Annotated in this window: 104 protein-coding genes, 1 tRNA gene and 1 other annotated feature (1 of these 106 running past the window's edge); of the genes, 50 read left to right on the forward strand and 55 right to left on the reverse strand. The window is 64.3% G+C overall.

Features of this window, described 5'->3' with window-relative positions; genetic code table 11:
- The first annotated feature begins 174 nt into the window (after nucleotides 1–174).
- Nucleotides 175–462 carry a hypothetical protein gene (locus D2N39_RS10290; RefSeq protein WP_119134706.1) on the forward strand — a complete coding sequence of 96 codons (288 nt, stop codon included), beginning with the start codon at nucleotides 175–177 and terminating at the stop codon, nucleotides 460–462.
- A 68-nt stretch (nucleotides 463–530) separates the two neighbouring features.
- Here D2N39_RS10290 and D2N39_RS22665 read toward each other — a convergent pair whose 3' ends face one another.
- The 5 genes from D2N39_RS22665 to D2N39_RS10310 all read right to left on the reverse strand — a co-directional run bounded on the left by D2N39_RS22665 (nucleotide 531) and on the right by D2N39_RS10310 (nucleotide 6162).
- Nucleotides 531–1256, reverse strand: coding sequence for a hypothetical protein (locus D2N39_RS22665; protein WP_147373465.1), 726 nt, complete (start codon nucleotides 1254–1256; stop codon nucleotides 531–533).
- Between the two features lie 700 nt (nucleotides 1257–1956).
- Nucleotides 1957–2163, reverse strand: coding sequence for a hypothetical protein (locus D2N39_RS10295; protein WP_119134707.1), 207 nt, complete (start codon nucleotides 2161–2163; stop codon nucleotides 1957–1959).
- Between the two features lie 121 nt (nucleotides 2164–2284).
- Nucleotides 2285–2473, reverse strand: a complete 189-nt coding sequence (locus D2N39_RS10300; protein ID WP_119134708.1) for a type II toxin-antitoxin system CcdA family antitoxin — start codon at nucleotides 2471–2473, stop codon at nucleotides 2285–2287.
- A 72-nt stretch (nucleotides 2474–2545) separates the two neighbouring features.
- The gene (locus D2N39_RS10305) at nucleotides 2546–4621 is read right to left on the reverse strand and encodes an AAA family ATPase (RefSeq protein WP_119134709.1); all 2076 of its coding nucleotides are present in this window, start codon (nucleotides 4619–4621) and stop codon (nucleotides 2546–2548) included.
- An 866-nt stretch (nucleotides 4622–5487) separates the two neighbouring features.
- The gene (locus tag D2N39_RS10310) at nucleotides 5488–6162 is read right to left on the reverse strand and encodes a hypothetical protein (RefSeq protein ID WP_147373466.1); all 675 of its coding nucleotides are present in this window, start codon (nucleotides 6160–6162) and stop codon (nucleotides 5488–5490) included.
- A gap of 574 nt (nucleotides 6163–6736) precedes the next feature.
- Between D2N39_RS10310 and D2N39_RS10315 the strand changes: the two genes are divergently transcribed.
- Genes D2N39_RS10315 through D2N39_RS10325 form a run of 3 tightly spaced genes read left to right on the forward strand, consistent with a single transcriptional unit; the run spans nucleotide 6737 to nucleotide 10592 of the window.
- Nucleotides 6737–7474, forward strand: a complete 738-nt coding sequence (locus D2N39_RS10315) for a hypothetical protein (protein WP_233557112.1) — start codon at nucleotides 6737–6739, stop codon at nucleotides 7472–7474.
- Entirely contained in the window at nucleotides 7471–9633 is a 2163-nt protein-coding gene (locus D2N39_RS10320; protein WP_119134711.1) for an integrase catalytic domain-containing protein, read from the forward strand. The genes D2N39_RS10315 and D2N39_RS10320 overlap by 4 nt, the downstream gene beginning before the upstream one ends.
- The gene (locus D2N39_RS10325) at nucleotides 9630–10592 is read left to right on the forward strand and encodes an ATP-binding protein (RefSeq protein WP_119134712.1); all 963 of its coding nucleotides are present in this window, start codon (nucleotides 9630–9632) and stop codon (nucleotides 10590–10592) included. Before D2N39_RS10320 ends, D2N39_RS10325 begins: the two co-directional genes overlap by 4 nt.
- A gap of 573 nt (nucleotides 10593–11165) precedes the next feature.
- On the opposite strand, the gene D2N39_RS10330 is transcribed toward D2N39_RS10325, so the two are convergent.
- From D2N39_RS10330 to D2N39_RS10370, 9 genes are all read right to left on the reverse strand, one after another.
- On the reverse strand, nucleotides 11166–11942 hold the full coding sequence (locus tag D2N39_RS10330) for an SDR family NAD(P)-dependent oxidoreductase (protein ID WP_119134713.1): 777 nt from the start codon (nucleotides 11940–11942) through the stop codon (nucleotides 11166–11168).
- A 37-nt stretch (nucleotides 11943–11979) separates the two neighbouring features.
- A complete protein-coding gene (locus tag D2N39_RS10335) occupies nucleotides 11980–14016 on the reverse strand; it encodes an oxidoreductase (protein WP_119134714.1) in 2037 nt (678 codons plus the stop codon).
- A gap of 4 nt (nucleotides 14017–14020) precedes the next feature.
- Entirely contained in the window at nucleotides 14021–15259 is a 1239-nt protein-coding gene (locus D2N39_RS10340; RefSeq protein ID WP_119134715.1) for a Tm-1-like ATP-binding domain-containing protein, read from the reverse strand.
- Between the two features lie 21 nt (nucleotides 15260–15280).
- Nucleotides 15281–17761: an FAD-dependent oxidoreductase gene (locus D2N39_RS10345; protein ID WP_119134716.1), complete on the reverse strand. Its 2481-nt coding sequence runs from the start codon at nucleotides 17759–17761 to the stop codon at nucleotides 15281–15283.
- Nucleotides 17758–18711, reverse strand: coding sequence for a phosphotransferase enzyme family protein (locus D2N39_RS10350; RefSeq protein ID WP_119134717.1), 954 nt, complete (start codon nucleotides 18709–18711; stop codon nucleotides 17758–17760). The genes D2N39_RS10345 and D2N39_RS10350 overlap by 4 nt, the downstream gene beginning before the upstream one ends.
- Nucleotides 18704–20002: an aminotransferase class III-fold pyridoxal phosphate-dependent enzyme gene (locus D2N39_RS10355; RefSeq protein ID WP_119134977.1), complete on the reverse strand. Its 1299-nt coding sequence runs from the start codon at nucleotides 20000–20002 to the stop codon at nucleotides 18704–18706. Before D2N39_RS10355 ends, D2N39_RS10350 begins: the two co-directional genes overlap by 8 nt.
- Before the next feature lie 21 nt (nucleotides 20003–20023).
- On the reverse strand, nucleotides 20024–21508 hold the full coding sequence (locus tag D2N39_RS10360; RefSeq protein WP_119134718.1) for a tripartite tricarboxylate transporter permease: 1485 nt from the start codon (nucleotides 21506–21508) through the stop codon (nucleotides 20024–20026).
- Complete coding sequence (locus D2N39_RS10365) at nucleotides 21505–22086, reverse strand: tripartite tricarboxylate transporter TctB family protein (RefSeq protein WP_119134719.1); 582 nt, start codon at nucleotides 22084–22086, stop codon at nucleotides 21505–21507. The genes D2N39_RS10360 and D2N39_RS10365 overlap by 4 nt, the downstream gene beginning before the upstream one ends.
- A gap of 77 nt (nucleotides 22087–22163) precedes the next feature.
- The gene (locus D2N39_RS10370; RefSeq protein ID WP_119134720.1) at nucleotides 22164–23096 is read right to left on the reverse strand and encodes a tripartite tricarboxylate transporter substrate binding protein; all 933 of its coding nucleotides are present in this window, start codon (nucleotides 23094–23096) and stop codon (nucleotides 22164–22166) included.
- A 132-nt stretch (nucleotides 23097–23228) separates the two neighbouring features.
- Between D2N39_RS10370 and D2N39_RS10375 the strand changes: the two genes are divergently transcribed.
- Nucleotides 23229–24065, forward strand: a complete 837-nt coding sequence (locus tag D2N39_RS10375) for an IclR family transcriptional regulator (RefSeq protein WP_267899575.1) — start codon at nucleotides 23229–23231, stop codon at nucleotides 24063–24065.
- Between the two features lie 496 nt (nucleotides 24066–24561).
- On the opposite strand, the gene D2N39_RS10380 is transcribed toward D2N39_RS10375, so the two are convergent.
- A complete protein-coding gene (locus D2N39_RS10380) occupies nucleotides 24562–24969 on the reverse strand; it encodes a PaaI family thioesterase (RefSeq protein WP_119134722.1) in 408 nt (135 codons plus the stop codon).
- A gap of 18 nt (nucleotides 24970–24987) precedes the next feature.
- On the reverse strand, nucleotides 24988–27375 hold the full coding sequence (locus tag D2N39_RS10385; RefSeq protein ID WP_119134978.1) for a ligase-associated DNA damage response DEXH box helicase: 2388 nt from the start codon (nucleotides 27373–27375) through the stop codon (nucleotides 24988–24990).
- A 211-nt stretch (nucleotides 27376–27586) separates the two neighbouring features.
- Here D2N39_RS10385 and D2N39_RS10390 point away from each other — a divergent pair, with 211 nt between their 5' ends.
- The 3 genes from D2N39_RS10390 (at nucleotide 27587) to D2N39_RS10400 (ending at nucleotide 31165) form a co-directional block, all read left to right on the forward strand.
- A complete protein-coding gene (locus tag D2N39_RS10390; protein WP_119134723.1) occupies nucleotides 27587–28399 on the forward strand; it encodes a TIGR00282 family metallophosphoesterase in 813 nt (270 codons plus the stop codon).
- A 151-nt stretch (nucleotides 28400–28550) separates the two neighbouring features.
- On the forward strand, nucleotides 28551–30335 hold the full coding sequence (locus tag D2N39_RS10395; RefSeq protein ID WP_119134724.1) for an SLC13 family permease: 1785 nt from the start codon (nucleotides 28551–28553) through the stop codon (nucleotides 30333–30335).
- An 86-nt stretch (nucleotides 30336–30421) separates the two neighbouring features.
- Nucleotides 30422–31165, forward strand: coding sequence for a YebC/PmpR family DNA-binding transcriptional regulator (locus D2N39_RS10400; protein WP_119134725.1), 744 nt, complete (start codon nucleotides 30422–30424; stop codon nucleotides 31163–31165).
- Nucleotides 31166–31273: 108 nt separating this feature from the next.
- Here the strand turns inward: D2N39_RS10400 and D2N39_RS10405 are convergent, their stop codons facing one another.
- Nucleotides 31274–32140 (reverse strand): LysR family transcriptional regulator ArgP, encoded by an 867-nt coding sequence (locus tag D2N39_RS10405; RefSeq protein WP_119134726.1) that lies wholly within the window; start codon nucleotides 32138–32140, stop codon nucleotides 31274–31276.
- An 84-nt stretch (nucleotides 32141–32224) separates the two neighbouring features.
- On the opposite strand from D2N39_RS10405, the gene D2N39_RS10410 reads away from it, so the two are divergent.
- The 6 genes from D2N39_RS10410 (at nucleotide 32225) to D2N39_RS10440 (ending at nucleotide 39320) form a co-directional block, all read left to right on the forward strand.
- Nucleotides 32225–32617, forward strand: coding sequence for an ACT domain-containing protein (locus D2N39_RS10410; RefSeq protein ID WP_119134727.1), 393 nt, complete (start codon nucleotides 32225–32227; stop codon nucleotides 32615–32617).
- Nucleotides 32610–33212, forward strand: a complete 603-nt coding sequence (locus tag D2N39_RS10415; protein ID WP_119134728.1) for a LysE/ArgO family amino acid transporter — start codon at nucleotides 32610–32612, stop codon at nucleotides 33210–33212. The genes D2N39_RS10410 and D2N39_RS10415 overlap by 8 nt, the downstream gene beginning before the upstream one ends.
- Before the next feature lie 116 nt (nucleotides 33213–33328).
- Nucleotides 33329–34189 (forward strand): DMT family transporter, encoded by an 861-nt coding sequence (locus D2N39_RS10420; RefSeq protein WP_119134979.1) that lies wholly within the window; start codon nucleotides 33329–33331, stop codon nucleotides 34187–34189.
- Between the two features lie 110 nt (nucleotides 34190–34299).
- Nucleotides 34300–35604, forward strand: coding sequence for a UDP-glucose dehydrogenase family protein (locus D2N39_RS10425; protein ID WP_119134729.1), 1305 nt, complete (start codon nucleotides 34300–34302; stop codon nucleotides 35602–35604).
- 157 nt (nucleotides 35605–35761) lie between these two features.
- Nucleotides 35762–38209 carry a calcium-binding protein gene (locus tag D2N39_RS10430; protein ID WP_119134730.1) on the forward strand — a complete coding sequence of 816 codons (2448 nt, stop codon included), beginning with the start codon at nucleotides 35762–35764 and terminating at the stop codon, nucleotides 38207–38209.
- A 55-nt stretch (nucleotides 38210–38264) separates the two neighbouring features.
- Nucleotides 38265–39320 (forward strand): calcium-binding protein, encoded by a 1056-nt coding sequence (locus tag D2N39_RS10440; protein WP_147373467.1) that lies wholly within the window; start codon nucleotides 38265–38267, stop codon nucleotides 39318–39320.
- A 55-nt stretch (nucleotides 39321–39375) separates the two neighbouring features.
- Here the strand turns inward: D2N39_RS10440 and D2N39_RS10445 are convergent, their stop codons facing one another.
- From D2N39_RS10445 to D2N39_RS10485, 9 genes are all read right to left on the reverse strand, one after another.
- The gene (locus tag D2N39_RS10445) at nucleotides 39376–42570 is read right to left on the reverse strand and encodes an efflux RND transporter permease subunit (RefSeq protein WP_119134732.1); all 3195 of its coding nucleotides are present in this window, start codon (nucleotides 42568–42570) and stop codon (nucleotides 39376–39378) included.
- Nucleotides 42567–43529, reverse strand: coding sequence for an efflux RND transporter periplasmic adaptor subunit (locus D2N39_RS10450; RefSeq protein WP_407645563.1), 963 nt, complete (start codon nucleotides 43527–43529; stop codon nucleotides 42567–42569). The genes D2N39_RS10445 and D2N39_RS10450 overlap by 4 nt, the downstream gene beginning before the upstream one ends.
- Nucleotides 43530–43617: 88 nt before the next feature.
- Nucleotides 43618–44412 (reverse strand): alpha/beta hydrolase, encoded by a 795-nt coding sequence (locus D2N39_RS10455; protein ID WP_119134733.1) that lies wholly within the window; start codon nucleotides 44410–44412, stop codon nucleotides 43618–43620.
- Nucleotides 44413–44522: 110 nt separating this feature from the next.
- On the reverse strand, nucleotides 44523–45215 hold the full coding sequence (phoB, locus tag D2N39_RS10460) for a phosphate regulon transcriptional regulator PhoB (protein ID WP_119134734.1): 693 nt from the start codon (nucleotides 45213–45215) through the stop codon (nucleotides 44523–44525).
- A 3-nt stretch (nucleotides 45216–45218) separates the two neighbouring features.
- Nucleotides 45219–45935: a phosphate signaling complex protein PhoU gene (gene phoU / locus D2N39_RS10465; RefSeq protein ID WP_119134735.1), complete on the reverse strand. Its 717-nt coding sequence runs from the start codon at nucleotides 45933–45935 to the stop codon at nucleotides 45219–45221.
- Between the two features lie 11 nt (nucleotides 45936–45946).
- Nucleotides 45947–46744 (reverse strand): phosphate ABC transporter ATP-binding protein PstB, encoded by a 798-nt coding sequence (gene pstB / locus D2N39_RS10470; RefSeq protein ID WP_119134736.1) that lies wholly within the window; start codon nucleotides 46742–46744, stop codon nucleotides 45947–45949.
- A gap of 12 nt (nucleotides 46745–46756) precedes the next feature.
- Nucleotides 46757–48112: a phosphate ABC transporter permease PstA gene (gene pstA / locus D2N39_RS10475; RefSeq protein ID WP_119134737.1), complete on the reverse strand. Its 1356-nt coding sequence runs from the start codon at nucleotides 48110–48112 to the stop codon at nucleotides 46757–46759.
- Nucleotides 48109–49569 (reverse strand): phosphate ABC transporter permease subunit PstC, encoded by a 1461-nt coding sequence (gene pstC / locus D2N39_RS10480; protein ID WP_119134738.1) that lies wholly within the window; start codon nucleotides 49567–49569, stop codon nucleotides 48109–48111. The genes pstA and pstC overlap by 4 nt, the downstream gene beginning before the upstream one ends.
- 79 nt (nucleotides 49570–49648) lie before the next feature.
- The gene (locus D2N39_RS10485; protein WP_119134739.1) at nucleotides 49649–50683 is read right to left on the reverse strand and encodes a substrate-binding domain-containing protein; all 1035 of its coding nucleotides are present in this window, start codon (nucleotides 50681–50683) and stop codon (nucleotides 49649–49651) included.
- A gap of 382 nt (nucleotides 50684–51065) precedes the next feature.
- Here D2N39_RS10485 and D2N39_RS10490 point away from each other — a divergent pair, with 382 nt between their 5' ends.
- The 5 genes from D2N39_RS10490 to D2N39_RS10510 are packed head-to-tail and all read left to right on the forward strand — an operon-like array spanning nucleotide 51066 to nucleotide 56844.
- On the forward strand, nucleotides 51066–52079 hold the full coding sequence (locus D2N39_RS10490; RefSeq protein WP_199725236.1) for a BMP family protein: 1014 nt from the start codon (nucleotides 51066–51068) through the stop codon (nucleotides 52077–52079).
- A gap of 20 nt (nucleotides 52080–52099) precedes the next feature.
- Nucleotides 52100–53602, forward strand: coding sequence for an ABC transporter ATP-binding protein (locus D2N39_RS10495; RefSeq protein WP_407645564.1), 1503 nt, complete (start codon nucleotides 52100–52102; stop codon nucleotides 53600–53602).
- Nucleotides 53592–54635, forward strand: a complete 1044-nt coding sequence (locus D2N39_RS10500; protein ID WP_119134741.1) for an ABC transporter permease — start codon at nucleotides 53592–53594, stop codon at nucleotides 54633–54635. Before D2N39_RS10495 ends, D2N39_RS10500 begins: the two co-directional genes overlap by 11 nt.
- Entirely contained in the window at nucleotides 54632–55579 is a 948-nt protein-coding gene (locus D2N39_RS10505; RefSeq protein ID WP_119134742.1) for an ABC transporter permease, read from the forward strand. Before D2N39_RS10500 ends, D2N39_RS10505 begins: the two co-directional genes overlap by 4 nt.
- Entirely contained in the window at nucleotides 55579–56844 is a 1266-nt protein-coding gene (locus D2N39_RS10510; RefSeq protein ID WP_119134743.1) for an amidohydrolase family protein, read from the forward strand. The genes D2N39_RS10505 and D2N39_RS10510 overlap by 1 nt, the downstream gene beginning before the upstream one ends.
- Nucleotides 56845–56937: 93 nt before the next feature.
- On the opposite strand, the gene D2N39_RS10515 is transcribed toward D2N39_RS10510, so the two are convergent.
- Both D2N39_RS10515 and pepT read right to left on the reverse strand, forming a co-directional pair.
- Nucleotides 56938–58227, reverse strand: a complete 1290-nt coding sequence (locus D2N39_RS10515; protein WP_119134744.1) for an MFS transporter — start codon at nucleotides 58225–58227, stop codon at nucleotides 56938–56940.
- 136 nt (nucleotides 58228–58363) lie between these two features.
- Nucleotides 58364–59602, reverse strand: coding sequence for a peptidase T (gene pepT, locus D2N39_RS10520; RefSeq protein ID WP_119134745.1), 1239 nt, complete (start codon nucleotides 59600–59602; stop codon nucleotides 58364–58366).
- 158 nt (nucleotides 59603–59760) lie between these two features.
- On the opposite strand from pepT, the gene D2N39_RS10525 reads away from it, so the two are divergent.
- From D2N39_RS10525 to D2N39_RS10540, 4 genes are all read left to right on the forward strand, one after another.
- Nucleotides 59761–60564: a lytic murein transglycosylase gene (locus D2N39_RS10525; protein WP_407645556.1), complete on the forward strand. Its 804-nt coding sequence runs from the start codon at nucleotides 59761–59763 to the stop codon at nucleotides 60562–60564.
- 59 nt (nucleotides 60565–60623) lie between these two features.
- Nucleotides 60624–60698, forward strand: a tRNA-Glu gene (locus D2N39_RS10530).
- Nucleotides 60699–61000: 302 nt separating this feature from the next.
- On the forward strand, nucleotides 61001–61447 hold the full coding sequence (locus tag D2N39_RS10535) for a methylated-DNA--[protein]-cysteine S-methyltransferase (protein WP_119134747.1): 447 nt from the start codon (nucleotides 61001–61003) through the stop codon (nucleotides 61445–61447).
- 87 nt (nucleotides 61448–61534) lie between these two features.
- Nucleotides 61535–62371: a DMT family transporter gene (locus tag D2N39_RS10540; RefSeq protein ID WP_119134748.1), complete on the forward strand. Its 837-nt coding sequence runs from the start codon at nucleotides 61535–61537 to the stop codon at nucleotides 62369–62371.
- Here D2N39_RS10540 and D2N39_RS10545 read toward each other — a convergent pair.
- Nucleotides 62368–63075, reverse strand: coding sequence for a CDP-alcohol phosphatidyltransferase family protein (locus D2N39_RS10545; protein ID WP_119134749.1), 708 nt, complete (start codon nucleotides 63073–63075; stop codon nucleotides 62368–62370). The genes D2N39_RS10540 and D2N39_RS10545 overlap by 4 nt on opposite strands.
- A gap of 104 nt (nucleotides 63076–63179) precedes the next feature.
- On the opposite strand from D2N39_RS10545, the gene D2N39_RS10550 reads away from it, so the two are divergent.
- The gene (locus D2N39_RS10550; protein ID WP_233557114.1) at nucleotides 63180–63461 is read left to right on the forward strand and encodes a DUF4336 domain-containing protein; all 282 of its coding nucleotides are present in this window, start codon (nucleotides 63180–63182) and stop codon (nucleotides 63459–63461) included.
- 74 nt (nucleotides 63462–63535) lie between these two features.
- Here the strand turns inward: D2N39_RS10550 and D2N39_RS10555 are convergent, their stop codons facing one another.
- The 3 genes from D2N39_RS10555 to fsa all read right to left on the reverse strand — a co-directional run bounded on the left by D2N39_RS10555 (nucleotide 63536) and on the right by fsa (nucleotide 65969).
- The gene (locus D2N39_RS10555; RefSeq protein WP_233557115.1) at nucleotides 63536–64474 is read right to left on the reverse strand and encodes a tyrosine recombinase XerC; all 939 of its coding nucleotides are present in this window, start codon (nucleotides 64472–64474) and stop codon (nucleotides 63536–63538) included.
- Nucleotides 64471–65163 carry a DUF484 family protein gene (locus D2N39_RS10560; RefSeq protein ID WP_119134750.1) on the reverse strand — a complete coding sequence of 231 codons (693 nt, stop codon included), beginning with the start codon at nucleotides 65161–65163 and terminating at the stop codon, nucleotides 64471–64473. The genes D2N39_RS10555 and D2N39_RS10560 overlap by 4 nt, the downstream gene beginning before the upstream one ends.
- A gap of 152 nt (nucleotides 65164–65315) precedes the next feature.
- On the reverse strand, nucleotides 65316–65969 hold the full coding sequence (gene fsa / locus D2N39_RS10565; protein ID WP_119134751.1) for a fructose-6-phosphate aldolase: 654 nt from the start codon (nucleotides 65967–65969) through the stop codon (nucleotides 65316–65318).
- A gap of 81 nt (nucleotides 65970–66050) precedes the next feature.
- Here fsa and D2N39_RS10570 point away from each other — a divergent pair, with 81 nt between their 5' ends.
- The 5 genes from D2N39_RS10570 to D2N39_RS10590 all read left to right on the forward strand — a co-directional run bounded on the left by D2N39_RS10570 (nucleotide 66051) and on the right by D2N39_RS10590 (nucleotide 71895).
- Nucleotides 66051–68252 carry a primosomal protein N' gene (locus D2N39_RS10570; protein ID WP_119134752.1) on the forward strand — a complete coding sequence of 734 codons (2202 nt, stop codon included), beginning with the start codon at nucleotides 66051–66053 and terminating at the stop codon, nucleotides 68250–68252.
- Between the two features lie 77 nt (nucleotides 68253–68329).
- Nucleotides 68330–69571, forward strand: a complete 1242-nt coding sequence (locus D2N39_RS10575; RefSeq protein WP_407645557.1) for an MFS transporter — start codon at nucleotides 68330–68332, stop codon at nucleotides 69569–69571.
- Between the two features lie 76 nt (nucleotides 69572–69647).
- Nucleotides 69648–70307, forward strand: a complete 660-nt coding sequence (gene msrA / locus D2N39_RS10580; protein ID WP_199725237.1) for a peptide-methionine (S)-S-oxide reductase MsrA — start codon at nucleotides 69648–69650, stop codon at nucleotides 70305–70307.
- Nucleotides 70308–70589: 282 nt separating this feature from the next.
- Entirely contained in the window at nucleotides 70590–71462 is an 873-nt protein-coding gene (locus tag D2N39_RS10585; RefSeq protein WP_119134753.1) for a 50S ribosomal protein L11 methyltransferase, read from the forward strand.
- Nucleotides 71463–71556: 94 nt separating this feature from the next.
- Nucleotides 71557–71895 (forward strand): hypothetical protein, encoded by a 339-nt coding sequence (locus D2N39_RS10590; RefSeq protein WP_119134754.1) that lies wholly within the window; start codon nucleotides 71557–71559, stop codon nucleotides 71893–71895.
- A gap of 136 nt (nucleotides 71896–72031) precedes the next feature.
- On the opposite strand, the gene D2N39_RS10595 is transcribed toward D2N39_RS10590, so the two are convergent.
- A complete protein-coding gene (locus D2N39_RS10595) occupies nucleotides 72032–72247 on the reverse strand; it encodes a DUF1127 domain-containing protein (RefSeq protein ID WP_119134755.1) in 216 nt (71 codons plus the stop codon).
- A gap of 321 nt (nucleotides 72248–72568) precedes the next feature.
- Between D2N39_RS10595 and ruvC the strand changes: the two genes are divergently transcribed.
- The 5 genes from ruvC to ruvB all read left to right on the forward strand — a co-directional run bounded on the left by ruvC (nucleotide 72569) and on the right by ruvB (nucleotide 76600).
- Nucleotides 72569–73087: a crossover junction endodeoxyribonuclease RuvC gene (ruvC, locus tag D2N39_RS10600; RefSeq protein ID WP_119134756.1), complete on the forward strand. Its 519-nt coding sequence runs from the start codon at nucleotides 72569–72571 to the stop codon at nucleotides 73085–73087.
- On the forward strand, nucleotides 73084–73767 hold the full coding sequence (gene ruvA, locus D2N39_RS10605) for a Holliday junction branch migration protein RuvA (RefSeq protein WP_119134757.1): 684 nt from the start codon (nucleotides 73084–73086) through the stop codon (nucleotides 73765–73767). The genes ruvC and ruvA overlap by 4 nt, the downstream gene beginning before the upstream one ends.
- A 147-nt stretch (nucleotides 73768–73914) precedes the next feature.
- Nucleotides 73915–74493, forward strand: coding sequence for a YceI family protein (locus tag D2N39_RS10610; RefSeq protein ID WP_119134758.1), 579 nt, complete (start codon nucleotides 73915–73917; stop codon nucleotides 74491–74493).
- Nucleotides 74494–74593: 100 nt separating this feature from the next.
- Complete coding sequence (gene htpX, locus D2N39_RS10615) at nucleotides 74594–75514, forward strand: zinc metalloprotease HtpX (protein WP_119134759.1); 921 nt, start codon at nucleotides 74594–74596, stop codon at nucleotides 75512–75514.
- A 51-nt stretch (nucleotides 75515–75565) separates the two neighbouring features.
- The gene (gene ruvB / locus D2N39_RS10620; RefSeq protein WP_119134760.1) at nucleotides 75566–76600 is read left to right on the forward strand and encodes a Holliday junction branch migration DNA helicase RuvB; all 1035 of its coding nucleotides are present in this window, start codon (nucleotides 75566–75568) and stop codon (nucleotides 76598–76600) included.
- On the opposite strand, the gene D2N39_RS10625 is transcribed toward ruvB, so the two are convergent.
- Genes D2N39_RS10625 through D2N39_RS10635 form a run of 3 tightly spaced genes read right to left on the reverse strand, consistent with a single transcriptional unit; the run spans nucleotide 76597 to nucleotide 79015 of the window.
- Nucleotides 76597–77244, reverse strand: a complete 648-nt coding sequence (locus tag D2N39_RS10625; RefSeq protein WP_119134985.1) for an HAD family hydrolase — start codon at nucleotides 77242–77244, stop codon at nucleotides 76597–76599. The genes ruvB and D2N39_RS10625 overlap by 4 nt on opposite strands.
- Nucleotides 77244–77813, reverse strand: coding sequence for a 16S rRNA (guanine(966)-N(2))-methyltransferase RsmD (gene rsmD / locus D2N39_RS10630; protein ID WP_119134761.1), 570 nt, complete (start codon nucleotides 77811–77813; stop codon nucleotides 77244–77246). Before rsmD ends, D2N39_RS10625 begins: the two co-directional genes overlap by 1 nt.
- The gene (locus D2N39_RS10635) at nucleotides 77810–79015 is read right to left on the reverse strand and encodes an NAD(P)/FAD-dependent oxidoreductase (RefSeq protein WP_119134762.1); all 1206 of its coding nucleotides are present in this window, start codon (nucleotides 79013–79015) and stop codon (nucleotides 77810–77812) included. The genes rsmD and D2N39_RS10635 overlap by 4 nt, the downstream gene beginning before the upstream one ends.
- 90 nt (nucleotides 79016–79105) lie before the next feature.
- Here D2N39_RS10635 and D2N39_RS10640 point away from each other — a divergent pair, with 90 nt between their 5' ends.
- Nucleotides 79106–79594, forward strand: a complete 489-nt coding sequence (locus D2N39_RS10640; RefSeq protein ID WP_119134763.1) for a peroxiredoxin — start codon at nucleotides 79106–79108, stop codon at nucleotides 79592–79594.
- Nucleotides 79595–79614: 20 nt separating this feature from the next.
- Here the strand turns inward: D2N39_RS10640 and D2N39_RS10645 are convergent, their stop codons facing one another.
- The 7 genes from D2N39_RS10645 to D2N39_RS10675 all read right to left on the reverse strand — a co-directional run bounded on the left by D2N39_RS10645 (nucleotide 79615) and on the right by D2N39_RS10675 (nucleotide 86321).
- Entirely contained in the window at nucleotides 79615–79983 is a 369-nt protein-coding gene (locus D2N39_RS10645) for a 4a-hydroxytetrahydrobiopterin dehydratase (RefSeq protein WP_119134764.1), read from the reverse strand.
- A complete protein-coding gene (locus tag D2N39_RS10650) occupies nucleotides 79980–80591 on the reverse strand; it encodes a glutathione S-transferase family protein (RefSeq protein ID WP_119134765.1) in 612 nt (203 codons plus the stop codon). The genes D2N39_RS10645 and D2N39_RS10650 overlap by 4 nt, the downstream gene beginning before the upstream one ends.
- Before the next feature lie 15 nt (nucleotides 80592–80606).
- Nucleotides 80607–81767 (reverse strand): GNAT family N-acetyltransferase, encoded by a 1161-nt coding sequence (locus tag D2N39_RS10655; protein WP_407645565.1) that lies wholly within the window; start codon nucleotides 81765–81767, stop codon nucleotides 80607–80609.
- 61 nt (nucleotides 81768–81828) lie between these two features.
- The gene (locus D2N39_RS10660; protein WP_119134767.1) at nucleotides 81829–82599 is read right to left on the reverse strand and encodes a glycerophosphodiester phosphodiesterase family protein; all 771 of its coding nucleotides are present in this window, start codon (nucleotides 82597–82599) and stop codon (nucleotides 81829–81831) included.
- A complete protein-coding gene (locus tag D2N39_RS10665; protein WP_119134768.1) occupies nucleotides 82596–83054 on the reverse strand; it encodes a RidA family protein in 459 nt (152 codons plus the stop codon). Before D2N39_RS10665 ends, D2N39_RS10660 begins: the two co-directional genes overlap by 4 nt.
- A gap of 91 nt (nucleotides 83055–83145) precedes the next feature.
- Nucleotides 83146–84408 carry an HlyD family type I secretion periplasmic adaptor subunit gene (locus D2N39_RS10670; RefSeq protein WP_233557124.1) on the reverse strand — a complete coding sequence of 421 codons (1263 nt, stop codon included), beginning with the start codon at nucleotides 84406–84408 and terminating at the stop codon, nucleotides 83146–83148.
- 164 nt (nucleotides 84409–84572) lie between these two features.
- On the reverse strand, nucleotides 84573–86321 hold the full coding sequence (locus D2N39_RS10675; protein ID WP_119134769.1) for a type I secretion system permease/ATPase: 1749 nt from the start codon (nucleotides 86319–86321) through the stop codon (nucleotides 84573–84575).
- A 172-nt stretch (nucleotides 86322–86493) separates the two neighbouring features.
- Between D2N39_RS10675 and D2N39_RS10680 the strand changes: the two genes are divergently transcribed.
- Together D2N39_RS10680 and D2N39_RS10685 are read left to right on the forward strand one after the other, a co-directional pair.
- Nucleotides 86494–87258 (forward strand): MlaA family lipoprotein, encoded by a 765-nt coding sequence (locus D2N39_RS10680; RefSeq protein ID WP_119134987.1) that lies wholly within the window; start codon nucleotides 86494–86496, stop codon nucleotides 87256–87258.
- A gap of 1 nt (nucleotide 87259) precedes the next feature.
- Nucleotides 87260–87889: an MlaC/ttg2D family ABC transporter substrate-binding protein gene (locus D2N39_RS10685; protein ID WP_119134770.1), complete on the forward strand. Its 630-nt coding sequence runs from the start codon at nucleotides 87260–87262 to the stop codon at nucleotides 87887–87889.
- An 81-nt stretch (nucleotides 87890–87970) separates the two neighbouring features.
- On the opposite strand, the gene D2N39_RS10690 is transcribed toward D2N39_RS10685, so the two are convergent.
- Entirely contained in the window at nucleotides 87971–89011 is a 1041-nt protein-coding gene (locus tag D2N39_RS10690; protein WP_119134771.1) for an NAD(P)/FAD-dependent oxidoreductase, read from the reverse strand.
- 51 nt (nucleotides 89012–89062) lie between these two features.
- Here D2N39_RS10690 and mnmD point away from each other — a divergent pair, with 51 nt between their 5' ends.
- Together mnmD and D2N39_RS10700 are read left to right on the forward strand one after the other, a co-directional pair.
- A complete protein-coding gene (mnmD, locus tag D2N39_RS10695; RefSeq protein WP_119134772.1) occupies nucleotides 89063–89743 on the forward strand; it encodes a tRNA (5-methylaminomethyl-2-thiouridine)(34)-methyltransferase MnmD in 681 nt (226 codons plus the stop codon).
- Between the two features lie 36 nt (nucleotides 89744–89779).
- Entirely contained in the window at nucleotides 89780–90673 is an 894-nt protein-coding gene (locus D2N39_RS10700; RefSeq protein ID WP_119134773.1) for a DMT family transporter, read from the forward strand.
- A gap of 9 nt (nucleotides 90674–90682) precedes the next feature.
- On the opposite strand, the gene uvrC is transcribed toward D2N39_RS10700, so the two are convergent.
- The 5 genes from uvrC to D2N39_RS10720 form a co-directional block, all read right to left on the reverse strand.
- Nucleotides 90683–92566, reverse strand: coding sequence for an excinuclease ABC subunit UvrC (uvrC, locus tag D2N39_RS10705; protein ID WP_119134774.1), 1884 nt, complete (start codon nucleotides 92564–92566; stop codon nucleotides 90683–90685).
- Nucleotides 92567–92865: 299 nt separating this feature from the next.
- Nucleotides 92866–93660: an SDR family oxidoreductase gene (locus tag D2N39_RS10710; protein WP_119134775.1), complete on the reverse strand. Its 795-nt coding sequence runs from the start codon at nucleotides 93658–93660 to the stop codon at nucleotides 92866–92868.
- Entirely contained in the window at nucleotides 93657–94589 is a 933-nt protein-coding gene (locus tag D2N39_RS10715) for a calcium/sodium antiporter (protein ID WP_119134776.1), read from the reverse strand. Before D2N39_RS10715 ends, D2N39_RS10710 begins: the two co-directional genes overlap by 4 nt.
- Nucleotides 94590–94598: 9 nt before the next feature.
- Entirely contained in the window at nucleotides 94599–94772 is a 174-nt protein-coding gene (locus D2N39_RS23110) for a hypothetical protein (RefSeq protein WP_199725238.1), read from the reverse strand.
- Nucleotide 94773: 1 nt separating this feature from the next.
- Nucleotides 94774–95574, reverse strand: a complete 801-nt coding sequence (locus D2N39_RS10720) for a S49 family peptidase (protein ID WP_119134988.1) — start codon at nucleotides 95572–95574, stop codon at nucleotides 94774–94776.
- 130 nt (nucleotides 95575–95704) lie between these two features.
- Here D2N39_RS10720 and D2N39_RS10725 point away from each other — a divergent pair, with 130 nt between their 5' ends.
- From D2N39_RS10725 to D2N39_RS10750, 6 genes are all read left to right on the forward strand, one after another.
- Nucleotides 95705–96595, forward strand: coding sequence for a LysR family transcriptional regulator (locus D2N39_RS10725; protein WP_119134777.1), 891 nt, complete (start codon nucleotides 95705–95707; stop codon nucleotides 96593–96595).
- An 89-nt stretch (nucleotides 96596–96684) separates the two neighbouring features.
- Entirely contained in the window at nucleotides 96685–97155 is a 471-nt protein-coding gene (locus tag D2N39_RS10730; RefSeq protein ID WP_119134778.1) for a formate dehydrogenase subunit gamma, read from the forward strand.
- The gene (locus D2N39_RS10735) at nucleotides 97155–98684 is read left to right on the forward strand and encodes a formate dehydrogenase beta subunit (protein WP_119134779.1); all 1530 of its coding nucleotides are present in this window, start codon (nucleotides 97155–97157) and stop codon (nucleotides 98682–98684) included. Before D2N39_RS10730 ends, D2N39_RS10735 begins: the two co-directional genes overlap by 1 nt.
- Entirely contained in the window at nucleotides 98681–101560 is a 2880-nt protein-coding gene (gene fdhF, locus D2N39_RS10740) for a formate dehydrogenase subunit alpha (protein WP_119134780.1), read from the forward strand. The genes D2N39_RS10735 and fdhF overlap by 4 nt, the downstream gene beginning before the upstream one ends.
- On the forward strand, nucleotides 101557–102369 hold the full coding sequence (fdhD, locus tag D2N39_RS10745; protein WP_407645558.1) for a formate dehydrogenase accessory sulfurtransferase FdhD: 813 nt from the start codon (nucleotides 101557–101559) through the stop codon (nucleotides 102367–102369). Before fdhF ends, fdhD begins: the two co-directional genes overlap by 4 nt.
- Nucleotides 102359–102580, forward strand: coding sequence for a formate dehydrogenase subunit delta (locus D2N39_RS10750; protein WP_054303844.1), 222 nt, complete (start codon nucleotides 102359–102361; stop codon nucleotides 102578–102580). Before fdhD ends, D2N39_RS10750 begins: the two co-directional genes overlap by 11 nt.
- Nucleotides 102581–102683: 103 nt before the next feature.
- Here D2N39_RS10750 and D2N39_RS10755 read toward each other — a convergent pair whose 3' ends face one another.
- On the reverse strand, nucleotides 102684–103919 hold the full coding sequence (locus D2N39_RS10755; protein ID WP_119134782.1) for an Hsp70 family protein: 1236 nt from the start codon (nucleotides 103917–103919) through the stop codon (nucleotides 102684–102686).
- A 107-nt stretch (nucleotides 103920–104026) separates the two neighbouring features.
- Between D2N39_RS10755 and pgsA the strand changes: the two genes are divergently transcribed.
- From pgsA to D2N39_RS10770, 3 genes are read left to right on the forward strand one after another with little or no spacing between them, the layout of a single operon-like run.
- The gene (pgsA, locus tag D2N39_RS10760; RefSeq protein WP_119134783.1) at nucleotides 104027–104689 is read left to right on the forward strand and encodes a CDP-diacylglycerol--glycerol-3-phosphate 3-phosphatidyltransferase; all 663 of its coding nucleotides are present in this window, start codon (nucleotides 104027–104029) and stop codon (nucleotides 104687–104689) included.
- Between the two features lie 8 nt (nucleotides 104690–104697).
- A complete protein-coding gene (moaD, locus tag D2N39_RS10765; protein WP_199725245.1) occupies nucleotides 104698–104943 on the forward strand; it encodes a molybdopterin converting factor subunit 1 in 246 nt (81 codons plus the stop codon).
- 1 nt (nucleotide 104944) lies between these two features.
- Nucleotides 104945–105385, forward strand: coding sequence for a molybdenum cofactor biosynthesis protein MoaE (locus D2N39_RS10770; protein WP_119134785.1), 441 nt, complete (start codon nucleotides 104945–104947; stop codon nucleotides 105383–105385).
- A 66-nt stretch (nucleotides 105386–105451) separates the two neighbouring features.
- Here the strand turns inward: D2N39_RS10770 and D2N39_RS10775 are convergent, their stop codons facing one another.
- Nucleotides 105452–106441, reverse strand: coding sequence for a P1 family peptidase (locus D2N39_RS10775; protein WP_119134786.1), 990 nt, complete (start codon nucleotides 106439–106441; stop codon nucleotides 105452–105454).
- Nucleotides 106442–106689: 248 nt separating this feature from the next.
- Here D2N39_RS10775 and D2N39_RS10780 point away from each other — a divergent pair, with 248 nt between their 5' ends.
- Nucleotides 106690–107895, forward strand: a complete 1206-nt coding sequence (locus D2N39_RS10780; RefSeq protein ID WP_119134787.1) for an aminopeptidase P family protein — start codon at nucleotides 106690–106692, stop codon at nucleotides 107893–107895.
- Between the two features lie 51 nt (nucleotides 107896–107946).
- Here the strand turns inward: D2N39_RS10780 and D2N39_RS10785 are convergent, their stop codons facing one another.
- The 4 genes from D2N39_RS10785 to D2N39_RS10800 all read right to left on the reverse strand — a co-directional run bounded on the left by D2N39_RS10785 (nucleotide 107947) and on the right by D2N39_RS10800 (nucleotide 111582).
- Nucleotides 107947–108807 (reverse strand): universal stress protein, encoded by an 861-nt coding sequence (locus D2N39_RS10785; RefSeq protein ID WP_119134788.1) that lies wholly within the window; start codon nucleotides 108805–108807, stop codon nucleotides 107947–107949.
- 14 nt (nucleotides 108808–108821) lie between these two features.
- Nucleotides 108822–110312 (reverse strand): SulP family inorganic anion transporter, encoded by a 1491-nt coding sequence (locus tag D2N39_RS10790; RefSeq protein WP_119134789.1) that lies wholly within the window; start codon nucleotides 110310–110312, stop codon nucleotides 108822–108824.
- 66 nt (nucleotides 110313–110378) lie between these two features.
- Nucleotides 110379–110436, reverse strand: a sequence feature (sul1 is cis-regulatory element that is thought to sense ions involved in sulfur or methionine metabolism; They are found in Alphaproteobacteria).
- 83 nt (nucleotides 110437–110519) lie between these two features.
- Entirely contained in the window at nucleotides 110520–111215 is a 696-nt protein-coding gene (locus D2N39_RS10795) for a L,D-transpeptidase (RefSeq protein WP_119134790.1), read from the reverse strand.
- A 76-nt stretch (nucleotides 111216–111291) separates the two neighbouring features.
- The gene (locus D2N39_RS10800; protein ID WP_147373468.1) at nucleotides 111292–111582 is read right to left on the reverse strand and encodes a hypothetical protein; all 291 of its coding nucleotides are present in this window, start codon (nucleotides 111580–111582) and stop codon (nucleotides 111292–111294) included.
- Between the two features lie 198 nt (nucleotides 111583–111780).
- Here D2N39_RS10800 and D2N39_RS10805 point away from each other — a divergent pair, with 198 nt between their 5' ends.
- On the forward strand, nucleotides 111781–112880 hold the 5' portion of the coding sequence (locus D2N39_RS10805; protein ID WP_119134792.1) for an esterase-like activity of phytase family protein. It continues 1057 nt past the right edge of the window; the window shows 1100 of its 2157 coding nt (coding positions 1–1100); its start codon is at nucleotides 111781–111783; its stop codon lies beyond the right edge, outside the window.

The raw sequence follows: 112880 nt of genomic DNA on the forward strand, positions 1-112880 counted from the left end.
CTGAATGATCTCGACCACCAGCGCCGTCTTACGCTTCGCAGTCCACCGCTTGATGCTGTCGTCCATCGTCACACTCATCGCTACCTTCTCCATTGTAGCATGAGCAGATTTTCACTGGGTCGATACAAGTGCCGCCAATGCCGGACGCAGTTTTCGGTGACGGCGGGAACGACCATGCACCGGTCACGGCTCGATCTCAGGACATGGTTCATCGCCGCCAGCGATGTCATCACCGCCTACGCGAAGGGGCTGGAAGAGGAAAATCTGACCGGGCATGGGCTCGCCCACCGGTACGAGATTTCCTATGTCGCGGCCCATCGCCTAAGAACGGCCCTCGTGAAGGACTTGCGTCAACCCGGGAACCTGTTGCGGGCCTGTATCTGCACCGAAGAGCTCCCGGTGTCCCGAGAACCAAATTTGGCGCCCGAAGATTGGTACGCCGTTCTATGGGCGGCAAAGTAAGGCGATCGTATCCGCCCTGCTCTGGGCTCTATTCGATCAGCTGGCGCTAGAGAATCAGAGATCACACTTCACATTCTTTTTAGACGTTCGATGTTCTGCCAGAGCTGGTCACGCTTTTTTTTCACACTGTGGAATTGTTGCGTTATCGCTTGTCTCTTTTTCTCCGAAAACCACGCATATTCCCTCTCTTGCTGAAGCCGAAGCATCAGCGCGTCAAATTTATCAAGATCCTGTTGAAGCTTCGGAAGATCTGCAACTGGGACCGGGTCGACCGGGACAGGTAGTACCCTCTGCACATTCGGGGTGCTTCTCGCTTCCCGAGGTTTCTTAGTTTTTTTAGATTTTTGAGGACTTGTTGAAGGAGAGCGAGACGGCTGATTTTGTGATCTCTGCCGCCGTGGCCGGACGATTGGTGATTTTTCGGTGGGCGCCTCGGTCAGTGCGATCAAAAAAAATGCTAGTCGGGGTGTCCATGACGCTCCGCTGGCTGTTCTTCTGCTAGATGCATTCAAATAATGCGAGACGAGCTTTGGTCCGACAATGTTACGACTTGCGAGAGAGAATAGGATGTCCCTGTATTGAGCGACAAGCTCTTTCAGGGATAGTGTCGCACTTTGGAAGTGATGTCGTTCGGAATCTCGAAGCTCGTATTTGCTATTTGGGATTTCGTTAGGATCGGGTTCTACTTCGTCCTGTTCCGCGATCTTTTCTACGACCTGACCGTCGACGACTTCTATATGCTCTAAAGTGTCGCGTCGAACAAACGAAAAGACATCTCCACGCGCGCTGAGCAAATCACCTTCATCGAGAACCTTTTCTTTTGAATATATTGAAAAGTTCGATCTGGTTATTTCGGGCGAAGATACGCTTTCCGTAGCTATCCATAGCCTACCTTTTTCAAATACCGCCTCAACGACGATATGTAAGGTCCATTCTGAGTATTTATGAGCTCGTGAGCTTACAAAGAATGTACCTGCGCCCCGATCTGCTTCTATAATCTCGTGTATCTGGCTGGTTGACCGCCGCGTTGGCCCTGTAAAACGACCTGAGCTGGAAGGTTGAGTGTTATCGGTACACTCATGTTTGGGCCACGGGGGGCCCAGTTCGTTGAAATAAACACGACTTCCATAACTGTTCGCGTAGAAGAAAACGGACTGCCCGCAAACCGGGCAGCGTGCGTTTGGGTTGACGAAACAGGACGTGAAACCGCTTACACTATGGGACTTGAGCCGGTTTCTAGCAGAATCGACCGCTGAGAACTGGAAGCGCCCACCGCCACCGCCGGTGCACCAGCCGCAAGAACACCACGGATAGTGATTGTACCCTGTCACTCCCCACCCTTTCCGCCATATGAAGTTAAAGCTTGTTTCAAAGATGATCGGAAAACAAGTAGGGGCCTTAATCGCGGGTACGCGCCAAAGCCTCCTGTTTTGACAGTGGGCTACTTTCTGGATGAGACCGTCGGCTATTCACGGCCGCGCATTCGACCAGCGCCTACGTCTCGTCCTTGTCCTCGGACCGCTTCTTGATCTTCTTCATGTATTTCGCCGGCAGGCCGATCTCGCCCTTTCGGAAGCCACGGAACACCAGATTCTCCTGCTGGAGCTGGGACGGGGTAACCTCGCCCCGACGCAGCCGCTCCTCGTCCCTTTCGCGGGAGCGGGCTTTCGCTGCGGCTCGGATTTTGAACAGGTCTGACAAGATGATCTCCTAGTTGAAGTGTAATGGAAAATCCCGGTCGCGTCACGTCGCGTGAGTGGTCGAACCGGGTCTGGTCGTCGGTATCCGGGAGGGTGCGCGGCGTGAACCGGCACCCGTTCTTTTACGTCTCGGTGGTGCTGGACCCGGTCCCGGCACCGCCTTCGCGGTCCTGGTCCACCTGATGCCGGCGGCGTTCCGCCTCGATTTCCCGGACCAGGGCTTCCTCCACGATCAGGGACAGATCGAGCCCCAAGCGGCGGGCGGCGTCGACCATTTCAGCGTTCAGCCTCGGGCGTATCTTGATCTTCATGGGGTCCTGCTCCGACACCGGTACGACACGCCAGCCGGACCGCAGGGGGCGCACCCCCGCGGCCCGGGATCATCACTCCACCCCCGCCGACGTGAGGCCTTCGGCACGGACCGGCTCCTGAACGATATCGGACAGGAGATCGGCGATCAGGCCCGCGTCCAGTTCCCTCCGCTCGGACAGGGCCCCGGCGACCCGCTCGACGGCGGTACGGTGCCGGTCCATCGCGGCCCGCGCCTCGGTCTGCGCCACCTGAAGAGAGGCTTCGATCCGCTGGCGCAGCGCCTCCGGGAGCAAGAAATAGGGCGTTTCGAGCGGCACCCAGGTCAGCGTCGGGCCGAAGCCCAACACGAATTCCGCCTCCATCGCGAGCCGGGTCGCTTGCGCCAGGTCGCTTGTAGCCCCGGTTCCGCCGCCGGAGGAGATGTCGCCCAGCAGAACCTCCTCGGCGGCCCGGCCGGCAAGGACGGCGCACTGGTATGCCCGTATGCTCTCGCGCGTGTGGCTCGGCTTACCTGGTCGCAAGACCTCTCCGCCGGTCGGGGTCACGCGCGCGGAGGTGGCGGCCGGGAGCCCAAAAACGGCGCCGGCGACAAGGTGCCCGGCCTCATGGAGGCAGACCCGCCACATCAGATCGGGGTCGAGCGGGGGCTGGACGGCATCGGCGGCCGCCTGGACGTGGTCAGCAGAGAAAGGCTTCCCCTCGGCACGCGCCCGGGTCCGCGCATCCCGGACAAGCGCGGTGAGTTCTGCCCCCGTCCGCCCCATCATCTGGTCCGCGAGGCGATCCAGATGATCCTCCGTCATCATCCCCACGAGGGCGGACGAGAGGAATGTCCGCACGCCGCCTCGGTCCGGCGGATTGACCCGGATATGCTTGTCGAAGCGCCCGGCCCGGATCACCGCGGGATCGATCCGGGCGACATCGTTTGTAGCGGCGACAAGGATGACACCTTCAGTGGCAGAGAGCCGGTCCAAGGTCGTCAGGAATCCGTTCACGACCCCCACCATGTACCCGGTTGTCGACTGACCACGATGATGAAAAGAGTCGATCTCATCCACGAACCACTCCGCCGGCGCGCCAGCTTGCGCGCGATCCGCGGAGGCGTTCAGCTCGCGCAAAAAATCACCTTGATGTCCCATTTTTTGGCAGTCAGAGTAACTCGTCTTGACAAAAGTGATCCCGGAACTTCCCGCAAGGGCTTGTGCGAGCATCGTTTTTCCGGTCCCGGGTGGTCCCACCAGCAGGAACGATTTTGTCACCTCGCTCCATTCAAGTCGGCCTGCGCGCCACTCCTGAAGATCGCGCACGACCTGGCGGAGCGCGGCGACGGCTTCCGGCTGGCCGTGCACGTCGTCCAGCGTCGGGCCGGCGGAAACCGCTGGGCGCTTGACCGCGATGCGGCGCAGGCGGTCCGCTGCTTGATCGGCGGTTTCCGCCGCGAAGACGGGCGCAAGGTGGATCGCCGGCACCAGCGCCAGATCCGCATCGTCCATGGGAATCAGAATCTGCTGGGTCGGGTGCAGCACCTCCAGCAAGGCCCCCAGCATCCGCCGGTCCACGGGCGGCAGAATGACCCGCACGGACTCGAGCGCGAGCAGCTCCGCCGGGAGGCGTTCTGGCCGAGACGTCCCGACGATCACCGGCTTACCCCGCTCGACCAGCCCCTCGACGCGGTGGGTGAGTTCCTTGATCGACCGGTCGACCGTGGAGCCGTCTTCGATGGCGACGACAGGCGCTTGTGCGCCCTTCGGGCGGACGATGGGCAGATCCGGCAGGATCTGGGCGAAGCGCCGGCGGTCCTCCGGACCGGAAATGATGACCGTCGACAGAAGCCCGGGCTCCGGCCTGAGCGGCTGATCGCAGGACGCCGCGGCCCCATAGATCCGGAGGATCATCAAGGCCATCAGCATCTCCGAGGGATCAGGCCGAAACTCCGAAACCGGATCATCCGCTTCATCCAGCGCACCCAGCTCGAGATCGTCGTCATCGTCGCCCTCGAGCCCCGGGTCCAGCTTCACGACGGGCGCAGGCGGGTTACCCTTGGCGATGTAGGCCAAGGCCTCGTGCAACCCCGGCAGGGGCGGCAGCCCCTCGATCACGTCGGCTCCGGGAGGTGGGTCTTGTGGGTTAGGCGGTGGTTTCGTCATGGTGGGCTCCTCGAGGGTAAAGGATATCGGTCGCGCAAATGCGCGTTCTCGTTTGTGCGGGGTGTGATGAGTTGATCGAGGCGTCAGGGCCCGGACCGAATGGCCGGGACCGGGCCGGTCAGACGACGGATCAGCGTCCGTCAGGGGTGAGGCGTGGTCTCATTTTGTTCTCCTGTACACTCTTGGGATACACGAGACAGACATCATCTTCCAGATGGATTCGATGGCGCTCAACGCATTGATGATAAACGAAAAAACACCATTTTTTTCGCAAGAGACGAACGGCCCAGTTTGTTCAGCGCCTACAGGTCATTCCGCGCCGGCCGAAGATGTTTTTCGCATCCCGTCTCTCGGTCCCAAGAGGGGTCTGATCGAGCCGCAGCAGCGCGTCGACGAAGTGGCAGCGAGACTGCCGATGGGCGGATCCTGATTCGATTCTATGGTGTGTGACGGTGAAACCGGTCCGCTTAGGAACCCGCGCGCCGATACCCCGTATCACCATCCTGACCCGTGATGAGCGGTTCATCCAGCATGCCGTTAAGGTCAAGCTCAGGCGAAACGGTCCCGCGCGCGGCTACGAAGGCCGCTGCAAAGCGATTATCGTCTGGCACGGCTGGGCGCGGATCAGACGCCGGGTTCCCATCATCCGGTCCGGTCAGAGGGTGTCCCTTGTTCGCTGCGGGGTCATCTGGACCGGACATGGGCGCGCTCCTCCTTCTTCACCTTGATGGAGCGGGTAGGATGCCTCTCCTCCCGACAGGCCTACAATCCTGATCTGAAATTCATCATCAGGATACCGGGCCTGATAACGTGGGGCGGTTGCACCGACCCAATAGACACAGCGAACCGGACTTCGCGCTGACTGTCTACCGTGAAGTGTGCAGTGAAACCTTCAGGATGGACCACCGGTCACAGAAACGACGGACATCGTCCTCCATGCGCTGATCCGGGTTCACGATGAAGAAGGTCCGACAATTGTAGGCTCGTGCCCGCACCGCGAGGCACGGGGCGCCAAGGACCGACATCCAGTGATCAACCTCAGCATCGTGTCCGCCGGCCCGGCGGGTGTTGTGGTGGTAGATCACGGCGGCCCGGCCCTCGCTGAGCCGCAGCGCCTCCGAGATCGGCATCGACTTCCCGAAGGTCGCCCGCCCTTTCCGGCGATCATCGTCATCTGTCAGCCCGTTATCCGGGTCCGCGAAGACCAGATCGCACCCTTCCAGGTCACCCATCACCCGGTCGAACCAAGATGCGCGCCATGACCGGCGCCTCTGGACCGGTACCTTCACGACGTCCAGCGCCTCATCCGAGGACCGGGCGTCACCGAGGACCGGCAGGAGGGACCGGATCGATCGCGCTGTCCGGACCACGCCGTTCAGATGTTCGAAGAGTTCCGGGTCAAGCTGCGCGAGCTTCTGGTTCCGGTCCCGAAGATAGTCTGTATGACGACCGTCAGCGTTGTGGTCTTCATCCGGGTACCGGTACCAGGCCACCCCGAGCGTGCGCCCGGGGGCGATGGCGCGCAGGAGCCCCAGTTTCACGAAGTCTCCAACGTCACCAGCGTACCGGTCCTGCATCCGTGGTCCTGTCCCAAGGTTTATCCGCCTCTCAGCATAGGCTCTCCCGCCACAACGGGCCAGACGCAGAACGGTTGATGAGTTAACGACACACTCGCTCCCCAACTATCAACGGCGGGGCCGTTCCGCGAGGGCTGTTTCTGGAATAGTTTGATCTGGTCTGAACTGACTTTGAGGAGGATCGGAACGGCCCGGTTTCACAGAGGATGCGAAAAACTGAATGGGGTTTTTTCTCTTATATTTCCGTGTGTTGACTCCATACATCAAGGCCAGTTAGGTCCGCCGAGTCCGTCGGCATGAGTCTTACGGTACCCAGTGAGTTGAACATCAGCGCCAGATAGGAGGCCGACAGAACGGGACTACCACGACAGAAAAATGGGCGCGCCAATGGCGCGCCCGGGAAGTCGGGGGCCTGATCGCCCCAGTTCTCTTGTCAAAATAGAGACCACCAACGGTCCAGACAAGCGCGATCATCGGGCTCTCAAGACAAAAACACAGAAAAATCCGGAAAGGAGAGCTTTCCGGACGGGAGAGAGTCATGTCCATCTTCCTTGAGGAAGAAGTACGCCGCAGCCCCACTGGGAAACAGCCGGCGCTGAAGATCCCCGAGATTCACGGGGTTCTGCCCTATTCCGGTCACCGGAACCCCCTGACGCGTAGCACCGTCGCGCGCAGGGTCGCCGCCACCTTCGCGACGCGGGCCACTGGGGGAACCCCCAAGGTCTACCTCTTCGAGGCACTGACCGAATGGTCGGCGACCCTCGACATCCTGCTCGATCCCACCGTCTACGGGATCGAGGTCCAGCTTCCGCCGATTCTTTATCCCTGGCCCGGCCGGAAGAAGCCGCGCGAGCATCACTTCGATTTGCGCGTCACCTTCGAGGACGGGTTCCGGCGGGCTGTTTTCGTCCGGAACGGCCACAGCCTGACGAAACCGAAAACCAAGGCCGAGATCGACGCCATCTTCAACGCGATCCCTACGGACTTCGCGGACGACGCGATAGTGGTCAACGGTGACCAATTTACCAGACCGTACCGCGATAACCTGTTCCGGGCCTACGACGCCTGTCAGAGGACGGACAGGGAGGCAGACGAACTGGTTCAGGAGACCGCACGCACGACGAACTACTGGTTACTGAAAGATCTGATCCGGAACTCGGGCCTTCCGTCGCCGCGCGCGTTCGACGCCGCCCTGCGCTTGATCGGTCGCGGCCACCTCGCCGCTGACTGGTATTCGGTCATCAGCATCCACTCCCGCGTGCGGCTGCCTGAATGAGTTATGTTCCCCTTTACCGTGTCCCGACCGGATCGCGCCTCCTTCTCGATGGGCGCGACTGGCTGGTCACGGGGAGAGGGGAAAACGGTTATGCCGTCGAGGGGGTGGAAGACGGCGAATGCCTGACGTTTTCGTTTCAGCGTGTTGACCAAACGATCAAGGATCGCAACTGCGAGGTTATCCCGCCGAAAGACATTGAAAAGCGCGATGCGCTTCTTCGGTTCACCGGTGGCCTTGAGGTCTTCGAACAGCTTTCCGAAGAACAACAACGTGACGTTCGGTACCGCCTCTCCATCGTCCTCGCGATCGACGCGCTGGAAGCCGAAGGGAAAAAGGTCACCCAGCGGAGCATAAATACGGGAGGTGCCCTTCGAACAGTCCTTCTGAAAAGGGCCGCAGAAATCCATGGGGCAGATGTGTTCTCCGGCCCCCTGAGAGGCGGGCGCGTCACGCTCACATTTAATGTTCCCGAAGGCCGGACTCTGAAGAAATATCACTCCACGTATCACGAGTTCGGCGAGAATCCGATCGTCTTGATGGAACGTGAACATATGAAGGGAAATCGCAATCAGCGTCTCAGTCCACTCCAGGAAATCTATATCGAGCATGTCTTGGCTCTCAGGCAAGACCCGCGCCAGTTCAAACTGGCCGAACTTTTGAAGCTGGCAAATTCCACCTTCCATATCCCGCCCAAGGATGTCGCGGCAGGTTTCAAGTTTCCGTCGTTGACGACTATTCGGACCCGGATCAGGGCGATTTCTAAATTCGTTGAAGAGGGCGGCAGGAATGGATGGCAGTACGCCCGGAACAGAATAGGGGCCGGGACCACTGATATTCGCGCTCTTTATTATGGCGAAGATGTTCAGGTCGATCAGGTTTATCTGTCGCTGTTCACCGATACTGGCGGCACCGTGCAAGCAAGACGCCTCGACCCCAAGAAGGTTCCTTCTGAGTTGGAGTCGGATGAAATCTGCCGCCTCTGGCTGCACGTCATGATCGACATCGCGACCCGCCTGCCTTTGGCCTGGGTCATCGCGAAGTCCGCTGATGCCGATCATACGCAGGCCCTCCTGCGGATGGCCACGCGCGACAAGACCCGTGAGAAGGTCCGCTATGACTGCATCAAGGATCCGGCACCACCGGTCCGCATGATGAAGTTCGAGGCTGATAACGGTGCGGCGACCCGGAATGGTCCAGTTTATGGTGCTCAACTCGGGGCGGGCATGACGCTCATCCCGGGGCGTTCCTATCACTCGATCGACAAGCCCCACGTGGAAAGGATCTTTGGGACCTCGCAATGGGCCGTTCTGAATTTCCTGCCTGGGTACACGGGCAGCCGGCCGGGTGAACTGAAGGACTACGACCCCAAGGGATCCGTGGCGGTAACCCATAACGAATTCTACGGCCAGATCACCAGGTACTTTGTCGACGAGTATTCCCACACTCCGCACTTCGGGGTCGGGATGTTCGGGGCGACGCCTTGGGAAAAGATGTTGGATATCGCAAAGAACTACCGCCAGTTAGACCCGCCCACCCAACGGGAGCGTTGTCTGCACCTTGGGGTCAAAGTGAACGCCACGACGACGTCGAACGGCGTCAAGGCCTTCAACATTCCTTTCAACTCGGGTGCGCTTCTGAATTTCACGGGCGGGGCCTCACGCAAAGTGACCGTCCACCTGGACCCAGACGACCTGAGGCACGCCTATGTATCGGCCAAAGGGCACGCCGATATCATCGAGGTTGACCTTTCCATGACGGCCTTCGCGGACTTGACCCTCGAAGAGGCGATCGAACTCATGGAAGAGGCCTGCCGACGCGACCCCAAGGCGCAGGAACTTCATAACGCCCACCTTAAAGAAGCCCGGGCGCGGCGGGCCCGGGAGTCGGGATATTTCCCCGATACGCGAGACCCGTCTAACTATCTGAATATGAATGAGCTTAGACGCCGTGCGGACCGGCTCGCTCAGGTTTCATTTCGCCCGAAGGGGGAGACCGGACCGACGGCGCGTGCCGGTCTCCTCACGGACCGGACCGGTCTCACCCCGGCATTCAAGGTCGGTGAGCGTTCTGTCGCGAGTAACGCGAAACCGCCGCCCAAGGACCAGAACTCTCGGCCCACCGGAAAAACCTTCACGCCAATCAAGGACAGTAAACTATGACCCGCCTCTTCAACCCGCAGATCGCCGAAACCGCCGCCCTGAATACCGGCAGGTATTTCCCGCTTAGCCGCGGTGAAAAGCTCCGGGCCACGTTCAGCGAGGTCTTCAGCCGTCATATTGGGAACCTGAACAGCGGTCAGTGGTTCGAAGGGGAGGTCCTTCTGGTCACCGGGCTGAGCGAGTCTGGGAAGACCCGGGAAACGAACGAGGTTCTGAAGCTGCTCCATGCGGAACAGGTTCCGCTGCTGACCGGGACCCCCGCCCGCATCGCCCAGTGCGACTTGAGCCGGGCCGGCGGGTGGAAGGACCTCGGGCGGCGGACCTTGAAGGCGATGGGATACCACCTGTCTGATAACGCGCGTCTGACCCAGACCGATATCTGGGCACGGGTCGCCCATCAGGCCGAAGCCCAAGGTATCATCGGGATTCATTTCGATGAGGCCCAGCACATCTTCGCCGGGAAGTCCGATAACGACCGGGAAATGATCCTCGACAACTTCAAGTCGCTCATTAAATCAAGGGGATGGCCCCTGATGTTGATCATGTCGGGCGTGCCCGAGCTCGCTGATCACCTGCGCGCTCTCGACCAGACCCAAAACAAGGTGACGCATGTCCATTTCGAGGGGATCGACCTGCCCGATGATCTCGAAGTGATCCACGAGATCGTGGGAAGCTACACCCTGGAAAATGGCCTGGAGGTCGATGAGGACTTGATGTCGGAAGACTTTTACCGCCGCTTGGCGGTCGCGTCCGCCATGAGGTGGGGGACGCTGATCAAGATGACCATCGCGTCGATCGCCAACGCGCGAGTTTCAGGATCGACCGCCTTGACTAGGGACCACTACGTGGACTTCTGGGCTGGAAAAGCCAACGTGAACGCCTTGGCGACCCCGTTCACGCATCCCGGCTATGAGACCATGTTCCGGCCGGACAAGCCGTTCCAGATTACGATCTCGTAACCCGAACGCCTGACCAGACCCGGGAAAACAACCGCGCTTCGGCGCGGTTTTTTGTTTTTGTTCATGGGCTTAGTGGATCACTTTTCGGTCGGAAAAGTTGCGTAGGTTTATGGTGTCTTGCGCAAGCTTATGCGTTTCGCGCTCGTCAGGGACACCGTAAGGTATTGATGTTCGGTTATTTTATTTCGATTCGAATCGAGGGCTGGACACGGTGCGCATAGTTATGGTGTTTCTCGGTGCCGGATGTTTGACCCACAATAAATTGGCCATTCCGGCACAGACCAAATGACCACCGGCTGCATCGCAGCCGGTGGTTTCCTTTATATCAATGGTTTGTGTGGCTGGCGGATTTCCTGCCTTCGATGCGCCGTCGGAGCACTCCGTCCTGGCGGGCTTTGCTATCAGCCTTGCGGATAACAGGTCCAAGCCTCTTCAGTCACGGAAGGAACCGGGTCAGGGTTTCCGGCGAGACTCGGTTATCAAGTTGGCCCAAGTTCTGCGGGTTCATCATCTTCGCGCCTGCGACCTGTCATAGTGGTGAACGGTGCACAGCGGACACATCGCCAGATGTGATCAGTCACCATTGAATGCAAGCATACCCGCATCGACAAGGCTGCTTCCGCCATCGACTTCGACATTCGCCCCGGTCATGAAGGATGCCGCTGGTGACAACAGGAAACGCACCACAGCCGCAATTTCGTCAGGCTGGGCTGCCCTGCGTTGAGGAACGTGCTGCGTCGCCTGGGCGTAACCCTGATCGGGAGAGCCGCAAAGCGCCGTCATTTCCATGTCGCCCATTTCCGTCCTGACCCAGCCCGGAGATACCGCATTCGCGCGCACACCGGTCTCGGCCATCTCGAACGCGATGGACTGCATCAGCCGGACCATGCCGGCCTTGGAAACGCCGTAGGCCGAGAGGCCCGCGCCGGTATGCCGGGCCGCGGCCGAGGCGATGCCGACGATTGCGCCTTTCTGTTGCGCCAGGCAGGGAAGCGCTGCCTGTGCCGTCAGAAAGGGCGACGTCAGGTTGACCATGATCTGCCGCTGCCAGCTGTCAAGCGGAAGGTCTGTCACTGGCGCAGGTTCGACAATGCCCGCATTCAGCACCAGCGCATCCAGCCGCCCGAAGCGGTCGATCGTCCGGTGGACGATAGCGGCCGATGCTTCGGGCTGCGACAGGTCAGCTTGCAAGGCAACGCCGTCTGTCTCATGGGCCACGATCTCCAGCGGTTCGATCCGGCGACCGCAGACGACCACTAGGTAGTCCTTTGAGAGTGTTCGGGCGATGGCGGCTCCGATGCCGCTTCCTCCACCTGTCACCAAGGCCACCGGCCGGTCTGTCTGCGTCATGTCGAAAATCCTTCGGTTTTTGGGACGTGGGATCTGGTCACAGGAAAAGCGTCGGCCGTTCTCGCCTGAAGATCCGGTCGGCGGGTTCTCCCCCAAGGATTTCCCGTGCATGCCGATGGCCTGAGAAGACCGCGCCCTGCATCGTGCCGGGACATTCCGCATCCCCCAGAAGCCTGTGGCGCACTCCCAGTTGTTCCAGTGCGATTGAAAGCGCTGGATCGGGGAGGCGGGTGCCAACCATGACGAGCGTGCGTGCCGGGATGACGGCCAGCTCTTCTCCGGTATCGGAACGGCAGAGCGCCAGCCGGTCGCCCTGCCATGCCACAGCGGTCGCGTTCGGGGACATCCGGACACCCGCCGCCAGAAGTTCGGCGATCATCCGCGGTTGTTCGAGTGTGTGACCCATCCACGGTGCAATCGTCGGCTGGGGCGACACAAGATGGACAGCATGGCCCCTGGCTGCGAGATCGGCCGCAAGGGCGTTTGCCATGTAGTAGTGGTCGTCGTCATAGATCACGATTGGGCCGTCGATCGGGCTCCCGGCCATCAGTTCGTCGGGCGTCAGGGAATTGCCAGCAAAGCCCGGAATCTCGGTCAGTCGCGTCCGGCCCACGCCATCCGCTCGCCATCGCGCTCCGGTTGCCAGAAGAACGTGGTCAGCCCCGAAATCCGCGATCATCGCCGCGTCCATGTCGCTGCCCGGAAACAGGCTGACATTCGGCATGCGCTGCAACTGGAACAGCCGGTAGTCCTTGACCCGCGACCAGGAGGAAAGACCCTTGATCCGGGCCTCCAGCCGACTACGCCCCCCGAATTCCTCGTCGCGTTCGGCGACGGCCACCTGATGCCCGGCGCGCGCCAGCACCAGTGCCGCCTCAAGCCCGGCAGGACCGGAGCCGACGATCAGGACGGAGTCTGAGGTCGAGGCGGTCGGGACGCGTTCGGGGTGCCAGCCCCGGCGCCATTCTTCCGAGATGGTCGGGTTCTGCGTGCAGCGTAGCTCGACCCCGATGGTTTCGACCGAGACGCAGACGTTGCAGCCGATACATTCGCGGATGTCCTCGATCCGGCCCTCTGCGATCTTCTTCGGCAGGAACGGGTCGGCAATTGACGGCCGCGCTACGCCGATCAGGTCCAGCACTCCGCGCCGGATCTGGCTGACCATCGCGTCGGGCGAGGTGAAACGGCCGACGCCGAGAACCGGCTTGCCTGTCACCTGCTTGACGAAGGTGGTGAACTCTTCCTGGAAGCCTTCGGCGTCGTAGCGCGCCGTGCCGCTGTCGCGGCTCCAGCTTGAAACATTCACATCCCACAGGTCCGGCAGGTCGGTCAAAGCCTCGATGACCGCACGGCCCTCGCCGGTGTTCAATATGCGCTTGGGGCCGGAAAGTTCGTGAACGGCAAAGCGCACGGCGACGGCCATGTCGCTGCCTGCCTCTTCCTTTGTCTCCTCCAGCACCTCTCGGAACAGGCGCAGACGGTTCTCGAAACTGCCGCCGTATTCGTCGGTCCGGCTGTTGTAGGCGGGCGACAGGAAATGCCACAGAATCGAGGCATCGTGCGAGGCATAGACATAGGCGATGTCGTATCCCGCCTGTTTTGCCCGGCGCGTTGCGGCCCGGAAGCTTTGCCGCAGGGCGCGGATATCGGATTTGTCCATCGCCTTGGCCATCAGCGGCATGTCCGGCTTCAGGATCGGCAGCACCGAAGGGCCCATCGCCGGATAGCCATTGGATATCCCGCGCGACCGGATGCCGGTGTGGCCAAGTTCGATCGATGCCAGCGCGCCATGGGCATGGATGCGGGCGACAGACCGGGCATGGGTCTGAACGTCGCCGTCATCCCAGAGCCGCTCATAGGGCAGCCCGGAAAGGTCCGAGGTCGGGTCGATCTCGCTCAACTGCATGGCGACGATGCCCCAGCCGCCCTCGGCCCGGGTTTCGCGGATGCCGATGGCTCCATTCGGCATCAGGTAGCTGTGTCCGATGGCGTGGGGCATCGAGACAAGCCGGTTCGGAGCGGTGACGGGCCCAATCTTCAGGGGTTCGAACAGCGGGGCGTAGCGCGGGTCCATTGGGCTAGCGCCGGTCCATACGGATCGTGCCGTCAGCGATCCAGCCGTCGATGATTTCCAGAACGCGGGTCGAGAAGGCGAGGTCGTTGATATGGCACTCGACAACCGAAAGCTGGATCGGATCGGTCATCTCGGCGCGATAGCCTTCCACCATTTCGGCCAGTGCGTCGGGGTCATGGGCGGGCATGCCTTCGGTATCCCAGGCATGAACACCTTGCGTCGGCAGCACGAAATGGACGGGGCCGGTCGAAGGCTTCAGCCGCCGCGCGACTTCGCGCGCCAGATCGCGGCGTTCGGGGCCGGTCAGCGAAGCCGAGGCGATCAGTCGGTTGTGGGCGTGATAGGGCCGGTTGCGGAACCGTTCGGGCACCGGCGCCCAGGTCGGAAAGTCGATCATGTCGCCGAAACCGGGCGCCGCGATGATCGGTGTGCCGCGGCGGGCGGCGGCGGTCATCCGGTTGGCCCCGGCGTTGACGGCGGAACCGACCATGATATTGCCGATCTCGGCCACGGCGAGTTCCAGAACTGCAGCGAAATAACCTTGTTCGGTCAGGCTTTCCATCGCCATGCCGCCCATGCCTGTGCCGTGGAAGACGGCGACCGAGAAGCCGCGATCGACCAGCGGCTGACGCAGGTGAACCATGTATTTCAGTGCCGATGAACCGAAGCTCATCATGCCGATCACCGGCTGGCCGGGCTTGGGCGGCACAACCGCCAGCGCCGCACCGTAAACCGCACCTGCGGCCTGACTGAGCGTTGCCATGCAGATGTCGTTCAGGCCGTAGAGTCCGCCTGCCCAGAGGATCATCTGGATATCCGCGGACAGGCGGTCGGGAGGAATCAGGGGTGAGAAGGCCACGGTTGACACAACATACTTCGGCACGCCCACCGGCAGGGCACGGGCGCAATCGAGCGCAAGGTCCGTCCCCATCGTGCCGCCAAGGGCGATCATGCCATGGATGCGGCCTTCGGCGTAAAGTTGCGCCGTCAGCTTCGATGCACCCAGCGCCATGATTTGCATGGCGTGGTTTTCGTCGCCCGCATCAATGGCCTCTTGAATGGTCTTGCCCGCCGCCGCCGCGACATCATGCTTTGAGATCGTCACCGGCCGCGACGGATCGCCCAGCACAGAGACGTCCATTTCGATCACCGCGCCGCCCATCTTTTGAATGGTCTCGGCGACAAAGTTCAGTTCGGGGTCTTTGGTGTCATAGGTCCCGATCACGAGAATGGTCTTTTGCATGGTTCCCTCCCCTGACATGGCTTATCCCCGCATGATCCGGCCTTCCGGGTCATGGAAGGGCTGCAATTGCACCCGGATCGGATACTGCGTCCCGGCGATCTGGGCGGTAAAGCCACCCTCCTCGATCCATGCCTTGCTCACCCCCGCCTCGCGGTGCAGCGAAGCCAGACCGACCATTGCCCCCAGCCGCCAGCCCCAGCCGCCCGAGGTGACATGCCCGACAATCTCGCCATCGCGCCAGATCGGTTCGTTGTGCATGAGGTAAGGGCCAGCCTCTGCCGTGGCCCCTTCGACCAGAATGGCCACGGTGCGGTGATGGGTGGCCGCCCCCTGTTCGGCCTTTTGTCTGGCCAGCGTCGCCTTGCCCACGAAATCGGGCTTGTCGAGTTTCACCGCAAAGCCAAGCCCGGTCTCATAGGGCGTGTCCTCTTCGCCAATGTCATGGCCAAAGTGGCGGAAGGCCTTTTCCAACCGGCAGGCCCCCAGCGCGAACATCCCGGCAAGGCGCAGGCCTTGGGGTTTGCCCACTGCCATCATCGCCTCGTAGACATGGGCGGAAAACTCGGTCGGCATCAGCAGCTCATAGCCAAGCTCGCCCAGGAAGGACCGACGGATTGCCCAGACGCGGGCATGGCCAAGGTCGATTTCGCGTGCCGCGCCAAAGGGGAAGGCGGTGTTTGACAGATCATCCGAAGAAATCGCCTGCAAGATCGCCCGCGATTTCGGGCCGTGGATCGTCAACAGCCCATAGGCCGAAGTGGCATCGAAAATCTCGAACCGCCAGTCGGGGTTGGCGTGGGCGCGGATCAGCGCCTGATCGCGGATCTGGCTGGGGTGGCCGGTGACAACTAGAAACTGTTCGGGCTGAAGGCGGGTCACGGTCACATCGGCCTCGATCCCGCCTTTTTCGTTCAGGAACTGGGTGTAGACCGAGATGCCCACGGCGACATCCATCTCGGCGCCGGACACATGGTTCAGCGCGCGCACGGCATCCGGTCCCTGCACGATGATCTTGCCATACATCGACTGGTCGATCAGTACCGCCGCCTCTGCCGCCGCCTTGGATTCGGCGGCCACAAAGGGCGACCAATCCTGCCAGCCAAGGCTTGGCCGGTCGGACCAGCCCTTGCCCGAGGCGTCGAAATACATCGGGATTTCCCAGCCGATGCGTTCGGCCATCACCGCGCCTTCGGCAAGCAGCTTGTCATGCAGGGGAACCCGCCGGATGCCCCGCGCCGAGGTGATCTGGCGGCCCGGCCATTGCAGCCCGTAATGGAACCCGATGGATTCCTCGGCCCGTTCGGCGTTGTAGGCGCGGTTCATCTGGAACGGATGGGCGCGGGCGGCCAGCATCGCCCCCACAGCGCGGGTCGGCATGCCGTCGGTCATCCATGCCGCCATGGTCAGGCCAAAGCCGCCGCCGTTCAGGATGCCGTTCGAGTTCATCCCCGCCGCAATCCACAGCCCAGGCATTTCAGGTGCCGGGCCCAGATAGGGACGCCCATCTGGAGTAAAGCTTTCCGGGCCGTTGAAGAAGGTATGGATACCGGTCGTCTCGAGGAACGGGAACCGCGCGAAAGCGCGCTCCAGCATGGGAGAGACGTGGTCCATGTCGAAGGGCAATTCGTCAAACTCAAAGCTTGCCGGGATGCCCTCGCGGCCCCACGCCTTGCCCTGCGCCTCAAACCCGCCGATCAGAAGTTTGCCCGCGTCTTCCTTCGTATAAAGCCGTTCTTCGGCCACGATCAGGCCGGGGATGTTCCGCGACAGGCCCTCAAGCGGTTCGGTGACGATGTAGAAATGCTCGGTTGCATGCAGGGGCACCGTCACGCCGTGGGCTGCGGCGAAACGCGAGGTCCACATGCCCCCCGCCAGCAGCACCTTCTCGGTGGCGATGACGCCACGGTCGGTCTCCACGCCGCAAACCCGGCCATTGCGGGTCAGGATGCGTGTGGCCGCCGTATGTTCCAGAACCTGTGCGCCACGCGCCCGTGCGCCCTTGGCCATGGCTTGGGTCACGTCCAGCGGGTTCACCTGCCCGTTGGAGGGAACGAAGAAACCGCCAAGAACGTCGTCGATTTGCAGATGCGGATATTTCTCCAGCACCTGATCGGGGCTGAGGAGATGGCTTTCAATACCCATCCGCCCCGCGTGGTCATGGTTGCGGCGCAGCTGTTCCTGCCGCAGGTCGGACAGCGCGACATGCAGGGTGCCGTTCTGCTTGTAGCCGGTAGCCTGTCCGGTTTCGACCTCAAGTTCGGTGAACAGGCGGGTGGTATAACGCGAAAGCTCGGTCTGCCCGGCACTTTCGCGCAGCTGGCCGACAATGCCCGCCGCGTGCCATGTGGTGCCCGAGGCGATGGTCTTGCGTTCCACAAGAACCGCCGAACTCACCCCCTTTTTCGCAAGGTGGTAGAGCGTCGAAACACCGATGATTCCGCCGCCAATGACGACCACTTCGGCGCTGGTGGGGACGGATGGAAGCGGAGCGAGTTGCGTCATGCGGGTGTTCCTTGAATGGAGTCGAGATAGGCCAAGGCGCGCGTTTCGGCCTCGGCGATAAAGCGGGTGCCGCGGGCCGCAGCGCCGGACTCATCCATCCGGGAAATGACCCAGCCGACGTAAGTCATGGCACGCAACGCGCGAAACAGGGGAAGCGGGGCAAGATCAACGGGACGCACCGCAATGTATCCGGTCAGAAACGCATTGCTCGCGTGGCCGGTGGCGTCGTGCCGGTCGAGCCTGTTGGCGGTGGTGGCCAGATCGAACAGGCGATAGCCAAAGCCACCGTCGTCAAAGTCGATGAGGTAAACCGTGCTCGCATCCACCAGAACATTCTCTGGCACCGCATCGGCATGGATCAGGCCGTAGTCGGGATCGGCGCCAAGCCGGGCGAGATGCTCGGCGGCGCGGCTTTTGAAATGGGCAAAGAGTTTGGCCTGTTCGGCGGTCAGTTTCGGGTTTTCCCAGAACCGGTCCCAAAGCGGCGCGGCACCGATCAGGCCCGCGGCATCCCAGTGCGGGCGGGTGAAGCTTGCGGGCTGTTGCCAGCGGTCAGAGAGGTCATGCAAACGCGCCAAGGTCGCGCCGATCTGGCGGGCGCAAGCGGTCGGATCCACCGCCGCGTTCCACTGGCCATTGGCCATGAGGGGGGAGGCGTCGAGAAAGGTCAGCATGTCCACAAGCTGCCCCTGCACCTCGATGCAGCGCGCGCCCGCTTGGGTTGGAATAGGTTGGGGCACCGGCACCCCGGCGCGGGTCAGCTCGGCCATCCAGTCAAGTTCCGAGGTCAGCTCTGCCTGACTGCGATAGCCCATCCGATGAAGCCGCAGGACCAGCGTGCGGTCGGGGGTTTCCACCCGGAAAACCTGATTTTCCCGCGCGGCGATCAGGGTAGCGGGGCAGTCTTGCAGGCCCCATGCGGCCAAGGCCTGACGAACCAGATCAGGCATCGGGGGCCCCCAACTCGCCCAGAACTTCATCCAGAAGGCCCAGAAGGTGGTCGGCGTTGGCGATGGAAAACGGCATCGGCGGGCGGATTTTCAGGGTGTTGTAATGGATGCCCAGCCGGTTCAGCAGAACGCCTCGCCGCCGCATTTCATTGGCGACACGGGCGGTATAGGCGGTCGAGGGGGCTTTGGTGGTGCGGTCAGTCACCATCTCGGCCCCGAAAAACAGCCCATAGCCACGCACATCGCCGATCCAGTCGTATTTTTCGGCCAGTTTTTCCAAACCGGCCTTGGCATAGGCCCCAACCATCTTGGCATTGGCCTGCAAACCTTCGGTTTCGATCACATCCAGCACGGCAGAGGCTGCGGCGGCGGACACCGGATTGCCGCCAAAGGTGTTGAAATACCGAAAGGATTTGCGAAATGCCGCCATGATGTCGGGCCGCGTCACCACGGCTGCGACCGGGTGGCCATTGCCCATGGGCTTGCCCATCGTCACCACATCGGGCACGGCGCCGATGCGCTGGTGGCCCCAGAACCGCTCGCCATTGCGGCCGAAACCGGGCTGCACCTCATCGGCGATGAAGATGCCGCCTGCCGCACGAACCTCGGCCAAGGCGGGCTCCAGCCAGCCCGGCTCCAGCATCGGAAAGCCTTCGTTGAGGAAGGCAGGGCAGAGGATGATCCCGGCAAAGCCGTGCCCCGAAGCTTCCAGATCGTCGATGGCGGCGCGGACTGCTGCGGCAAAAGCCTGGGCATGGGCTTCGCCACCTTCTCCACCCAGGGGGCGATAGCTGTCGGGCGCGGGGACGTGGCGGACATGGCTGCCATCGCCGGTGGCCGGGATATTGGTGCGCGACAGTTGCGAAACGGCGGTGGTGTTGCCGTGATAGGTGTGGTCGGTCGCAATGATGCCCCGCTTGCCCGTCACCGCCTCGGCCATCCGCAGCGCGATGTCATTGGCCTCGGACCCGGTGCAGACCATGATCGCGGTTGAAAGGTCATCTTCAAAGGTGCCCGTCAGCCGTTCGACATAATCCAGCACCCCCTCGTGCAGATAGCGTGTATGGGTGTTCAGCGTGGAGGCCTGCCGACAGATCGCCTCGACCACATGGGGGTGGCAATGGCCGACATGCGGAACATTATTGTAGCAATCCAGATACTTGCGCCCCTCGGCGTCCCAGACCCAAACGCCCTCTCCGCGCACCAGATGCACCGGCTCGTCGTAAAAGGTGGACACATTCGGCCCCAAAAGACGGGCGCGGCGGGCAAGAATTTCGGCTGTGCTGGCCAAGTCGGCCTCCTGCAATGGGGGTTAGCGGGCTTTTGCCTGCCGAACATGGTTCCACGAGAAAACCACGACGGCGGTGATGGCGAGGCCAAGGAAAGCTGCGGCAATGGGGCGTGTCAGGAAAATCATCGGATCGCCCGACGAGATGCTGAGCGCCTGCTTCACCCTGCCTTCAAGCATCGGCCCAAGGACCAGCCCGACGACCATCGGAAAGGCGGGGATGCCGTTCTTCAGCATGAAGCGTCCGACCACGGCAAAGGCCAGGGTGAACAAGGCATCGGTCACGCGGAAGTTCTGCGTATAGGTTCCGATGAAGCCAAGGATCATGATCGAGGCCCCGATGACCCTGGGCGTGATCGACGAAAGTTTGACCACGTATTTCGTGAAGGTCAGAAGCAGGATCATCACAAAGATGTTCAGCAGGAACAAAGAGATGTAGAGTCCCGAGATGAAGTCCGGGTGCTCGGCGAAAAGCTGCGGCCCAGGGATGATGTTGTGGATCATGAACACGGCCAGCAGCATCGCCATCAACGGGTCGGCCGGGATGCCAAGCGACAGGAGCGGCACCAGAACGGTCGAGGTGCAGGCGTTGATCGACACTTCCGAGGCGACAAGCCCTTCGGGTGAGCCCTTTCCGAACTCTTCGGGCTTCTTCGAAAAGCGCCGCGCCAGAGAATATGAAAGGAACTGCGCGCCGAATTCGCCCACGCCCGGCAGAAGGCCCATCACCAGGCCGATCAAACTGGACCGGATGACAGTTGCGCGATACCTGAAGACTTCGAGAAGGCCGGTGAAGCGCCCGATACTGCTGAGGTCTTGCGGAACCTTCGGGGGAGATTTCGTCTCAAGCAGGATGAAGGCCTGGCTGATCGCAAACAGGCCGATCACCATGGGAACCATCGGAATGCCGCCAGTCAGCCAGCTTTGGTCGAAGGTGTAGCGCAGCGTGTGGTGCGGGCTTTCGAACCCGACTGTGCCAAGGAAGGCACCGATGGCAAAGGTCAGGATCGCGCCCTGAATGTTCTGGTGATGTGCGAGGATGACCGAAATGGTGGCCAGCAGCATCACCATGGCGAATTCGGGCGGCCCGAACTTTTCGGCCACTTTCGCCATGACCGGGGCAAGGAACACAAGGGCGAGGACCGAAAGGATACCACCCACAAAGGACGAGGAATAAGCCAGCGAGAGGGCCCGCATCGGCTGGCCTTTCTGGCCCAACGGATAACCGTCGTAGGTGGTCAGCACATTTACAGGAGTGCCCGGCACCCTGATCAGAATGGCGGGAATGGCGCCGCCATACCATGCGCCGCCGTAGCAGCCGAGCAGCAGGATGATGCCGGGCAAGGGCTCCATTGTCAGTGAAAACGGCAGCGCGATGGCCATGGCCCCGGCGGGTTCCATGCCGGGAACTGCGCCGACCAGGATGCCAGCCATGGCACCGATCAGCAGCGCGGCAATCACCTGCCACTGGGCGATTTCCTGAAATCCGAGCAGGACGGAGTCGATCACAGATATTCTCCCAAAGCGTTGCCGACCCAGTCGGGGAAAAGTTGCATCAAGGGCGGCAGCGGGAACCAGATTCCAAGGCCGACGCGGAACGCCAACACGATGGCGGTGACGACGCCCAGGCCAATCCCCACCCACCGCCAGCCGCGCAGACCGAAAACGTAGAGAAGCGCTTGCATGAAGATCGCCGAGGCTATGGTGAAGCCCAGAACCGACACGCCACCGATGAACAGAAGGAACCCGCAGGCATAGATCATGGCGCGGCCCATGCCTTCGAAAGCGAGGTTCGCCCTTTGCCAGAAGCCCGGCTTCCTTCGGTCCGCAAGGAAAGTCCGCAGCGGGCCAAATCCGCCGATCAGCCCGGCTGTCAGGGTAATCAGGGGCCAGGACCAGGGTTCCTGCACCCAGCCCAGATCACGCTTGCCAGCACTGGTCGCCAAGGGCAGAAGGATCAGCGCGACAAGCGCGATGCCCCACAGCAATGACGAAGCAAGCAGGCTCGCTTCCGGGATGATCTCGTCCTCGAAGGCTTCGGCGTCCGCATCGGCAATCGTGGCGACATGGTCGATGTGATCGGGCATTTGCAGGTCTCCAGGCAACAAGAAGCTGGCACGGCCCTGACGGGCCGAACGCTTTCATTCACCCCGCCGAGGCCGGGTTACTTCTTCATCTTTGCGAAGAGTTCTTTCACAGCCTCATAATCAGCGTCGATCCTGGCCTGCGCCTCGGCACCCGTTTGCCAGTAGATCTCGGCGCCGGTGGTTTCGGCAATCTGCTTGGCCCGGTCCGACTGCATCGCGCGCTCGATAATCCCGGTGAGCTTGTCTTTCACCTCTTGCGGGGTGTTTTTCGGCACGAAGATCCCGGACCAGAGCGTGAAGGTCGGACCGCTGATCTGGTCGCGCAGAAGCGGACCCGGGAAGACCGACAGCGGTTTCTCCGTATAGGCGGCGACCACTTTGACATCGTCCTTGCAGGCAAGCACCAGCGCGACGGTGGTATTGATCACATCTGCATCGCCGTTGCTCAGCGTGGTGCAGTCCGTAACATCATATCCGGTCTCGGTGCTGAACTCGAACCCCAGCTGGCGCGCCGCTTCGAAAGTCTGTTGCGCCGGAATCGTCTCGAAACCGAAATGGCCGAAGCTGACCGGGTTGCTCTTGGCGTATTCCGCAAGCTCGGCAAGGTTGTTGTAGGGCGCATCCTTGCGTGCGGCCAGCACGAACGGGAAGTTCATGTTCAGCCCGATGACTTCCATGTCCTCCTTCGCATAGGGCGCGATCCCGAGGATCAGATAGCTGGTCGGAATGTCGATCAGGAAGCTTCCGATCGTGTAGCCATCGGCGGGCGACGACAGGACCGATGCCGCACCTTCAAGCCCGAACCCGCCCGGACGGTTGATGACCTTTGCCGGAACGCCGGTCTCCTTGGTGAATTCCTCCGCGATGACCCGCAGCAGTTGGTCATCGACGTCGCCCGGCGGCCAGGGCTCGACGATCGACACCGGGCGTTCCGGATACTCTGCCAAGGTCATGCCCGCACCACTCACCGATGCCAGCATGGCAATTGCCGTTCCGACGATCTTTTTCATTGCTTCCTCCGAGTTGTTTCATTATTATCAACTTCATTGACTTTATTGTTACGCGCGGATTATGCTCTGTCAAGAAATCATTCCGACGTGAGGAACCTCATGGACCAATCTCCATCCAAGCGCGTGCAGTCGATGAAGACGATCGACAAGGCCATGAGTTTGTTGAATCTTTTCACGACCGAAACGCCCGAGTTCCGACTTGTGGACATCGCGCGCACCTCAGGGATGGACAAGGTCACCGTCATGCGGGTGTTGAACTCTCTGGTCGCGGGGGGGCTTCTGGAGCAACATCCCGAGACCCGGAAGTATCGTCTGGGGACAGCGATTCTGCGGCTGGCACGCATTCGGGAAACCTCTTTCCCGATGATCTCGACCTTGCAACCGATCGTGGATCGCCTGTCCGAAGAGACGGGCGAGTCAGGCCACGCCTCGCTGGCGTCCGACGCTGGGCTGACGACGATTGCGCTTTGCGAACCGAACCGATCAACCCGCGTCTGGATCGACCCGACGCAAGTCCTGCCGTTCCACGCCACGGCCTCCGGGATCGTCTATCTGGCGCATTTGCCGAAGTCCGAAGCCGACGCCCTTCTGACCCGCACCTCGGACAAGCGCTACACTGCCGAAACCGCGACGCGGGATCAGTTGCAACACCGGATGGAAGAGGCGCGGCGGCGCGGCTACGCAGAATCTATCGGCGGGTTCGAAGTGGACACGGCCGGCTTTGCGGCACCTGTGTTCGACTGGCACGGCAAGGTGGTTGCCACTATGGGCCTAGCCTGCGTCAGAAGCCGCCTTGACACGGCAAACCATGATCGGCTGATCTGTGCGGTTGTTCACGCGGCAAACGCTGCAACGCGCGCCTTTGGTGGGAAAATTCCAGACACATTGAACGTCGCCGGGTTTAGTGGCGGGCAAAACCCCCGGAGCATTGCCGATTGTGGGTCCGACACAATAGCCAAAGGCGACTAAGCCCTGTTCATCTGCGTTCTGTGGGGGGCGGGGATGGCTGGAAAGGCCAAGGGTGTTAAGGCCGGGGTCAACCCGGCCGGCCCGTGTAAATCGCTGCGTAAGGTCGAATGGGAACCCCTGAAAACAACCCCGCTGCCGCCTCGGCACCATCCGGCAAGCAGACGCAGAAGGGGCCTTCTATGCAAACATGAACTTATTCAATATGGTCGCATAGCCAGTGAGCAAACTACCCTCCAGATCAACCATAGCGGCACGACAAAATCTGCATTTGCATCGCACCCATGAACCGCTTCCACGCCTTTGACGCCGCCGAGATCAAGCGCGCGGGATGACGTGGCGGGGGAGGGGCGAACGCCACCCCGTGCCGGGCTTCTGCAAAAACGCCTTTCTCATATCAAGATTCGCAAGGATGATGCGGCGTGTCCTTTGGGCCATGCATACAGCGTGATACGCTCCGGCCATAAAGGCACCCGATGGTTTGCCTCGCATCGGTGTGTCACGGATCTACCGGGATCATAGTCGCCTGCATAAGCGCAATGCAGGTTTCGCGTCCGTCGCGGAGCGCGACCACCTCGGCGCGACAAATCGTCAGACGACGGCCCGCCTTCGCCACCTCACCGCGGGCGATCAGGCGGTCGCCGATGCAGGGGGACATCAGGTTGATCTTGGCTTCCACCGTCATCACCTCGCGGCCCTCGGGCATGAGGGTCAGCGCGGCATAGCCCGCAGCGGTATCCGCCAAGGCGAAGGTCAGGCCCGCATGGCCCGCGCCGTGCTGCTGACGAACGCCTTCGCCAATTGGCGCCTCCAGCACCACCCTTCCGGGGGCGACCTCGGCCACGGTCGCGCCGAAGGTCTTCATCAGGCTTTGCGCGGCAAAGCTGTCACGAATCCGCTGTTCCATCTGTTCCTCCCTTGCGTGTCAGGCCAGCCCCGCCGCCGCCATCAGCCGCGCGGCGGCCGCCTCCGCCAGCCTTTCGCGCCCTTCACCCTGAACGGGGATGCGGCCCGGCTCAAGGAACAGCGGCGCGGCCAGAGGTGTGACGCTGCGTAACCGGCGCAGGTCGATCCGGCCCTGCACGCGGGAAAGCCGGTCCTCGATCCGGCCGAAATCGACCAGACCCCGCATAGCCTCATCCCGTGTGATCTGTAACATCAGGTGATCGGGGTCGAAGCGGCGCAGCGTGTCGTAAAGGATATCCGACGAAAACGTCGCCTGTCGCCCCGATTTGCGCCGCCCCTGATGCTGCCGCTCGATCAGCCCGGCGATGATGGCCGAGGCGCGGAAAGTGCGCTTCATCACCGCATTCCCGGCGAGCCACCCCTCCAGCCCGTCCCGCAGCGCCGCAATGTCGAACAGCGGCGCCACCTCCAGCACCGGCTCCAGCCCCCAGATCAGGGTCGCGTAATCGGTGCAGACGAAGCCCAGCGGCGCGAGGCCGGTTTCCTCCATCCGCTTGGTCAGCAGGATGCCCAGCGTCGCCTGCGCGTTGCGCCCGGCGAAGCCATAGACACACAGATGCTCGCGCCCCTCATGCGGGAAACTTTCGCACAGCAGGCTGTCGGGGCTGGGCATGGCTGAAACCTCGCGCTGCATTGTCAGCCATTCGGCGGTATGGGCGGGCAGGTCGGGCCATGCGGGCTGTTGGAGCAGGCGCAGGATGCGGTCGGTCAGTCGGGTGGAGGTGGCAAATTTGGTGCCATTGAATACTGCGACCTTCGGATCCCGGCCGGGGCTGCGCGATACCTCTACCGTCAGCTCGTTCAACCCCTCGTAGCGCACGATCTCGCCGCCGATCAGGAAGGTATCGCCCGGAGTAAGGCTGGCGGCGAACCCTTCCTCCACCTCGCCAAGCGGTTGTGCGCGGCCGCGCAGGCGAACCTTCAAGACCTCGGTATCAATGATGGTGCCAAGGTTTTGCCGGATCACCGCCGCCGCGCGCGGATCGCGCAACTGCCACAGTCCGCCCCGCAGCATCAGCCGTTGCCAGCGGTCATAGGCGCGCAGCGCATAGCCGCCCGTTGCACAGAAATCCAGACAGGCATCGAAATCGACGCGGGTCAGCGCCGCATAGGGCCCGGCGGTGATGACCTCGGCATAAAGCGCATCGGCGGCGAAGGGCCCGACGCAGGCGGTGGCGAGGATATGCTGACACAACACGTCGCGCGGGCCGGGGCCGCGCGGCTCGCCATCCAGATCGCGGGCGCGCACCGCCTCCAGCGCGGCCTGACATTCCACCACTTCCCAGCGGTTCGCGGGCACCAGCAACGCCTTCGACGGCGCGTTGTAGCGGTGGTTCGCCCTCCCGATGCGCTGTACCAACCGCTTGACGTTCTTCGGCGCGCCGACCTGTATCACAAGATCCACGTCGCCCCAGTCGATCCCCAGATCCAGCGTGCCGGTGCAGACCACCGCCCGCAACTGCCCGGCGACCATCGCCGCCTCGACTTTCTCGCGGCTTTCGCGGGCAAGGCTGCCGTGATGGATGGCGATGGGCAGGCTTTCGTCATTCTCCAGCCACAGGTGATGGAAAAAGATCTCGGCCTGCGCGCGGGTGTTGTGGAAGATCAGCGTGGTGCGGTGGCGCTTCACCTGTTCCAGCATCGCCGGAATGGCATGCCGTCCGCCACCGCCTGCCCAGGGGGGCGGGGCGCCGGTGTCCAGCATGGCGATATCCGGCTCCGGCCCGGGATCGGCTTCCAGCACCTGAGCCCCGGCGCCCAGAAACCGCGCCAGCGCGGCGGGGTCTTCCACCGTGGCCGACAGCCCCACACGTCGCAGCCCCGGCGCGAGGCTCTCCAGCCGCGCCAGCGCCAGCATTAGCTGGTCGCCCCGCTTGCTTTCGGCCAGGGCGTGAATCTCATCCACAACCACCCGCCGCAATCCGGCAAAGATGCGCGGCGCATCCTCATAACTCAACAGCAGCGCAAGACTTTCCGGCGTGGTCAGCAGGATATGCGGCGGATCGGCGCGCTGGCGGCGGCGCTGGGTGTAGGTCGTGTCACCCGTTCGGTCCTCGATACGAATGGGAAGCCCCGCGCCTTCGACCGGGCGCCGCAAGTTGCGGCGGATGTCGGCGGCCAAGGCCTTGAGCGGAGAAATGTAGAGCGTGTGCAAGCCTGCGCGCGGATCGGCCGCGATTTCTGCCAGTGATGGCAGGAATCCGGCAAGTGTCTTGCCGCCGCCGGTCGGCGCGATCAGCAGGGTTGACCTGTCTTGCGCACGTTCCAGCATCGCCATCTGATGCGGGTGCAACTGCCAGCCTTGCATGGCGAACCAGTCGGAGAGGGCGGGGGGCAGGATGCTCATGCCGTCAAAATAGCCGTTCGCCGCCCTGCGACCAGTCATCCTTTTGCTTCTTGCCGGAAATACTCCGGGGGTCCGGGGGCTGGCCCCCGGTTCGGGCGGTCGCGCCAAGTCTGACCTGCGGACCGGGGCGTTGCCCCGGACCCCGGAGTATTTTCACAAGAAGCAAGGCAGGAGTCTTGCGCGAACGCCGGTGCGGGCCTAGGGATTTCCCATGAAGATCCTGTTTCTTGGCGATGTGATGGGGCGCGCGGGGCGTGCGGCGATCGTGGAGCGGTTGCCGGGCCTGCGTGCCGAATGGGGGCTCGATTTCGTCGTGGTGAACGGCGAGAATGCCTCGTCCGGCATGGGGCTGACGGCCGAGCATGCGAAAGCTCTGCTTGCGGCGGGGGCGGATTGCCTGACGCTGGGCGATCATGCCTTTGACCAGAAGGATATGCTGTCCTTCATCGAGCAGGAAAACCGCATCTTGCGGCCAATCAATTTCGCCAAACTGGCGCCGGGCAAAGGCGCGCGGCTGTTTTCGGATGCGCGCGGGCGCAAGGTGCTGGTGGCGCAGGTTCTGGGTCAGGTCTTCATGAAGCGGCCCTTCGATGATCCGTTCTCGGCCATCGACACCGTGCTGAAGGCGCATCCCTTGGGCGGTCTGGCGCAGGCGATCATTGTCGATGTGCATTGTGAGGCGACCAGCGAGAAGATGGCCATGGGCCATTGGTGCGACGGGCGGGCGAGCCTTGTTGTCGGCACCCATACCCATGTGCCGACGGGTGATGCGCAGATCCTGAGTGGCGGCACCGCCTATCTGACCGATGCGGGTATGTGCGGCGACTACAATTCCGTCATCGGGATGGAGAAGTTGGAGCCGATGCGGCGCTTCGTGACCGGCATGCCGAAGGAAAGATTCAGCCCGGCGAATGGTCCGGCCACGCTGTCGGGTGTGCTGGTGGAGACCGATGATCGCAGCGGCAAGGCCCTTTCTGTGCGCATGATCCGCATCGGCGGCCGTTTGCAGGAAGCCCGGCCCTGACCCGGCGCGCGGCACCGGACGGGGTTTTGGTGCGGCAACAGAGGACAGGTTTTTTTCCTTTTTCCCTGTCCTGAGTGGTCTGGGTGCAACTTTCCTTTGCCAGACGGGGAATAATTATCTACCAAGTCGGTCGAGTATAGCGGAGACATCCATGTTCGGCATCGAACTTGCGCAGGACACTCAGGCTTTCGTTTCCATCGGCATTCTGCTGGTGATGTTTGTCCTCTTTGTAAAAGAAGTCTTTCCGGTCGAGGTGACGGCGATTGCCGGCGCTGCGGCAATGATCTTTCTGGGCATCCTGCCCTACAAGGAGGCGTTGGGCGTTCTGTCGAACAATGCCCCGTGGACCATCGCGCTGATGTTCATGGTCATGGGCGGGCTGGTGCGCACCGGATCGGTTGAAATGGTGATCGGTTTCGCAGAAGCGCATGTGGGCAGCCGGCCAAAGATTACCATCGTGGTTCTTTACGGGTTCATCGCGGTGGCCTCGGCCTTCATGAACAATACGCCGCTGGTGGCGGTGATGATCCCCGTTGTCATCCAGATTGCCGGGCGCATCGGCTCATCTCCGTCCAAGATGTTGATTCCGCTGAGCCATATGACGGTGATGGGGGGGATGATCTCGCTCATCGGCACCTCGACCAACCTTCTGGTCGATGGTGTGGTGCATGGCGCGGGCATGTCGCATTTCGGGCTGTTCGAGATTGCGCCGCTGGGTATTGCGGTGGTGATCGTGGGGGGGCTGTATCAGGCCCTGTTCGCGCGCCGCCTCTTGCCGGACCGGCAGTCGATGGCCTCGATGCTGGGCGAGCGCAAGCGTATGAAATACTTTACCGAAGTGGCGATTCCCGAAGATTCGGTGCTGATCGGGACGCCTGTTCTGGAGGTGCAGCAGTTCAAGCGGGCCGGGGTTCGGGTGATCGACGTGCTGCGCGGGGATCTGTCGCTGCGCCGCGATCTTGCCGCGGCGGTGCTGGAATCGGGGGACCGGGTGGTGCTGCGCACCGAGATGTCCGAACTGCTGGACATGCAGAATCGCACCGACATGCGGATCGTTGACAAGCTGTCCTCGGTTCAGACCGAGACGGTGGAGGTGCTGATCACGCCGGGCTGCCGGATGATCGGTCGCTCACTGGGTGAGATGCGGCTCCGGCGGCGCTATGGCGTTTATGTGTTGGCGGCGCATCGCAAGAGCCAGAATATTGGCCGTCAGCTGGACGAACTGGTCGTGCAGGTGGGGGATACGCTGCTGCTGGAAGGTAGCGCCGAGGACATCAAGCGGCTGGCCGATGACATGGACATGGTCGATGTGTCGAAACCCAAGCAGCGCGCCTATCGCCGGGGCAAGGCGCCCATCGCCATCGGGGCACTGGCGGCTGTGGTTATCCTGTCGGCGCTGGATTTCGCGCCGATCTATGTGCTGGGCCTGTTTGCCGTGACGATCATCCTCGTGACCCGCTGTGTGGACAGCGACGAGGCGCTGGGTTTTGTCGATGGCCGTCTGCTGGCGATGATCTTTGCCATGATCGCGGTGGGGCAGGGGCTGGAGGAATCCGGTGCGGTTGCGCTCATCGTGACACATGTTGAACCGTTCATGCGCGACCTGCCGCCTTTCGCCATGATCATGGTGGTCTATCTGCTGGGCGTGGTGCTGACAGAGTTTCTGTCGAACAACGCGGTGGCGGTGCTTTACACGCCCATCGCCATCGAGCTGGCGCGGCAACTGGGCGCCGATCCGCGGCCCTTTGCGGTGGCGGTGATGTTCTCGGCCACGCTCGCCTTCGCCACGCCCATCGGCTACCAGACCAACATGATGGTCTATGGCCCCGGCGGTTACAAGTTCACCGATTTTACCCGGATCGGCGTGCCGCTGAACATCATCACATGGCTGCTGTGTTCTGCGCTGATCCCGCTGATCTGGCCGCTGTTCCCCTGATCCGCACTGCGGGGCGGGGGGTTGCCGCAGTCCCCCGCTGTGGTGTAGAGGGGCGCATCATACATACGGGACCGGGAGAAGAGGCCATGGCAGGCCATTCGAAATGGGCGAACATCCAGCATCGCAAGGGCAAGCAGGACAAGCTTCGCTCGAAGATGTTTTCGAAACTGGCGAAGGAAATCACCGTCGCCGCCAAGATGGGCGACCCCGATCCTGACAAGAACCCGCGCCTGCGTCTGGCGGTAAAGGCGGCCAAGGCCGTGTCGATGCCGAAGGACGTGATTGAACGCGCGATCAAGAAGTCGATCGGCGGCGATGCCGAAAGCTATACCGAGATCCGGTATGAGGGCTATGGCGTCAACGGGATTGCGATCATCGTCGAGGCGATGACCGACAACCTGAACCGCACCGCCTCGAACGTGCGCAGCTACTTCACCAAATGCGGCGGCAATCTGGGTCAGACCGGCTCGGTCTCGCACAGCTTTGACCGCGTGGGCGAGATTTCCTATCCCGCTTCGGCCGGATCGGCCGATGATGTGATGATGGCGGCGCTGGACGCCGGGGCCGACGATGTGGAATCGGATGACGAGGGCCACTGGATCTATTGCTCGGTCGAGAGCCTGTCCGAAGTGTCGGATGCGCTGGAAAAGGCGCTGGGGGAATCGACCGAGTCGAAGCTGATCTGGAAGCCGCAGTCGCTGACCGAGGTGGATCTGGATACCGCGCAAAAGCTGATGCGGCTGATCGACCTGCTGGAAGAGGATGACGACGTGCAGACCGTCACCCACAATTTCGATGTCCCCGAGGATGTGGCGGCGCAACTGGCCTGAGCCAGTTTGTGGAAACAGAGGGCCCTCGCAGTGATGCGGGGGCCTTTTTCTTATGGCGCGCCGGATGGTGGGGCTGGGATTTGAGTATTTTTGCAAGAAGCAATTGGGTCAGGCTGTGATCAGCGCCTGACGGGCTGCCTGTTGCAGCGCGCGGCTGAGCGGGGCAAGCGCAGGTGCGGTGCGGCGGGCGAACTGCCAGTGCAGCGGGGTATCGAGCGGCGTGTCTGGGATCAGCTCCCGCAGGCGGCCCGTGGCCAGATGCGGCGCGGCTTGCAGAAGCGGCAGCATCCCCCAGCCAAGGCCCTCCAGCGCGCCATCGACAAAACCCTGCGACGAGGCGATGCGATGTGTGGGAAAGGCAATTTCGCTGCCAAGATTCTGCCGCAGCCAAAGGGATTGCAGGCGGTCCTTGTCGGAAAATGTCATGCCGGGGGCACGCGTCATGGCGGGCCGTGTCGGGCCATCGGGCAGGTGGCGCGCGATGTAACCGGGGCTGGCAGCGGCGATGTAACGCAGGATGCCAAGCGGCAGCGTGTCACAGCCCTGAAGCGGGCCGGGGTGCGAGGTGATGGCGCCCGCCACCTCACCCGTGCGCAGCCAGTCCTGGCTGACGTCCTGATCGTCGATCACGATGTCGAACAGCATTCCTTCAACCGCGGCCAGCGCCGGGATAACCCAAGTGGCGAGGCTGTCGGCATTGACCGCGATCCGCAACGCTGCGGGTTGCGGGTCCGGCAGGGGCAGGGCGGCCTCCAGCAGCATTACTTCATCGAAATGACGGATCAGACGCAGGCCGGTTTCAGTGGCGGTGCAGGGCTGGCCCCGGCGGATCAACAGGCTGCCGATGCGATCCTCCAGCGCTTTGACCCGTTGCGAAACGGCAGAGGGTGTGATGCCCAACTGCGCAGCCGCCAGATCAAAGGCGCCGCGCCGGTGAACGGCGGCAAGGGCTGCGAGATTGGGATAGTCGAGCATTAGTAAAACTTCATCAAGTGCAGAAAGATTAACTGGATTGCGCCCATGCTGCACCGTTAAGTCAAGCCGGAAACGGAGGATCATATGGCAGGCGAAACCGATCTGGGGCGGCTTCTTGCGGGAATGGCGCCGAGGCTGGAAGGGCAGGACTGGGGATATGCGGTGGCAACAGGGCCATTGCCCGAGGGGCTGGACTGGTTTGCGCTTGTGCGTGAGACCGAGGGGCTGACCGTCATTGCCCCCATAGCGGCCTTGCGGAGAGCGGGTCTGGCGGCGGAAGGTCCGATGGCGCGCATCACCCTGACCGTGCATTCGGCGCTGGAAGCGGTGGGGTTGACGGCGGCGGTGTCGGGGGCGCTGGCCAAGGCCGGGATCAGCGCCAATATGGTGGCGGGGTTTCATCACGACCACATCTTTCTGCCCGCGCAGGATGCCGAAAGGGCGATGGCGGTGCTGCGGGGGCTAAGCCATGCTTGAGGCGGCGATTGCGGGCTATCTGGTCTCGCTGAGCCTGATCGCGGCCATCGGGGCGCAGAATGCCTTCGTGCTGCGGCAGGGGCTGAGGCGCGAGCATGTGGGCGTGGTGGTGGCGATCTGTGCCGCCTCGGATGCGCTGCTGATCTCGGGCGGGGTTGCGGGGTTCGGAGCTATCGCGGCGGCGTTGCCGTGGTTTGCCGCGGCGATGCGCTGGCTGGGGGTTGGGTTCCTGCTGGTCTATGGCGCCTTGCGGTTCCGCGCGGCGCTGAAGGGAGGCGAGGCACTGGTGCCGAAGGGAAGCGAGCCGGTGCCGCTACGCCGGGTTGTCACCATGTGCCTGATGTTCACCTGGGCCAATCCGCATGTCTATCTGGACACGCTGGTCTTCATCGGCTCGGTCTCGGCGCAATATGCGCCGCACGGGCTGGCGTTCGGGATTGCGGCGGCGGCTGCCTCGCTGAGCTTCTTTGCCGCGCTTGGCTATGGCGCGCGCCTGCTGGCGCCGGTCTTTGCCCGGCCTGCTGCCTGGGTGGTGCTGGAAGCGGCGGTGGGCAGCATCATGTGGGCGTTGGCGGCGGTGTTGGCGCTGGGCTGAGTGTCGGGGGGGATTGTAGCGGTGACAAAGCCGCCCTTGCGGTGGCCTGTGGCTTGCGCTTGGGTCGGCGTATGGAACAGACGCGCGAAATGAAGCCTGTGCAGGGCCTGGTGTGGATGCTGGCCTCGGGGTTCAGCTTCGTAGGCGTCACCGGGCTGGTGCGCTGGCTGGGCACTGATCTGCCTGCGGCACAGGGCGCCTTCCTGCGCTTTGCCTTCGGGGTGATGTTCCTGCTGCCGACGCTTGGACCAGTGCTGCGGGGCGGCTTTGCCCCCGGCGCGATGCGGCTGTTCGCGCTGCGCGGAGCGGTGCATACGGTGGCTGTGATCTGCTGGTTCTATGCCATGGCGCGGCTGCCGGTGGCCGAGGTGACAGCGATCGGCTATCTGAATCCCGTTCTGGTCACCGTGGGGGCGGCGGTTTTTCTCGGCGAGAAACTGGCGATGCGCCGTATCCTTGCGGTCTGCGTGGCCATCCTTGGAGCGCTGGTCATCCTGCGTCCGGGTGTGCGCGAGGTGACGGATGGCCATCTGGCACAGGTCGCTGCGGCCTTTGGCTTTGCCGGGTCGTATCTGGTGGCCAAAAGGCTGAGCGGGATGGCCTCTGCCGGGGCGGTGGTGGCGATGATGAGCCTGATGGTCACGCTGGGCCTTGCGCCCTTCGCACTGGCGGTCTGGGTGCCGGTGACGCCTGCGCAACTTGCGGCTTTGGCGGGGGTAGCGGCCTTTGCCACCTCAGGACATTACTGCATGACGCGGGCTTTCGCAGTGGCGCCGCTGACGGTGACGCAGCCGGTAACCTTTCTGCAACTTCTGTGGGCGACGCTGCTGGGCATGATCGTGTTTCACGAAACGGTGGATGTATGGGTGCTTGCGGGGGGCGGGGTGATCATCGCTGCCGTCAGTTATATCACATGGCGCGAGGCGGTGCTGAACCGCCGGGGCATTACGCCGCCTGTTCTTGCCACGAAAAGCTGACCCTGTGGTGGTGCGGGCTTTGACAGTGCCGCCCCCTGCGGGTTAGACCGGAACCAGTCGCCGCAGGGCGGCGAAACCGGCCGGCGAGGGCCGCAAGAACAGGCGGGCAGATGAAGATTGCGATGATTGGAACGGGCTATGTCGGGCTGGTCTCCGGCGTATGTTTCTCGGATTTCGGACATGACGTGGTGTGCGTGGACAAGGACCCTGCCAAGGTTCAGAAGTTGCTGGCGGGTGAGGTGCCGATCTTCGAGCCGGGTCTGGATCAGCTCATGGCCAAGAATGTCGCGGCGGGGCGGCTGTCCTTCACGCTGGATCTGGCGCAGGCCGTGGCCGGGGCCGATGCGGTGTTCATCGCCGTGGGCACACCCACACGGCGCGGCGACGGCCATGCCGATCTGCGCTATGTGATGGCCGCGGCAGAGGAAATCGGCGCCGCGATGGACGGCTATACCGTGATCGTCACCAAATCCACCGTGCCGGTGGGCACCAACCGCAAGGTGGCCGAGGCGGTCGCGAAAACCGCGGGCGGCAAGGAATTCGACGTGGCCTCGAACCCCGAATTCCTGCGCGAGGGCGCTGCCATCGACGATTTCATGCGCCCCGACCGCGTGGTCGTGGGGGTAGAGACTGAACGCGCCCGCAAGGTGATGCAGGAAATCTATCGCCCGCTGTCTCTGCGCGATTTCCCGGTGGTCTATACCAATCTTGAATCCGCCGAGATGATCAAATACGCGGCCAATGCCTTTCTGGCGACCAAGATCACATTCATCAACGAAATCGCGGCACTGTGCGAGAGGGTCGGCGCGGATGTGAAGGCGGTCAGCAAGGGTATCGGCATGGATGGCCGGATCGGGGCCAAGTTCCTGCATGCCGGTCCCGGTTATGGCGGATCGTGTTTTCCAAAGGATACCAAGGCTTTGGCGCGGATCGGGCAGGATCATGCCGTGCCCATGCAGATTACCGAGACGGTCATCAAGGTGAACGAGGAAATCAAGCGCCGGATGATCGAGAAGATCGAGGATCTGTGCGATGGCCAGTTGCGCGACAAGACCATCGCGGTGCTGGGTGTAACTTTCAAACCCAATACCGATGACATGCGCGATGCGCCGTCATTGACTATCGTGCCCGCGCTTGTGGGGGCAGGCGCGCGGGTGCGTGTCGTGGACCCCGAAGGGCGGCGGGAAGGCGAGGCGCTGCTGCCCGGTGTCAAATGGGTCGAAAGCCCCTATGGCGCGGCGCAGGGGGCCGATCTGATCGTGCTTCTGACCGAATGGAACGAGTTCCGCGCGCTGGACATGGGCAAGCTGGCCCGCAAGATGGAGCGCCCGCGCCTCTGTGATCTGCGCAATGTCTATGACCGTGACGAGGTTCTGGCCGCCGGGTTTGAAACCTATGTCGGGGTGGGGCGCTGATCGCGCCCGCCCAATTCCTTTCATTTGAATTAACTCCGGCCCAACCGCCTCGCTAATGCCGCGGGGCTGCCCGGCCCTGCCATGCTTCATTAAGCCCCGGCTCAGCACCTTGCCCGCATCCTGACCGTGGGTGTGACATGTGGTGTGTGGGGAAGAGGTGCTGGGGTTCAGGGTCATCGGCTCGTTCCGGGCCGCAGCCTCGCAGATGATTGCGGGGATTACCGATATTTGCGCGCGCGTCGTGGATGGCGCCGTGCATGTCTATACGACAACCCGTGCAGGAGGGGGCATCCTTGCGCTGGAACTGACAAGCAATGGTGCCGGGCTTCGGCTGATCGATCAGCAGGAATTGCCGACCGGCACATGGATGTCTGCGCCGCCCAAGCTGTCGCAGGTCGATCTGGATGGCGGGCCTATCCTTGTCTGGACCGGGGGCTGGGGCACAAGGCCGGGGGCCTACTGGCTGGGCGAGGCGGGCGGCATCGACCGCTGGCTTGGCCTGAAGGACGGGCCGGACGGAATACAGACGGCGCAAGCTTTCTTTGCCCGTCAGGGGCAGACTTTCGCCGCCATTGCCGGGCAGAGCAGCGGGCAGTTGCAGCTTTGGGCCGTGGATGGTGCGGGTCGCATGGTGCTGCGCCATGCCGTGTCGCTTGCGGGCGCGGAACAGGCGGTCGAGGTCGCGGCGCTGGAGGTGATGCGCAGCGGGGCCAGAACCTTTCTCGTATCGCTTTCGAACCTGTCGGACGGTGTGACGGTCTGGCAGGTCACGGCGTCAGGCACTTTGAAGGCCACCAGCACCATCGGTGCCTCGGCCGGAATGGGCATTTCCACACCTTCCGCGCTGGCATTGGCCGAGGCGGGCGGCAAGCAATGGCTGTTCGTCGCCGGGGCGGGGTCGTCGTCGCTGTCGGTCATCCGGGTCGATGACAAGGGGGTCGCGGCACTGACCGATCATGTCATCGACACGCTGGAGACCCGCTTTCAATCCGTTCAGGCCATTGCAACGGCGGTGGTGCGGGACCGGGTATTCCTGTTCGCAGGCGGCGCGGATGAGGGGCTTTCGGCCTTTGTGCTGCTGCCTGACGGGCGGTTGGTCCATGCCGGAAACCTGCTGAAGGACGACAGCCTCGCGCTGGATAACATCACGGCAATCGAGGCGATGGTGGTCGGCGGCAGGATCGAACTGGTGGTGGCGGGCGAGGGCAGCGGCCTGCACCGGATCAGCGTTGATCCCGGCAAGCTGGCCCCGGAACTGCGCGGCTCGGGTCAGGGTAAGGTGCTGGAGGGCGGCACGGCCAACGACCTGATCGCCGGGATGGGCGGGGATGACACCCTGTCAGGTGGGGCGGGCGACGACATTCTTTTTGATGGTGGCGGCGCGGACGAGATGCGCGGTGGCGCCGGTGCCGATGTCTTTGTGCTGGCCGCCGATGGAGAAACCGACATCATCCGCGATTTCACTCCCGGCGAGGACCGTCTGGATCTTTCCGGATGGGGCCGTATCTATTCAGTCGAGGTGCTGCCGATGAAAGAGCGGGCGGGCTGTGTCGTCATCCGCTGGGGCGACGAGGCACTTTATGTCTACAGCGCCGACGGGCGCAGTATCGACCCGGCGATCTTTTCCTCGTCGGATTTCTTCGGGCTCTGGCATGTGGTGGCGCCGACCGTGGTGGCCGGGCAACGCCTGTCCGGCGCGGGTCGGTCCGAAACGCTGACCGGGGGCGCGGGGGATGACACGCTGGAAGGCTCGGCCGGTGGTGATCTGCTGATCGGTGGCGGTGGGCGTGATCTGGTCGATTACGGAGGGATGGCGGCTGCGGTTCTGGCCGATCTGAGCCGGGGCGGCGGTGGCGCGGCACAGGGCGACCGCTATGACGGGATCGAACATCTGGCGGGCAGCCGTTTTGACGATACCCTGCGCGGCGATGATCGGGCGAACCGGCTGGATGGTGGCGATGGCAATGACCTGCTCGCCGGTGCGGGGGGCGATGACCTGCTGGAAGGCGGCGCTGGCGCTGATACGCTGGATGGCGGTGCCGGGGCTGACACGCTGTCAGGTGGCAGCGGGCGCGACCGGGCCAGCTATGCCACCGCACGGCAGGGGATTGTAGTCAATCTGGCCGTGGCCGGGCAGAACGCGGGCGGGGCGGCGGGCGATGTGCTGCGCGGGATCGAGGAGGTCGAGGGCAGCCGCCACGCCGATAACGTCACCGGCGACGTTTCGGGCAACGCGCTATATGGCGGAGGTGGCGCCGATCTGCTGGACGGCGCCGATGGCAACGACCGGCTGGAGGGTGGCGCGGGGGCCGATACGCTGGTGGGCGATGACGGCGACGACTGGCTGATCGGTGGCAAGGGGGCGGATTGGGCCTGGTATGCGGGTCGTGCCGAGGTGCGGGTCGATCTGGCCCTGACCGGCTGGCAGAACACCGGCGGGCGCGGCCGAGATTGGCTGGAGGGGATCGAGAACCTGCGCGGCGGCTGGCGCGATGACCGGCTGCGCGGCGATGACAAGGCAAACCGGATCGACGGTGATGGCGGAAATGACCTGCTGGACGGTCGTGATGGCGCCGACTGGCTGACGGGGGGGCGAGGGGGATGATACGATCAGCGGCGGCTCGGGCTTCGACTGGGCGCTATATGCCGGATCGGTGGCGGTGAGGGTTGATCTGTCGATTGCCGCCACACAGGAAACCGGGCTGGGCCGGGATCTGCTGTCTGGTATCGAGGCGCTGCGCGGCGGATCGGGCGGGGATCGGCTGTCCGGCGATGCGGCGGCAAACCGGCTGGACGGGATGCAGGGCAATGACACGCTGATCGGGCGCGGTGGCAATGACCGTCTGCGTGGCGGTGCCGGCAATGATGTGCTGGGCGGCGGGCCGGGCGATGACCGGCTGCAAGGCGGGGCGGGCATGGATGTCGCGGTCTATTCCGGCAAGCGTGGTGTCACGGTTTCGCTGGCGCAAAAGGGCGCGCAGGATATTGCGGGCCATGGCGCCGACCGGCTGTCGAGCATCGAAGGCTTGCGTGGCGGCACCGGGGCTGACCGGCTGACCGGCAATGCGCGTGACAATCTGCTGGAGGGTGGCGCGGGTGCGGACCGGCTGATCGGGCGCACCGGCAGCGACCTGCTGATCGGTGGCAATGGCAATGATACCCTGACGGGCGGCGGCGGGGGCGATACGCTGTCCGGGGGCGGCGGTTTTGACTGGGTGATCTATACCACCCGCCGCGATGTCACGGTGAACCTGTCACTGACCCGCCCGCAATCCACCGCCGAGGGCGTCGATCTGTTGGCCGGGATCGAAGGCATTCGCAGCGCGGCGGGCGATGATCGCCTCACCGGCAACAGCGCGGCGAACTGGCTGATCGGCGGCGGCGGCGATGATCTTCTGATAGGCGGTGCAGGGCGCGATACGCTGGACGGCGGAACGGGCGACGATATCCTGATTGGCGGATCGGGCGCCGACCGCTTTGTCTTTACCGGCGGTGATGACAGCATCCGCGACTTCGACGGGCGCGAGGGAGACCGGCTGTGGCTGGACGACAGTATACTTTCAATGGTCGGGGGCAAGACTGCGGGTCAGATCGTCGCGCGCTGGGGTCATGACCTTGGCGCCTCGGTCGAGCTGGATTTCGGGCAGGCGGGCAGTATCCACATTCAGGGCATCAGCACGCTGTCGGCGCTGCGCGACTGGATCGAGGTGATCTGAGGCCATGAAAAAAGGGGGGCGCAACTGCCCCCCCTTGCCGCCACTGGTGCGGTTATCAGGTCTTGAACACGCGGTAGATCGCCGGGATCACCAGAACCGTCAGCAGGGTGGAGCTTAGCAGCCCGAACAGCAGCGAGATGGCAAGACCCTGAAAGATCGGGTCCGCAAGGATCACCACCGCCCCGATCATCGCCGCGATGGCGGTCAGCAGGATCGGCTTGAACCGGATGGCGCCCGCCTGGATCAGCAACTCCACCGGCCCCACATCGCTGGGTCCGTGGCGGATGAAATCCACCAGCAGGATCGAGTTGCGCACGATGATCCCGGCAAGGGCGATGAAGCCGATCATCGAGGTCGCGCTGAATGGTGCGTGAAAGATCAGATGCCCCGCCATGATGCCAAGGAAGGTCAGCGGGATCGGTGTCAGGATCACCAGCGGAAGCCGGAAGCTGCCGAACTGCGCCACGACGAGGATATAGATGCCCAGCAGCGCCACCGCGAAGGCCGCCCCCATGTCGCGGAAGGTGACGAAGGTGACCTCCCACTCGCCATCCCACAGCAGGGTGACATGGCTTTCATCCTCAGGCTGGCCATGCAGGCTGATCTCGGGCTTCATCCCCTCGGGCCAGTCCATCTTCTCCACCGCATCGGCGACGGCGAGCATGCCGTAAAGTGGCGCCTCGTAATCCCCGGCAAGCTCGGCCGTCACCATCTCGGCCGCGCGGCCGTTGTGGCGGAAGATCGGGAAGCTGGCCTGTTCCTCACGGATGCGGACCACATCGCCCAGTTCCACCACCCCGCGCGCGCCGGGCAGGGTGTTGGCGGGGATGGGGGTGGACAGGAAGCGTTCGTCCAGCACCCGGTCGGATTTGTCCCGCTCAATCACGATGGGCAGCGCCTGCCGCCCGTCGCCGCGATGCGAATAACCCACCGTCTGCCCGGCGTTCAGCAGCGCCAGCGTGTCGAAGACATCGCTTTCCTGCACCGAGAAGAACTCCAGATCGTCGGTCGAGATCGTGGCCCGCAGCCGCCGCGCGGCGGTGCCATAGCTGTCATCCACATCGACGATATAGGGCACCTGTTCAAAGGCGGCGCGGATCTTCGCGGCGGCCTCGCGGCGGATTTCCGGCGTCGGGCCATAGACCTCGGCCAGCAGGGTCGCCATGACCGGCGGGCCGGGCGGCGGTTCCACCGTTTTCAGCACCGTGCCCGCAGGCATGTCGATGGCGGCGAGCTTCTGGCGGATGTCCAGCGCGATGTCATGGCTGGTGCGGTCGCGGTCGCCCTTGGGCGCGAGCAGGATCTGCACCTCGCCCAGTTCAGGCGAATTGCGCACATAGGCATGGCGCACCAGACCGTTGAAGTTGAAGGGCGCCGCCGTCCCGGCATGGGTCTCGACCGAAATCACCTCGGGCAGTCCCATGACCACACGCGCCACATCCTGCGCCACGCGGTCGGTCGCCTCGTGGCTGCTGCCTTCCGGCAGGTCGATGGTGACCGACAGTTCCGACTTGTTGTCGAAGGGCAGAAGCTTCACCGTCACATCCTTGGTGTAAAGGAGTGCGAGCGAGCCGAAGGACAGCGCCGCGGTGACCAGCAGGAAGGTCAGGCTGCGCGCCTTGGTTTTGAGCAGAGGCCGCGCCACGCTGGCGAAAGCCGCGCCCAGCTTTCCGCCGGGGGTGCCGTGGCCACCTGCATCATGGCCATGCACCGGCGCCTTGCCGGCGATCTTGACCATCAGCCAGGGTGTGATGATGACGGCGACGAAGAAGGAAAAGATCATCGCGGCGGAGGCATTGGCCGGGATGGGCGACATATAGGGCCCCATCAGCCCGCTGACGAACAGCATGGGCAGCAGCGCTGCCACAACGGTCAGCGTGGCGACGATGGTGGGGTTACCCACCTCGGCCACCGCGTCGATGGCGGCCTGCGGGCGCGAGCGACCGTCCCCCATGCCCCAGTGCCGCGCGATGTTTTCGATCACCACGATGGCGTCATCGACCAGAATGCCGATGGAGAAGATCAGCGCGAACAGGCTGACGCGGTTCAGTGTGTAGCCCATGATCCATGCGGCAAACAGCGTCAGCAGGATCGTCACCGGAATGACGATGGCCACCACGATGCTTTCGCGCCAGCCGATCGCCAGGAGCACCAGCCCGATGATCGAGATGGTGGCAAGGCCAAGGTGGAACAGCAGTTCATTGGCCTTTTCATTCGCCGTCTCGCCGTAATCGCGGGTTATGGTGACCTGCACATCCTCAGGGATCAGTCGGCCTTCAAGGCTTTCGACGCGGTGCAGGATCGCCTCGGCCACCACCACGGCATTGGCGCCAGCGCGTTTCGCCACGGCCAGCGTTACGGCGGGGGCACGGTTCAGGCTGCCGTCGGCGTTGCGGGTGATATGGCTGACCAGCGTGTCGCCGGTATCGGGCACATAGGCCACATCCGCCACATCGGCCACATAGACCGGGCGGCCGTCGCGGGTGGTCAGCAAAAGGTTCGCCACTTCGGCCGGGGCGGTGAGGGTTTCCCCCGCCACAAGGTCGATCTCCTGCCCCTGATCGCGCAGCTTGCCGGTATTCATTGCCCGGTTCGCCTGCTGCACCTTGCCGACAAGCTGTTGCAGCGTCACGCCATACAGCGCCAGCCGGTCCGGGTCGGGCGCGATGCGGATGGCCTCGGTCGCCTCGCCCACCAGGTAGGTGAGGCCGACATCCTCGGTCTTGGCGACCTCGGAGCGCAGTTCGCGGGCGATGCGGGTCAGGTCGGCGGGTGTCATGGCGGCGCCCGGTTTGGGCGACAGCGTCAGTGACACGATGGCCACATCATCAATGCCGCGCCCGACCACCAGCGGTTCGGGGATGCCAACGGGGATGCGGTCCATGTTGGCACGCAGCTTTTCATGCACGCGCAGGATGGCGGAATCGGACGGCGTGCCGGTCAGGAACCGGGCCGTCACCATGGCGCCATCGTCGCGGGTCTGCGAATAGACGTGTTCGACCCCGTTGATGCCCTTGACGATGGTTTCCAGCGGTTCGGTGACCAGCTTCACCCCGTCCTCGGCCTTCAGGCCCTGTGCGGTGACCAGAATGTCGATCATCGGCACCGAAATCTGTGGCTCTTCCTCGCGCGGCAGCGAGATGAGCGCGACAAGCCCCACCGCCAGCGCGGCAAGGATGAACAGCGGCGTCAGCGCCGAGCCGATGAAGGCCCGCGTCAGGCCCCCGGCAATCCCGAGTTTCTGGCTCATTGCGCGGCTCCGATCTCGTCGCCTTCATGCAGGCCCGAGAGAATCTCGATCATCTCGGCACCGTCGATCAGGTGATGCTGGCCGGGAACGACCGTGCGGTCCTCGGTGCCTTCGGCGGTCTTCACCGTCACGAAATCAAGGCCCGAGCGGGTGGAGACCGCATCAGCAGGCACCAGAAGTGCCATGCGCTTGCCCACGGGCAGCCGCACCACGACACGGGCATCGACGAAAGTGTCGGGAAGGCCCGCGACCTCGACATCTGCCACCACGCGGCCATTTTCGATCAGCGGGTAGATGCGGGCCAGCGTGCCTTGCGATTCGCCTGCGGGCGTTTCGATGGTGATGGCGGCCCCCTGTTCCAGATGCGCGGCATGGCGTTCCGGCACGGCGATGCGCAGGAAGAAGCCGCCGCCGCCGATGGTGGCCACCGCCTCGCCCGGCATGACCACGGCACCGGCTGCCTGCGGCACCGACAGCACCCGCCCCGCCACCGGGGCGATGACGGTGCCTTCGGCCTGCTGCTGTTCCAGCACGCGGGCCTGCGCCGTCTGCGCGTCGATCTGGCCTTTCACCACATCAACCTGAGTGCGCAGCGCATCAAGCCGTTGCGCGGTGGTGACACCGCGTTTCAGCAGGTCCTCGCCGCGCTGCAATTCGGTTTCGGCGTTGGAAAGCTGGGCTTTCAGCGCCTCGATCTGCGCCTGCACGGCGGCAAGCTGGAAGTTCAGCTTGTCATCGACGATGCGGCCCAGCGGCTGACCAGCCGCAACCAGATCGCCCTCGGCCACGGTCAGTTCGACCAGCGTGCCGCCGATGCGGGCGCGGGCGGGCAGGCGGTCCTTGGCCTCGATCCGGCCGTAGACGGGTTTCCATTCAGTCACCTGCACCGGGACAAGCGGTTGGGCGGTGGCGGCGAGGGGGCTGGCCAGAAGCGTGGCGAGCAGGACAGAGCGCAGCAGCATTGGGGCCTCGGATTTCACATTCATAAAAATGAATATAATAACCGCGCCGTGATTACAACTGCCTTCTGCGGAAAATTCGCGCAGCTCAGATCCCGTCCATGCAGGCCGCGCAAAGCGCCGAAGCCGGATCGGCCAGCGCGTCGATCACATCGAAATGATGGCGGCCCGGATCGGCTGTCCATGGGCAATCCCATTCCTCGGACAGGACGCGCGCCTGCCACAGGAAGGCGGGGCGTTCCTGCGCGCCGACCCAGACATGCGCCGCCACTCCGGCGCGAAGCGGCAGGAAGGCCGGGCTTTCGGCCTGTGCTTCTTCCTGGTCCAGATGCAGGGTCTTGTTCATCGTCGTTGCCAGCAGGGGCGCCAGATCGGCCAGAGGCGAGATTGGCACGACGCGCACAAGGCCGGGCAGGGCAATGTCGGCGCAGCCCATGCGGGCCGACAGATGCCCGCCTGCGGAATGGCCGGTCACCACCATAGGCAGGCCGGGCAGTCGCGCGGCGATGGCAGAGCAGGCGGCGGCAACCTCCTGCGTCATGGTGGAAATCCGCGCCTCGGGGGCGAGCGTGTAAGAAGGCATGGCGCAGGCCCAGCCGCGCGCCAGCGCGCCCGCCGCCAGATGCGACCAGCTTTCGCGCCCGAAGACCATCCAGTAACCGCCATGGACAAAGACCAGCAGCCCGCGCGGCGTGGTTTCGGGCAGGAACAGATCGAACCGCTGGCGCGGGGCCGGGCCATAGGGCAGGCCGCATTCCGCCCGCGCGCCAAGTGCTGCGCGAAAGTCGCGGGCGGTAGCCTCCCACCGGGGCGGAAAGGCATCAGCCCCCGGAATGAAAGCCCCATTGGCATAGGCGCGGTCAGGATCGGACATCTGTGGCATTCCCTGCTGTCTTGCGCACCGATCAGGGCCGGAAAATCCACCGCTTGCAACCCGAAATGCAAAACGGGCGGCCGCCCCGCAAGGCCGCCGCCCGTTTGTTTCCCCGCCTGTCAGCCCAAGGCGTAACCCGCGCCGCGCACCGTGCGCAGCGGATCGTCGCCGCCGAACTGGCACAGCGATTTGCGCAGACGGCCGATATGCACATCCACCGTCCGGGTATCGACATAGATGTCGCGGCCCCAGACGCGGTCCAGCAGCGCCTCGCGGCTCCAGACCCGGCCGGGCTTTTCCATGAAGGTGGTCAGCAGGCGAAACTCGGTCGGGCCAAGCTTCAGCACCTTCTCCGCCCGGTAGACGCGGTGGGTTTCCGGGTCCAGCCGGATGTCATCATATTCCAGCACTACCCCGGCGGTGGAGGGGCGGACGCGGCGCAACTGCGCCCGTGCCCGCGCCATCAGTTCCAGCACGGAGTAGGGCTTGATGACGTAATCGTCGGCGCCGGTTTCCAACCCGCGCACCCGGTCCACCTCTTCGGCGCGGGCCGAAAGCAGGATGATCGGGATTGACCGGGTTTCGGGGCGGATCTTCAGCCGACGGCAAACCTCGATCCCCGAAAGGTTGGGCATCATCCAGTCGAGAATGATGATGTCGGGCTGCGCCTCGTCCACCAGCATCATGGCTTCCTCGCCATCGGCGGCCTGCACCACGCGAAAGCCTTCTGCCTCAAGGTTGTAGGCCAGAACCTCGCGCTGCGCGGGTTCGTCCTCGACCAGAAGAACGGCGGGCTGATCCTGTCCTGCCATGGCTTAGCCTGCCTCGGTCCCGATGGAAGGGATCGCGCTGTCTTTCGGACGCTCCTCGTCGGGCATGGCGCCGGTCACCAGATAGATCACCTGTTCCGCGATGCCGGTCGCATGGTCGCCCACCCGCTCGATGTTCTTGGCGATGAAATGCAGGTGCATGCAGGCCGAGATATTGCGGGTGTCTTCCAGCATATGCGTCAGGAACTCGCGGAAGATGGCATTATACATCTGGTCCACTTCCTGATCGCGCATCCGCACGTCCTGCGCCATGTGCGCGTCACGCATGATGTAGGCGTCCAGCGCGTCTTTCAGCAGCAGCACCACGGTTTTCGTCATCCGACGGATCGAGCCGGTGGCACCGGCCACCATCGCCATCTCGTTCAGAACGGGCACCCGTTTGGCGAGGTTCTTGGCATAATCGCCACAGCGTTCAAGGTTGGCGGCGATACGCATGACGGTCAGCACGGTGCGCAGGTCCGACGCGGTGGGTGCGCGCAGGGCGATCAGCCGGGCGCATTCCTCGTGGATGCGTTCTTCCAGCTCGTCGATCACCTTGTCGCCGCGCCGCACACGGGCGGCCAGTTCGACGTCGCGGGTATCCAGCGCCTCGGCCGCGTCCAGCATGGCGGCTTCGACCAGCCCGCCCATCTTCATGACCATGGCCTGCACGCCTTCAAGATCACGGTCGAAGGACGAGACGATGTGTTTTTCGGTGTTCATTGCGTCCTCCGTCAGCCGATCCGGCCGGTGATGTAGGATTCAGTCCGCGGGTCTTGCGGATTGGTGAAGATCTGGCCGGTCTCGCCGTATTCCACCAGATTGCCGAGGTGGAAGAAGGCCGTGCGCTGGCTGACGCGGGCGGCCTGCTGCATCGAGTGGGTGACGATCACCACCGAGAACTGGCTGCGCAGCTCGTCGATCAGCTCCTCGACCTGGGCGGTGGCGATGGGGTCCAGCGCCGAGCAGGGTTCGTCCATCAAGAGCACCTCGGGCGAGGTGGCGATGGCGCGGGCGATGCAAAGACGCTGTTGCTGGCCTCCCGACAGGCCGGTGCCGGGGGCGTGGAGGCGATCCTTCACCTCGTTCCACAGCGCCGCCTTCTTCAGCGAGGTTTCCACCACCTGATCCAGCTCGGCCTTGGATTTGGTCAGGCCGTGGATCTTGGGGCCGTAGGCCACGTTGTCGTAGATCGACTTGGGGAAGGGGTTCGGCTTCTGGAACACCATACCGACGCGGGCGCGCAGCGTCACCGGATCGACGGCCTTGTCATAGATGTCTTCGCCGTCGAGCTTGATCTCGCCCAGCACGCGGGCCACGGCCACGGTGTCGTTCATCCGGTTCAGGCAGCGCAGGAAGGTCGATTTCCCGCAGCCCGAGGGGCCGATGAAGGCGGTCACCGTGCCGCCGAGGATGTCGATATCGACATCCTTCAGCGCGTGGTTCTCACCGTAATAGACCTGCACGCCCCGCGCGGTCATCTTGGCGGTGTCGGTGGACACGGTTCTGTCGGCAATACGCATATCGTTCATTTGTTCAGCCCCTTACCAGCGGCGTTCGAAGCGGCGGCGCAGCAGGATGGCGACCGCGTTCATCAGAAGAAGAAAGACCAGCAGCACGATAATGGCACCGGAGGCGCGTTCCACGAAGGCCGGATCGGCGCGCTGCGTGAAGTTGTAGACCTGCACGGGCAGGGCCGAGGCCGGATCGAAGAAGCCTTCCGGCGGCGCGCCCGGAAACTCGCGCACGAAGGCCACCATGCCGATCAGCAGCAGCGGCGCGGTTTCGCCAAGCGCCTGTGCCAGACCGATGATCGTGCCGGTCAGGATGCCGGGCATGGCCAGCGGCAGGACGTGATGGGTGATCGCCTGCATCTTGGAGGCGCCGATCCCCAGCGCCGCGTCGCGGATCGAAGGCGGCACCGCCTTCAGCGCCGCACGGGTGGCGATGATGATGGTCGGCAGCGTCATCAGCGTCAGCACAAGGCCGCCCACGATGGGTGCGGATTGCGGCAGGCCCATGAAGTTAATGAAGATGGCGAGACCCAGGATACCGAAGACGATGGACGGCACGGCGGCGAGGTTCGAGATGTTCACCTCGATCAGGTCGGTCCATTTGTTCTTCGGCGCGAATTCCTCAAGATAGATCGAGGCGGCCACGCCAATGGGCAGCGCCAGCACCAGCACGATCAGCATCATATAGGCCGAACCGAGGATGGCGACACCAAGGCCCGCCGCCTCGGGGCGCAGTTCGGAGGCATCGCCGCCGAACAGGAAGCCGGAGTTGAAGGACACCGACATCAGCCCCGCCTCGCGCATCTTCAGCGCCAGTTCAAGTTGCTCGGGCGAAATGTTGCTGTCCAGTTTCGCGCTGTCCATGGTGACGCGGCCCTTGAAGAAGCCGTCCACCCGGCCATTGGCCAGAAGTTTCACATCCACCGTCTGCCCGACCATCGAAGGATCGGCCAGCACCTGATTGCGCAGGCTGGCGGCGGCTTCCTGCGACAACAGGCCGGAAATCTGCTTGGCATCCAGCCCGTCCGTGGCGATGCCCTTTTCGGCAAGCGCGGCGGTCAGGGCTTTTTCGATCACCTTGGCATAGCCGATGGTGGTGACCTTCTTCATTACCTCGATGTCGCCGGTGCCGGATTTGTCCAGCACCTTGGCATCCAGAGCGACCGGCATGGTGATGAAGGTCTGACGGAAGGCGCTCAGGCCATTGCCCAGCACCGAGGTCAGCAGCACGATCAGAGCGAGGATCGAGATGGCGATGGCGGCAGCCCCGAAAAAGCGGAAGCGGGCTTCGGAGGCATTGCGGCGGCGGGTGCGGGCATCTGCCGCATGCAGCGACTTGCGCGGTTGCGCGCCGGGCAGGCCGGTTTGCGAAGTGGCGTCGGTCATTCGTATTGCTCCCGGTATTTCCGCACGATCACCAGTGCGACGACGTTGAGCGCAAGGGTGAAGCAGAACAAGGTCAGGCCAAGGGCGAAGGCCACCAGCGTTTCAGGGCTGGCGAATTCGGTGTCGCCGGTCAGCTGGCTGACGATCTTCACCGTCACGGTGGTCATCGCCTCGAAAGGGTTGAGGTCAAGCTTGGCGGCGGCACCGGCCCCCATGACCACAATCATGGTTTCCCCGATGGCGCGGCTTGCGGCCAGCAGGATGGCGCCGACGATGCCCGGAAGCGCGGCCGGCAGGATGACCTGTTTCACCGTCTCCGACTGGGTGGCGCCCAGCCCGAACGAGCCGTCGCGCATCGACTGCGGCACGGCGTTGATGATGTCATCCGACAGGGACGAGACGAAGGGAATCAGCATGATGCCCATGACCAGACCTGCCGTCATCACCGAGGAGGAGGACGAACCAAGCCCCAGCGGCTGTGCGAACCAGTCGCGCAGGAAGGGGCCGACAGTGATCAGGGCAAAGAGACCGTAAACGATGGTCGGGATCCCGGCGAGGATCTCGATCGCGGGCTTGGCGAAGGCGCGCACCTTCTTGCCGGCATATTCCGACAGGTAGATGGCGGCCATCAGCCCGACAGGCACCGAAACCAGCAGCGCGATGAACGAGACGTAAAGCGTGCCCCAGACCAGCGGCCAAAGGCCCAGATCAGACCCGCCACGGAACTGCGGGTTCCATGTCATCGAGAAGAAGAAGTCGCGGAAGTCGTAAAGCTTGAAGAAATGCACGCTTTCGATGACCAGCGAGAAGACGATGCCGAAGGTGGTGGCAACCGCGATCAGCGAACAGCCGGCCAGCAGGACCAGCGTGAACTGTTCCACCAGATTGCGGGCGCGTTGCTTCGGGTTGATGCGCCAAAGCGCGAACAGCAGCCCGGCAACCGCCGCCAGCAGCACCGCGATGCTCATGGCAAGGCGCAATTCGCCCGAAAGGCTGCGGTATTCCTTGGCGGCATCCAGCACCGAAGGCACCACATTGGACCCCAGCGCCACGCCGACTTCGGCCAGACGGCCGCGCATGTCGGTCAGGTCGGCGCGCATGGCTTCCAGCCCGACCTCGTCCAGCCCGGCCTTGCGCGCAACGGCATCAAGGCCATCGGCGATGCGCCGCACATCGGCCATCACCAGCTGCGTGCTGCCATAGCTTGCGACATCCGCCTCGGGGACCATAGCCGAGACGTGGGAATTGAGAGCGATGGGCTGCACGAAGGCCCAGGTGACCAGCAACAGCAGTGCGGGAACCGCAGTGAAAAGAAATACGGACCAGCCATAATAGCCTGGCAAGGAATGGAGCGTGCGCGGGTCGCCCTTGACGGCGGAAAGGGCCCGCTGTCGCCCGAGGATGAACCCGAGGACCGCGAGGCCCAGCACGATGAGGGTGATAAGGCCGATGCTCATGTCGCTTTCGCCTGGCAAGAGAAAGGGTTTGGCAGGAAAACGGGGTGGCGCGGGAGCGGCGCCACCCCGGATCTTCAGATCAGTTCAGCGCGCCCATCGGGGTTTCGGCGGCCACGGCTTCCTGAGTTTTCGCCAGTTCCGGGTCCGACACGAGGCCGTAGGCCGCCAGCGGGCCTTCCGGGCCAGCCATGTCGTCCGACACGAAGAACTCGATGTATTCCTTCAGGCCGGGGATCACGCCGAGGTGGGCTTTCTTCACATAGAAGAACAGCGGGCGCGACACCGGGTATTCGCCCGAGGCGATCGATTCGGTCGAGGGAACCACGCCATCCATGGTCGCCACTTTCAGCTTGTCGGTGTTGTTCTGGTAGAACGACAGGCCAAACACGCCGATGGCATTCTTGTTGGCCGCGATGCGGGCCAGCGTTTCGGTGTAGTCGCCGTCGATGTCAACCGACAGGCCATCGGTGCGCAGCGCGAGGCAGGCTTTCTTGCCGTCCTCTTCGCCCTTGGCCGCAACCAGAGCTTCTTCGGCACCGGAAGCCTTGCAGCCCGCCTCCAGAACCTTCACGTCGAACACTTCACGGGTGCCGTGCTTGGTGCCGGGGATGAAGGCCAGGATGTCCTGTGCCGGGAAGTTGGCATTCACGTCGGCCCAGGTTTTCGCGGTGTTCGGAACCAGCTGGCCATCCTTCACGACTTCGGCGGCGAGGGCATTATACCAGTCGGCCGGGGTGAAAGCGAAGTCGGGGCCACCGATGTCGCTGGCAAAGACGATCCCGTCATAGCCAATGCGGACTTCCATGATTTCTTCGACGCCATTGGTCTTGCACAGGTCGATGTCCGACTGCTTGATGCGCGATGAGGAGTTGGCGATGTCGATGGTGTTTTCGCCCACGCCTTCGCACAGTTTCTTGCGGCCAGCGCCCGAACCGCCACCTTCGACGACCGGGGTCGGGAAGTCGAAGTTTTCGCCGAAGGCTTCGGCAACGATGGTGGCATAGGGCAGCACGGTCGAGGAACCGGCGATCTGGATATTGTCGCGGGCCATGGCGGCGGTGGCCGACACGGCGGCAATTGCGATGGTCGAGGCGGTGAGTTTCATCAGGGTCATATCCTGGCTCCTTGTTGGTCTCGTGGACCGCTAGCGGGACGCCGCTCGCGTCCTTGAGGCCGAGGTAGCGGAGCCGTGTGACTGCTATGTAAGAGTTGTGTGACAGTTTTATGAAAGAGCCTGCGGTGCAGGCTTTCTTGCGCAAAACCCGGCTGCCGAGTGCCCTGCCCGTCGTCATCCGTCGCGGGGGACCTGCGGCGAAAACGCCCGCAGCAGTGGGAAGGATGCAGAAAACGCCTAAAATTTGTGCATATTATTTGTGTGACGGCTGCCGCAGCGTCAGGGAACAGGCTGCAAGACGACTCAGCCGGTCACGGGCCTTGTGACGAATCGTGACAAGGCTTTACCGTTTGGTCAAAACAAATCACCCAGGGAGTTTCACATGACCAAGGTAATGTTCGGCACCACCCGGCGCGGCCTGATGCTGGGCGCGGGGGCGGCGGCCATGGGGCTGGCGCTGCCCCGCCACGCCTTTGCGCAGGAGACCATCAAGATCGCGGGCATCTATACGGTGCCGGTGGAACAACAATGGGTCAGCCGCATCCATATTGCGGCCGAGGCCGCCAAGGCGGCGGGCGGGGTGGACTACACCTATACCGAAAACGTCGCCAACACCGATTACCCGCGCGTCATGCGCGAATATTGCGAAAGCGGCGTCAATCTGATCGTGGGCGAGATCTTCGGCGCCGAGGCCGAGGCGCGCGAGGTCTGCGCCGAATACCCGGATGTGAAATTCCTGCTCGGCTCCAGCTTCATGCCGGACGAGGCGGTGCCGAATCTGGCCGTGTTCGACAACTATATTCAGGACGCCTCTTACCTGTCGGGCATCATCGCAGGCGCAATGACCCAGACGGGCAGCATCGGCATGGTGGGCGGCTTCCCCATCCCCGAGGTGAACCGGCTGATGAACGCCTTCATGGCGGGCGCGCGCGAAACCCGGCCGGATGCGAAATTCCAGGTCAGCTTCATCGGCTCGTGGTTTGATCCACCGAAGGCCAAGGAAACCGCCTTCGCCATGATCGACGGCGGCGCCGACCTGCTTTACGCCGAACGCTTTGGCGTGTCGGATGCGGCGAAAGAGAAGGGCGCTCTGGCCATCGGCAACGTGATCGACACGCAGGCCGATTACCCCGATACCGTCGTCGCCTCGGCGCTGTGGCACTTTGAACCCACCCTGAACGCGGCGCTGGAGGCGATCAGGGCTGGCAGTTTCAAGGCCGATAACTACGGAGTCTACAGTTTCATGAAGGCGGGCGGCTGTTCGCTCGCGCCGCTTGGCACGTTTGAAGGCAAGGTGCCCGAGGCCGCGATGAAGCTGGTGGCCGAGAAGGAAGCCGCGATCAAGGATGGCTCCTTCACCGTGGCCATCGACGATACCGAGCCGAAATCGTCGTGACCGATCCACGCGATGTGGTGATGCGGCTGGACCGCATCACCAAGCGCTTTGGCGCGTTGACGGCGAATGACGCGATCAGCCTGACGCTGCGGCGGGGTGAGGTCGTGGCGCTGCTGGGCGAAAACGGTGCTGGCAAGACCACGCTGATGAACATCCTGTTCGGGCATTATGTGGCCGATGACGGGCGGGTGGAGGTGTTCGGCCAACCGCTCTCGCCCGGCAATCCGCGCGCCGCGCTGGCGGCGGGCGTGGGCATGGTGCACCAGCATTTCACGCTGGCCGACAATCTGACCGTGCTGGACAATATCCGCCTCGGCACCGAAAGCCTGCTGTCGCGCGGTGCCTCGCGCGCGGCGGCGCGCGCGCGGGTTGACCGCCTCAGCCGCGATTTCGGGCTGGCGGTGCACCCCGATGCGCGGGTCGGCAGCCTGACCGTGGGCGAACGGCAGCGGGTCGAGATCCTGAAGGCGCTTTACCGCGATGCCCGCATCCTGATTCTGGATGAACCCACCGCCGTCCTGACACCGCAAGAGGCCGAGGCGCTGTTCGCCACGCTGCGCCGCGCCATCGCGCAGGGGCTTTCGATCCTGTTCATCAGCCACAAGCTGCATGAGGTCATGGCCATTGCCGACCGCTGCGTTGTCCTGCGTCATGGCAAGGTGGTGGGCGAGGTGACGACGGCGGAAACCTCAGGCGCCGCACTGGCCGCGATGATGGTGGGCGGTGAAATTGCGCTGCCCGAAGCACGACCCGCAACTGCGGGCAAGGTGCTGATGCGGCTGGACGGGGTGACGACGCCGGACAAGGGCGCTGCGCCGGGGCTGAAGCGCGTGACGCTGGATCTACGGGCGGGCGAGATTGTCGGTCTGGCAGGCGTATCGGGCAACGGGCAGGCGGCGCTCGCCGATCTGATTTCCGGGCTGATCCTGCCCGGTTCGGGCAGCGTGACAATGGATGGCCCGCTGGCCCGCTGGTCCCCGCGCGAGGCGATCCGCCAAGGCATCGCCCGCATCCCCGAGGACCGCCACAAGACCGGCACCATTGCCGATTTCACCCTGACCGAAAACGCCGTGCTGGAGGGGTATTGGCAACCCGGGTTCAGCAAGGCCGGGCTGATGGACTGGCGAGCGGCCGAGGGTTTTGCCCAAGGCATCATCGCCGCCTATGACGTGCGCTGCCCCGGGCCGGGCGCGCGGATCCGGCTGCTCTCGGGGGGGAACATGCAAAAGCTGATCCTGGGCCGCGTGCTGGAACCCGGGCCAAAGATCATTCTGGCGAACCAGCCGGTGCGCGGCCTTGATGTCGGCGCCATCGCCTATGTGCAATCGCGGCTGATCGCGGCGCGCGACGGCGGCGCGGCGGTTCTGCTGATTTCCGAGGATCTGGACGAGATCATGGGACTGGCCGATGTGATACATGTGATGTCCGAAGGGCGGCTGTCGCCCGGCTTCCCGCGTGGAAGCAAGACGGCGGCGGAACTGGGGCTGTGGATGGCCGGTCAGGGGTTCGACCATGCGGCTTGACCCAATTGCCGCCCCCTCGCTGCGGCGCCAGATCGGCCTGCCCGCGCTGGCACTGCTGGCGACCATCGCGGTCGCCATGATGCTGGCACTGATCGCGGGGGCCAACCCGCTGGCAACGCTGGGCCTGATCGCCAAGGGCGCGGTCGGGTCGAAATTCGCGGCCCTAGAGACGCTGAACCGCGCGACACCGCTGATCTTTACCGGCCTTGCCGTCGCCGTCGCCTTCCGCGCAAAGCTGTGGAATATCGGCGCCGAGGCGCAGCTTTACGCAGGCGCCATCGTCGCCGTGCTGCTGGGCACCGGGGTGCTGGGCGCGCCGCTGGTGCTGCCGGTTTCCGCGCTGGCCGCGATGCTGGCGGGGGCGCTGGTGCTGCTGGGGCCCGTCATGCTGAAAACCCGGCTGGGCGTGGACGAGGTGGTGACGACGCTGCTTTTGAACTTTGTCATGCTGCTGTTCGTCAGCTATCTGCTGGAAGGCCCGATGAAAGACCCGATGGGCATGGGCTGGCCCAAATCCGCCGCGCTGGTGAAAGAGGCGCGGCTGCCTCGGATTGTCGATGGCCTGCGGCTGCATTGGGGATTCGCGCTGGCGCTGATCGCGGCAGTGGCCGTCTGGGTGATCCAGACCCGTAGCACCTTGGGCTTTGAGATGCGCGCCGTCGGCCAGAACCGTGAGGCCGCGCGTTTTGCCGGGATGCCGGTGAATGTGGTTCTGGTGAAGACTGCCCTTCTGTCCGGCGGTCTTGCCGCACTGGCCGGCTGGTCCGAGGTGGCGGGGCTGAAGGGGCATCTGTCATCGGATCTGTCGCCAGGCTTTGGCTATACGGGCATCATCGTCGCCATGCTGGCGCTGTTGCATCCCCTGGGCGTGGTTCTGTCGGCGCTGTTCGTCGCTGCGATCTTCGTGGGGTCAGACAGCATGAGCCGTGCCGCAGGCGTGCCCACCTATATTGCCGACATGCTGCTGGCGACGGCGCTGTTGTTCATGGTGCTGGCGTTGATGCTGACACGCTATCGGGTGGTGTGGAAATGAGCGATCTTTTCGACATCCTGCTATCGGTCAGCTTCTGGGCTGCCGCCATTCGCATCGCCTCGCCCCTCATCTTCGCCACGATGGGCGAACTCATCTGCGAACGCGCGGGCGTGCTGAACCTTGGCATCGAAGGGATCATGGTCATCGGCGCCTTTGCGGGCTGGATGGCCGTCTATCTGGGGGCGCCGCTGTGGCTGGGCGTCACGGCGGCGATGGCGGCGGGGATGCTGTTCGGCCTGTTGCACGCCACGCTGACCGTGCCCTTCGGCCTGTCGCAGCATGTGGTGGGGCTGGGCGTCACCATGCTGGCGACCTCGACCAGCTATTTCGCCTATCGGCTGGCGCTGCCCGAGGTGACCAGCCCGCCCAAGATCACCCCCTTCGCGCCGATGGATCTGCCGGTCCTGTCCGACATCCCCTTCTTTGGCCCGGTGCTGTTCCAGCAAACCGCGCTGACCTGGGCGGCGCTGATCTGTGCGGGGCTGGTGGGATTCGTGCTGTTCCGCACGCCGCTGGGCCTTGCAGTCCGCGCGGCGGGCGAAAACCCCGCGGCGGTAGAGGCGCAGGGGCTTTCCGTCACCGGGCTGCGCATGGGGGCGGTGATCGTGGGGTCCGGCCTGATGGCGGTGGGCGGCAGTTTCCTGACGCTTTCGGCCTTTTCGTCCTTCTTCTTTGAAATGGTCAACGGGCGCGGCTGGATCTGCATCGCGCTGGTGGTGTTCGGTGCGTGGAGGCCCGGCAAGGCCGTGCTGGGGGCGCTGCTGTTCGCGGCCTTCGATGCGCTGCAAATCCGTCTGCAACAGACGCCCTTGGGCGCGCATCTGCCCTATCAGGCGTTCCTGATGGCGCCCTATCTTCTGTCCATCCTCGCGCTGATCCTGATGTCGCGCCGGGCCGAGGTGCCTGCCGCGCTGATGGTGCCATATCGTAAAGGGGAACGCTGATGTTCGACATTCTGGTCAAGGGCGGCACGCTGCCTGACGGGACGGTGGCCGATATCGGCATCACCGGCGATCGCATCGCCGCCGTCGGGAGGCTGGAGGCTGAGGCGGGCCGCGTGATCGACGCCACCGGCGATCTGGTCAGCCCGCCCTTCGTGGACCCGCATTTCCACATGGATGCGACGCTCAGCTACGGGCTGCCGCGGGTGAACGCCTCAGGCACGCTGCTGGAAGGGATCAGCCTCTGGGGTGAATTGCGCGAGATCGCGACGGTTGACGAAATGGTCACCCGTGCCGTGCGTTATTGCGACTGGGCGGTCTCAACGGGCCTGCTGGCGATCCGCACCCATGTCGATACCACGCCCGACCATCTGCGCGGGGTGGAGGCGATGCTGGAGGTGAAGCGCCGCGTCGCCACCTATCTGGACCTGCAATTGGTGGCCTTTCCGCAGGATGGTCTGTATCGCGCGCCCAAGGGCCGTGAAAACCTGATCCGCGCGCTGGACATGGGCTGCGATGTGGTGGGGGGCATCCCGCATTTTGAACGCACCATGCAGGAAGGCGCCGACAGCGTGCAGGATGTGGCGCGCATCGCCGCCGAACGCGGGCTGATGCTGGATATTCATTGCGACGAGACCGACGACCCCCATAGCCGCCATGTGGAAACCATGGCGGCCGAGGTCACCCGGCATGGCTTGGGCGCGCGGGCGGCGGGCAGTCACCTGACCTCGATGCATTCGATGGACAATTACTATGTGTCCAAGCTGCTGCCGCTGATTGCGGAAAGCGGGATGACCGCCATTCCCAATCCGCTGATCAACATCACCCTGCAAGGGCGGCACGATACCTTCCCCAAGCGACGCGGGCTGACGCGGGTGAAGGAAATGCAGGCCATGGGCATTACCGTTGGCTGGGGGCAGGATTGCGTGCTGGACCCATGGTATAGCCTCGGCACCGCCGACATGCTGGACGTGGCCTTCATGGGGCTGCATGTCGCGCAGATGACCCACCCGGCCGAAATGGCGCGCTGCTTCACTATGGTCACGGAACATAACGCGGCGATCATGGGGTTGGAGGGCTACGGCCTGCGCCCCGGCGGCATGGCCTCGCTGGTGGTGCTGGATGCCGCCACCCCGACCGAAGCGCTGCGCTTGCGCCCGGATCGGCTCTGCGTGATTTCGAAAGGCAAGGTCGTGTCGGAACAGGCCCGCAATGACGCCCGGCTGACCCTGCCGGGTCGCCCCGTAACGGTGCGCCGGAGGCTTTGAGGGGGCTGACTTTGTGATGCGCAGGGTGATACGGCTCTGCGCGGCGCGGTTCAATCCGGCTGCGGCAGATGCAGCATTCCGTCCGGACATCAATTATTCGGCTCCGGCGGCCAGTCGTTTGGCTAGCACCAAGCTCAGGATCATTGCCGCCAGCAGAAAGATGGCGCCGACGCCCCAAGCAACGGATGTGGAGTATATGTCGGCCAAGGCTCCTGCCATGACCAGCCCTGTCGCGGCCCCGAGTTGCTGGACGAGGGATCGGAGTGACAGCATGGTAGACCTTTGCCGATCCTCCACGCAGCGGTGCAGGATGCTGCTTGCAGGCGTCTCGCTTGCTCCGAGGATCACGGAATAGAGGACAAAGGCGCCGACAAACCCGGCGATGCCGCCCTGTATCGCCAAGGCCAGTTGAGCGGCTGCGAGCGATGCAAAGATCGCCGCCAGCGTGACGGCGTGGCGGCGCCTGAATATCCGGCTGACATGAGGCGACAGCGACGCACCAAAGGCGATTGCGAAAAAGTAACCCGCCGTCAGGGCACCGATGACAGTGTTGGCGTAGCCCTCGTCCAGCATCGGCCTGGCATAGGTCGGCCAGATCACCTCGACCGGATTTGTCGCCATCAGGAATAACGCCAGAGCCGACAACAGTATCGACAGTGTCGGATGTCTCAGCGCAAGAAGACCGGCCTCGGAAATCACCGACGGGACCTTGGCGAACCCGTCTCTGAGTGCATGCAGGTTCAGCGGACGCGGTTCTTCGGCGATGGCGAACAGGGTGTAGATCAAGACGCCGACCATCGCGGCGAAGCTTGCAGCATAAGACACGTCATAGATGCTGAGCCCATACTTCAACGCTGTCATGCCGAACGCATCTGGCAGCAGACCGCCAAAAACGGCTCCGACCGCGAGACCCATGGCATTGGCCCATTGCGCCTTTGCGAGCGCGGGTTGGATATCAACATTTGGCGCAGCGGCTTTGAAGGTTTCGACAAACCAGGCATCAAGCGTGCCCGACCGGAGCGCGCGTCCGAAGCCGATGAGGGCGAACGAAAGAGCCAGAACACGGAAGTCGCTCGACGACAGAAAAAGCGCCAGCGAAATCAAACTGGCCACGACCGCCGCGAGGAAAACCGGCTTGCGGCCAATGCCGTCGGCCAATCCGCCGAATGGCAGTTCCATCGCCATGGTGGTGAGCGAGTAAACGCCGAAGAGCAGCGAAATCTGGAAGAGGTCCATGCCACGATCCGTCAACGCAAGCGCGGCGACAGCCACGGTGAGGCCCATGGCAAAACGGTCAAGAAACTGGTGTATCTGAAACAGCCGGATGTGGCGTCGCGCCGTGTCCGTCAAGCCTTTCAGGGAGAACTCGGTTTCTGTCGCCATGTCGGCAGCATCCGCCTTTGCACAGCGTTGTGCAATGGCTTGCCGGGAAGACGGTGACCTGGCATTGCGCGGGCCAGGTCACCCGGACGACCGGAGAAAACGGCGGTTTCGTCCCGCAATACCTGTGCGCCGGGCCTCAGCCCCGCACCGCCATCCCGGCCAGCCGCAGGCAGACCCTTGTCGCGGCGGCCATGTCCTGCACACTGATCCATTCCAGCGGGCCGTGGATTTCCTGCATGCCGGTGAAAATATTGGGGCAGGGCACGCCCATTTCCGTCAGGCGCGAGCCATCGGTGCCGCCGCGGATCGGGACGCTGACCGGGGCGATGCCCTCGGCCTCGCAGGCCGCTCGGGCGAGGTTCACCGGCGTCATGTCCTTTTCCAGCCAGTAGCGCATGTTGCGATATTGGGCGCGGATTTCGCAGGCTACAGTCGCGCGCGGTTCGGTCGCGGCCAGAGCCTCACAGGCCTGACGCAGCAGGGCGCCTTTGGCCTCCAGCCCGTCCAGTTCAAAATCGCGCAGGATGAAGCGCAACTCTGCCTCGGCGGCGGTGCCGGTGATCTCATAAAGATGCAGGAACCCTTCGCGCCCGTCTGTCAGTTCGGGCACCAGCGCCTGTTGTGGCAGCAGGTTCACCAGCTTCGCCGCCAGATGCAGCGCATTGACCAGCTTGCCCTTCGCATAGCCCGGATGGGCCGAAACCCCGGTGATCTTCACCACCGCCCCATCTGCCGAAAAGCTTTCATATTCCACCTCACCCACCTGTCCGCCATCCAGCGTATAGGCGAAATCGGCGCCCAGATCGGCGGGCAGGCGTTTGTCAACGCCCCGGCCGATTTCCTCGTCCGGGGTGAAGGCCAGCCGCAGCTTCGGATGCGGGATCGACGGATCAGCCAGCAGATGCCGTGCCATGGTCATCAGGATCGCCACGCCTGCCTTGTCATCGGCGCCAAGTAACGTGGTGCCACTGGCGGTGATGATGTCATGGCCAAGCTTGCCACCCAGATAGGGCGAGACTTCGAGCGACAGCACCAGACCCGGCGCATCGGCAAAGCTGATCGTGCCGCCGTTGTAACGGCGGTGCACCACCGGCTTCACTCCGGTCGCATTGAAGGCGGGCGCGGTATCGACATGGGCCAGAAAACCCACCACCGGCCCTTCCGCCGTCGCGGGCACCGTGGCCAGCACCGCGCCATAATCGGTGACCTGCACGTCAGCCGCGCCGATGCCCGTCAGCTCCTCCGCCAGCAGGCGCGCCATGTCGAGCTGGATCGTCGTGCTGGGCGAGGCGGTGCCGCGCTCGTCGCTCTGGCTGTCGATGGCGGCATAACGCACAAGGCGGGTTTCCAGTTCGGTGTCGAAATTTGCGGTCATGGGGCCTCCGGCTTTGGCGGCATGAGGCGCCCGCCGTGCGGGCCTGTCAAGGCACTGGCGGCAAAGTGATGCGCAACGCCGACAGTTCCCCGAAACAGGTGCTTGCGTGGCGTCCGGCAGCCCGTAGACTGCGGAAAACCCACCAAGGAGTTTTTCAGGTGTATTCTTTCAAGGGGATTGCGACGGTCGCGTTTGCGGTGTTGGGGCTGGCCGGGGCGGCAAAGGCGGCGCCGTGCAGCAATACCGGGGCCAATTACGAAAGCTGGAAACCCGTCATGGCACAGGAGGCCGCCGCGGCCGGGGTCGGTGACAAGGGGATCGCCGCGCTGATGGGGTCAAGCTATGCCAGCAAGACCATCGCCGCCGACCGCAACCAGAAAAGCTTCAAGTACTCGCTGCAAAAATTCATGCAGGTGCGCGGCGCCGATACGATCGTGGCACAGGGCCGCAAGCGCAAGGCGCAGAACGCCGGCTTCTATCAGAGCCTGGAACAGCGCTATGGCGTGCCTGCCGGCCCGCTGCTGGCCATTCACGGGATGGAGACGGGCTTCGGCGGCTTCATGGGCGACAGCAATGTCGTCTCGGCTATCGCGACCCTGGCCTATGACTGCCGCCGCAGCGAGTATTTCACCGACCACCTGATCGCCGCACTGATGCTGGTGGATCGTGGCGTGATCACGTCGAAAACGGTGGGGGCCAAGCATGGCGAGGTGGGCCATACCCAGTTCCTGCCGGGCAATGTGCTGCGCTATGGCGTGGATGGCGACGGCGACGGGCGGGTGGATCTGACCAAGCAGGCCGACGCGATGGCCTCGACCGCCAATTTCCTCGCGCAGAAGGGCTGGCGCCCCGGCGCGGGCTATCAGGAGGGAGAGCCGAACTTCGCCGTGATCAAGCAATGGAACGCCGCGACCGTGTATCAGCAGGCCATCGCCATCATGGGTGCGAAAATCGACCGCTAGGCGCAAAGATTCCTCTTGCGCCCGCCCGGTGGCTGCTCTAATCAGCCGCCACCGGCCATGGCCCGTTCGTCTATCGGTTAGGACGTCAGGTTTTCAACCTGAAAAGAGGGGTTCGACTCCCCTACGGGCTGCCATTTCCTCTGCTAAGCTATTTGACGCATGAGGTTTTTCCTCGTGTTTGCTGATCTCTCAGAGGTGGTCAGCAGGTTTCGGGATATTCGCGGTTTATTGCAGTTTCTCGAATGCGCTGTGCGCGGCGATCCGAACCTGATCGACTTTCGCCGTGTAGCGCGCACTTCGCCGTTCTAGGCATCCCTGTCACGGAAGTCCTCGGATACGGCTGTCCGGGGAAAGGGGAACCCTGGCCATCACCTGATTTGGGCCAGAGTTCTGTGAAGCCCTTTCCCTTGTCGCCCGCCGATGCCATCCTCTGCGGATGGACACGACCTTGCACAGCCCCTTTGGCCCCCTCTCCCTGCGTGAGCGCAACGACATGCTGGTGGCGCTGGACTGGCAGCCGGGGCAGGGCACGGCCACGCCGCTGGTGGCCGAAGGGTTGCGCCAGCTTGCCGAATATTTCGACGGCAAGCGCGTGGTCTTCGATCTGCCGCTGGATTGGGGGCAGGGGATTCATGCGCAGGTGCGCCGTGCCATGGCCGCCATTCCGCTGGGCAAAACCCGCACTTACGGCGACATCGCGCGCGAGATCGGGGCGCCCGCGCAGGCAGTCGGGCAGGCGTGCGGCGCCAATCCGTTGCCAATCCTCATTCCCTGTCACCGGGTTTTGGGCCGCAACACCTTGGGTGGCTTTTCCGCCCCCGGCGGGGTCGAGACCAAGGTGGCGTTGCTGCGCTTTGAAGGTGCGGCCGGATTGCTGATCTGATTGCCTGCACTGTCACAATACTGTCGCAAAGCGGATTGAAGCCGCCTCCGCCCCGGCCTAAGCCAAGGCGGATAAACGGAGGCAGTCGTGAGCATTGGCGTTCTTCTGGCGGTTCTGGGCGCGGCCTTCCTGCATGCGTTGTGGAATGCGCTGATCAAGCTGGGCACCTCGAAAGTGGGGGCCATGGTCATCCTGTCGGTGGCCGAGATCCCCATCGGTCTGGCCATCGCCCTGCCGCGCCCGGCGATAGCCGCCGCCGCTTGGCCCTGGGTGATCGGCGCCGCCTGCACGCATTTCTTTTACAAGACCTTCCTGACGCTGGCCTATGACCGGGGCGACCTGTCGCGCGTCTATCCTATCGCGCGGGGGGCCGCGCCGATGATCGTGGCGCTGGTGGGGGCCGTGGCGCTGTCGGATCAGGTGACCGGCGCACAATATGGCGGCATCGCGCTGCTGGCCGCGGGGATCGCGCTGATGGCGCGGGGCGTGTTCACCGATGGTGAAAGCCGCCGCCTGCTGCCCTTCGCCTTCGGCTCTGCCATGGCGACGGCGACCTATACGCTGCTCGACGGGCTGGGCGCGCGGGTTTCGGGCGACGCGATCAGCTATGTCGCCTGGGTCTTCGTGGCGGACGGGCTGATCTTCACGCTGGGCAGCCTTGCGCTGCGCGGCACCGCCGTTTTGCCCCGCGCCCCCCGCGCCTGGCTGGTGGGCAGCTTCGCCTCGCTGGCCTCCTACGGGTCATATGCCATCTCGATCTGGGCCATGACTGTGGCGCCCATCGCCGTTGTGGCGGCGATGCGCGAAACCTCGATCCTGTTTGCAGTGCTGATTGGCTGGCTGGCCTTCGGCGAGCGGATGACCCGCGACAAGGCCATTGCCGCGCTGATGATCGTGGCAGGGGTGATCGTCACCCGCCTTTAGGAAATCCGGCGCGCGCTGCGTTCCGGGATGATCTGCTGCGCGATGCCAGCGAAGGTCAGGTAAAGCGAGGTCAGCACCAGCCCCCAATGCGCCCAGCTTGCCGGATGGAAATCGACCCAGGCCGCCCAGCCGGCAAAGAAGGTCCAGGCCAGGGACATCGGCAGCGTGATCTCGCGCCAGCGCTGGGTGCGGGTGGGGTGAACGAATTTCAGATTGGTGAACATGGCGATGGTCAGCGCGATCACGAAGGCGAGGATGATCCCCTCGCCCGGTTTCAGCGCGAACATCACCAGCACGACCATGTTCCAGCAGGCCGGAAAGCCTGCGAAGGAATAATCCTTCGTCTTCATCCGCGTATCGACGAAATAGACGACCGAGCCATAGGTGATGACGATGATCGCGAGCCACCCGGTCCAGCCCGGCAACAGCCCGGATTTGAACAGGGCGAATGCAGGAATGAACACATAGGTCAGATAGTCGATGATCAGGTCCAGCAGCACCCCGTCATAGGTGGGCCAGTTCTGTTTCACGTCATAGCGGCGCGCCAGCGGGCCATCGAGCCCATCGACGAACAGCGCCACCACCAGCCAGAGGAACATCATGTCCCATTTGCCATCGACAGCGGCCAGCATGGCCAGCATGGCCAGCACGGCGCCGGTGGCTGTGAACAGGTGAACGAGAAGGGCTTGGATACGCAAAGACATTCGACCATTTCACCCATCGGGCGACGAAAAGCAACCGCAACTGCGGACCTGCCCCGTTGCACGCCATGTTCCGCCGGTTCATGCGGCAACGACAGGAGGCACGCATGGCTTTGCAATCCTTCGCCGAAGGGCTCTGGCTGGCGGATGGCCCGGTCTTGCAGATCGCGGGTTTCGGCTACCCGACACGCATGGCGGTGATGTCGCTGCCGGCTGGGGGCCGGTTCGTCTGGTCGCCGGTTGCGCTGACGCCTGCGCTGCGGCAAGCGGTCGGGGCGTTGGGGCCGGTCCGGCCGTTCCGTGCAAGTTTCGTCTGGCCTTCACCGGGCCGACGGCGGCGGGTAAGGCGCTGCGCCGCATCCGCGACTGGCCGGTGGAGCGGGTGGTGATGGCGCATGGCGCGCCGGTTACCTCGGATGGCGGGGTCTTCCTGCGGCGGGCCTTCGGCTGGCTGAAGGTCTGATTACGCGCGGCGCCGGGCATGCGGGTGCGCGGCGGCATAGACCTCCATCAACCGTGCCGCATCGACGCCGGTATAGGCCTGTGTCGTGGACAGAGAGGCATGGCCAAGCAGTTCCTGAATGGCCCGCAGATCGCCGCCCGAGGCCAGAAGATGGGTGGCAAAGCTGTGGCGCAGCGCATGTGGCGTGGCGCTGGCGGGCAGGCCGAGGCGGTTGCGCGTGCGTTCCATCGCCGCCGCAATCAGGCGCGGGTTCAGTGCGCCGCCGCGCGTGCCGCGAAACAGCGGCTGATCGGCGGTCAGGTCATAGGGGCAAAGGTCGGCATAGCGTGCCACCGCCTCGCGCGCGGCGGGCAGCACCGGCACCAGCCGCTGCTTGTTGCCCTTGCCGGTGATGCGCAGCACCTCGGGCAGCGGATGGTCAGCGCCGGTCAGCCCCAGTGCCTCGGAAATCCGCAACCCGCAGCCGTAAAGCAACGTCACCACTGCGGTATCGCGCGCAGCAATCCACGGTTCGCGCGCGTCGTCGCCCACGCTGTCCAGCACATCGGCCGCACCATCGACGGACAGCGGGCGGGGGAGCTTTTTCTGAAAGCGCGGCGCGCGGGCTTGCAGGATTGCGGTTGCATCCGCACCCTGCCGGTCGGCCAACCATGCGGTAAAACCCTTCACCGCCGAAAGGCTGCGTGCCAGCGACCGGGCCGAAACGCCGCGCCCGCGTTCGTGTGCCATCCAGGCGCGGAGGTCGCCCACCGGCACGGTGACCAGTGCCGCCAGTCCCTCGGTCCCGCCACGATGATGTGCAAGGAAGGACAGCCAGCCGCGCAGATCGGCCGCATAGGCGGCCATCGTCTTTTCCGACCGCCCGTCCAGCGCGCGCAGATGGGTCAACCACTCCTCCAGCGCCGCGCGGGCGGCCGGAGAGATGGCAAGCGTCGTCACGACAGCCAGCGGCGCATCGTCCGCTCGAACACGCCGGCGAAGAAGGCCAGCAGGTCGGTTCCATGTGTGGGCTTGAAATGGTGCGGGTCTTCGCAACCCATGACCAGAAGGCCCGGCAGCCGTCCCTTGCCGAAGTCGAGCCGCATAAGCGCCTCGGACCGGATCCAGCCGGCGGTTTCGCCATAAATCTGGTTGGAACTTGGGATGGTCTGCCGCAGCGTTACCGGACGCAGGCTGACGTTCCGCCCGCCCGAGACATATTCGGCGACAAAACCGGGTTCGGCTACGAACAGCACATCGCCCAGACGGCGCAGCGCCGGATCGTCGGCTTCCTGCACCGATTCCAGCACCAGCCGGATGCAATCGACACGCAGGGTCTGCGCGACCTCGCCCGCGAGGCTTTTCAGGAAATCCTCGAACGACAGCGGGTCGAGCATTTGCAGGATGGCGCGATGCACCTGATTGGTGCCTGCAAGGTTTTCATAGGCGGCGGCGATGACGGTGCGGTGCGTATCCTCCAGCCGCTCCAGCCGGTTTTCCAGCCGTTCCATGGCGATGCCACGCAGATCGACCACATTCGACCCCATTGCCCGATCCGTCGCCGCGATCAGGGCGCGCATCAGGTCGTGGTCTTCCAGAATGACTTCCGGTTTTTCCAGAATCCGGTCGCGGAGGTCCGGTTCGATCATGCTTTGACTGCCCGTTTGTATGTTTTGCGCGACTTTAGCAAAAGCGAAGGGGCCTTGTCGCGGGAAAATGTGGCGAAAGGGAAAGCCCGGAAACAAAGATGCCGCCGTCCGGGCCGGGGCGGCGGCATCCTTTTCTGCTCAGGCCGCGCGGATCAGAGGATCTTCTGCCCGGTCTTGGCCCAGTCCTTCACGAACTGGTCCAGCCCCTTGTCGGTCAGCACATGGCTGGCCAGCCCCTTGATGACGGCGGGCGGCGCGGTCATCACATCGGCACCGATCAGCGCGCATTGCGCGACGTGATTGGCGGTGCGGATCGAGGCGGCGAGGATCTGGGTCTCGAACCCGTAATTGTCATAGACATCACGGATGTCGGAAATCAGTTCCAGCCCGTCGAGGTTGATGTCGTCCAGACGGCCGATGAAGGGGCTGATGAAGGTGGCACCGGCCTTGGCGGCGACCAGCGCCTGATTGACGCTGAAGCACAGGGTCACGTTCACCATCTTGCCTTCGCCCGACAGAACCTTGCAGGCTTTCAGCCCGTCCCAGGTCAGCGGCACCTTGACGGTGATATTGGGTGCGATCTCGGCCAGCTTGCGGCCTTCGGCGATCATCTCGTCAGCGGTCAGCGACACGACTTCGGCCGAAACCGGGCCGGAGACGATGGAACAGATTTCCTTCGTCACTTCCATGATGTCGCGGCCGGACTTCAGGATGATCGAGGGGTTGGTGGTGACGCCATCGACCATGCCAAGGTCGTTCAGCTCGGCAATGGCGGCCACGTCGGCGGAATCTACGAAGAATTTCATCCGGGATGTCCTCTCGGGGTTGCGGGCGCTCTCGCCGCCGTATTAGCCCAAAGGGACGGGCTGGGAAAGAGAGGCGACAGGGTGGATCGGGTCTTTGCGGCGGGGGAACGGGTCGGCGTGGCGCTGACCGAGCCTTTGGGCCGGGCCCTGACCGGCGTTCTGGACTATCGCGCCCCCGAAGGCGGCTGCGGCACCGGAGATTTCGTCGAGGTGCCGCTGGGCCCGCGCCGGATGTTGGGCGTGGTCTGGGGGCCGGGGACCGGTGATTTCGACGCGGCGAAACTGCGCCCGGTGTCGCGGGTTCTGGATGCGCGGCCGATGCGGGCCGAATTGCGCGGCTTTCTGAACCGCGCCGCAGATTACACGCTGACCCCCTTGCCCGCGATGCTGCGCCTTGCCACCCGCGCGCCGGGGCTGGGCGAGCCGCCGGGCCTGCGCCGGGTTTACCGCCTTGTCGGCCCCGCGCCCAACAAGCTGACCGATGCGCGGCTGCGCGTGATCGAGGCGCTGCGCGATTTCGGCGGCGCGGCGGTGACGCTGGGCGAATTGTGCGAGGCGGCGGCCTGTTCCTCGTCGGTTGTCAAGGGGCTGGTGAAGGCGGGCGTGGTGTCCGAGGACGAGGCGCCGCGCGATCTGCCCTTTCCCGACCTGAACCCCGCCGATGGTGTGACGCTTCAGGGCGATCAGGTCGCCGCCGCCGATGCGCTGGTCGCGGCGCTGGCGCAGGGTGGCTATGGCACGACGCTGCTGAAGGGCGTCACCGGATCGGGCAAGACCGAGGTCTATCTTGAGGCCGTGGCCGAATGTCTGCGGCAGGGGCGGCAGGCGCTGGTGCTGCTGCCCGAAATCGCGCTGACGGCGGAATTTCTGACGCGGGTCGAGGCGCGGTTTGGCGCGCGACCCGCCGAATGGCACTCTGGCGTGACGCAGACCGAACGCCGCCGGGTGTGGAAGATGGTGTCGGAAGGCCGGGCGCAGATGGTGGTCGGCGCGCGCTCGGCGCTGTTCCTGCCGTTCCAGCATCTTGGTCTGATCGTTGTCGATGAAGAGCACGATACCTCGTATAAACAAGAGGATGGCGTGCTTTACAACGCGCGCGACATGGCGGTGCTGCGCGCCTCGATCTGCGGGGCGCAGGTGGTGCTGGCCTCGGCCACGCCCAGCCTTGAAAGCTGGGTGAATGCCGAACAGGGCAAATATACGCGGCTCGATCTGGGCTCGCGCTACGGCACGGCGGAACTGCCCGAGATGCGGGCGGTCGACATGCGGGGCGAGCGGCTGGCCTCTAACCGTTGGATTTCCGGCCCGCTGGCGCAGGCGGTGGAGGCGCGGCGCGCGGCGGGGGAACAGTCGCTTCTGTTCCTCAACCGGCGTGGCTATGCGCCGGTCACCATCTGCCGCGCCTGCGGGCATCAGGTGGGCTGCGATCATTGCGACGCGCGGATGGTGGAACACCGCTTCCTGAAACGGCTGGTCTGTCACCAATGCGGCGCGACCAAGCCGGTGCCCGAAGCATGCCCCTCTTGCGGGGTAGAGGGGCGCATGGCCCCGGTGGGGCCGGGGGTGGAACGGCTGGCCGAGGAGGTCGCCGAACGCTTCCCCGAGGCGAAGCTCGCGATCCTGTCGTCAGACCTGTTCGGTTCGGCGCGCGCGCTGAAACAGCGGATCGAGGAAATCGCACGGGGCGAGGCCGAAATCGTCATCGGCACGCAGATCGTGGCCAAGGGGCACAACTTCCCACTGCTGACGCTGGTCGGCGTGATTGACGCCGATCTGGGCTTGCAGGGGTCCGACCTGCGTGCGGCGGAACGGACGTTTCAACTCATGCGGCAGGTCGCCGGGCGGGCGGGGCGGTCGGGCGACCGGCAGGGGCTGGCGCTCCTTCAGACCCATCAGCCCGAACATCCGGTGATCCGGTCGATTCTCGGTGGCGATGAAGAGGCGTTCTGGCGGGCCGAAAGTGCCGAACGCCGCGCCTCGGGTGTTCCGCCTTGGGGCCGGATGGCCGGGATCATCCTCTCCGGCCCGGATGTGGCGCAGGTCTTTGATTTTGGGGCTGAACTTGCCCGCCGTGACGGCCCGCTGCGCCGGATCGGGGCGCAGCTGTTCGGCCCGGCACCCGCGCCCATCGCCAGAGTGCGCGGCCGCCACCGGGTGCGGCTGCTGATCAAGGCCGACAAACAGGCGCCGATCCAGGCCGCCGTTTCCGAATGGCTGGCGCAGCTTAAGCCGCCGAACAACCTGCGGATTGCCGTCGATATCGACCCGCAAAGCTTTTACTGAGGTGGGGGCGGCGCAGAATTGTGCGGGCCACAATTCCGCTCTCGCGCGATGCCCGGCACGGGCGTAGAACGGATGCCATGATAACGCGCATCCTGCCCCTTGCCGAAACCGGACATCTGCCGCGCTGGCGGCAACCCGTTTCGCTGCTGTTCCTGATGGCCGTCGCCATGCCGCTGGCCTTTTCCACATGGTCGGCGTTGCTGAACAACTTTGTCATCGAACGCGCGGGGTTCACGGGCGTCGAAATCGGCTGGCTGCATACCGTGCGTGAAATCCCCGGCCTGCTGGCTGTTGCCGTGCTGGCGATCCTGCTGCTGTTCCGCGAACAATCGGTCGCGGGCTGGATGCTGGTGCTGCTGGGTGTCTCGACTGCCGTCACCGCATGGTTCCCGACACTGGGCGGCATCATGATGATCACCTTTCTGTCCTCGGTGGGCTTCCACTATTTCGAGACAGTGAACCAGTCGCTGCAATTGCAATGGATCGACAAGGCCCGCGCGCCCAAGGTGCTGGGCTGGATCGTGGCCACCGGCTCGGCCGCCTCGCTGGTCGCCTATGCGGCGATCATGCTGACGTGGAAGACGCTGGGCCTGTCCTACAACAGCGTCTACCTTGCCTCGGGCGGGCTTTGCGCGCTGATCGCGGTGTTCTGCCTGATCGCCTATCCGCGCTTCGAGGCACCGCATCCGCAGCGTAAATCCATCGTGCTGCGCCGCCGCTACTGGCTGTATTACGCGCTGCAACTGATGGCAGGCGCGCGACGGCAGATCTTCGTCGTCTTCGCGGCCTTCATGATGGTCGAGAAATTCGGTTTCGGGGTCGAGAAGATCACCGCGCTGATGCTGATCAACTTCATCGCCAATATGGCGCTGGCGCCGCTGATCGGCCGCTTCATCGCGCGCTTCGGCGAACAGAAATCCATGCTGGTCGAATATGGCGGGCTGTTCTGCGTGTTCCTCCTTTACGGCGGGCTTTACTGGTTCGACTGGGGGCTTTGGCTGGCCGCGGTGCTGTATGTCGTCGATCACCTGTTCTTCGCCATGTCCTTCGCGCAGAAGACCTATTTCCAGAAGATCGGCGATCCGGCGGATATGGCGCCCACGGCGGCGGTGGCCTTCACCATCAACCATATCGCGGCGGTCTTCCTGCCAGCGCTGCTGGGCTATCTCTGGGTCACTTCGCCCGGAGCGGTCTTCGGGCTGGCGGCAGGCATGGCCGCGACCTCCTTCCTTCTGTCGCTGCTGGTGCCGCGCCATCCGTCACCGGGGAACGAGACCCGGCTGGGTGGCGGAACAGGCTGGGAACCCGCGGCTGCATGATCCTTCACGCCCGCGCGACTGTGCTGGCGCCGCGGCGCGGCTTTCCTATATTGTAATGCAATGACAGGAGGCGCCCATGCTGAACATGTTCAAGGCCGACAAGATGAAGATGGTGACCCCCGCCGATGCCCTGCCGGGGCGGGCGGAGCCGATCCCGACTGCCGAGACGCATTTCCTTAGTGGTCTGCCGCTCAATGCTGCCGTGCCCGAAGGCTTTGCCGAAGCGATGTTCGGCATGGGGTGCTTCTGGGGCGTGGAGCGCAAGTTCTGGCAAGTGCCGGGCGTCTGGCTGACCATGGTGGGTTATGCGGGCGGGTACACCCCGAATCCAACCTACAAGGAAACCTGCACGCAGTTGACCGGCCATAACGAGGTGGTGCGGCTGATCTACGATCCTGCTGTGGTCAGCTACGAGGATCTGCTGAAGCTGTTCTGGGAAAACCACGACCCGACGCAAGGCATGCGGCAGGGCAATGACATCGGCTCGACTTACCGTTCGGGGATCTACACCTATACCGAGGCGCAAACCGAGGCGGCGCAGGCATCGAAAGCGGCCTATCAACAGGCGCTGACCGCTGCGGGGCGCGGCCGGATCACCACCGAAATCCTGCCTGCGCCGACCTTCTTCTTTGCGGAAGATTACCACCAGCAATACCTGGCCAAGAACCCCGAGGGCTATTGCGGAATTGGCGGCACCGGCGTCAGCTGCCCCATCGGCCTCGGCGTCCGGGCCTGATTTCAGCAAGGCGGCGCCCCGAGGGTTTGCCTGTGTCTGACCTGCACCCGCGCCGCCGCCCGGCCTTCCGCCTGTGGCTGTCTCGCCCTTGCCGGATCTGATCGGGGCCGGAAAGCGGCGATGAGTATTTGGGCAAGAAGCAAAGTGCCGTTGCTTCTTGTCGGAAATACTCCGGGGGTCCGGGGGCTGGCCCCCGGCGTGGCGGGCCGGGTGCAAGCGTGGCTTGACCCTTGCGCCGTCGGGGTCTATCGCGGCGGAAGCCTGCCTGAGAGGAACCGCAAGATGCCGACTTATTCTGCCCTGACGACCTTGATGGGAGAAGATGCCGCCGAGGCGCTGGCCGAGGCGGTGGAAAAGCTTGACCCGGCGCCCGTGGGCATTGGTGTTTTCGAGATCGAGGATGACTCGGGGCTTTGGGAGGTCGGCGCCTATTTCACCGAAAAACCCAATGAGGTGATGCTGGAGGTTCTGGCGCTGGCGTTCGAGGCACGGCCTTTCGCGCTGTCGGAATTGCCAGAGATCGACTGGGTGGCCCATGTGCGGCGCGAACTGGCGCCGGTCGAGGCGGGGCGCTTCTTCGTTTACGGCAGCCATGATGCTGACAAGGTGCCTGCGGATCGCATCGCCCTGCAAATCGAGGCGACCGTGGCCTTTGGCACCGGCCACCATGGCACCACGCTGGGCTGTCTGCGCGCCTTTGACCGGCTGTTCGATGCCGGGTTCAGGCCCGCCAAGGTGGCGGACATCGGTTGTGGCACGGCCGTTCTGGCACTGGCTGCGGCTTCGGTTCTGCCGGAAGCGGTGATCCTTGCATCGGACATTGACCGCGTGGCTGTGGATGTCGCCGAGGCGAATGTGGCGATCAATGGTCTGGAGGGGCGCGTCGACTGTCTGGAAGCGGCGGGGTTCGCCCATCCGCGTCTGGCCGAGGCCGCGCCCTTCGATCTGATCTTCGCCAATATCCTGAAAGGGCCGCTGATCGAACTGGCACCAGATATGTCGGCGCATGCGGCCGATGGTGGCATCGCGATTCTCTCGGGTCTGCTGGTGGTGCAGGCCGAGGCGGTGACCGCGGCCTATCAGGCCGCAGGTTTTACGCTGGAAGCCCGTGAGGACATCGGGGAGTGGTCTACGCTGGTGTTGAAAAAGGGCTGAAACAGGGCGATCCCTTTCGGATTGCCCCAATATTGCCACATTTCGGCCTTAAGTGGGTCGCTCGGTGGGGGCCGTATCGTGGAGTATGTGTGGTATGGCCGAACAGGATCTGAGCGAGTTTTACGCGCGTGTTGCGCGTGTCGAAAAAGCGCGTGTAAAAGGATATGGCTTTGAAGCGGATGGAACGCTTGGCCGCTCCTATTATTATCGCCCCCGGCAGCGTCGGCGCCGCATTCTCGGTCCATTGTTGATGCTTGGCCTGTGCTTCTTCGGTCTGAAAGGCGCAATGCACCACCAGATTGGCAGAGACTCCTTTCAGAACCGCGTTGTCGCAATGCAGGCCGCGCAGGGGTTTGAGCGTTTCGGCGGCTTCCTGATGCAGGCTGATCCGGTGACGCTCTGGATTTCCGAACAATTCGACAAATATCTCTGAGCAGGGCCCTTCATCGGGGCCTGCAACCTGTCCGGAAATGCCGGGCATTGCTGATGCCGGATACCAAAAAGGCCGCGTCCGTGAGGAGCGGCCTTCGGCATAGCAGCGGGCGCGATGCGCCCGATCCGGCGACGGATCAGTGGCTCAGCTTGGAGCCGATCTGGTCGATGTCGCCGCGGCACAGCCCGATATCGTCAAGCTCGCGGTCCGACAGCTTGCCCAGTGCGTTGCGGGTCACGCGCGCGTCGTTCCAATCGGCGACGGCGGCGAACAGGTTGCTCACGAACTGCACGAAGCGGTAGGTGGAGATGGCGCCAAAGGGCGCCGTACGGGTCGTCTCATAAGCGGCCATGGCGGTGTTCCTCGTTTCAAAACTGCCTAGATCGAAGGCATCCGTGCCTTCGATGCGTCAAATAATCTTGCTGCAGGTGCAAAGCAAGCGAGGCAAAGGCATGGCCCACATGCAGAAACCGCATGGCTCGGCCGCTGCGGTGGACAGGGTTATGACAGTGCCTTGCGAGGGGCGCGGGCGATCGTCGCCTTCATCAGCCGGATAGTCGCAAATATGCGAAATTCATACCCCGGCCTGCGCGGGATGCAAGCCCGAATTGATCTTTGCGGATGTTCTTCTTTCGTGCTAGTTTGGGGAAAATGCAGAACAAAAGGCGCGGGCATGCGGGTATTGGGCATTGATCCGGGGTTGCGGAACCTCGGGTGGGGCGTGATCGAGGTTTCCGGCACGCGAATCGTCCATATCGCCAACGGCATCTGCCATTCCACACCCGGAACGGGTGACGGGGATCTGGCGCAGCGGCTGTGCAGTCTGCATAGCCAGTTGACCGAGGTGCTGCGCACCCATGCGCCTGATACGGCGGCGGTGGAACATACTTTCGTCAACAAGGATGCCGTGGCCACGCTGAAGCTGGGGCAGGCGCGGGGCATCGCGCTGCTGGTGCCGGCGCAATTCGGGCTGACAGTGGGGGAATATGCGCCCAATGCAGTGAAAAAGACTGTGGTGGGCGTGGGGCATGCCGCGAAGGTTCAGGTGGATCACATGGTGCGGCTGCATCTGCCGGGGGTGAAGATTGCCGGTCCCGACGCGGCGGATGCGCTTGCGATTGCCATTTGCCATGCGCATCACTGTCAGTCGAGCGGCCGGCTGGAGGCCGCATTGCGGAGGGCGGCAGGATGATCGGCAGGATTGCAGGCCGGATCGAGTGGCGCGGTGCCGATCATGTGCTGATCGACGTGCGCGGCGTTGGCTATATCGTCCATGTCAGCGACCGCACTTTGGCGGCGCTGCCCGGTGTGGGGGAGGCCTGCGCGCTTTATACCGAACTGCTGGTGCGCGAGGATCTGCTGCAACTCTTCGGTTTTCCGACCATGCTGGAAAAGGAATGGCATCGCCTGCTGACCACCGTGCAGGGGGTGGGTGCCAAGGCTGCCATGGCGATTCTGGGCACGCTGGGGGCCGAGGGCACGGCGCGGGCGATCACCTTGGGCGATGCACGCGCCATTCAGGCAGCGCCCGGCATCGGGCCAAAGATCGCACAGCGTGTTGTGCTGGAGCTGAAATCCAAGGCCCCGGCGATCATGGCGCAGGGCAGCAGCCTGATGGCAGAGGCCGTGGTGACGGAAGAAGAGGCCGCACCCGCGCCTGCTGTCAAGGCAAAGCCCGCCCGCAGTGCACCGGCCCGGCCTGCGGTTGCCCGTGCGGCCTATAGTGCGGATGCGTTGTCGGCGTTGCTGAATCTCGGTTACGGTCAGGCCGATGCGGCGCAGGCCGTGGCCACGGTCTCGGGAGAGGCGCCCGAGGCCGATACGGCCGAACTGATCCGAAAGGCGCTGAAGCTGCTGATGCCGAAAACCTGAGCCATTCAAGGGCTCTGACCTGCTTTTGATGTTCGGCAGCGAACAGACCCTGTTCGCAGGCAGCGAATTGTGCACAGAAGGCGCGCCGTGCCAGTTTCTGCGCATGCAGCATGTGCTGCCCGACCTTGCAAACAGACGGAGTTTCTGATGATCCGCCTTTCCACCCTGTCGCTTCTGGCCGCGCTGTCCGCTGCCCCCGCCATGGCCGCGCCCGAGGCCTATGTGCTTGACCCTTCGCACAGCCAGATCGTGTTCAGCTACAACCACCTTGGGTTCTCGACCACCACGGGCATGTTCTCGGGTTTCGACGGCAATATCAGCTTCGACGCCGAAGATCCGGCGGCCTCCAGCGTCGAAGTGTCCTTCCCCGTCCGCACCATGCTGACCGGCTGGCAGGAACGCTTTGACCATTTCATGTCGCCCGATTTCTTCAATGCGGCTGACGACAGCGCGCTGGTCACCTTCAAATCGACCGGCATCGAGGTGACGGGCGAGAAAACCGCCAAGATCACCGGCGACCTGACGCTGAACGGTGTGACCAAATCGGTGGTTCTGGATGCGGCGCTGATCCAGGCGGGCGAGCATCCGATGGCGAAGAAGCCGTGGATGGGCTTCACCGGCACCACCACGCTGAAGCGCACCGATTTCAACCTCGGCATGTTCGCTCCCTATGTTGGGGACGATGTGACCGTGGAAATCTCGATCGAGGCGATGAAGGCGGAATGACGCCTGCGGGCAAAACGATTGAGGCCGGTTAACGGCCTTGGGGGGCGGGCCTTGTCCGCCCCTGTCCTTCGCCCCATATCGCTGGGCGCGGAGGTGTTCGATGAACGGTTATTTCAAGACGGCCCTGTTGATGGCGGCGATGACCGCCTTGTTCATGGGCCTCGGTGGCCTGATCGGCGGATCGTCCGGCGCGCTGATCGCGCTGGTCTTTGCCGGCGGGATGAACCTGTTTACCTGGTGGAACAGCGACAAGGCGGTGCTGTCGATGACCGGCGCGCGCGAGGTCGACGCCCGCAGTGCGCCAGATTTCGTGGCGCTGGTGCATGATCTGGCCGATGGCGCCGGGATGCCGCGCCCCAAGGTGTTCATCATCGACACAGATCAGCCCAATGCCTTCGCCACCGGCCGCAACCCGGAAAATGCCGCCGTGGCCGCGACCACGGGGCTGTTGCGGCGGCTCGACCGGCAGGAAATCGCGGCGGTGATGGCGCATGAACTGGCCCATATCCGCAACCGCGACACGCTGATCATGACCGTAACCGCCACCATGGCCGGGGCCATTTCAATGCTGGCCAATTTCGCCTTCTTCTTTGGCGGCAGTCGGGATCGTGAGGGCGGCGGCGGGTTGATCGGCGGAATTCTGGTGATGATCCTCGCGCCGCTGATGGCCGGTCTGGTGCAGATGGCGATTTCACGTTCGCGCGAGTATGAGGCCGACCGGATCGGGGCCCAGATCTGCGGCCATCCGATATGGCTGGCCTCGGCCCTGCGCAAGATCGAGGCTTTTGCCAAGGGGATCGACAATCCCCGCGCCGAGGCGAACCCGGCGCTGGCGCATATGTTCATCATCAACCCGCTGCACGCCCATGCGCGCGACGCGCTGTTTTCCACCCATCCGAATACTGAAAACCGGGTGGCGGCGCTGATGGCGCTGGCGGGGCAGGGGGCGACGGCGGCCCCGGTGCAGGCGACCCGTGCCTCGTCGATCCCGCGCAGCGGGCGGCGCGGCCCCTGGGCCTGAGGCGCGCCAATCCGCTTGCCAAATCACCGCCGTTCGGGGATTGTTCCGGGCATGACCCAGCCCGATCCCGCCCTTCGCCCCGACCGCCTGCCCGAGGACGCCGACCGCGCCCTGCGCCCGCAGGTGCTGGATGATTTCGTGGGGCAAGCCGAGGCGCGGGCCAATCTGCGCATCTTCATCGAAAGCGCGCGGATGCGGGGCGAGGCGATGGATCATACGCTGTTCCATGGCCCGCCCGGCCTTGGCAAGACCACGCTGGCGCAGATCATGGCGCGCGAACTGGGGGTGGGGTTCCGCATGACCTCTGGCCCCGTGCTGGCGAAACCCGGCGATCTGGCGGCGATCCTGACCAATCTGGAACCGCGCGACGTGCTGTTCATCGACGAGATTCACCGCCTCTCCCCCGTGGTGGAGGAGGTGCTGTATCCGGCGATGGAGGATTTCGCGCTCGATCTGGTGATCGGCGAGGGGCCGGCGGCGCGGACGGTGCGGATTGACCTGCAACCCTTCACGCTGGTGGGGGCAACCACGCGGCTGGGTCTCTTGACCACACCGCTGCGCGACCGTTTCGGTATTCCGACCCGGCTGCAATTCTACACCGAAGACGAGCTGGACCATATCGTCACCCGCGGGGCCCGTCTGCTGGGGGTCGAGCCGCTGGCCGAGGGCACGCGCGAGATTGCACGTCGTGCGCGCGGCACCCCCCGGATCGCCGGGCGTCTGTTGCGCCGGGTGGTGGATTTCGTGACGGTCGAAGGCGACGGGCGGCTGACCCGCGCGATTGCCGACCGGGCGCTGACCCGGATGGGGGTTGATAACCTTGGCCTCGACGGCGCAGACCGGCGTTACATGCTGCTGCTGGCCGAGAACTACGGCGGCGGCCCCGTGGGGGTGGAGACCATTGCCGCCGCGCTGTCGGAAAGCCGTGATGCCATCGAGGAGGTCATCGAGCCTTACCTGCTGCAACAGGGGCTGATCCAGCGCACACCGCGCGGGCGGATGCTGGCGGCAAAGGCGTGGCGCCATATCGGCCTCGCCCCGCCGCAACCGCAGCAGACTGCGCAGGGCGGCTTGTTCGACCTTTAATCCAGTCCCAGCAGAGTGGGCAGATCGGCCATGGTGCGGAAGATCACCGCGCCTTCGGCTGCAAGCGCGGCACCATCGCCCTGCGGCGCGAAGCCCATGCAGCGCATCCCCGCCGCGCGGGCGGCGCGGGCGCCGGTCGGGCTGTCCTCCACCACCACGCAAGCGGCGGGATCGGCCCCCAGCGCGCGGGCGGCATGCAGGTAAAGATCGGGCGCGGGCTTGATCATCTTCAGGTCGATGCCGGAAAACATCCGCCCCGCCAGCCGTGCGGCCAGCGCCGGATACTGGCCGATGGTCACGCCCATCTTGCGCCCGGTTCCGTTCGAGCCGATGGCATAGGGCACCCCCGCCGCATCCAGCCGGTCCAGCACGTCCAGAATGCCGGGGATCAGCTGCGTGCCCTCGGCCAGCCGGGCGTAAAGCCGCTCATAGAAGTCCGCCGCCCAGCCGTGTGGGATGTCGGCGCCAAGCTCGGCGGCGCGCAGGCCCACTTTTTCAACTGTGCCGCCCAGAAACAGCCGCTCCATCTCGGCATGGGTCAGCGGCAGGCCACGCGCGGCCAGATCTTCGGCCAGCATGTCGAAGGTGGGGCCTTCGCTGTCCACCACCACGCCGTCGCAATCGAACAGAACCGCCGCCGGGATCATACTGCCCTCAGAAGTGTGATGACCGTATCGCCATAGGCACGCTGGTCGATCTGTTCGAACCCGATGGGGGGCAGGGGGGCGGCGCTTTCTTCCCAGACGACGACCGCGCCGGGCGCAAGCCAGCCGCCCGCCACGCAGGAGGCCAGTGCCTGTTCGCCCAGACCTTTGCCATAGGGCGGGTCAAGAAAGACCAGCGTATAGCCAGCGCCCCGGTTCGGCCCCATGCGCGTTGCATCGCGGCGCCAGATATCGGTCTGGCCCATGGCGCGCATCAGCTCGATATTCCGACGCAGCAACGCGCGCGCGGCGGTGCCGTCATCGACGAAGGCAACGCGGGCCGCCCCCCGGCTCAGCGCCTCAAGCCCCAGAGCGCCGGTTCCCGCGAACAGGTCCAACACCCGTGCGCCTGTCACAGGATCGCCCGTTTGCGCGATGCGGCCGTTGACCAGCAGGTTGAAGATGGATTCCCGCACGCGGTCGGTGGTGGGACGCAGATGCGCCGCCGCATCGCCCGCGCCCACCTCGGCCAGCTTCAGCCCCCGGAACGTGCCGCCGATGATCCTCATGCCTTCAGCAGCGCCTTCAGGTCGGGCGTGTCCACCACCGCCTCGGGCGCGGGGCTGCGGCCCATCTCGATCAGCCGCTTGCCGACCATATAGGCCCGCGCGTCGTTCATGGCATCCACGGCCAGCAGCCGGTCGCCCGCATAATACCAGAAGCTGACCGCAGCACCTTCGCCCTTGCGGGTGACGATGTGGTCATAGCCGGTATTGAGCCCGGCAATTTGCAATTTGCAGTCATATTGATCCGACCAGAACCACGGCTTTGCAATGTAGGGTTGCCCAGCGCCCAGCATATTGGCGGCCACGGCCTCGGCCTGATCAATGGCATTGCCCACCGATTCCAGTCGCAGCCGCCCCGTTCCATGCGGGAAAGAGGCGCAATCGCCCGCCGACCAGATATGTGATTGGCTGGTCAGACCCGTGGCATCGGTGCGGATGCCGTTTTCGATGGCGCAGCCCGCCGCTTCGGCCAGTGCGGTGATCGGCTGGATGCCGACGCCGACGATGACGAAGTCGCAGGGCAGCTCATTGCCATCGGCCAGATGTGCGGAGGTCACGCGGGTTTCGCCTGCCAGCCGCGCAAGGCCCACGCCCTCGCGGATCGTGACGCCATGCGCGCCGTGCAGGGCGCGGAAATAATCTGCGGTTTCGGGCGCGGCGACACGTTGCAGGATGCGCGGCGCGGCCTCGATCACCGTGACATGAAGCCCCAGCTTCGCGGCCACTGCCGCCGCCTCCAGCCCGATATAGCCGCCACCCACGATCACGACGCGGCGGCCGGGCTGAAACTCGGCCCGCATCGCATCGACATCGGCGAGCGTGCGCACGGTATAGACCCCCGCCAGATCGCCCCCGATGGCGGCAGGCAGGCGGCGCGGCACAGATCCGGTGGTCAGCGCGAGTTCATCATAGGTGAGGGTTTCGCCGCCGACGGTCAGGGTGCGGGCGCTTGCGTCGATGGCGGTCACGGCTTCGCCCAGCCGCAGGGTGATGCGGTTGTCGGCATAGAAATCGGCGCTGCGCAGCCAGAGCCGTTCTTCCTCCATCTCGCCCAGCAGATAGGCCTTGGACAGCGGCGGGCGCTGGTAGGGCGGGGCGGGTTCCTCGCCGATCAGCGTGATGTCGCCCTGAAACCCCAGTGCACGCAGCTTTGCCACCAGCGCGGCCCCGGCCTGACCCGCCCCTACCACCACGAAATGCGCCATGCCATCTTCCTCCAACGCCGCCTCTGGCCCTGTCTTGCGGCGGACCCTATATCTGGCGCTATCGGTAACGCAACGCGCGAGGGACGTGAAATGACGATTTCTGAGGGAAGCCGCCTGCCGGATGCCACTTTGCTGGCCATGGGCGCCAACGGGCCGGAGGCGGTGGAGCTTGCGCCGAAGCTCAAGGGCCGCAAGGTTGTGATCTTCGGTCTGCCGGGGGCTTATACTGGCGTCTGCACCACGGCGCATGTGCCGAGCTTCATCCGCACCAAGGACAAGTTCGCCGGCAAGGGCGTGGATGAAATCATCTGCATCTCGGTCAACGATCCCTTCGTGATGAAGGCCTGGGCCGAGGCGACGGGCGCGGCCGAAGCCGGGCTGACCTTCCTTGGCGACGCGGATGCCAGCTTCACCAAGGCCATCGGTCTGAACTTTACTGCACCGCCGGCGGGTCTGATCGACCGGTCCAAACGCTATGCGCTCTATGCCGAGGATGGCGTGGTCAAGGTGCTGCATCTGGAAGAAAGCCCCGGCGTCTGCGAAGCCTCGGGCGGTGAGTCGCTTCTGGCGGCGATCTGAGCCTTTCGGTCCGGGCGGGGTCAGCCCTGTCCGGGCCGGGTTTCGCAAAGGCAGGCGGTGCGGCTGGCGTGATCGTGTTCCACGACGGCCGATCCCGCCAGCTTGTCCATCCGGTTGGCAAGCTTCACATCCAGATCGGACAGGCCGCCGCAATCATGCGTGGTCAGCGTCACATCCACGATGTTGAAGGCGTTGAACCATTCGGGGTGATGGTTCAGCCGTTCCGCCGCCAGCGCCGCCCGGGACATGAAGCCCCAGGCTTCGGAAAACCCCTTGAACCGCCAGATCTTGCGGATTGCATCGCGCCCTGGCACCGGCTGCCAGCCACTTTCCATCAGCAGGGGCAGGGCGGTGCTGCGGGCGTCATCGTGCAGCGGGGGCATTGTCATGCTTTTTGCTCCATCAACGCATCATCTGCGGCCTGCGCCCGTGTCGCGGCCGGGCGGTCAGCGATCCGGGTCCAGTATTCACGGAAGGCCGGGCGGTCGGGCAGGGTGCCAAAGCGCAGGCCCCAGCCGATCTGCGAACCAAGATAGACATCCACCGCCGAAAAGCGGTCACCCGCGAAATAGGGTGCCTCGGTCAGCCGATGTTCAAGCGTGGCCACGACATCTTCAAGCGAGCCATATCCGGCCGTGCGCTGACGTTCGGGTGGCACAACGAAGCCGAGCGCCGTGTTGGTGACGGCCTGTTCCACCGGGCCCGCGCCAAAGAACATCCAGCGATAGAAGGCCGCGTGATCTGTGGGCATCATTCCGGCATCGGGAAAGGCATCGGCCAGATAGGTGCAGATCGCCGCGCATTCGGTGACGATGCGACCATGATGGCGCAGCGCGGGCACCTTGCCCATCGGATTGATCGCCAGATAGTCAGGCGCCTTCATCGTGGTGCCATAGACCAGCAACTGCGCCTCGTAGGGTTCGCCGATCTCCTCCAGCATCCAGCGGGCAATGCGTCCGCGCGACATCGGGTTGGTATAAAGTGTCAGGGCGGTCATGCGGTATCCTCGGGGTCAGTCGTCCTGTGCGGGGCCACGGCGGAAGGGGCCATAGGCTGTCAACACCTCGATTTCTTCATCCACAGCGGCGCGTTCGCGTTCAAGGTAGTCCGCCACGGCACGCGCGAAAGCGAGGTCGGCGATCCAGTGCAGGGAATGCGTTTCCACTGGCAGATAGCCGCGCGCCAGCTTGTGTTCGCCCTGTGCCCCGGCCTCCACCCGGCTCAGACCCTGCGCAATCGCCCAGTCGATCGCCCTATGGTAGCACAGTTCGAAATGCAGGAAGGGGTAATCTTCCACGCAGCCCCAGTAGCGGCCGTAAAGCGTGCTCCGTCCGATGAAATTCAGTGCCCCGGCCACGGGGCGGCTGCCGTCGAAAGCCAGCACCAGCAGCACGTCATCGCGCATGGTCTGCTGGATTCGATCAAAGAAGTCGCGGGTCAGATAGGGGCGCCCCCATTTGCGACTGCCGGTGTCCTGATAGAAGGTCCAGAATGCCTGCCAGTGTTCCGGGCGCAGTGCGTCGCCGGTCAGGTTTTCAATGCGTAACCCGTGGGAATTGGCCACGGCGCGTTCCTTGCGCAGGGCCTTGCGCTTGCGCGAGGCCAGGGTGGCCAGAAAATCCTCGTAGCTGGCGAACCCGTCGTTCTGCCAGTGGAATTGCTGGGTCAGGCGCGGCATCAGCCCCATGGCAGCGCCGGTTTCCGCCTCGGCTTCGGTGCAGAAGGTGGCATGCAGCGAGGACAGTCCGTTCTGTTGCGCCACCCGTGTCGCGCCCTCGATCAGCGCGGCCATGCCCGCGGCCTCCTCGCCCGGCAGGGTCAGGAAGCGCCGCCCGGTGGCGGGGGTGAAGGGCACCGCGATCTGGAGTTTGGGGTAATACCGCCCGCCCGCCCGCTCATAGGCTTCGGCCCAGCCATGATCGAAGATGTATTCGCCCTGGCTGTGGGATTTGACGTAAAGCGGGGCGCCAGCGATCAACTGCCCCCCACGATGCACCAGAAGCGGCCGGGCCAGCCAGCCGGTGCCGGGGCCGGTGGACCCCGATGCCTCCAGCGCCAGCAGGAAGCGATGTGTGGTGAACGGATCGTCCGGGCGCCCCGTGCCGGGCGCGGCCAGCGCGTCCCAGTCAGCGGCCGGGACGGCGGCGATGCTTTCGGCCAGAGTGACGGTCAGGTCGGACACGCGGTCCCTCGATCATGGTTACGCACAGCAGATGCGGCGCGGCGCGCGCCGGTCAAGCCTTCGCGGCCAGATATCCCTCGAAGGTGATGTTGTCGGCGATTTTGCGGGCTGTTGCCTCGGCTTCGGGCGACCGGATGGTCCAGCACAGGATCGCAGCGCCCTCGGCCTTCAGTTCCGCCACGCGCGGGCGGGACAGATCAGCAGCCTCGTGGCTGATGAAGCTGGCGCCGGTGCGGTCGTAATCGGGGATGCCGCGCAGCCGGTCGCACAGGGCTGGGGACAACGGTGCATAGGACACCGGGTCATAGCTGCCCGTCGTCAGCCCGCGCGGCAGATCGGGGCAGAGCCGGGCCATTTCGGCCACGCTGTCAGGGTTGAAGGACATCAGCGCCACTGGCCCGTCATAGCCCGCCAGCGCCGCAGCCGTCGCCTGTTCCAGCGGGCCGATGCGGCCTACGGGGGACAGCATCTGATCCTTGATCTCGATCAGCAGCGGCACCCGGCCCGCGACCAGAGCCAGAACCTCTGCCAGTGTCGGCACCGTTTCAGCGGTGCCAAGAAGGGTCATCGCACCCAGTTCTGCCGCCGTATGATCCGCGACCCAGCCCGCCTCCCCGGTCAGGCGCGGCAGATCCTCGTCATGGAATACCATGGCCACACCATCCGACGACAGTTGCAGGTCAATCTCGATGGCATAACCCGCGTCCATCGCGGCGCGAATGGCCGCGCGGCTGTTTTCCGGCCGCCCCGCCGTGCGGTCATGCAGGGCGCGATGGGCGACAGGCAGGCGCAGGAAGGCGGGGGGCAGCGGAATGCGACTCATTTCAGCTCAAAGATCGCGTCGATTTCAACGGCAACGCCCAGCGGCAGCGCGGGGGCCGAAACGGCGGCGCGGGCGTGGCGCCCGGCATCGCCCAGCACCGCGACCATGAAGTCAGAGGCGCCGTTGATGACCTTGGGCTGATCCGTGAAATCAGGGGTGGAATTGACGAAACCGCCCAGCTTCACCAGCCGTTTGATGCGCGACAGATCGCCGTCACAGGCTTTCTTGGCCTGTGCCAGCAGCGAGATGGCGCAGGCGCGCGCGGCGGCGGCGCCCTGTTCAACGGTGAAATCCGCACCCAGCTTGCCCTTGATCGGGCCATTCGCATCGGCGCTGACTTGGCCCGAAACATGCAGCAGGTTCCCGGCCAGCACGAAGCCGACGTAATTGGCAACCGGCGCGGGGGCGTCGGGCAGGGTGACGCCGAGTTCGGCAAGACGGGCTTCGATGGTCATGGGAACCTCCTGTTCAGTCGCGCCGGAGGCTAGCGCCAAGCGAAAGGGGCGGCAAGTGCCGCCCCCGTCCTGTTCCGGTGTTTCCGCGACTTCAGGTCTCGCGGAAGGCGCGGTTGAAATAGTCGGTGAAGGGTCTCAGCAGATAGGCCAGCGGGGTCTGGTCATGGGTACGGATGAAGGCTTCGACCGGCATGCCGGGCAGCAGCGTCAGCCCCTTCAGCTTTTCAATCTCGCCCGGCTCCAGCACGATTTCGGCGCGGTAATAGCTGGCCTGACTGCGTTGATCGGTCAGGGCATCGGCCGAGACCAGTGCGATACGCCCGGTCAGTTCCGGTGTGGTGCGCGAGTTGAAGGCCGAGAAATGCAGCCGCGCCTCTTGCCCGGCATAAACCTGGTCGATGTGGATGGGCGAAACCTGCGCGGCGATGACCAGCGGGCGGTCCTGCGGGATCAGGTAAAGCACCGGATCGGCCGGACGGATGACCGAGCGCGGCGTGGTGACCTGAAGTCCCAGTACCACACCCGACACCGGCGCGCGAATCTCCAGCCGTGAAATCCGTTCGGTCAGTGCACGGCGGCGTTCCGCCAGTTCCAGTTCCTGATAGCCGATGTCCCGAAGCTGGGTATTGGCTTCTTCGCGGCGCGAGGCACCGAGGCGCAGGATTTCAAGCTCGATCTCTGACGCACTTTCACCGGCCTGTGCCTTCGACGCCTCAAGCTCGCCCACCTGACCGCGCAGCCGCGCCTCTTCGCGTTGCAGGGCCAGAACGCGGCTGGATTGCGCCAGACCCTTCTCCAACAGGGATTGCTGGTCGGCCAGTTCCTTCTGGATCAGGTCAAGCTGGGTGCCAAGCGCCTCGGCCTGCGCCTCGATGCCGGTCATCTGGCTGGTGATCTGGGCCCGGCGTTCTGCCAATTGGCCGATCTGCTTGGACAGTGTGTCGGCGCGGGCGTCGAACAGATGAACCTGCCCGTCCATCTGCTCCTGCACTTCGGGGCGGGTTTCGGCCGCGGTGACAAGCTCGGCGCTGAAAACGATCTTCGTCTCGTCATCCCGTTCGGCGGTCAGCCGGGCGCGGCGGGCCATGATCTCGTAAAGCTGGTTCTCGACGATGGTCAGTTCGGAACGCAGGACAGTGCCATCCAGCTTCAGAAGCAGATCGCCTGCTTTCACATTATCGCCGTCGGCAACGGCAATGGTTTCCACCACGCCGCCATCGGGATGTTGCACCACTTGCCGGTGGTTTTCGACCTCGATCTGGCCATGGGCCACCACGGCGCCTGCGATATTGGTCGTCACCGCCCAGACGCCGAAACCGCCGAAGAGGATGGCAAAGGCCGCGAAGCCCAGCATCACATAACGGCGGGGCGACCACGCGCGAGCGGTATCTTCCGCGCCAGCAGGTGCCGGGGCGGGGCGGGCGGCGGGGGCGGGGCGTGCCATCGCGGTCTGCGCCGCGGCGGCAGGAAGCGGCGCCTTGGCCTTGCCTGCGCCTTCGGGCGGGGTTTGGGGTTCGCTCATGTCACGCCTCCGGGGCCGGCATTCTTGACGATTTCAGTGTGGTTCTTCACCATGTCGCGCAGCACCTGATCGCGCGGCCCGAAGGCGCGGCGGGTGCCGTCTTCCATCACCAGCAGGAGTTCGCATTCCTGAATGGCGGCAGGGCGGTGAGCCATGATGAGGATGGCGCAACCCGCGTCCTTCATCGACCGGATCGCCGCGTTCAGCGCCACCGACCCCTCGTTGTCGAGGTTGGAGTTCGGCTCGTCCAGCACCACGATGACCGGATCGCCATACATGGCGCGGGCAAGGCCAATGCGCTGGATCTGGCCGCCGGACAGTCGCCCGCCAAGGGCCGAAACCCGGGTGTCATATCCGTCGGGCAGCTTGACGATCATGTCATGGGCGGCGGCCTTGCGCGCTGCCTCCACCACTTTCAGCCCGTCGGGGTTGCCCTGAAGGCGGGCGATGTTTTCCGCAATCGTGCCGTCGAACAGCGTCACGCGCTGCGGTAGATAGCCGATGTAGCTGCCCAGTGTATCGGGGTCGTATTGATCCAGCGCCGCGCCATCCAGCCGCACCTTGCCGCCTGCGGGTTTCCATGCTCCGATCAGTGCGCGGGCCAGCGTGGACTTGCCCGAGCCGGATGGCCCGATGACACCCAGCGCCTGACCCGGCTGCAACTGGAAATTCACCATGCGCAGCGTGGCGAAGCTTTCGCCAGGCGGCACCACGGTCAGGTTCTGCGCCTCCAGATTGGCCTTCGGGCGCGGCAGTTGCGTGCGCGGCGGCTCCACCGGAACACGGGTGAACAGTTCGGCCAGACGGTTCCAGCCCTCTTGTGCACGCTGCACCACGGCCCATTGGCCGATGGCCACCTCGATCGGTGACAGCGCGCGGCCCATCAGGATGGACCCGGCAATCATCGCCCCGGCCGACAACTCGCCCTTCAGCACCAGCCAGGCGCCAAGGCCCAGCATGGCCGATTGCAGGAACAGGCGGAACGTCTTGGTCAGAACCGAGAAGGTGCCGCCCAGATCGGCGGCGGCAATGGTTTGCGCCAAAGCGGTGGCGCGTGCCTTTTGCCAGCGGTCAAAGCCCGCTTTCTGCATCCCCAGGGCCTGCACAACCTCGGCCTCTGCCTTGAGGTTGTCGGCCATGCGCTCGGCCACGATGGTGGCGCTGTTGGCGCGGTTCAGCGGCACTTTGGTCATGCGCTGGTTCAGGATGGTCACGAAGACGAGGATGATGCCGCCGATGATGGCCAGCCATCCCATGTAGGAATGAAAGACGAAGATCGCGGCGATGAACAGCGGCGTCCATGGAATGTCGAACACGGCCAGCAGCACTGGCGAGGTCCAGAGCCGCTGCACCGCCTCCAGATCGCGCTGGGCGGCGGTGGCGGTTGGGTCGTTCGGGGCCACCTGCGACCGGCGCAGCGCCGCTTCGAACACGCGGCGGTCCAGCCGGGCCTGAAAGGCCGCGCCGACCCGCGCCATGATGCGGCCGCGCGCGTGATCCAGCACGCCCATCATGATGAAGAGAAAGATCACCAGCGCCGAAAGCGCCACCAGCGTCGGTTCCGACCGGCTGCCCAGAACGCGGTCATAGACCTGAAGCATATACAGCGGTCCAGTCAGCATCAGCACGTTGACCACAACGCTGAACAGGAACACCGCAAGGATGACAGCATAGGATTCGCGTCGCGCTGCCCTGAGTTCGGCCAGACCGGGGGCGACGTTCACCGAAAGCTCTGGTCGGCTCATAATTGCCTGCTCCTTTTGCATTGGCTGCGTTAGCCGCTGCCGAATTCTTTTACGTCACCTGCGCGCCGCGCTTTGCGGTTGTCAATGCCCGGCGTGCGGCTTATCCCTTGCGTTCTGGCCCTGAAGACTATCCGACAGGGCGCGGAATGGACGCGACACTAGGCTGATGGTGATGGTTTTTCCATTGAATTCTTGTATCTGGAGCAAATCGGCGATCCGCATCTCGGTGGTTGGTCTGTCTGTGGCGATTCTTTCGGCCTGCGCCGCGCCGCCGCCGCCCACCGAGCCCTATGACCCCTATGAAAAGACCAACCGGGCCTTTCATTCGGTCAATCTGGGGCTCGACAAGGCGCTGGTGCGGCCGTCTTCCAAGGCTTATGGCGCCATCATTCCGGGGCCGGTCAAGACCGGGGTATCGAATTTCGCCTCGAACCTCGATCTGCCGGGGGATGCGGTGAACGGTGCCCTTCAGGGCAACCCGGAACGCTTTGTAACCAATGTGTTGCGCTTCGCCGTCAACTCCACAATCGGCATCGGCGGACTGTTCGATCCGGCCGGAGCGATGGGCGTGCATCAAAGCAAGACCGATTTCGGCGAGACGCTGCATGTCTGGGGCGTGGGCGAGGGCGCCTATGTCGAACTGCCGGGCATCGGTCCCAGCACAGTGCGCGATACCGTCGGAACGGCGGTCGATGTGGTGGCCAATCCTGTGCGGCTGGTGCTGCCGACGCCCGAAAGCTATTACGCCACGGCGGCGAAGGTCGGTTCAAAACTTGGTGATCGGGACCGCTATTCCGAAACCATCGACTCGGTCCTATATGACAGCGCTGACAGCTATGCCCAGGCACGGCTGCTTTATCTGCAGAACCGCCGGTTCGAGCTTGGACAGCAGGCCGACGCTGGCGGAGATGGTTTCATCGACCCCTACGAGGAGTGACATGGCTCATCCCGTTCTGAACCGCCGCGCCTTCGCTGCGACCGCCCTTGCCGGTGCCGCCTTTGTTGCCATTCCCGGTGCCGCCTTTGTTGCCATTCCCGGTGCCGCACTGGCGCTGGACCTGAACTCGGCCCGCGCGCTGATCGACCGGGCCATCGGCGATGTGAACAAGGTGATCAACTCGGGCAAGCCTGAAGCCGCCATGTTCAAGGATTTCGAGGCGATCTTCGCTCGTTATGCCGATGTGAACGCCATCGCGCGTTCGGCTCTTGGTCCGGCGGCACGATCTGCCAGCCCGTCGCAGATGAAGAATTTCACCCGCGCCTATCAGAGCTATATCGGCCGCAAGTATGGCCGCCGCTTCCGCGAATTCATCGGTGGCACGATCGAAGTGGTGGATGCCAAGCCGCTGAAAAGCTATTTCGAGGTGATCTCGGTCGCGCGTCTTCGGGGCGAGGCGCCGTTCGACCTGCGTTGGCATGTGTCGAACAAATCCGGCAAGGATCTGTTCTTCAACATCATCATCGAAGGCGTAAACATGCTGGCCTCTGAACGCGAGGAGGTCGGCGCCATGCTGAAGAAGCGCAAGGGGGACATCGACGCGCTGATCGGCGATCTGCAATCGGCCTGAAACCTGCGCGGGGCCAGCAGCCTCGGAATTTGAGTATTTTTGCAAGAAGCAAAGGGGGGCCGGTGGCGCCCCTTTCGCATGTCAGAGGCTGTCTTCGACACGGAAGCCTTCGGGGATGCGGTCGCGGCTGTCGAGCAGCAGATCGGCCATGGTGGTGGCGACCTTGGGGGCCATGCCGAAGCCGATCTTGAAGCCGCCATTGGCGATGAAATGGCCGGGGCGGCCGGGCCAGGGGCCAAGCATCGGCGCGCGGGATCGCGCGCGCGGGCGCAGGCCAGCCCAGCGTTCCAGCACAGGGGCACCTGTCAGGCAGGGCAGGGCGCCCAGCGCGCGGGAATGCAGGGCGTCCAGTTGCGCATCGGTGGTTGCGGGATCGTCGAAGCTGTTTTCCGAAGTGGAGCCGATGGCAACCGTGCCGTCTGCATGCGGGATGATATGCAGACCGCTGGCATAGATCTGCGGCGCATCGGGGGCGGGGTAGCGGAGGCTCAACGCCTGGCCCTTCACCGCGCCGCCGATGGGCTTGCCAAGGGCCGCGCCGAGTTCCGTCAGACCTGCCACCCCGGTCGCGTGCAGGACGATGCCTTGTTCCGGGGCTTCACCGATGTGAATCTCGCCGCCTTTCGCGGTGACGGCGGCGGCCAGTGCGGCGGCGGCCATGCGCGGGTGCAGGCGGGCCGAGAGCGTGTCGTGGATCAGCAGGCCCGTCGGGCTGACAGGCTCCCAAGCCGCGCCGGTGGCCTGGATAACCTGCCATGTGGCGCGGCCTTGCCAGAGGTCTGCCGCTGTTGCCTCGCGTGCCCGCGCCGTCTCGACCGCGCGGGCATCGGGCAGGGCTTGCAGACGCCCGACGCGGCCATAGCCGGTCGGCAGGCCGGAGGTTTCTGCAACCACGGTCCAGAAGCTTTCCGCCATCAGCAGGCTTTCCAGCTGGAACCGTTTCTTGGTGTTCCACTGGTCGGGCATATGCGGGCTGAGCGCGCCGACCAGCCCGCCCGAGGCGCCCGCCCCGATGCGTGCCGCCTCGATCAGACGGACCTTTGCGCCGCGCCGGGCCATTTCCCAGGCGCAGGCGAGGCCGAAGATGCCGCCGCCCCGCACCGTCACATCGCAGCTTGCCATTCGCCGCTCCTTTCCGCAGTGTCGCGCCGATCTGCCATAGGACAAACCGCCATGCCGGACCAGAGCCCCGAGGCCCCGACCCTTGACTGGCGCGATGGGGTCATCCCCGTTTCGACCCGGTTCGATGACCCGTATTTCAGCCTGAACGACGGGCTGGCCGAGACGCGGCATGTGTTCCTGCACGGCAACCGTCTGGAGGCGCGGCTGTGCGATGGCTTTCATATCGCCGAACTGGGCTTCGGCACCGGGCTGAACCTGTTGGCGGTGCAAATTCTCTGGGGCGCGATGGGCGCGCCGGGTGTCCTGCACTTCACCAGTTTCGAGGCGTTCCCGATGGAGGCCGAGGACATTGCCCGCGCGCTGGCACATTTCCCCGAGGCGCGGGCGGTGGCGGGGCCGTTTCTGGACCAATGGGCCGAGGGGCGGCGGGTGCTCGATCTGCCGGGCATTCGCGCCCAAATCATTACGGGCGATGCCCGCCAGACCCTGCCGGCATGGCAGGGCGCGGCGGATGCCTGGTTCCTCGACGGTTTTTCCCCGGCGAAGAACCCCGAACTGTGGTCCGACGCCCTGATGCAGGCGGTGGCCGATCATACGAAACCGCAGGGCAGCTTTGCCACCTATACGGCGGCCGGGCATGTGCGCAGGGCCTTGCAGGCGGCGGGGTTTCAGGTAGAGCGGCAGCCGGGGCATGGCCGCAAGCGGCATATGACCGCAGGCTGGCGGGTCTGAGGCCACGTCACCTTCCCTTGGGAAAAGGATCATCCGATGGCCGCCGCCTTTCGTGCGCAGCAGAATACCCGGCTTGGCATCCTGCTGATGTCGGCGACATCGTTCGTCTTTGCGCTTCAGGACGGGATTTCCACCCATCTTGCCGGGCAATACAATGTCTGGATGGTGGTGATGATCCGCTTCTGGTTCTTCGCGGCCTTTGCCATGGCGCTGTCGTCGCGGCGGCCGGGGGGCATTGGCGGGCAGTTGCGCTCGCATCACCCCTGGCTTCAGGCGCTGCGCGGCACGCTGCTGGTGGCCGAGGTCTGCATCATGGTCGTCGCCTTCATCAAGCTGGGGCTGATCGCCACCCATGCGGTTTTTGTCTGTTATCCGCTGCTGGTGGCGGCGCTGTCCGGCCCGGTCTTGGGCGAGAGTGTCGGCTGGCGACGGTGGACGGCGATCGGTGTGGGCTTCATCGGCGTGCTGATCATTCTTGAGCCCGGCGTTGCGGTCTTCAGCCCCTGGGCGCTGGTGCCACTGCTTTCCGCCTTCATGTTCGCGCTTTACGGGTTGCTCACGCGCTATGTGGCGCGGGGCGACAGTGCGGGCACCAGCTTCCTTTGGACCGGGATCATGGCCGCGGTGCTGATCACGCCGCTGGGCCTGTGGTTCTGGCAGCCGATGGCGCCGGAGGACTGGATCTGGATGGGCCTGCTGTGTCTGACCGGGGCAGGGGCGCATTTCATGATGATCAAGGCTTACGAGGTGGCCGAGGCCAGCGACATCCAGCCCTTCGCGCTGCTGCAACTGGTGTTCATCGCCATTCTGGGTCTGACTGTGTTCGACGAGGAGTTGCGGCGTAATGTGGTGGTCGGCGCGGCACTGGTCATTGCGGCAGCGCTGTTCACCCTGCTGCGGGCGCGGGCGGTGGCGAAACAGGCGGGCTGAGCGCGCGGCTCAGCCCTTTTCGTGAAAGAAGTCGTGGATCTGCTGCGCCAGCGCCTCGGAAATGCCGGGCACGGCTGTCAGATCCTCCACCGCCGCGCGGGTCACGGCCTTGGCGCTGCCGAAATGCGCCAGAAGCGCCCGCTTGCGGGTGGCGCCGACCCCCGGCACCTCGTCCAGCGGGGTCGAGGTGGTGGCCTTGGCGCGTTTCGCGCGATGGGCGCCGATGGCCCAGCGGTGCGCCTCGTCGCGCAGGCGCTGGATGAAATACAGCACCGGATCGTTCATGCGGAGCGCGAAGGGTTGCTCGCCGGGGCGGTGGAATTCCTCCTTGCCGTGGTCACGGTCGATGCCCTTGGCGACACCGATGAAGGGCAGGTCGTCGATGCCCAGTTCGGCCATGATCTCGGCCACCGCCGAAACCTGCCCCGCGCCGCCGTCGATCAGCAGAAGGTCGGGCCATGCGTCGGTCTTGCGTTCCGGGTCTTCCTTCAGTAGGCGTTCGAACCGGCGGGTCAGCACCTCTTTCATCATGCCGAAATCGTCGCCCTGCGCGCCGGCCTCGCCCTTGATGTTGAACTTGCGATACTGGCTTTTCAGAAACCCTTCGGCTCCCGCGACGATCATGCCGCCGACGGCATGGGCGCCCTGAATATGCGAGTTGTCATAGACCTCGATCCGCTTGGGCGGGGCTTCAAGGTCAAACGCCTCGGCCAGCCCTTGCAGAAGCCGGTTCTGCGTCGTGCTTTCCGCCATGCGCCGCGCGAGGCTTTCGCGGGCGTTGCGATGGGCGTTTTCCACCAGTTCGGCCTTCTCGCCCCGCTGCGGCACGGCGAGCTCCACCTTGCGGCCCGCACGATCAGACAGAAGTTGCGTCACCAGATCGGGGTTTTCGACCGCATGGCTGAGCAGGATCAGCCGCGGCGGTTCCTTGTCGTCGTAGAACTGGCTTAGGAACGCCTCCAGAATTTCCGGCTCCTCGGCGCCCGCGCCGGTTTTCGGGTAGAAATCCTTGTTGCCCCAGCTTTGGTTGCCCCGGATGAAGAATACCTGAACGCAGGCCTGCCCGCCCTCCAGATGCAGGGCGACCACATCCGCCTCGGCCACGCCACGCGGGTTGATGCCCTGCGTCGTCTGCACGGCTGTCAGCGCCTTGATCCGGTCGCGCAGGGCTGCGGCGCGTTCGAATTCCATCGCCTCCGATGCCTCGGCCATGGCCTTGGCCAGATCGGCCTGAACGCTGGTGGATTTGCCATCCAGAAACCGCGTGGCATCGTCGATCAGCGCGGCATAATCGGCCTCGCTGATACGCCCCACGCAAGGTCCCGCGCAGCGTTTGATCTGGTAAAGCAGGCAGGGCCGGGTCCGGCCGGAAAACATTACGTCCGAGCAAGTGCGCAACAGGAACACGCGCTGCAACTGGTTCAGCGTGCGGTTCACCGCGCCCGCGCTTGCGAAGGGGCCGAAGTAGCGGCCCTTGTCGCTGCGCTTGCCGCGATGCTTGCGGATCATCGGGAAAGGGTGGTCGGTCGGAATCAGGATGTTCGGGAAAGACTTGTCGTCCCGCATCAGCACGTTGTAGCGCGGCTTCAACTGCTTGATGAGGTTCTGTTCCAGCAGCAGCGCCTCAACTTCGGTCCGCGTGGTCAGGAACATCATTGACGCGGTTTCCGAGATCATCCGCGCGATCCGCCCGGAATGCCCCGAGGGCCGCGCATAATTCGACACCCGTGCCCGCAGGTTGCGGGCCTTTCCGACATAAAGAACCTCGTTCTGGGCGTTCAGCATCCGGTAGACGCCGGGCGAACCGTCCAGCGTTTTCAGATGGTCCTGAATGACCTCATGCCCGGTTTTTACCGGCGCGGTTTGCCTGTCGTCCTGCACGGAAAACCCCATATTGTGGATGTGCCGATTCCCCGCCTCTCGCTGCAATGATAGCGGAGCGGGGGCAAGGGGAAAGCTGTCCCCAGTTTCTGTGGATAAGTTTGCGGAGAAAATCCCGAACCATCCGATTTTCCCTTGTATTCAGGCGGCTTCCTTGGGTTGCCCAAAAAATAGGCATGTTTTCAAGCTATTGTTATTAAATGAAATAAAATTATCCGCTTGGCAAATATCTGAAAAATCAGGGTTTTCTTGACGGGTGTGTAAACGGATTGTGAAAAGTGGACAAGTCGTCGCAGCAGTTTGCCGTAGGGTCACTCAACCCCAAGGATGTCGGGGGTTTTCCAGCCCAGATGCTGCCCGCCGTCAACGCAGATCAACTGCCCTGTCACCGCCTCGGCATCCAGCAGATATCCCAGCGCGGCGGTAATGTCGGCGGGGTTCGCGCCACGCCCCAGCACGGTGTTCGCACGCTGCCGGGTGAAGTGGTCAAGGCTTTGCCTCGCGCCCTGCATTGTCGGACCGGGGCCGATGGCATTGACCCGGATGCGCGGCGCCAGCGCCTGCGCCGCGGTCTGCGTCAGTGTCCAGAGCGCAGATTTCGCCAGCGTATAGGTCATGAATTCGGGGGTCAGCTTGCGAACCCGCTGGTCGATCATGTTGACGACCAGCCCGGTCGCCAGCGGCTCGCCCGCTGCGTCATGCGCGGCCTCGGGCGCCTGTGCGGTGAAGCCCTGCATCAGCACGAATGGCGCGCGCAGGTTGCTTTCCATATGCCGGTCCCAGCTTGTGCGGCTGGCGCTTTGCAGCGTGTCATACTCGAAGATTGAGGCATTGTTGACCAGAACACCCAACTGTCCGCCCAGCCCCTCGGTCGCGCGCGCGACCAGCGTTTCTGTCTGCGCCTCATCCAGCAGATCGGCTTGAAGGGCGATGGCCTGCCGACCCAGTGCCTCGATCTGTCGCACGGTTTCGGCGGCACCATCGGCGCTGCCCGCGTAATGCACGGCAACATCATAGCCGCGCCCGGCCAGATACAGCGCCATGGCCTGACCCAGCCGCTTGCCCGCACCGGTAACCAGCGCCCGTTTGATCTGTGGCCCCGTCATGCGATCAGCACCGTCATGTAGGCGATATAGGCGCCGGTCAGCAGCACGCCCGCCAGCTTGCCAATGTCACGCCGGAAATAGATGAAAGGCACCAGCAGCAGCGACACCGCCAGCATGACCCACAGATCGAACCCGAGGATCTGCGCGGGCACCTGCATCGGGGCAATCACGGCGGTGACGCCAAGGATCGACAACAGGTTGAAGGTGTTCGAGCCGATCACATTGCCGATCGCGACATCCGCCTGTTTGCGGAAGGCCGCCATGACCGAGGTGACCAGTTCGGGCAGCGAGGTGCCGATGGCGACAAGCGTGAGGCCGATGACTGTCTCGCTGACCCCCAGCGCGCGGGCGATGTTCACCGCGCCCTCGACCAGCAGGTTGGCGCCGACCGCCAGTCCGACGAGGCCCAGCAGGATGAAAGCCGCGATTTTCCAGAACGGCATGTGGTCATCGGCGCCCAGCAGATCGACCTCGGCGGCGGCGCGATGGGCGCGGGCCTGACGGATGTTGTCCCATATCGACAGGGCAAGACCGGCCAGAAGGATCAGCCCGTGCCACCATGTCAACGGCCCGACAAAGCACAGCGCCGCGAACAGCAGCGAGGCGGCCATCATCACCAGATAGCCGCGCCGGGTGTCGATCTGGCTGGTGTGGATGGTGGTGATCAGCGCAGGCAGGCCGAGAATCAGCAGGATATTGGCGATGTTGGAGCCGACGACATTGCCAAGGGCAATCCCGGCCTGCCCCTTCAGCGCCGCCTGGATCGACACCAGCAGTTCCGGCGCAGATGTGCCGAAAGCAACGACGGTCAGGCCGACGATCAGCGCCGGAATACCCAGACGCAGCGCCAGCGCCACGGCGCCCTTTACAAGGCCATCGCCACCGAAGACCAGCAGCGCGAGGCCTCCGGCCACATAAAGCAGATCCATCCCCACGTCTTACCCCTTGTTCCGCGCCGTGCCGCAGGGGCAGGGGCCATTGCCGATCCGGTGCCGCCCGCAGCGCGGGCAGGTTACAGGTTTTGACAGCCGCTTGCGGCCGCCCAGTTGCTTGAACACCATGGCCAGTGCCGCCATGCCCAGAAGGAAGAGAAGAACAACCTTCACCAGCATGTCACAGCCCGAACCGTGCGAAAGCCGCGCGGTCCTCCACTTCGGCCAGTGCGGCGGCGGCGGCGCGGCCGGTCAGCCGCGAAAGCAGCCCGCGTTTCTGGCCCAGCGGCACAAGCCGCACCTTGTCGCCGTAAAGCGCCTTCATCTTCGGCACCAGATGCGCCACGCCATCGGCAAGGCCCAGATCGACGGCCTGCTGCCCGACCCAGACATCGGCGTTGAACAGATCGGCGCCGTCGGCGAGCCGGGGGCCACGCCGGGCCTTCACATGGGCGATGAAGGCCCGATGGATCGGCTCTTGCAGGGCGCGCAGCCGCGCCACATCCTCGGGCTTCGAGGGCTGGAACGGATCGGCCAGCGATTTCGAGGTGCCGGCGGTGACAACGCGCCGCTCGATCCCGTGGCGGGACAGGAAGTCGGGGAAGCCGAAACCCGCGAAGATCACGCCGATGGAACCGAGGATGGAGCTGTCATCCACCCAGATCTCATCCGCAGCGCAGGCCAGCCAGTAACCACCCGATGCCGCCACATCCTCGACGAAGGCGTGGACATGCACACCCTTTTCGGCGGCCAGCCGTCGGATGCGGGCGGCGATCAGGCTTGATTGCACTGCCGAGCCGCCAGGCGAATTGATGGCCAGCGCGACGGCGGCGGGTTTCATGCGAAAGGCACGCTCGATCAGCGGCGCCAGCGCGGCATCGGAGAGGCCGGGCGAGAACCGGCTGCCCGCGCCAATGGCGCCTTGCAGGCGGATTACCGGAACGACCGGCGGTTTCTGGGTGAAGGGCAAGCGCAACATCATGTCCCGCATGTAGGCGGCCCGGTCCGATGCGGCAAGGCTTCCGCAGCGCGGGCAAATTTCTTCTGCAAGAAATTTGCAAATCTTTTGGAAAAGATTTGCGCCCGACCCGTCGGTTCGGCAACAAGTCGGCATGATCGACAAGCTGGAAATGTTCATCGCTCTGGCCAACGAGGGCCATTTTGGTCGCGCGGCCGAGGTCTGCGGTGTGACGCAGCCAACGCTCTCCTCGGCCATCAAGCAGCTTGAGGATCATCTGGGGGTACAGCTTGTCTATCGCGGCTCGCGCTTTCAGGGGTTGACGCCCGAGGGCCAGCGGGTGCTGGACCGCGCGCGGCGGATCGTGGGTGACGCACGGGCGCTGCGCGAGGAAATGCGGTCGGTCCGGTCCGGTCTGGCGGGAAATCTGCGGATCGGGGTCATTCCGACCGCGCTGTCGATGGTCGCCGATCTGACGACCCCTTTTACCAAGCGGCATCCGAATGTGCGCGTCACCATCCTGTCCCGCACCAGCGCCGAGATTCTGACCGGGATCGAGCGGCTCGATCTGGATGCGGGCATCACCTATCTGGACAATGAGCCCTTGGGTCGTGTGACCCAGGTGCCGCTCTATTCCGAATTCTACCGCCTGCTCTGCGCGCCGGGGTCCGAGCTTGCGGGGCGCGACCGGGTGACCTGGGCCGAGCTTGCCGGGCTTCCGCTGTGCCTGCTGACCTCGGACATGCAGAACCGGCGCATCGTCAACCTGCATCTGGCCGAGGCGGGGGTGATGGCGGCGCCGAGCATAGAGTCGAATTCCACCATCACGCTGCTGACCCATGTGATGAGCGGCAACTGGGCCTCTGTCCTGCCCAAGAAACTGGCGGATCTGTTTGCGCAGTCGGGGCAGTTGCGGGCCATCCCCATCGTCGCGCCGGAGGCAGAACATCTGGTGGGTCTGATCGCGGCGCATCGTGATCCGCCCACGCCGCTGATCGCGGCCCTGATCGACAGTGCGCGACGCATGGGTGGCCGGAAGGTTTGATAGATAATTTCTATCGAACAACGGTATTTCACGATTGATCCGTCTATCGTTTTGCCGGATTTTGGCGCCAAGCCAACCGGAGGTCAGCCATGCCCCTTGACGAATCCGCCGTCCTGTCGCGGGTCAACGAGATCCTCGCAGAACATAACGGAATGGAAGGGCCGCTGCTGCCGATCCTTCATGCCATTCAGGAAAGCTTCGGCCATGTGCCGCAGGCCGCTTTGCCGGTGATTGCGCAGCACCTGACGCTGAGCCGGGCCGAAGTGCATGGCGTGATGAGCTTCTACCACGATTTCCGCGAACAGCCCGCCGGGCGCCATGTGCTGAAGCTCTGCCGGGCCGAGGCCTGTCAGTCGATGGGCGCCGACCGGATGGCCGAACATGCACAGCGCCGGTTCGGGATCGAATGGCATGAAACCACAAAAGATGGCGCCGTGACGCTGGAACCTGTATTCTGTCTGGGTCTCTGTGCCTGCGCCCCGGCGGCGATGGTCGATGGCCGCCTGGTGGGTCGTCTGGACGAGGCGCGCCTCGATGCCCTGGCTGAGGAGCTGCGCTGATGAAGATTTACGTTCCCGGAGATGCGGCCGCCAAGGCACTGGGTGCCGATGATGTGGCGCGCGCTGTCGTGACCGAGGCCGCCGCGCGTGGCGTCGAGGTGACGGTTGTTCGCAATGGCTCGCGCGGGATGATCTGGCTGGAGCCGCTGGTCGAGATCGTGACCGATCAGGGCCGCATGGGCTTTGGTCCGATGTTGGTGGCGGATGTGCCGGCGCTGTTCGGTGATGCCGAGGCCCACCCAAAGGCGCTGGGGCTGGTTGAGGAACTGCCGTGGATGAAGCGGCAGACCCGGCTGACCTTCGCCCGCGTCGGCGTGATCGACCCGTTGAGCCTTGCGGAATACGAATTGCACCACGGGCTGAAGGGGCTGCGTCGCGCGATTGCGATGGAGCCTGCGGCCATCGTGCAGGAAGTGACCGACTCGGGCCTGCGCGGCCGGGGCGGCGCCGGGTTCCCGACCGGCATCAAGTGGAAGACCGTGCATGATGCACAGGCGCCGCAGAAATACATCGTCTGCAACGCCGACGAGGGCGACAGCGCCACTTTTGCCGACCGCATGTTGATGGAAGGCGACCCCTTCACACTGGTCGAGGGCATGGCGATTGCCGGTCTCGCCGTGGGCGCGACCAAGGGCTACATCTACACCCGGTCGGAATATCCCGATGCGGTGTCGCAGATGCAGAAAGCCATCGAGATCGCACGGGCGGCGGGTGTGCTGGGGGCCTCGGTCCTTGGCTCGGGCCGGGCCTTTGATATGGAAGTGCGCGTCGGTGCGGGTGCTTATGTCTGCGGCGAGGAAACCAGCCTGCTGAACAGCCTTGAAGGCAAGCGCGGCGTGGTGCGGGCCAAGCCGCCGCTGCCGGCGCTGGAAGGCTTCATGGGCCGTCCGACCGTGGTGAACAACGTGATCTCGCTGGCCTCGGTGCCGGTGATCATGGATCGCGGCGCGGCCTTCTACAAGCATTTCGGCATGGGCCGTTCGCATGGCACCATGGCCCTGCAAATCGCCGGGAACGTCAGGTTCGGCGGTCTGTTCGAAACCGCCTTCGGCCTGTCGCTGGGCGAGATCGTTGATGACATCGGTGGCGGCACCGCCAGCGGCCGCCCGGTCAAGGCGGTGCAGGTCGGCGGTCCGCTGGGCGCATGGTTCCCGCGCGAACTGTTCGATACCCCCTTCACCTACGAGGATTTCGCGGCAAAGGGCGGCCTGATCGGCCACGCCGGTCTGACCATCGCCGACGATACGGTGGACATGCTGAAAATGGCGCGCTTCGCCATGGAGTTCTGCGCCATCGAAAGCTGCGGCAAATGCACCCCCTGCCGCATAGGCGCCGTGCGCGGCGTGGAAACGCTGGACCGGATCGGGGGTGGCGATGCCTCGGGCATCCCGTTGCTGACCGATCTGTGCGAGACGATGAAATCCGGCTCGCTGTGCGCGTTGGGCGGCTTCACGCCCTATCCGGTCATGTCCGCTCTCACCCATTTCCCCGATGATTTCACCGCGACCCACAAGGAGGCCGCCGAATGAAAGACTTCATCATCCCCGATGACCGCGATTTCGGCACGCCTGCCTCGAAATCGAAAACCATGGTGACCCTGTCGATCGACGGGTTCGAGGTGACGGTGCCGGAAGGCACGTCGATCATGCGTGCCGCGGCCGAGATCGGCATTTCCGTGCCGAAGCTCTGCGCCACCGACAGCATCGATGCTTTCGGTTCCTGCCGTCTGTGTCTGGTGGAGATCGAGGGCCGCAACGGCACCCCGGCCTCCTGCACCACGCCGGTGGCGGCGGGCATCAAGGTCCACACCCAGACCGGCAAGCTGAAACAGCTTCGTCGCGGCGTGATGGAGCTTTACATCTCGGACCACCCGCTGGACTGTCTGACCTGCGCCGCCAACGGCGATTGCGAATTGCAGGACATGGCGGGCGCCGTCGGCCTGCGCGATGTGCGTTACGATGCGGTGGACACCCACTTCCGCACCAAGAACACCAGCGGCGAGGCCAATCCGCAATGGCTGCCGAAGGACGACAGCAACCCCTATTTCAGCTACGACCCCAGCAAATGCATCGTCTGCAACCGCTGTGTCCGTGCCTGTGAGGAAGTGCAGGGCACTTTCGCGCTGACGATCTCGGGCCGGGGCTGGGACAGCCGCGTGCATGCCGGTCTGAAGGACGATACCTTCCTGTCGTCGGATTGCGTGTCCTGCGGCGCCTGCGTGCAGGCCTGCCCGACCGCGACGCTGACCGAAAAGTCGGTCATCGACATCGGCACCCCCGACCGCAGCATCATCACGACCTGCGCCTATTGCGGTGTCGGCTGTTCGTTCAAGGCGGAAATGCGCGGTGATGAACTGGTGCGCATGGTGCCCTACAAGCACGGCAAGGCCAACCGTGGCCATAGCTGCGTCAAGGGCCGCTTCGCCTATGGCTATGCCACCCATCAGGACCGCATCCTGAACCCGATGATCCGCGACACGATCAACGATCCTTGGCGTGAAGTGTCCTGGGCCGAGGCGATGGAATTCGCCGCGACCCGCATGAAGGCCATTCAGGAAAAATACGGCCGCCAGTCGGTCGGTGTGATCACCTCCAGCCGCTGCACCAACGAGGAAACCTACCTCGTGCAGAAGCTGACCCGCGCGGTGTTCCGCAACAATAACACCGACACCTGCGCCCGCGTCTGTCATTCGCCCACCGGCTATGGCCTTGGCCAGACCTACGGCACCTCGGCGGGCACGCAGGATTTCGACTCGGTCGAGGAATGCGATGTGGCGCTGGTCATCGGCGCCAATCCGGCCTCGGCCCACCCGGTCTTTGCCAGCCGCCTGAAAAAGCGGCTGCGGCAGGGGGCGAAGCTGATCCTCGTCGATCCGCGCCGCACCGAAATGGCGGAAGGCGCACATTACCGTGCGGCGCATCACCTTGCGCTGAAGCCCGGCACCAACGTCGCAATCGTCACCGCGCTGGCGCATGTGATCGTGACCGAGAAGCTTTACAACGAAGAGTTCATCCGCACCCGCTGCGACTGGGATGAGTTCCAGGATTACATGGAATTCGTCGCGGACCCGAAACATTCGCCCGAGGCGGTCGAGATGCTGACCGGCGTTCCGGCGGCCGAGGTGCGCGGCGCCGCGCGGCTGTATGCCACCGGTGGCAATGCGGCGATCTACTATGGTCTGGGCGTGACCGAGCACAGCCAGGGTTCGACCACCGTCATCGGCATCGCCAACCTCGCCATGCTGACCGGCAATATCGGCCGGCGCGGCGTGGGCGTGAACCCGCTGCGCGGCCAGAACAACGTGCAGGGGTCCTGCGACATGGGGTCGTTCCCGCATGAACTGCCGGGCTACCGCCATGTGAAACTGCCCGAGGTGCGCGCGATCTTCGAAAAGGCCTGGGGTGTGGAAATCGACCCGGAGCCGGGCCTGCGCATCCCGAACATGCTGGATGCGGCGGTGGATGGCAGCTTCAAGGGCCTTTACTGTCAGGGCGAGGACATCCTGCAATCCGACCCCGACACCAAGCATGTGGCGGCGGGCCTTGCGGCGATGGAATGCGTGATCGTCCATGACCTGTTCCTGAACGAAACCGCGAATTACGCGCATGTGTTCTTCCCCGGTTCGTCCTTCCTCGAAAAGGATGGCACCTTCACCAATGCCGAGCGTCGCATCAATATGGTGCGCAAGGTGATGGCGCCGAAGCAGGGCTATGCCGACTGGGAAGTGACCCAGATGTTCGCCAATGCCATGGGCGCGGGCTGGACCTACACGCATCCGTCGCAGATCATGGAAGAAATCGCCATGACCACGCCCAGCTTCGCGGGTGTGACCTATGACAAGATCGAGGAAATGGGCTCGGTCCAGTGGCCGTGCAATGAAAAGGCGCCGGAAGGCACGCCGCTGATGCATGTTGACGGCTTCGTGCGCGGCAAGGGCAAGTTCATCCGCACCGAATATGTGGCGACGGATGAAAAGACCGGCCCGCGCTTCCCGCTGCTGCTGACCACCGGCCGTATCCTCAGCCAGTATAACGTGGGCGCCCAGACCCGGCGCACCCACAATACCGTCTGGCACGATCAGGATATCCTGGAGATCCACCCGCATGACGCAGAAACCCGTGGCATCCGCGATGGTGACTGGGTGCGGCTGGCCAGTCGCTCGGGCGAGACGACGCTGAAGGCCGAGATCACCGATCGCGTGTCGCCCGGCGTGGTCTATACCACCTTCCACCACCCGGAAACGCAGGCCAACGTTGTCACCACCGATTTCTCGGACTGGGCGACCAACTGCCCGGAATACAAGGTGACGGCGGTGCAGATCATGCCCTCCAACGGCCCGTCCGAGTGGCAGGAGGAGTATCAGGCGCAGGCCACGCTCGCGCGCCGGATCGCGGCGGCCGAGTGATGCACAGCCACCGCCCCCTTCCGCGCCTTGCCTTCCGGGCAGGCGCGGCGCGCGACGGCAGCCGCGAGCTGCCGTCGGAGGTGGCGGTTGCGCTGAGCTATAACGGATCGACCCATGCCGTAATGATGGCCACGCCAGCTGATCTGGAAGATTTCGCCCGTGGTTTCACGCTGACCGAAGGGATCGCCAGCCTCGACGAGATCGAAAGCATCGAGCCGGTGGAAACCCCCCGCGGTATCGATCTGCAAATCTGGTTGATGCAGGCAGCCGCGGATCGGCAGGCAAAGCGGCGCCGGACCATGGCCGGGCCGGTGGGCTGCGGGTTGTGCGGCATCGACAGCCTTGAAGAGGCGGTTCGCGTGCCTCGCCCGGTGCCTGCCAGCGATTTCGCCATGACGCCGGAACAGGTGATGGAAGCGATTGCCGCGCTTGAGGCGCATCAGCCGCTGCATGACATCACCCGCGCCGCCCATGGCGCGGCCTTCTGGGCGGAAGGCGGCATTGTCCTCGCGCGCGAGGACGTCGGCCGCCACAATGCGCTGGACAAGCTGATCGGCGCGCTGGCCGGTCGGCGGCCGGCGGGGCAGGGCGCGCTGATCCTGACCTGCCGCACCTCGGTCGATATGGTGCAGAAAGCCTGTGCCGCGGGCTTTCCGCTGTTGATCGCCGTTTCGGCCCCGACTGCCGCTGCCGTGGCCATGGCCGAGGCGGCGGGCCTGACCCTCGTCGCGCTGGCCCGGCCCGACGGTTTTGAATGTTTCACCCATCCGCAACGCATCACGCTGCAAGAGGCCGCCCATGTCGCATGACAAACTGATCACCATGGCCAACCAGATCGCCCGTTTCATGGAAAGCAAGCCCCATGCCGAGGGCGTGACGGGCCTTGCCAATCATATCAATGATTTCTGGGAACCCCGGATGCGGCGGCAGTTGTTCGAACTGCTGGACAATGGTGGCGACGGGTTCCGCCCTCTGGTGCTGGAAGCCGCTACCCAGATCCGCCGCCCCGCCGCCGCCTGAGCTTTTCAAGTGGAGCGCCTGTGGCGCAGGTCTTTTGTTCCGTCCGCGCATGGCGCGGACGGCGTGCCTCCGGCGGGGATATTTTTGCCAAGATAAAGGCGGATCAGGCGTAGCGGTGGCGGGCTTCCAGTGCGAGGCCAAGGCCGACAGCGCCAAAGTCGTCGCCGCTGTGCAGTTGCGCTTGCGGCAGCATATCCTGCACAAGACGACGCAGGAGTGGCAGGCGGCTGGAGCCGCCGGTCACGAAGACCGTGCCGACCTCCGCCGGGGTGACACCGCCTTGCGCCAGAACGCGGGTGATCAGGTCACGCAAACGGGTGAGGGCGGGGGCGAGCGTCTGTTCGAAAGCCTCGCGCCGCACCACCGGATTGGGCGCGCCGCAGAGCGGGCGCAGCAGCAGTCGTTCCGCCTCGGCATCGCTGAGAGCGATCTTGACCCGTTCGACCTCCATCGCAAGTGCATGGCCCTGCCGGGCGTCGATCAGGCGGATCAGCCGGTCGATGAGTTCGGGGTTGTCGATCTCGTGCCGCAGGGCCTTGAGGTCGGTCATGGTGCTGCGGGAATAAAGCTGGTTGATCCGGTGCCAGGTGGCGAGGTCAAGGAAGTAATGCCGGGGCATGGTGCCGGCGCCGCCCTTGGTGGCGGCCCCGAAGCCCAGATGCGGCAGGGCTTCGGCGAGGCTCAGCATGCGGTCAAAATCAGTGCCGCCAAGGCGGATACCGTCATTGCCGAGGATGTCGTCGGCGCGCTCGGCGCGGCGGGCGCGGTCGGGGCCAACACGAACCAGCGACACGTCGGAGGTGCCGCCGCCGATGTCGAAGATCAGCACCAGTTCTTCGGCCGTGCAGCGGCTTTCGTGATCGCGGGCGGCGGCGATGGGTTCGAACTGGAACGAGACCTCGCGGAACCCCAGATCGCGCGCGATCTCGCCCAACGTCGCCTCGGCCTGTGCGTCGAGGCCCGCGTCGTCATCGACGAAATGCACCGGGCGGCCCATGACCACGGCCTCGGGGCCGTCAGGCAGGCGGGCGGTGAGATGAGCGAGGAAGCGCCCCAGAACCTCGCGGAAGGCAACGGTGCGGTTGCCGACGCGGGTGCGTTCGTGGATCAGCCCGGAGCCGAGCGTGGATTTCAGCGCTCGCATCAGGCGGCCTTCCTCATGGTCCAGATAGGCAGCGATGGCAGCCTGGCCGAATTGTGGCGGGCCGTCCTCGGCCCAGAACACGGCAGAGGGCAGGGTGGGGCTGTCGCCCTCCAGCGGCAGGAGGCGCGCGCCTGTGGCGTCTGCAAGCCCGAGAGTGGAATTCGACGTGCCGAAATCGATCCCGCAATGTTGCATGTCTTGCCCCTGTCCGTCTGGAAAGCGGCTTGCCTATCGCGCGCGCGCAAGGGTGTAAAGGCCGCACCCCCTTCCATGCGCGCGAGGCTTCGGCTACGACTTGCGGCATGACTTGGAACATCCCGAACGTCCTCACCCTTCTGCGTCTGCTGGCCGCGCCTGGTGTTGCGGTGATGTTCCTGTATTTCCAGCGCCCCTGGGCCGACTGGTTCGCGCTGACGCTGTTCATCGGGGCGGCGATCACCGACTGGTTCGACGGCTATCTGGCGCGGCTTTGGAAGCAGGAGTCGAAATTCGGCGCCATGCTGGACCCGATAGCCGACAAGGCGATGGTGGTCATCGCCATCATGGTGATCACCGGTTATTCCGGCATGAACCCCTGGCTGATCCTGCCCGCGACGGCGATCCTGTTCCGCGAGGTCTTTGTCTCTGGCCTGCGGGAATATCTGGGACACAAGGCCGGGCTGCTGCGGGTGACAAAGCTGGCGAAGTGGAAGACCACGGCGCAAATGGTGGCGATTGCGGTGCTGTTTCTTGGCACCGGGCTGGAATATCTGGAAGGGATCGCGCTGCGCGGCATGACGCCCGAGCAATATGCGCTGGCAGTGGAGGCGGGCACGGCTGATCCGATCCGCACCTGCGGCGGGCGCGATTGCGCGGCCTATGCCACCAATGTGGGGCTGGTGCTGATCTGGGTGGCGGCGATGCTGACCCTTGTGACCGGCTGGGATTACTTCCGCAAATCCCTGCCCTATCTGCGGGACAAGTGATGCAACGGATCGACGTGCTGTATTTCGCCTGGGTGCGTGAACGGATCGGCCTGCCGCGCGAGCGGGTTGAGACCGATGCTGCAACGGTGGCGGGGCTGGTGGCCGAGCTTGCGGCGCGGGAAGAACGCTATGCGCTGGCTTTTGCCGATCTGGCGAGCCTGCGGGTGGCGCTGGATCAGGAGCTTGCCGATTTCGATGCGCCGCTGGAAGGGGTGCGCGAGGTGGCCTTCTTCCCGCCGATGACGGGGGGCTGAGATGCGGATTTCGGTGCAGGAGGCCGCCTTCGATGCCGGAGCGGAAGCCAATGCCTTTACCGCGGGTCTGACGGGGGCGGGGGCTGTGGTCACCTTCACAGGCATCGTGCGCGACAATGGCGGCAGGTTGGCTGCCATGGAGATCGAGCATTATCCTGGCATGACCGAGCGCGCCATCGGCGCCATGGTGGACGAGGCCACGCAACGTTGGGCCTTGGCCGATGCGCTGGTGATCCATCGCCATGGGCGGCTGGAGGCCAATGCACCGATCATGATGGTGGCGACTGCGTCGGCCCATCGGGCGGATGCCTTTGCGGCGGCGGAGTTCCTGATGGATTACCTCAAATCCCGCGCGCCGTTCTGGAAGAAGGAAATCGGGGCCGACGGTGCCGAATGGGTGGCGGCGAAGGACGAGGATGAGGCGGCGCTGGGTCGCTGGTAGTCTTCTTGCAACGGGGGCGCCTCATCGGGGCATCGAGCCCCCTCTGAGGCGGCTGCCGCGGAAGGCTCAGCCGTAAAGCGCCCGCCAGCAAGGTTGCAGATCGCCCGGTTCGGGCCGGGCCGCATGGATGCCGCGCGCGATGGCGCGGGCGAGACAGCAGGCGGCGGCATGACCGATCTGATAGAGGTCACGCAGGGGTTCGGCCATGTCGCGGGTGCCGGTGGCGGCGGCAAAGACCAGATCGCCGTCCAGCAGCGTATGCGAGGGCACCAGCGCGCGGGCCATGCCGTCATGCGCGGCAACGGCCATGCGTTGCGCCTCGGCCTGGGTCAGCCGTGCGTCGGTGGCGACGATGGCGATGGTGGTGGCCTCGCCCTGCCGTTTCATCGGTAGCGGATCATCGGGCGCCGGAAAGCTGGAGGGCAGGCCAAGGCCGCCGAATTCGGCGTCTATTTCCCACGGGGAGGCCCAGAACTGCGGGCCGTCGCCGATCGTGGCCGACCCCAGCGCATTGACGGCGACCAGCGCCCCTACGGTGATGCCGGAGTCGAGCACCGCGCTTGCGGTGCCAAGCCCACCCTTCAGTCGGCCGGTCGCTGCGCCATAGCCTGCGCCGATGGTGCCAAGCGCGACCTCCGGCCCCGCCGCGGCCAGAGCCGCTTGGCCAAGCGCGCCATATGGGTTCTGCGCCCAAGCCTTGTCGCCGCCGTTCAGCAGGTCGAACAGGATGGCGCCGGGCACGATGGGAACCCGCTGATCGCCGACGGCAAAGCCGCGGCCTATTGCGCGCAGGCCCTCGGCCACGCCCGAGGCCGCATCCAGACCGAAGGCCGAACCGCCCGAAAGCGTGATCGCATCTACCTGCTGCACCAGCCGGTCGGGGGCGAGAAGGTCGGTCTCGCGCGTGCCGGGCGCACCGCCCATCACACTGACGGCCGCGGTGAAGGGCGCGGTGCCCAGCAGCACGGTGGCCCCTGAACGCAGGCGTGCATCCTGTGCGTGGCCGACGTGCAGCCCTGCCACATCGGTGATCGCATTGCGTGGCCCCTGTCGCATCGCCTTCTCCTTGCCTCTCGGCGCAGATTTGCCCGCTTTGTCGCGGCGGACAAGTCGAAAGCCGGGCCATGCAGGCGCTCTTGCGGGGCGAGCCGGTTTCGGGCATGATGTTCGCCGAGCCGTGGCGATGGCGTCGCCGCAGGGGCCGATGGCCCCGCCGCTTGCAGGGCAACCTGCCTCAGTCCTGTACGCCGGGACCTTTCGGGGTCTCGCCGCACATATGCCGGACCCCATGAATGAGGTCTGACATGACGGAACGTCCGCAAATGTATCGCTTCCACCAAGGGGACCGCGTGCTTCCCTTTGCCGCGTCGGAATATGACGCGCGGCTGGCGGGGCTGCGCCGGATCATGCAAGCCGAGGGGGTGGACGCCTGTGTCTTCACCTCTATGCACAATATCGCCTATTACTCGGGTTTCCTGTATTGTTCGTTCGGGCGCCCCTATGGGCTGGTGGTCACCGCTGCCGAAAGTGTGACGATCAGCGCGGGCATTGATGCAGGCCAACCCTGGCGGCGCTGCCATGGCGACAACATCACCTATACCGACTGGCAGCGCGACAATTACTGGCGCGCGATCCTGTCGGTTTCTGGGCCGGGCCGTGTGATCGGCTATGAGGGCGATCACCTGACGCTGATGCAATCCGAAAAGCTCCGGTCCTTCCTGTCGCCGTCGAAGCTGGTGGACATCGCCCCCGCCACCATGCGCCAGCGCCTGATGAAATCGGCGGCGGAGCTGGAGATCATCCGCAATGGCGCCGCCGTGGCGGATGTGGGTGGCTTTGCCATCCGCGACGCAGTGAAGGAAGGCGCGCGCGAGATCGACGTGGCCATGGCGGGCCGCGACGCGATGGAGCTGGAAATCGCCCGCCGCTTCCCCGAGGCCGAGTATCGTGACACATGGGTCTGGTTCCAGTCAGGTATCAATACCGACGGCGCGCATAACCCGGTGACGGCGCGGCAGTTGCGGCGGGGGGACATCCTGAGCCTGAACACCTTCCCCATGATCTCGGGCTATTACACCGCGCTGGAACGCACGATGTTCGTGGGCGAGGTGGATGCCGCCAGCCTGAAGATCTGGGAGGCGAATGTGGCCGCCCATGAATATGGCATGAGCCTGCTGAAGCCCGGCGCTTCCTGCGCCGAGGTGACGGCGAAGATCAACGCCTTCTTCGAGGAACGCCAGCTTCTGCAATACCGGACCTTCGGCTATGGCCACAGCTTCGGCGTGCTGTCGCATTACTATGGCCGCGAGGCGGGGCTGGAACTGCGCGAGGATATCGACACGGTTCTGGAACCGGGCATGGTCATCAGCATGGAGCCGATGCTGACGATCCCCGAGGGCCAACCCGGTGCCGGTGGCTACCGCGAGCATGACATCCTGATCATTACCGAGGATGGCAACGAGGATATCACCAAATACCCCTATGGACCGGGGTTCAACGTCGTCGGCTGAGGCAAACGCCCACAGCAGGGGGGCAGCGCGGTGGCGCTGCCCTTTTGCCATTCAGCGCAGCAGCAGGACGGGCACCTTGCAGGCGCGGATCAGCGCGGTGGTGGTAGATCCGATGATCAGCGCACGGATGCGCGAATGGCCATAGGCACCCATGATCAGCATATCGAAGCCATCGGTCTCGATCATCCCGGCAAGGGCGGTTTCGGGATGCGCGCTATCGGGCAGCAGCGCGGTTTCCGTGGCGATGCCGACACCGGCAAGACGGAGCTGTGCCTCTGCCAGCCAGCCGCGTGTCTCGGCGGTATCGGTGCCGACCGTGACCAGACGCACCGAGACATCCCGGAACAGCGGGCTTTGCGCCACATGCTCCACTGCCTTGCGTGCCGACGTGCCACCGTCATGGGCCAGAAGGGCGCGGCGGATCGGGCGGAAGGCGCGCGAGGCTACCAGCACAGGCCGGTGGCTGGCGCGCAGGACGCGTTCAAGGTTCGAGCCCAGATGGCCACTGGCAAAATCGGCAGCGGCGCCGCGCTTGCCGATCGTAATGGCGGCTGCGCCGCGCTCCGCCTCGGCCACCGCCTCCAGCAGGTCACCGTGGCGCAGGCGGGTGGCCGTCTCGGCTACGCCCGCCGCTGCAATCCGCTGACGCGAATCTTCCAGCAGCACGCGACCCTGTTCCGTCATCAGCCGCGCGCGCTGGGCATCCAGTGCGGCGAGTTCCTCCAGCAAGGCGGTGCGGGCCCCCAGTGCGATGGCACCGGACAGATCCTGTTGCCCCTCGGCCTCGCGGCGGCCCAGCACATGCAGAAGCTCCACCCCTGCGCCGGAGCCTTTGGCCATCCATGCAGCATGGTCGCAGACCGAGGCCGCATAGCCCGAGCCATCCACCAGCGCGATGATCCGTTCCGTCATGGGTTTCTCCTCCCTCAATGCGCCATCAGCTTGTCCATGCCGCCCGGCTTGTCATGCAGGGCCAGCCGGTCAACGATGGTTTCGGATGCGGCATTCATACCGGTGATTTCGACCTCGGCGCCCTCGCGGCGGAACTTCAGCACCGCCATATCCAGCGCCTGAACCGACGAGATGTCCCAGATATGGGCGGCTGACACGTCGATCACCACGCGGTCCAGTGCTTCGCGGAAGTCGAAGGCTGCCATGAAATCCTCGACCGAACCATAGAACAACTGCCCCTCGACGCGGTAGGTGCGGCTGCGGCCATCGGGGCTCGCCTCAGACGTGATGCGGAAAAGCTGCGCGATCTTGGCGGCGAAGAAGATACCCGAAAGCAGCACGCCGACCAGCACGCCGATGGCGAGGTTATGGCTCCAGACCACCACGGCCACGGTGGCCAGCATCACCACCGAAGACGACCGGGGATGCGTGCGCAGCGCCTTGATGGACGACCACGAGAAGGTGCCGACCGAAACCATGATCATGATGGCGACCAGCGCAGCCATGGGAATCTGGCTGACCCATGGCCCCAGCACCACGCAGAAGATCAGCAGCATCACCCCGGCGAAACCACAGCTCAGCCGCCCGCGGCCGCCGGATTTCACGTTGATCATGCTTTGCCCGATCATGGCGCAGCCCGCCATGCCGCCGATGAAGCCGGTGCAGGCATTGGCAAGACCCTGCCCGATGCACTCCTGATTGCGATCCGAGCGGGTGTCGGTCAGTTCGTCCACAAGGTTCTGCGTCATCAGGCTTTCCAGCAGGCCCACCACGGCCACGGCCAAGGCATAGGGAAAGATGATGCGCAGGGTTTCAAGGTTCAGCGGCACGTCGGGCAGCAGGAACACCGGCAGCGTATCGGGCAGCGCGCCCATGTCGCCCACGGTCCGCACCTCCAGCCCCAGGCCAAGGGTCACAGCCGTCAGCACCACAATCGCCACCAGAGGCGACGGCACGGCGCGGGTGAGGCGCGGGAACAGATAGATGATGGCAAGGGCAGCGGCCAGCAGCACAAAGGTCAAAGGCGGCACGCGGCGCGGGTCCAGTTCGGGCAATTGCGCCAGAAAGATCAGGATGGCCAGCGCGTTCACGAAACCCGTCATCACGGATTTCGACACATAGCGCATGACGAAGCCCAGACGCATCAGCCCCATGCCGATTTGCAGAAGGCCCGCCAGAACCGTGGCCGCCAGCAGGTATTGCAGCCCGTGGTCCTTCACCAGTGTCACCATCAACACGGCGGTTGCGGCGGTTGCGGCGGAAATCATGCCGGGCCGCCCGCCCGCGATGGCGGTGATGACGGCAATCGAGAAGCTGGCGTAAAGCCCGACCTTCGGGTCCACGCCTGCGATGATGGAAAAGGCGATGGCCTCGGGGATCAGCGCCAGCGCGACGACAAGGCCCGACAGAAGGTCGCGCCGAATATTGCCGAGCCACTGGTCGCGGTAGGTATCGAAAGAAAACATGGCAAATCCGTTCCCGGCTGTGCGGCTGCATCGGGCCGCACATCTGTTCGCATCCGGGTTTGTTCAGGTTGTCCGGCGGATCGGCGGCCGGAAGAGCCACTCGGGGCTTGCACCCAAGTCCATGGTGATGATGGGGGTCTGATACGCAGCCCCGGCCCTTATGGCAAGCCGGAGCGGCGCCCTGAAAGCGCCGCCCCGGCGATTTCCTCAGTAGATGCCCAAAAGTTCGGCGGGCATTTCGGCATGCAGGACACGGACCGTGGCGCCATGGGGCGCACGGTCGTAAAGGTCGATGACATCCTGATCCAGCAGACGGATGCAGCCGGAAGACACCGCCTTGCCAAGGTATTTCGGCTCGCAGGCGCCATGGATGCGGTAAAGTGTGTCCACCCCGTTCTGGAACAGGTAGAGCGCGCGGGCCCCCAGAGGATTGTCCGGTCCGGGCGGCATGCCGCCATTGGCCACGGAATAGGGCTCCAGCTCCGGTCTGCGGGCGATCATCGCGGCGGGGGGTTTCCAGACCGGCCATTTGCGGCCGAACTGCAAGCGGGCATTTCCCGACCATGCGAATGCCGCGGCGCCGGTGCCCGCGCCATAGCGCAGGGCGCTTTCCGGGGATTCGACCAGATAGAGGAAGCCCGCCGAGGGGTTGATGACGATGGTGCCCGGCTTGTCACCGGGGAAGGGATTGGCGACGGTCTGGCGCCAGAGTTCGGGCGGGACGATGCCCTCCGGCACGGCGGGCACCGGAAAGGGCTCGTCGGTGATTGCGCCATAGCGGGCGGGCAACGGCGGCCAGTCGGGCTTTTCCGGCTCGGGTGGCGGTGGGGCGACGGCGGGTTTGACGCAGGCGGACAAGGTGGCCGCCGCGCCGGCGGCGGTAAACAGACGTCGTGTAAGCATGGCGAGATGATCCTTGGCAGGCTGAAACGGGCCCTTGCAGGCTGAAACGAAGGCGCCTCTGGCGCGGTCAGGCGTTTCAGCAGGATCTGGGCGGCCGTACCGGCGGGCGGGGCAGGGGATTGTTGTGCCAGCCCGCGCGCGCGGCCGCTGTGGCGCTTTGCCGTTTTACGGCTGCAAGCCCGGTTTCGGGCGGGGGCGGCGCCAGATCGGTGCCGCAGGGCGATCCCGGCAGGGTGGCCGTGCGGCAGGTGTGGCGGGGCCGCTCGAGTCCCGGCTGCATCGGGGCGGCGGCTGCGGCAGGGCCGTGGCCATGCAGATGCGCCCAGGATCCGCCCACACCGGCATAGGCCCCCCAGGGCAGGACCATGAGAACCATCAACATCAGGAAAAGGGCACGCAACGCGGACATGGCAGACAGCTAGCAATGTGGCCCGCGTCTGTCGATGCACCCCTGAACACATCGGCGCGAGCGGCGGGCGGCGATTTCGTCAAACCGTCATGTCGTCGTCACGGTCGCGTTACGCGCTGGCCGCATGGCTCGGCCATCATTGATCGAGGATTGCCCATGCGTTTTCTGACCTTCACCTCGGCGCTTGCTCTGGTCGCCGCGACCCCGGCCCTGTCCGAGCCCGTGTTCAACCGTATCGCCAGCTTTGCCACCCCGCAGAACATGGCGGAAGGCGAGGATCACGCCCGTCCGACCAGCGCGGAAATCATCACCGCGACCGAAGACGGCATGATGCTGGTCTATTCTGACAGCCCGCTGGGGGTGATCGGTCTGGTGGATATCGCCGACCCGAAGGCCCCGAAGCCCATGGGCAATATCGACATGGGTGGCGAGCCGACCACGGCGCAGGTGATCGGCGGCATGGCCTTCGTCGGCGTGAATACCTCGGAAAGCTATGTCGCGCCCTCGGGCAAGCTGGTTTCTGTCGATCTGGCCTCGAAATCGGTGGTGGCCGAATGCGATCTGGGCGGCCAGCCGGATTCGGTGGCGCGCGCCAAGGATGGCAGCTTCATCGCCGTGGCGATCGAGAACGAGCGTGACGAGGAACTGAATGACGGTGACCTGCCGCAGATGCCCGCGGGTTATGTGGTCAAGCTGCCGGTGAAGGATGGCGCGGTGGATTGCGCCAATACGCAGAAGATCGACATGACCGGCCTTGCCGAGGTCGCGCCGGAAGACCCGGAGCCGGAATTCATCGACGTGAATGCCGCCGGTGACATCGTGGTGACCCTGCAAGAGAACAACCACATCGTCGTCATCGGTGCCGATGGCAAGGTGGCCAGCCACTTCAGCGCCGGAACGGTCGATCTGGCGGGCATCGACACCAAGAAGGACGGCAAGCTGGATTTCACCGGCAAGAAAGACGGCGTTCTGCGGGAACCCGACGGGGTGAAATGGCTGGATAACGACCACCTGATCACCGCCAACGAAGGTGACTGGAAGGGCGGTTCGCGCGGCTGGACGATCTGGAACCGCGATGGCTCGGTCGTTTACGAGGACGGCGCGCGGTTTGAACAGGCGATTGCTGCCATCGGCCATTACCCCGAGCACCGCAACAAGAAGGGTGTCGAGACGGAATCGGTGGAGATCGCCAGCTTCGACGGCACGCCCATGGCCTTCGTCGTGTCGGAACGCGCTTCCGTCGTCGGCGTCTATGA

Source organism: Gemmobacter lutimaris (assembly GCF_003570715.1).
Classification (GTDB): Bacteria; Pseudomonadota; Alphaproteobacteria; order Rhodobacterales; family Rhodobacteraceae; genus Gemmobacter; species Gemmobacter lutimaris.

What these genes read in the sequence shown, in the direction of transcription:
- D2N39_RS10650 (WP_119134765.1), bottom strand. Translation starts at nt 80,591, where the DNA reads ATGACCGCCCTGACACTTTATACCAACCCGATGTCGCGCGGACGCATT.
- D2N39_RS10505 (WP_119134742.1), top strand. Translation starts at nt 54,632, where the DNA reads ATGAGCGATCTTTTCGACATCCTGCTATCGGTCAGCTTCTGGGCTGCC.
- D2N39_RS10670 (WP_233557124.1), bottom strand. Translation starts at nt 84,408, where the DNA reads ATGCTGGGCTTCGCGGCCTTTGCCATCCTCTTCGGCGGTTTCGGCGTC.
- D2N39_RS10445 (WP_119134732.1), bottom strand. Translation starts at nt 42,570, where the DNA reads ATGAGCCAGAAACTCGGGATTGCCGGGGGCCTGACGCGGGCCTTCATC.
- D2N39_RS10385 (WP_119134978.1), bottom strand. Translation starts at nt 27,375, where the DNA reads ATGAGCATCCTGCCCCCCGCCCTCTCCGACTGGTTCGCCATGCAAGGC.
- D2N39_RS10795 (WP_119134790.1), bottom strand. Translation starts at nt 111,215, where the DNA reads ATGCTTACACGACGTCTGTTTACCGCCGCCGGCGCGGCGGCCACCTTG.
- D2N39_RS10750 (WP_054303844.1), top strand. Translation starts at nt 102,359, where the DNA reads ATGTCGCATGACAAACTGATCACCATGGCCAACCAGATCGCCCGTTTC.
- D2N39_RS10420 (WP_119134979.1), top strand. Translation starts at nt 33,329, where the DNA reads ATGCTGGCCTCGGGGTTCAGCTTCGTAGGCGTCACCGGGCTGGTGCGC.
- D2N39_RS10395 (WP_119134724.1), top strand. Translation starts at nt 28,551, where the DNA reads ATGTTCGGCATCGAACTTGCGCAGGACACTCAGGCTTTCGTTTCCATC.
- msrA (WP_199725237.1), top strand. Translation starts at nt 69,648, where the DNA reads ATGCTGAACATGTTCAAGGCCGACAAGATGAAGATGGTGACCCCCGCC.
- D2N39_RS10325 (WP_119134712.1), top strand. Translation starts at nt 9,630, where the DNA reads ATGACCCGCCTCTTCAACCCGCAGATCGCCGAAACCGCCGCCCTGAAT.
- D2N39_RS10415 (WP_119134728.1), top strand. Translation starts at nt 32,610, where the DNA reads ATGCTTGAGGCGGCGATTGCGGGCTATCTGGTCTCGCTGAGCCTGATC.
- ruvB (WP_119134760.1), top strand. Translation starts at nt 75,566, where the DNA reads ATGACCCAGCCCGATCCCGCCCTTCGCCCCGACCGCCTGCCCGAGGAC.
- D2N39_RS10755 (WP_119134782.1), bottom strand. Translation starts at nt 103,919, where the DNA reads ATGCAACATTGCGGGATCGATTTCGGCACGTCGAATTCCACTCTCGGG.
- fsa (WP_119134751.1), bottom strand. Translation starts at nt 65,969, where the DNA reads ATGAAATTCTTCGTAGATTCCGCCGACGTGGCCGCCATTGCCGAGCTG.
- D2N39_RS10335 (WP_119134714.1), bottom strand. Translation starts at nt 14,016, where the DNA reads ATGGACCCGCGCTACGCCCCGCTGTTCGAACCCCTGAAGATTGGGCCC.
- D2N39_RS10495 (WP_407645564.1), top strand. Translation starts at nt 52,100, where the DNA reads ATGCGGCTGGACCGCATCACCAAGCGCTTTGGCGCGTTGACGGCGAAT.
- D2N39_RS10595 (WP_119134755.1), bottom strand. Translation starts at nt 72,247, where the DNA reads ATGGCCGCTTATGAGACGACCCGTACGGCGCCCTTTGGCGCCATCTCC.
- D2N39_RS10330 (WP_119134713.1), bottom strand. Translation starts at nt 11,942, where the DNA reads ATGACGCAGACAGACCGGCCGGTGGCCTTGGTGACAGGTGGAGGAAGC.
- D2N39_RS10485 (WP_119134739.1), bottom strand. Translation starts at nt 50,683, where the DNA reads ATGACCCTGATGAAACTCACCGCCTCGACCATCGCAATTGCCGCCGTG.
- D2N39_RS10550 (WP_233557114.1), top strand. Translation starts at nt 63,180, where the DNA reads ATGGCTTTGCAATCCTTCGCCGAAGGGCTCTGGCTGGCGGATGGCCCG.
- D2N39_RS10500 (WP_119134741.1), top strand. Translation starts at nt 53,592, where the DNA reads ATGCGGCTTGACCCAATTGCCGCCCCCTCGCTGCGGCGCCAGATCGGC.
- D2N39_RS10770 (WP_119134785.1), top strand. Translation starts at nt 104,945, where the DNA reads ATGCGGATTTCGGTGCAGGAGGCCGCCTTCGATGCCGGAGCGGAAGCC.
- D2N39_RS10720 (WP_119134988.1), bottom strand. Translation starts at nt 95,574, where the DNA reads ATGATGTTGCGCTTGCCCTTCACCCAGAAACCGCCGGTCGTTCCGGTA.
- D2N39_RS10785 (WP_119134788.1), bottom strand. Translation starts at nt 108,807, where the DNA reads ATGACGGAACGGATCATCGCGCTGGTGGATGGCTCGGGCTATGCGGCC.
- D2N39_RS10390 (WP_119134723.1), top strand. Translation starts at nt 27,587, where the DNA reads ATGAAGATCCTGTTTCTTGGCGATGTGATGGGGCGCGCGGGGCGTGCG.
- htpX (WP_119134759.1), top strand. Translation starts at nt 74,594, where the DNA reads ATGAACGGTTATTTCAAGACGGCCCTGTTGATGGCGGCGATGACCGCC.
- D2N39_RS10560 (WP_119134750.1), bottom strand. Translation starts at nt 65,163, where the DNA reads ATGATCGAACCGGACCTCCGCGACCGGATTCTGGAAAAACCGGAAGTC.
- D2N39_RS10665 (WP_119134768.1), bottom strand. Translation starts at nt 83,054, where the DNA reads ATGACCATCGAAGCCCGTCTTGCCGAACTCGGCGTCACCCTGCCCGAC.
- D2N39_RS10640 (WP_119134763.1), top strand. Translation starts at nt 79,106, where the DNA reads ATGACGATTTCTGAGGGAAGCCGCCTGCCGGATGCCACTTTGCTGGCC.
- D2N39_RS10735 (WP_119134779.1), top strand. Translation starts at nt 97,155, where the DNA reads ATGAAGATTTACGTTCCCGGAGATGCGGCCGCCAAGGCACTGGGTGCC.
- D2N39_RS10710 (WP_119134775.1), bottom strand. Translation starts at nt 93,660, where the DNA reads ATGACGGGGCCACAGATCAAACGGGCGCTGGTTACCGGTGCGGGCAAG.
- D2N39_RS10455 (WP_119134733.1), bottom strand. Translation starts at nt 44,412, where the DNA reads ATGCCACAGATGTCCGATCCTGACCGCGCCTATGCCAATGGGGCTTTC.
- D2N39_RS10660 (WP_119134767.1), bottom strand. Translation starts at nt 82,599, where the DNA reads ATGAGTCGCATTCCGCTGCCCCCCGCCTTCCTGCGCCTGCCTGTCGCC.
- D2N39_RS10685 (WP_119134770.1), top strand. Translation starts at nt 87,260, where the DNA reads ATGGCTCATCCCGTTCTGAACCGCCGCGCCTTCGCTGCGACCGCCCTT.
- D2N39_RS10675 (WP_119134769.1), bottom strand. Translation starts at nt 86,321, where the DNA reads ATGAGCCGACCAGAGCTTTCGGTGAACGTCGCCCCCGGTCTGGCCGAA.
- D2N39_RS10715 (WP_119134776.1), bottom strand. Translation starts at nt 94,589, where the DNA reads ATGGATCTGCTTTATGTGGCCGGAGGCCTCGCGCTGCTGGTCTTCGGT.
- D2N39_RS10790 (WP_119134789.1), bottom strand. Translation starts at nt 110,312, where the DNA reads ATGTTTTCTTTCGATACCTACCGCGACCAGTGGCTCGGCAATATTCGG.
- D2N39_RS10370 (WP_119134720.1), bottom strand. Translation starts at nt 23,096, where the DNA reads ATGAAAAAGATCGTCGGAACGGCAATTGCCATGCTGGCATCGGTGAGT.
- phoU (WP_119134735.1), bottom strand. Translation starts at nt 45,935, where the DNA reads ATGAACACCGAAAAACACATCGTCTCGTCCTTCGACCGTGATCTTGAA.
- D2N39_RS10780 (WP_119134787.1), top strand. Translation starts at nt 106,690, where the DNA reads ATGACGGAACGTCCGCAAATGTATCGCTTCCACCAAGGGGACCGCGTG.
- D2N39_RS10730 (WP_119134778.1), top strand. Translation starts at nt 96,685, where the DNA reads ATGCCCCTTGACGAATCCGCCGTCCTGTCGCGGGTCAACGAGATCCTC.
- ruvA (WP_119134757.1), top strand. Translation starts at nt 73,084, where the DNA reads ATGATCGGCAGGATTGCAGGCCGGATCGAGTGGCGCGGTGCCGATCAT.
- rsmD (WP_119134761.1), bottom strand. Translation starts at nt 77,813, where the DNA reads ATGAGGATCATCGGCGGCACGTTCCGGGGGCTGAAGCTGGCCGAGGTG.
- D2N39_RS10645 (WP_119134764.1), bottom strand. Translation starts at nt 79,983, where the DNA reads ATGACAATGCCCCCGCTGCACGATGACGCCCGCAGCACCGCCCTGCCC.
- pgsA (WP_119134783.1), top strand. Translation starts at nt 104,027, where the DNA reads ATGACTTGGAACATCCCGAACGTCCTCACCCTTCTGCGTCTGCTGGCC.
- D2N39_RS10350 (WP_119134717.1), bottom strand. Translation starts at nt 18,711, where the DNA reads ATGCCTGATCTGGTTCGTCAGGCCTTGGCCGCATGGGGCCTGCAAGAC.
- D2N39_RS10775 (WP_119134786.1), bottom strand. Translation starts at nt 106,441, where the DNA reads ATGCGACAGGGGCCACGCAATGCGATCACCGATGTGGCAGGGCTGCAC.
- D2N39_RS10510 (WP_119134743.1), top strand. Translation starts at nt 55,579, where the DNA reads ATGTTCGACATTCTGGTCAAGGGCGGCACGCTGCCTGACGGGACGGTG.
- D2N39_RS10365 (WP_119134719.1), bottom strand. Translation starts at nt 22,086, where the DNA reads ATGCCCGATCACATCGACCATGTCGCCACGATTGCCGATGCGGACGCC.
- D2N39_RS23110 (WP_199725238.1), bottom strand. Translation starts at nt 94,772, where the DNA reads ATGCTGGTGAAGGTTGTTCTTCTCTTCCTTCTGGGCATGGCGGCACTG.
- pstA (WP_119134737.1), bottom strand. Translation starts at nt 48,112, where the DNA reads ATGACCGACGCCACTTCGCAAACCGGCCTGCCCGGCGCGCAACCGCGC.
- D2N39_RS10725 (WP_119134777.1), top strand. Translation starts at nt 95,705, where the DNA reads ATGATCGACAAGCTGGAAATGTTCATCGCTCTGGCCAACGAGGGCCAT.
- D2N39_RS10315 (WP_233557112.1), top strand. Translation starts at nt 6,737, where the DNA reads ATGTCCATCTTCCTTGAGGAAGAAGTACGCCGCAGCCCCACTGGGAAA.
- D2N39_RS10585 (WP_119134753.1), top strand. Translation starts at nt 70,590, where the DNA reads ATGCCGACTTATTCTGCCCTGACGACCTTGATGGGAGAAGATGCCGCC.
- D2N39_RS10290 (WP_119134706.1), top strand. Translation starts at nt 175, where the DNA reads ATGCACCGGTCACGGCTCGATCTCAGGACATGGTTCATCGCCGCCAGC.
- mnmD (WP_119134772.1), top strand. Translation starts at nt 89,063, where the DNA reads ATGCCGGACCAGAGCCCCGAGGCCCCGACCCTTGACTGGCGCGATGGG.
- D2N39_RS10300 (WP_119134708.1), bottom strand. Translation starts at nt 2,473, where the DNA reads ATGAAGATCAAGATACGCCCGAGGCTGAACGCTGAAATGGTCGACGCC.
- D2N39_RS10690 (WP_119134771.1), bottom strand. Translation starts at nt 89,011, where the DNA reads ATGGCAAGCTGCGATGTGACGGTGCGGGGCGGCGGCATCTTCGGCCTC.
- pstC (WP_119134738.1), bottom strand. Translation starts at nt 49,569, where the DNA reads ATGAGCATCGGCCTTATCACCCTCATCGTGCTGGGCCTCGCGGTCCTC.
- D2N39_RS10545 (WP_119134749.1), bottom strand. Translation starts at nt 63,075, where the DNA reads ATGTCTTTGCGTATCCAAGCCCTTCTCGTTCACCTGTTCACAGCCACC.
- D2N39_RS10345 (WP_119134716.1), bottom strand. Translation starts at nt 17,761, where the DNA reads ATGACGCAACTCGCTCCGCTTCCATCCGTCCCCACCAGCGCCGAAGTG.
- D2N39_RS10340 (WP_119134715.1), bottom strand. Translation starts at nt 15,259, where the DNA reads ATGCAAAAGACCATTCTCGTGATCGGGACCTATGACACCAAAGACCCC.
- D2N39_RS10575 (WP_407645557.1), top strand. Translation starts at nt 68,330, where the DNA reads ATGATAACGCGCATCCTGCCCCTTGCCGAAACCGGACATCTGCCGCGC.
- D2N39_RS10375 (WP_267899575.1), top strand. Translation starts at nt 23,229, where the DNA reads ATGAAGACGATCGACAAGGCCATGAGTTTGTTGAATCTTTTCACGACC.
- D2N39_RS10380 (WP_119134722.1), bottom strand. Translation starts at nt 24,969, where the DNA reads ATGGAACAGCGGATTCGTGACAGCTTTGCCGCGCAAAGCCTGATGAAG.
- ruvC (WP_119134756.1), top strand. Translation starts at nt 72,569, where the DNA reads ATGCGGGTATTGGGCATTGATCCGGGGTTGCGGAACCTCGGGTGGGGC.
- D2N39_RS10320 (WP_119134711.1), top strand. Translation starts at nt 7,471, where the DNA reads ATGAGTTATGTTCCCCTTTACCGTGTCCCGACCGGATCGCGCCTCCTT.
- D2N39_RS10700 (WP_119134773.1), top strand. Translation starts at nt 89,780, where the DNA reads ATGGCCGCCGCCTTTCGTGCGCAGCAGAATACCCGGCTTGGCATCCTG.
- D2N39_RS10635 (WP_119134762.1), bottom strand. Translation starts at nt 79,015, where the DNA reads ATGGCGCATTTCGTGGTGGTAGGGGCGGGTCAGGCCGGGGCCGCGCTG.
- D2N39_RS10515 (WP_119134744.1), bottom strand. Translation starts at nt 58,227, where the DNA reads ATGGCGACAGAAACCGAGTTCTCCCTGAAAGGCTTGACGGACACGGCG.
- uvrC (WP_119134774.1), bottom strand. Translation starts at nt 92,566, where the DNA reads ATGGGGTTTTCCGTGCAGGACGACAGGCAAACCGCGCCGGTAAAAACC.
- D2N39_RS10400 (WP_119134725.1), top strand. Translation starts at nt 30,422, where the DNA reads ATGGCAGGCCATTCGAAATGGGCGAACATCCAGCATCGCAAGGGCAAG.
- D2N39_RS10425 (WP_119134729.1), top strand. Translation starts at nt 34,300, where the DNA reads ATGAAGATTGCGATGATTGGAACGGGCTATGTCGGGCTGGTCTCCGGC.
- D2N39_RS10305 (WP_119134709.1), bottom strand. Translation starts at nt 4,621, where the DNA reads ATGACGAAACCACCGCCTAACCCACAAGACCCACCTCCCGGAGCCGAC.
- D2N39_RS10490 (WP_199725236.1), top strand. Translation starts at nt 51,066, where the DNA reads ATGACCAAGGTAATGTTCGGCACCACCCGGCGCGGCCTGATGCTGGGC.
- D2N39_RS10410 (WP_119134727.1), top strand. Translation starts at nt 32,225, where the DNA reads ATGGCAGGCGAAACCGATCTGGGGCGGCTTCTTGCGGGAATGGCGCCG.
- D2N39_RS10590 (WP_119134754.1), top strand. Translation starts at nt 71,557, where the DNA reads ATGGCCGAACAGGATCTGAGCGAGTTTTACGCGCGTGTTGCGCGTGTC.
- fdhF (WP_119134780.1), top strand. Translation starts at nt 98,681, where the DNA reads ATGAAAGACTTCATCATCCCCGATGACCGCGATTTCGGCACGCCTGCC.
- phoB (WP_119134734.1), bottom strand. Translation starts at nt 45,215, where the DNA reads ATGGCAGGACAGGATCAGCCCGCCGTTCTTCTGGTCGAGGACGAACCC.
- D2N39_RS10405 (WP_119134726.1), bottom strand. Translation starts at nt 32,140, where the DNA reads ATGCTCGACTATCCCAATCTCGCAGCCCTTGCCGCCGTTCACCGGCGC.
- D2N39_RS10535 (WP_119134747.1), top strand. Translation starts at nt 61,001, where the DNA reads ATGGACACGACCTTGCACAGCCCCTTTGGCCCCCTCTCCCTGCGTGAG.
- pstB (WP_119134736.1), bottom strand. Translation starts at nt 46,744, where the DNA reads ATGAACGATATGCGTATTGCCGACAGAACCGTGTCCACCGACACCGCC.
- D2N39_RS10680 (WP_119134987.1), top strand. Translation starts at nt 86,494, where the DNA reads ATGGTTTTTCCATTGAATTCTTGTATCTGGAGCAAATCGGCGATCCGC.
- D2N39_RS10800 (WP_147373468.1), bottom strand. Translation starts at nt 111,582, where the DNA reads ATGGTCCTGCCCTGGGGGGCCTATGCCGGTGTGGGCGGATCCTGGGCG.
- pepT (WP_119134745.1), bottom strand. Translation starts at nt 59,602, where the DNA reads ATGACCGCAAATTTCGACACCGAACTGGAAACCCGCCTTGTGCGTTAT.
- D2N39_RS10610 (WP_119134758.1), top strand. Translation starts at nt 73,915, where the DNA reads ATGATCCGCCTTTCCACCCTGTCGCTTCTGGCCGCGCTGTCCGCTGCC.